The sequence below is a fragment of the Pseudodonghicola xiamenensis DSM 18339 genome (assembly GCF_000429365.1).
Classification (GTDB): Bacteria; Pseudomonadota; Alphaproteobacteria; order Rhodobacterales; family Rhodobacteraceae; genus Pseudodonghicola; species Pseudodonghicola xiamenensis.
On the sequence record NZ_KE386893.1, the window covers coordinates 1,792 to 109,768 of the forward strand.

A 107,977-nucleotide genomic window follows, 5' to 3' on the forward strand; every position below is an offset into this window, starting at 1 on the left:
GACCCGGTCCTCGGCGACGATGGCCTGCTGGGCGGTGTGCTCGGAGACGACGGCCTGCTCGGCGGGGTGCTCGGAGACGACGGCCTGCTCGGCGGGGTGACCGGTGACGATGGTCTTCTGGGGGGCGTGCTGGGCGATGACGGCCTGGTCGACGGCCTGCTGGGCGATGATGGCCTGGTTGATGGTCTGCTGGGCGACGACGGCCTGGTTGGCGGCCTGATTGGCGGCGATGGCCTGCTTGGCGGTGTCCTGGGTGACGACGGTCTGCTGGGCGGTGTCCTGGGGGATGACGGCCTGCTGGGCGGCCTGCTGGGCTAAGCCCTGTAAGAAAACAGCCCGGGCCGGATTGATGCCGGCCCGGGCGTGTTCTGCGGGCGACCGTCCCGGGACGAGGGGGCTCCGATCTCGATCGGGCGTCCCTGACCCGGGGCGTCGACAAGATCAGTTAACGCATTCGCTCGTTACTCTCTTCCTGAGTAGGGGCTTGGGTAAGTCCGGTGTTGGGGCGAAGTGTCTCGCACGAAAGGAAAGGTTGAAAATGGCGCTGATGGTCTTGGTCTTTTCCTGTCTGATCGCGACGGTTGTGTCGATCGTTGCCCTGACCGGTTTTGGTGCCGGCTGGGGTGTTGTCCTTCTTCTTTACGCCACTTTGTCGCTGGTTCCGCTGTTCTTCATGGTGCTGGGGGCGGCCTTGCGCAGCATACATATGGGGGCGGGGCTGGAAGGTCATGCGGATGGCCATGCGGAGAGCCGCGGGGGGCCGCAAACCGCGAAAACCGAGGTGCAGGCGCTGCGACTGTCGTCTGCAATGGCCACCGGCTGGGATGCACGGGGGAGCACCGGCGGAAGAGCGGCGAGTTCGATGACGTCAGATTGTATCTGAATTTGAGCCCGCGCGGTTTCGGGATCGTGCGATGATGCGATGCTGTTCCTCATGGAACGCGGTCGTGGAAAGGCAGCTTAAACAAGGCGGCAGGTTTCGGTTGATTCGTGGCGCTTTGTTGCGGACGGGGATGTCTGGACGGCGAGCGCCGACATCGCTCGGCCCGGGGATAATGCCTGATCCGGGCCGGGTCTGGCGGACGCATTTCAGCCCATGGAAGAGGCGGATTTTCTGGGGGCATCCGCTGGGAGAGTAAGGGAAAAGTAAGGAATGCGAGGCGCTTAAAACTGGGAACACGATATCGCCGGGAACAGCTGTAAAACGGCATCAGCCTTGCCGGCAGGCTTAAATAGATCATTGACAGTATGCATGTTGATCTGAATGTTGCGGCCTCGGGTGTTCGCCCGATTTTCCATGATTCCTGTGGGTGCCGTTCCCCTCGCAGTTTCGTCTGCTTCGGGAACGTGAGGATATTGTGGTGAGAATAGACCAAGGAGAGGGACTTGGCTGAAATTTTTACGTCGTCTGCTGGCGAGACTACGCGAACGGTGGCAACGGAACTGAGGCTTGATCAGCCGGCGGATGTCTATTTCGGCGCGGCAGATCCCGGTATTGCGTTCTATGAAAAGAGCGGTCCGGATCTCAATGTGACTTTCCTGGATGGTTCCAGCGTCCTGCTCAGAGACTTTTTCGTCATTGGCGAAGGCGGTGGATATAACCGGTTGCTTAATGGCAATGGTGGCGCCGAGGAAATCACCGGTTTGGTTGCGCCGGAGCCTTTGGTTGACACCACGGTTGTATCCTCGCATGCGCCGGAGGATGCTCCTTCGGAGCCCGCAGCGGTATCTGAGCCCACCCCCGAACCTGTGCCTGCGCCAGAGCCTGCTCCGGCGGCCTTCTCTCCCGCGACTTCTGTTCCCGTGGCGTCGGATCGCCCGACGGTGGATGTCGAATGGGATGGTGCCGATGGTGCTGGGGCTGGCGCCGTGGAAGAGAGCGGTGCCGGGGACGGTCATGGCTTTGGCGGCAACGGGCTGTTCAACGGTATCGGCTTGGACAAGCTGCTGTTCGGTGCAGCCCTGGTCGGGACCGCGTCTCTGGCGTTCGGCGATTGGAGCGATTCCGACCCGGTGGTTCCCGACGCGACGCCTGACGCGGAGACCCCGTCTGCTGAAGAAGAGGACGCATCCACGGCTGAGGACGATACCGTCCTGGCTGAAACGGATGCAGTCGATGCCGAGGCTGCCGATGCCGCTGATAGCTCGGCTGCCGATGCCGGGACCATGGATGACGAGACGGCCGCCTATGTCGGCCTGCTTCTCGGGGATGATCTGTCCACGGAGGATCTGATTGTCGGTGCCGATGGAGAGGCTGCGATGGCCGAGCCCAGCGAAGATGCGATGGACGAGGTTGATCCGGCGGCTGAAGAGCTTGGCGCGGACGGCGGGGCTGCGGCTGCCGCCGATGATGCAGCTTTCTTGTTGATCGACGACGGTGGCGACGTGCTTGGGCTGCTGCTTGAGGATGGCGGGCTTCTGGACGACAGCTTGATGACCGGAAACTCGGAGGTGCTGGGGTAACGCCGCCGGTCGTGCCCCTGGCGCCGGTTCTGCCGGGGAAGGGGGCGGCATCGGGTTGGGCCGTCATTTGCTTCAGAAGAAGCATCTCTGTCGGGGCAGGGCCGCTTGGGGGTGGTGCGTCGGCGGAAGCCCCAGGGGCTGAATTCGTATTCGTTGATTTGTTCGCGACGGTGCTGCTGTCGTAACCCAGGGAAAAGATTGAGTTGGAATTGCCGCTGAATCGAAATGCCGAACCTTTTTCCGTCTGGTCCGTTTTCGGCCGCAGGAAAGGGCGCGATCTGGTTGTGCGACGCACTGCGCTGCGTTCCGTGGCGCTTGCCGCGCTGGTGCTGAGCTGTGTGGCGGTCGGTCCGGTCGGGGCGCAGAGCCTGCGAGAGGCCGTTCTGATCGGGACCCGGCGCGATCCGTCGATCGCCTCCCTGCGTCAGCAGGTGGCGGCTGAAACCTCGAATGTCGAGATCGCCAAGGATGCCCGGCGGCCGCAATTCAGCCTGTCTGGGGATACCGGTTACGACGACGACGATCTGGGCCTCAATCTCACGGTGACCCAACTGCTCGCCGACTGGGGGCTGTCCAAGAGCGAGATCGCTTCGGCCGAGGCGCGGCGGGTCAAGGTGGTGGCGGAATTGAAATCCGAGGTCGAGGATTTCACTCTGTCGATGGCACAGCTTTACTTCGAACTCGATATGGCGCGGCTCAAGATCGACCGGACGGTGGATTATGTCGCCTTCGCCAACCGGCTTGAACGTTATTCGCGCGAACGGGTCGGGGCGGGGCTGGCGAACAGCTCGGAAGTCGCCCGCGCGCGGCTCGAGATTTCTCGGGCTGAGGAAGAGCTTTATCAGCTGCGCAGCGACCGCGATATCGCCGCCGCCGAGGCCGAGTTCCTGCTCGGCCAAAAGCTGGCCAATATCTCGGCGCCGCCGAACCTGGGGTTCCGCGAGAGGTTGCAGTCCAACAGTCAGGTCATTGGTGCCGTGGTGGGTGCGCCATCCTATGTTGCCGCCTCGGCGGATGTCTCGATTGCCCAGGCCTCGGTCCGGGCCGCCAAGGCGTCCCGTCTCCCGAAACTGCAGTTGCAGGCCACGGTGCGGCAGGACCTGACCGGGGGCCGGTCGCGGTCCAGCTCGGCGGGCCTTTCCGCTGGTGTCGATCTGACCTCGAGCAGCTTTCGGGGGCGGGCCGTGATCGCGGCGGATCAGCGGCTGAAGGCGGCACAGCAGGCGTTGCGCGCGGTCGAGCGGGATTTGCAGAACGACGCGCGGACCTATCGCCAGAAACTCGAGGCGCTGAGCGTCTCGGCGGCCTCGCTCAAGGGGCAGGTCGCCGACTCCAAGGTCGTCCTGCAGTCCTTCGAAGAACAATTCCGGATCGGTCGGCGCGACCTTCTCGATCTGCTGAGTACGGGGCGCGATCTCTACGAGGCCGAGATCTCCGAGATCGACCTGAACGACGAGATGAAACAGACGGAATACAAGGCGGCGCATTCCGTCGGCCTGCTCGGGTCTTTGCTGTTGGGGGCTGGGCACGGAAAACGTGGCTAGGTCGGGCCGGCGGCGAGGCCGTTTGCCTGAGACCGGGTAAGAGAGGAAGGAAACCGTATGGTGGCGAAAGCTGATAGAGATCCCCTCGTGACCGGGTTGGTCCTGTTGTGCCACTTCCATGAGTGCGACATTTCCGAGGCGAAACTGACCGATGGCTTGCCGCTGCACGAGGGCAAGTTGCCGATGCCGTCGATCCCGCAGGCCTTGCGGCGGGCAAATATGGCAGGGCGGGTGATCGAGACCGGGCTTGCCGATATCTCGGCCTATGCCTTGCCGGCGCTGCTGCTGCTGCGCGATGACAAATGTCTGCTGCTCGAGGATTTGGACGCTGAAACGGCCATCGTGGTGCTGCCCGAGACTGCGGGCGGGCGGATCGAACTGCCCCGGGCCGAACTGGAGGCGGATTACCTTGGCCGGGCGGTGATCGCCAAACCGGTGGATGTGGTGTCTTCCCGTGTCGGCAAGATGCTGGGGGACGACAAGCATCACTGGATCATCGGGCCGGTGCTGCGCAACTGGCCGATTTACCGCGATGTGTTGCTGGCCTCGCTGATGGCGAATGTGCTGGCGATCTTCTCAGCGATCTTCTCGATGCAGGTCTATGACCGCGTGGTGCCGAACCAGGCGTTCGATACCTTGTGGATTCTGGCCAGCGGCGTCGGGCTTGCGGTCGTGCTGGAGTTCGTGCTGCGGGTGATGCGGGCGCGGCTGCTGGATATCTCGGGGCGGGATCTGGATCTGAAGCTCTCCAAGCAATTGTTCCACAGGGTCGCCAATCTGCGGCTGTCGCATCAGCCGGCCTCGGTGGGGGTGTTTGCCAGCCAGGTCCGCGGTTTTTCGAGCGTGCGGGAATTCCTGACCTCCTCCACCGTGGCGATCGCCTGTGATCTGCCCTTCACGATCATTTTCTTCTGCGTGCTCTGGTTCGTCGGCGGGTCGGTGGCGCTGGTGACGGTGCTTGGGGCGATCGCCATCGTCACGCCGGGTATCGTGCTGCAGCGCTATCTGGCGAAGATGGCAAAGCAAAATACCCGGGAGGGGGCGGCGCTCAACGGTCTGCTGCTCGAGGCGGTCTCCAGCCTGGAAACGCTCAAGGCGGCGCGGGCCGAGACGCGCATGGAAAAGGCCTATGATCAGCTGACCGCCACGGCAGCGGCCTCGGGCATCCGGGCCCGGCGGGTGACCGCCTTCCTGAACCAATGGTCGTCCTCGGCGCAGCAGGTGGCTTATATCTTCGTGATCATCGCCGGGGTCTATCAGATCAGCGCCGGCAACCTGACTGTCGGCGGCCTGATCGCCTGTTCGCTGCTGTCCGGCCGGGCGCTGTCTCCGGTCACCAAACTCAGCGGGTTGCTGGCGAAATGGCAGCAGGTCAAGAGCGCGATGGAAAGCCTGGACGAGGTGATGAGCCTGCCGATCGAGCGCGATGACGATCGTCATTACGTGCGGGCGAACAATCTGCACGGTGCCTATGTGCTGGAAGATGTCAAATACAGCCATGACCCGGATCAGGGCGATGCGCTGGCGATCAAGGCGTTCAAGATTGATGCCGGGGAAAAGCTGGCGCTGCTTGGGGCCAATGGCGCCGGCAAGTCGACGCTGATGCGGGTGCTGTCCGGCATGGTCGATCCGCAATCGGGCTCCGTGCGTGTTGACGGCCTGTCGATGAGCCAGATCGACCCGATCGACCGCCGCCGCCAGATCGGCTATCTGCCGCAGAACGCGGCGCTGTTCCAAGGGACCCTGCGAGACAACCTGAGCCTCGATCAGGGCGGGCACAGCGATGAGGAGATGCTGGCGGCGCTGGATGCCGTCGGCCTGGGCCGTTTCGTGCGCAAGCATGTGCGCGGCCTCGACATGAAGATCCTCGGGTCGGGCAATGTCTCCGGTGGGCAGAAGCAGGCGATCGCCCTGGCGCGGATCGTGTTGCAGGATCCGCAGATCGTCATTCTCGACGAACCGACCTCGGCCTTCGATCAGGTGAATGAGGCGCGGGTGGTCAAGTTCCTGTCGAAATGGCTGGAAGGACGCACCGTGATCCTGTCGACCCACAAGAAGGAATTGCTGGCGCTGACCCCGCGGGCGGTGGTGCTGAAGGATGGCTGCATCGTCCACGATGACAGCCTGCGCAACATCCTGGCCCAGACCCAGCGCGCGGCAAGCGCGGTACAGACGATTAAGGCAGTGAAATGAGCAGTTCCAGCGAACGGCTACTCGCCGATCTAGATGGCAATTATCGCCGCCAGGCATTGCGCGCGGCGCGGCAGACGGTCTGGATGATGTGCGCGGTTCTGGTGATCGCCATTCTCTGGGCGTCGATTGCCCAGATCAGCGAGATTACCCGCGGTTTCGGCACCGTGATCCCGATGCGTCGGATGCAGGTGATCCAGAGCCTGGAGGGGGGCATCCTGTCCGAACTCCTGGTGAACGAGGGGGATATCGTCAAGGAAGGCGATATCCTTGTTCGGATCGACCGCACCCGCTTCCTGTCTGCCTTCCGTGAGACCGAGGCCGAGATTGCCACCCTCAAGGCGGAGATCGCCCGGCTCGAGGCCGAGGTGCTGGAACAGGACGACGTTGAGTTCTCGGAGACCGTTGATGATGCGGCGCAGCGCGACGAGGCGCGCCTGTTCATTGCGCGGCGCAACAAGCTGGAGGAATCCATTGCTGCGCTGGAGGTCGAGCGGGAGATCCTCGACAAGCAGATCGAGGCCACATCGCCGTTGGTCGAGACCGGGTCGGTCAGCCGGGTGGAGCTTTATCGTCTGCAGCAGCAGGCGGCGGCACTGGCCGGCAAGGTGACCGGGCTGCGCAACTCCTATGTGCAGGACGCCTATGACGATCTGGTCGACAAGAAGGCTCGGCTGGTGTCGCTGCAGCAGGTGCTGGTGCAGCGCCGCGACCAGTTGGAACGCACCAACATCCGGGCCCGGGTGTCGGGCCGGGTGAACAATGTGAACATCACCACCATTGGCGGCGTCGTGCAGCCCGGCGAGCCGATCATGGAGGTGACGCCGATCGACGACAAGCTGCTGATCGAGGCCAAGGTGCTGCCGCGGGATGTTGCCTTCGTCACCCCGGGGATGAGCGCCAGCGTCAAGATCACCGCTTATGACTACGCGGTCTATGGCGATCTGCGGGGCACCGTGACGCAGATCAGCGAAGACACGGTCGAGGAACAATCCATGACCGGGAATGCGGCCTATTACCGGGTGATGGTGACAACCGACAAAAATTATCTCGAGGCGGGGGGAGAGCAATATCCGATCCGTCCGGGGATGGTTGCCGACGTCGATATCGAAACCGGAAAACGCTCTGTTCTGGGCTATCTGCTGCGGCCGCTGCTCAGGGCGCAGTTGCGGTAATCGGACATGAGAGAGCTCAAGCTTGAAAACAGCCGGCCGGCGTTGCCAGGGCATCGAGAGGAATGGACATGAAAAGCGTGGTGACGATGTCGAGCGCGAGGCGGGCGGCGATGCGCCTGCTGGGGCTGGCCGGTCTGGTCTGGTTCGGCCTGGCTGGGGCGAGCCTGGCGCAGACGGTCCTTTCGGTGGACAAGAAGCGTATCGAGCTGAATGTCAGCGAGGCGAAGTTCCTGAAACTTGAGACCCCGGCCAAGGCTGTTTTCCTGTCGAACCCGGGGGTGGCCGATATTGATCTGCAATCGACCAGTTATATCTATCTGATCGGCAAGTCGGTGGGAGAGACCACGCTTTTTGTGCTGGGGGATGACGAGACCCCGCAGTTGAGCACGACGATTTCGGTGGGCATAGATGCCGACAGGCTGACCCGCGCGGCGCGGGGGGCGATCAGCGGCGGCAATGTCTCGGTCACCTCGCGCGACGGGGCGATTTTCCTGCAGGGCCGGGTGCCGTCGCCTGTCGATATCTCCAGCGCCGAAGATGTGGTGATGGCTTTGACCGGGCCGAATGCGGTGGTTGTCAACCGAATTGAGCTGGCGCAATCGGCGCAGGTGAATCTGCAGGTGAAAATCGCTGAGGTCTCGCGCACGATCAGCGATGATCTGGGGTTCAGCATCAATGGCTCCGGCCGGCACGGCAGCATCAGTTCTCCGACCTCAGATATCGTCAACGGCTTTGCCATGTCGGTGACGCCGACCTCGGTGAATGTGAACTTCCTGCTGAATGCCCTGTCGCAGCGCGGGCTGGTCAGCATCCTGTCCGAACCCAACCTGACCGCAAGGTCGGGGGAGACGGCGAATTTCCTGGCCGGCGGGCAAATCCCCTATCGGATGGGCACCGATGACAACGACAATGCCACGGTCCAGTTGCAACCCTATGGGGTGGAGCTGCAATTCACGCCGGTGGTGCTGGACGGTGGCCGGATCGAGATCGAGCTCGAGACCAAGGTGAGCGAAATCGACAAGGCCAATTCCGACAGTACCGATGTTGGCCCGGCGTTGACCGAACGCAGCGCCTCGACAACGGTTGAGGTCGGCTCCGGGCAGAGCTTCGCGATTGCCGGCATGTTCCAGAGCGGGACGCAGCAGGCATTGGGCGGATTTCCGGGGCTTGTCGACCTTCCGGTGATCGGGGCCTTGTTCCGGTCGTCATCGTTCTCCCGCGGAGAGACCGAGCTGGTGGTGATCGTCACGCCCTATCTGGTGGAACCGGGTAGCCCGGGCAGTTTCACCACGCCAGTCGATGGCCTGAAGCCCGTCGGCGGGGTGGAACAATGGGGCATGGGGCGATTTACCCGTCCGCTCAAGCCGGGGCAGGACAGGGGCCAGTCCCGTGTCCGCACAACCAGCGGCGGGGGGTTCCGGCTGCAATGATGCGTCTTGTCGTTCCCGCCTTGGCCCTGTCGATGACCCTGGCCGCCTGTTCCGAAACGCCCGCCCCCCGCGGCGCGGTTGACCGTCTCGCGCCGAAGCTTGCCGAGGCGCATTACAGCTATCGCTTTTCCGGCTGCACAAATTCGATGTCCCTGAGCGAACAGAAAAAGCTGCAGGCCTTTCTGCACGGGCTGCGGTTGACCCCGGATGATGTGCTGATCGTCACCCTGCCCAAGGGCAAGGATACCGCCGGAGATCGCCAGCGCTATCGCACCATGGCCAGCCTTCTGGCCGTGGCGCCGGCGCAGAAGCGGTTCCTTGGGGCGCAGGATTTCCGCAGCGATTGCAGCAGCGCGCAAAGCGTGGGGTCGATCCGCGTGGTGCGGACCCTGGCGGTGCAGGCCGATTGCAGTCTCGGCACCCGGCCGAATGGTTGCGTCTCGGCGCAGAACCTGGCCACGATGATCGCCACTCCGTCCGATGCCTTCCTGCCGCCGCAGACGGCGCCGGGGCGCACCGGTCTGAGCCGCAAGACGGGAGATCAGGGGTGACGATGTCCGGGCGGGCCGGGCTGTGGCACAGGCTGTCGCGTTTCGGCGCGGAGGAAGCCGGGATGGTGACGATCGAATTCGTGATCATCTTTCCGATCCTGGTGTTCTTCCTCTTGTTCATCTTCGCCACCAGCCTCTACATCGGCACCGCCAGCGATCTGCAGCAGGCGGTGCAGACCCTGGCAAGGGCCTCGGTCGGGGTGCTGAGCGAGGGGGGGGAGGAGATTGATCTGTGTTCGGTGTTGAGCACGGATTTCCTGCCCACGGTGATCGAGCAGAGCCCGTTGCTGAGCCTCGACAGGATCACCTTTCCCACCAGCTGCGCCGATCAGCCCGGCGATGATGGCGGCATCCACCTGACCATGGAATACAGCCTTGCGGGCAGCGCGCTGAAATCCGTCGCGCAATCGGTGGGGATGGAGTTCGGGACGATTTCGCGCAGCGCGGTGGTATTCTACTGATACCTCCGGTGACCGGGGTCGGCCCTGAGCATGGGCCCCGGTCCACTGCCATCAGTTCACCAGCGATACACCACCCCGGCCGGAACAGGTGTAATCATTCAGGATGATGTCGACGCGCGCGGTGTCGATGCCCAGAAGCGTCAGCAGGTTCTCAGCCAGCTCGTTCACCGGGATCAGATAGGTGAACAGCTTGGCGATGAGGTCGAGCAGATTGGCAATATGCGAGACCAACTCGTCCACCGTCACGAGGACAAGGTTGATCAGGCAGGACAGCGGACCCTTGCAGATCGACCAGCGGTCCCTGTCATCGACGAGACTGTTGGTCAGACCGCGCAGCACATCGCCGAGCGAGGTGATGAGACTGTCGAGAAGAATGGTCCCGGGCACGGCCACCGGGACGCCGATTTCATCCTTGCGGATATAGATGGTCTGCGTCGATGGGGCCAGTTCCACCGCCTCGGTTTGCTTGCCGTCATCGCCATTGATCGGGGCGAACAGCGACAGGCCGAGACCGAGACCGGCGGCCGAGGATTGTACCTCGAAGGTGGCGACGATATCGTCGTCCTCGGTCGCGTCACAGTTTAGATCGACTAGGGTGGCGGTGGCATTGGCAGCGTCGAGCGAGAGCGACAGGTTCAGCAGTGGTACCCCGAGGTTCAGGAGCTCCGTCTGCAGCGCAAGATCAAGCTGGCTGATGCTCCCGGTCAATGGCTCTTCCTCGGACACCGGGCCGGCGAAGGTTACCGGTGACCGGATCAGCCCGGTTTCGAGCTGCACATTCGCCAGTGGGCTGAGATCGAGCCCGAGGTCGACCGACAGCCGTTCACTCGGGTCGGCTCCCGACAGCCCGGCGGCAGCGGTCAGCAGATCGTAGAGCCCGATGTTGAGATCGGGGAGGATATCGCCGAGTTTGACTTCGAGAAGCTGGGGCGAGAGATGGAGCAATTGGCCCAGCGAGATATTGCCGCTGGCCCCCGACACCAGGGTGGGATCGAGGCCGGCGGCCTCCAGCAGGTTTTCCAGCAGAACCCCGGTGTCGATTGGCAGATCGAGAACGTCGCCGAAGGTGGCGACACCGGCATCGACGTTGAGAGAGACGAGGTTGAGCAGCCTGTTGATATTCACCGTGGCATCGGCCAGCCCGGTATAGCCGAGCACGTCGAGATCAATCCCGAGCCTGTCTTCGCCGAGCAGCGCATTGAGCAGGGGGGCAAGCAGGGGAGATTCATCGGTGTGCACGCTGAGCAGCCGGTTGCGCAGCGTGAAGGCCGCATAGGCGCCTTTCGTGTGCGCCACCGCAGAACGGGTGATCAGCCGGCTGTCCTTCGGCACGAAAGCGGACCACAGGAAGGCATACCAGGGCATCGCGACCGTAACCTTCACAGCGTTCACGCCGGTTGGGTCGCTCTGGTTTTCTGCCGCGACGAAACCGGTCGAGGGGCTGAAGGCGCCGAAGATGATGTCATCGGTTGTCAGGGTGATTTCGCCATATTGATCGTTGCTGTGCACCACGTATTCGGCAAGGCCCCGCGCAGCGTCCAGATCATAGAGCCGCGAGGCCGCGCTTTGCGCCGCAAGGTCGGCCTGGCCCTGGGCATAGAGCTTTTGCGCGTTCAATTGGCTCAGATCCACGGCGAGCCCGCCAAGCAGCAGAACGCCGGGCAGCAGCAGCACCACAAAGAGGGTTATCGCGCCGCTTTCCCCTTTCGCGAATCGACGCAGTCGTGCAGACAACCTCCGGGGTTGTCTGCCACGCTCTGCGGCGGGGGCATCTGGTTGCAGCATCAAATGGCTTGGTTTTCGAAAGCCGCGTTTTCGTGGGGCGAAATCCGTTTGGTGTTGATCGTGCTGTTCAAGCATTCGCGCACAAGATCCCTGATGGTTGATCGACCCGTTGACGTCAGCCGACCGCAAGCGCGGTGTGGGGCAAATCCCGGTGGCTTTCTAAGGTAATACTATCGGTTGGAGCCCAGGATGAGAATTGGGATAACGAAACTCGGTGACAGTTAACAGCCATCTCCTGCCGGGATTCTGGACATTGGCCGGATATGTCCCGGATGTACGAACATCATTGGTTCGTCAGGGCAGTCGGAGGCCATTGCCGCATTGCCTTTCCGCTTTGATCCCGGCAATCCCCTGAGTGTGAGCCGTAACCGATCAGATGCGCGTGAGCGAACGGATCGGGCAATGAAGAAGGACTGGACGATAGAAATGAAATGGGAAACCCGGGCAGCGATGCGTGGAACCTTCTTCTCTCTGATCCTGGGCGCTGTGCCCTCCGTGGCACTGGCCGGCAAATATGCCCAGGTCGAGGTGCGGGGGAACGAATTTCTGCGCTCCGAGGATATCCTCGCTGCTTGCGAGATTTCCAGCGACGACAATTTCACCAGCATCGAGATGGCGGCGATCCACGAATGCCTGATGTCGACGGGGCAGTTCGGATCGGTGCTCTTCGCGCCTCGGGGCGACACGATGACCATTGTGGTCAATGAGCTGAACTCCCGTCCCGGGCGGGTCGAGATCGGGGTGGAGATCGACAGTGAAGACGGGCTGATCGGATCGCTTTATTTCGAGCGCTTCAACCTGTTTCCCAAGACCTTCGGATCGTTCGAACTGCGGGGCTCCCGCGAGGCATCCAGCCTGCGGATGGGGCTTTACCGCAAGGATGTTTTCCCCGGCGGCTGGGACATGGGGCTCGATGCCGGAGCGGTCAATGAACGGTATGACGATCTGGCCTATGATCACCGGCGGGCCTATCTGGAGCCCTTTATCGCGCAAAGTTTCGACACTGGCGAACGGGTCGAATTCGGGTTGGGCTATCGCAGCGATGCGATCCGCAACGTGGATGTCGGCGCCAGCCCGCTGATCAAGGCCGATTCCGGTTCCCAGCGCGCGGCCTATGTGCGGATGAGCTATGCCTATCGTCAGGAGAACTGGTCCTTTAAGGCGCAGCAGTTCTTCTTCGGCCTAGGGACCGGTGATGTGGTCAGCAGATCGCATGCCGACATCTCGGGGAGGCTGGGGCTTCTGCCCGAAAAACTTGATCTCGTTCTGAGACTGGAGGGGGGCCACGTTACCGAGGTCAAGGGTGACGCGGCGCGGATTTCGGACCGCTTCGTTTCCAGCGGCGCCACCCTGCGCGGGTTTGCTTCTCGCGGGATCGGGCCGCGGGACAGTGGCGATTTTCTCGGCGGCGAAAATTATCTTGTCGGCAGCGCCGAGCTGCGCCGTGATATCGGCACGTTGTTCGGAACTGGCGCCAGCGTCGGGGGCTTTGTCGATGTCGGTTCGGTCTGGGGGTTGAGCGACACGCTTGGCGGCTCGGTCGATGACAGCCTGAATTGGCGGGCCTCGGTCGGGCTGGCGTTGACATTGAATGTGGGCAATCTGCCGGTATCTGTTTTTGTCGCGGATCCGATCCGGAAAGAAGAGGGCGACAAAGAGCAGAACTTCGGTCTGTCAGTTTCCGCCAGGTTCTGAAATAGTCGCTGCGCCAGCCAATTGGATTTCGTGAAGAGAGTAATATGCGGTCCACAGTTTTGAGAATGCTTTTGGCGACGGGGCTTTGTCTCGGCCTCGCCGCATGCGGTGCCAGCCAGGGCGGTTTCAATCTGGGGTCGCAGAGTGCTTCGGCAAAGGCCTCGGGCACCGAAGCTGTGGCCGATGCTGCTTTTCTGGGGGAGACCTATGACAAGGCCGCGCAGCTTTACGAGAAGGCCGCGCTCGAGGATCCCAAGTCGGCTCATGCCTATCTCGGGCTGGGGCGCAGCTATATCGAGATGGGGCAGCTCGGCCGGGCCGAATTCGCGTTGCAGCGGGCCAATACGCTCGACAAGCGGAACCCGGATGTTCTCAATGAACTGGGGAACCTCAGGCTGCGGCGGTTGCATCCTGCCGAGGCGATCACTTTCTATGATCGGGCCCTGCGGATCGACCGGCACAACCTGTCGGCCTTGACCGGCAAGGCGGTTGCGCTGGATTTCCTGTCTCGCCACGGCGAGGCGCAGGAAGTGTATCGCCAGGCACTGCAATATTACCCGTCGAATTTCGTCTTGCTCAGCAATTACGCGCTCAGCCAGGTGCTGTCGGGACAGATCGGCACCGGGATGGCGACCATGGAAGAATTGCTGCGCGATCCCGAAAACGGGGCCAGTGTTCGGAGCAATATGGCATTGGCCTATGTTCTGGATGGACGCCGGCAGGATGCCTATGCGATGCTGTTGGGGACGATGAGCGAAGCCGATATCCGGGCAACGCTGCATCGCTATGATGAAATCCGCAAGCAGTTCAAGGCCGGTAAGCCCATAGGATATATGGTCTTTTCCTGAGGTTTCTCTGCCTGCGGGCGCAATGATCGGCAGGGTTGCCTTGATGCCGGCAGCTCCTGTCCGCTGACCCTCACCATTTTCATCTGATCCGGCCTTTCCAAGGCGGGGCTGACTGGCTCACCCTCGTGACCCTATTGGGTGCGGGGCGATATGTCGCGTTCATCATGCGGAAGAAATAGGCATAAAGATATTGATTTACAATCTAAAGTATGTATTCCTCATCTTTAAGACGCACTCTCATTTCCTTTGATGGAGGGACATCGTCATGTCGATGCAAAAAGGAATGTTTCCGGATGCGGGGTTGAGTGGCGTTGAGCCGGCGGCTCACGATCACGACACCAAGGCATCGACGGGGTGGATGAAGCAACTCGGGCTGATGGGGCTCAGTTCGGAGATGTTCACGCTCAGAAGCAACAAGCTTTGTCCCAAGGGCCTGTCCGTCTATCTCGGCCCTTCTGACAGCACCAGCGTCGGCTATCGGGACTGGGTGTCTCAGTTCGGGGGCAATCTGATGGTGGTGTCCGAGGAAGAGCCTCCGGTGGAATGGCTTTTGAAATATGCGGACAAGCTGGATTTCCTCCTGCTGGATTCCGATTATGTCGGTGATGTGGAGGATGTGGTGGATCTCTGCCTCTATCTCCGCCGTGCGGCACCCGGGCTCAAGATTGTGCTGATTTCCAGCCAGGTCCGGAATGACGATTTCACCGCCGAGCGCATGATGGCCTGCGATGCAACCTTGAAGGCGCCGTTTGACAGGTCGAGGTTGCAAGAGGCCTTCGAGGCTGCGCAGGAAAATAGCGCCTATTACAATCGGGTGCGCCAGATGACTCAGCTGTCGCCGCGGATTTCCCCCAGTGGTGCCTGATCGGTGCAGGATTCCTGAATTGATCAGAGGCAGTTGAGGCCCGGTTCCACGGCCAGTCCACCCACAACTGGCCGTGGAACCTCGTTTCCTGTCGTTTTGTTGCGGCGGCACGATGCGTTTCGGGTTTGCGGGGATAGGTTTACGTAAGGGAAATGAGCAGGGTGACAAAAATGCATATGGCCGACGGTATTCGTTTGGCTATAAAGTTCTTGGGGCTGCGCTGCCGGGATGAAAGCGGCGCGGTCACTGTGGAGTGGGTGGTTCTTACATCTGCGGTGGTTGCGCTTGCTGCCGGTGTCGGGAGTTTGTTGGTCGGTGACGGTGATGGCACCGTGCTGCAGGCACTCCATACGCTCTTGGACAGGGTGATGGACGAAGCGGCAGGAGCCGCCGGTGGCGATGGTACCGGGCTTTGAGTGAGCCTCCCACAGAATAGATTTGTTTCTGGGGACCCAATGCGTCGTAAAGTTCTGATATTACTGGTTGCTGGTGTACTTTTGTCCGGCTTGTCCGGCATTGGTATCTATTTGTATGTCGGGGCGCTCGAAGATCAGCTCGCCGGGTCGCGTGACAAATTGCGGCGGATGCAGGCCGATATGGACGCGATCGCCACGGTTGTCGAAGTGCCAGTGCTCAAGGCCGATGTGGCACAGGGCGGGGCAATCACCTTCGGTGGGTTGGAAATGGCGCGGGTTTCGCTGGCGCATATGCCGGCCGATGTGCTGCGGGATGCGACCGAATTGCTGGGAGCGGATAACGCTCCCCAGACCGTGATTGCCGGGGTCGGCATGACCAAGGGCCAGGTTCTGCTGCGTTCGCAGATCCTGCTGCCCGACACCCGGCGCAGCGGGACGATCATGGTGCCGCTCGGTCATCAGGTATTTCCGCTGCGAGCCGCGAATCTTGCGGATTATCAGGATCGCCTGAAACCCGGCGATTCGGTGGATGTCTTTTGGCGGACGATCGATCGGAAAGGGAACCGGACGACGCGGTTCCTGGTTGCGGGGATGCAGGTCGCCCAAGTCAAACCCGCCGAGGGAGACGGCGCGGCACCGGTGGCCCTGATCCGGCCAGAAAGTATCTTCCTGGTCGGTCGCCCCGAGCAGGTCAGCCTGCTGGTTCAGACCGAGGGCCGTGGAGAGCTGTTCTTGGCTCCGGGCGGGACCGGTGGCGTATTCCCGTCGCATGCTGTGGCGGTGGACAATCAGACCCTGGCGCAACGACCTTTGGCGAAGGAACCGCCTGCGGGCGATTTGGCGGCGGGGATCGGCCAGTTTGCCTCGACCGGGCAGGGGGCAGCGCCAGCCGAGGTCGGCGCGCGGGCCGGAACACCGGGCCTGGCCGATAGTGGTCTTGCCGGGCTGCTCACGGCTGAGGCGACACCCGAGACCTGTTTCATGACCGTGGTCAAGGGCTCTGCCCGTTCGGTGATCGAGGTGCCTTGCCGATGACTGCCACACCGGAAGACGCCCGGAGCGGGCGCACGGAGGAGGCAGACGCAGCGCGGGAGGTGTGTACGATTTCGGATTCGACCGAAGCCGTGCTCAACCTGGCCGATTGCATCGTCGATCTGCCGCCCCATCGGCGAACCGATCTCGATTTGTTCGATGCGGCCTCGGTGCTCTCTGCCCGCGAAGAGGATGCTCCGTTCGATTTGTTGCTGCTGTCGCTTGGCAACAGCCGGCAGGAACTGCCCAAACAAGCGCAGTTCGTTGCATCTCTGGCGGCGCAAAAATCCCGCCGGCTGATTGTTGTCGCGGCCGAGGACACCAGCCGGAAACTGTCTTTGCCTGAGGGTACGCTGGTATTGGCCCCCGGAACGGGACGCATTCCGGCAGAGTATCTGGCGCCGCATGCCGACGTCGCGAAAGGCCCGGCACAGCCGGCGCTGCCAGAGGGGAAGAAACAGCCCAAGGGGCGCGCCTCGGTTCTGGGGCGGCTGTTGCGGCTGGCCCGCGGTGAGCGTGATCTTCCGGTCGAGCGCAACGCAGACAGCGCATTCGATCTGGCGCTTGCGGGCCGGACCGCCACCATCACCGTGCTGGGGCTTGCTGGCGGTGTCGGCACCACTACGGTTGCGGTGACGCTGGCCAAGGAACTGGCCCGGCAACGCAGCGCCGACAGGATCTGCCTGCTGGATCTGAACCTGCAATTCGGCATGGCGGCAAGCTATCTGAACCTTGAGGACAACCCGCGGATCGAGGATGCCTATCGTAACTTCAGGGCGCTCGATGCCGACAGTTTCGAAGAGTGCCTGACGCCGGAAAGCAAGAACCTGACGGTGTTCTCCGCGCCGCCGCATATCCTGCCCTATGATGCGCTGTCCGGAAAAGAGGTGACCCGGCTTATCGATCTGGCGCACCAGCGCGCCGAGATCGTGGTGGTGGATGCGCCCCTTGCTCTGGCGGACTGGGCTGGTGATCTCTATGCGCAGTCCGATGCCGTTCTGTGTATTGCGGTTCAGGGGATTCGTTGTCTGCGCAATGCCAGCAAACTGCGCGAGCTGCTGGAGGCGAACCGGATCGGGACCGGCAATTTCGCCTTTGCGCTGAACCGGACCCCTGAACCGATGCCCGCCGATTGGGCGGAAACGCTCGATGGCATGGAGAAGGGGCTGGGCGCGAAGCTGTTCCATTTCCTCGCAGAAGGAGGGGCCGAGGTGAGCGAGGCCTGCGATCTGGGGGTGCCTCTGGCGGTGCACGCGTCGTCAAACGCGTTCTACCGCTCGATTCGCAGGCTGGTTAAGACCGCCTCTCCGTCCAAGCAGAAGGTCACAGCACGTGTTTGACAAGTTTCGCCAAAGCCAGGCCGCAGCGGAAAGCGGCCAGACCGACAGGGGGATGATGCTGGATCATGCCGCTCCGGGTCATGCCGCTGTCAACGAACCGGAAGCCGATCAGCCGGAACTCACCGCCCGTTATGCCGAACCGGCTGCTGAGCCGAACCATCCGTCTTCCCAGCAACGGCGTCGTATTCTCAATGAGATCAGCCAGCAGGCGCACCGCACCTTGCTGGAGGCGTTGAACCTGTCGGCGCTGAAACAGGCCTCTGAGGCCGATATCAGGAAAGAAATCAGCGATATCGTCAAGGAGATCGCGCCGAACCAGTCGATCGTTCTGTCGCGGTCCGACCGGGATCAGATCATCGACCGGCTGTTTCACGAGGTCACCGGTTTCGGGCCACTGGAAGTCCTGATCAAGGATGACACCATCTCTGACATTCTGGTCAACGGACCGGACCGGGTCTATGTCGAGCAGAACGGGATGCTCATCAAGACCGACGTCCAGTTCACCGATGACACCCACCTGCGGCGCATCCTGCAAAAGATCGTCTCGATGGCCGGGCGGCGTATCGACGAGATGAACCCCTATGTCGATGCCCGCTTGCCCGACGGATCGCGGCTGAACGCGATGATCCCGCCGGTCGCCGTCGACGGGACGCTGATTTCCATTCGCAAGTTTCGCCAGGACCGGCTGAGCATCAAGCAGCTCATCGCCTATGGCGCGCTGTCCGAAAATATGGCGAGCTATCTGAGCGCCTCTGTCGCTTGCCGTTTGAACATCATCATTTCCGGCGGGACGGGGTCGGGCAAGACGACATTGCTGAACGCCCTGTCCAGCTTCATCCACCCGCGCGAACGCGTGCTGACGGTCGAGGATACGGCCGAGCTCAATCTGCAGCGTGATCATGTCGGGCGGATGGAGAGCCGGCCGCCGAATATCGAGGGGCGTGGCGCGGTCACTCAGCGGGATTGCCTGCGCAATGCGCTCAGGATGCGGCCGGACCGGATCATTGTCGGGGAAACCCGCGGTGACGAGGTGATCGACATGCTGCAGGCGATGAATACCGGTCACGACGGGTCGATGACCACGATCCACGCGAATTCGGCGCGCGACGCGACCAGCCGGCTTGAGAACATGGTGGCGCTGGCCGGGTTCGACATGCCGCTTGGGGCCCTGCGGCGGCAGATCGCCAGCGCCGTCAATCTGTTCATTCAGGTCAACCGCATGCAGGATGGCACCCGGCGGATCACCTCGATCACCGAGGTGACAGGCTGCGAGGGGGAGGTTCTGTCCATGCAGGAGCTATTCACCTTCGAACATACCGGGACGTCTCCGGACGGTCGTGTCGAAGGCCGGTTCCGCACTACCGGCGTGCGATCGCATTTCACCGACCGCTTCAAGCGCTGGGGCGTGGATCTGCCGGAACTGCTTTATAAAGACGATATCGCATGACTATGGGGCTTTTCCTGTCGCTGGGCTTTCTGGTCGGGCTCCTGTTTCTGATGATCGCGGGCGCTGCCGCGCTGAGCGAACGGGGCAGGCGGCTGCGCGAACATCTGCTGCGCCGCTATGAAACCGCGGGGGCCAGCTCCAAGGCCGCCGGCCCCGGTCCGGTCACTGTCGCGCCGGGGCCGGTGTCATTGCGCCGGGAAACGACGGGCTTCGACCTGAGGTCGCTTTTCGATCCGGGTGGGATGCATTTCTTTGCCGTGCTGCGGACAAGTCGGCGCCTGCTGGGCCTGATGGCGCTGGGGTTTGTGGCGATCGCCGGTCTTGCGATCTTCGGTGTCGGGCTGCCGGTGGTCAGCGCCGTTCTGTTGGCGCTGGCGCTCGTGCTGGTCGGTGCCTTCATGGTCCACCGTTATCGCCACGGCAAGCGCCTCGAGGAAATCGCCGAGAACGTTCCCGAGGCGCTCGATATGCTGGTGCGGGCGCTGCGCATCGGCGCGCCCTTCCCGAAAGCCCTGATCCTGGTGAGCGAGGCGATGTCCGGCCCCATTGCCGAGGAATTCACGATTGCCTCGGAAGAGATCAGTTTCGGGCTTGATCTGTCGACGGCGCTTTTCGAACTTGCCCGGCGCTGTGAAAATCAGGATCTGATCTTTCTGGCGACCGCCGTTTCCATCCAGCAGGGCAGCGGTGGCAATCTGGCAGAGGTTCTCGAACGGCTCGCCATCATTTGTCGCGGTCGGCAGCAACTGGTGCTCAAGGTCAAGTCGCTGACCTCCGAAGCGCGCTGGTCTGGGAATGTCCTTTCGGTCTTTCCGATCATTGCGGCCGGTGGGATTTTCCTGCTAAACCCTCAATATTTCGACGATATATCTAACTCGGAATATTTCACCCCCTTGCTTGTCGCGGTCGCGGTGCTGCTGGTTGCGAATGTCATTTTCATGCACCGGATGCTCAAGCTCAAAGACTGAAGGAAGCCCTGATATGTCCGGAGCCGGATTGTCGAGCATGTTTGCCATTGCCTTCAGCCTGGGGCTGTTATGTGTCGTCATCGCGGTGGCGGCGCTGCAATTGGGGCGGACTTCGGTCAGTGAGGTGCGCGAACAGACCAACAGCCTGCGCCGGGACGGGCACGGTCAAACGCCGCTAAGCCGGCCGGCGGCGTTTCTGGCGCGGCTTTTCGACGAAAAGGATGAAGTCGTCCGGGCAGAGATGAAAAAGAAACTGGCCCAGGCGGGGTTTTCCGGCGCCCGGGCGCCGGTCTTCTTCGTGTTCAGCAAGCTCTTTGCCGGGATGCTGATTGCTGTCGCGGTCGTGGTTGTCTTCGTCTCGCTTCCGAATTTGCAGGTGCAGGGCGGGCTGCACTGGCTCATCATAATCTCGTTGGCGTTTCTCGTTGGTTATTCGCTGCCCGGCGTGATCGTGACCTCTCGGGCGCAGGCCTATGTGGACCGGATTGCCAAGGGCCTGCCCGATGCGCTGGACCTGATGCTGGTCTGTGTTGAGGCCGGGCAGTCCATCGACATGAGCCTGGTGCGCGTCGCCAGATCGCTGAGGCGTCTGCATCCGGAGCTGTCGGAGCGCTTTGCCGCGACCGCCGAAGCGCTCCGGGTCGGGGGTGATCGCGCCAGCGCCTTCGAACGCCTCGCCTATGATACCGACAGTGCCGAGCTCAAGTCCTTCGGGCGGGCGATCATGCAGGCCTCCTCGATGGGGACGCCGGTGGCCGAGACCTTCAGGGTGTTTTCCGCCGATCAGCGGCAGCGGCGGGTTAAGAAGATCGAGGAACAGGCCAATATCCTGCCGACGAAGCTGACGCTCGGCACCATGTTCCTGACCGTGCCGCCGTTTCTGCTGCTTCTTCTCGCGCCGGCGCTTTACAGCATCTCCAAAAGTTTCTGAGCGGTATGTCCAAGCTGTCCCTATTTTCGCTGAAACAAAACCGGTTCGCGCCGGTGTCTGAAATGGCCGGACCAGCGGCGCCGTCAAATCACCGACACATCTCTCTTGAGATCGGGGTCTATTTGCTGGCAGCCTTCTTCCCCCTCGGAGCCACTGTCCTGGCAACGCCACAATGCTACGTCCTGCCGTTTTTCATTGTGCTGAACGTGGCTTTGTTGTCGGCGCTGGAGACAGGCGGCAGCCGGTTGATGGCGCACACCCCGTTCTGGGTGGGTCTGGCGCTGGCCGTTCTTCTGGCCCTGATCCTGCCGCTGCTGATCTGGCCCGACTATCCGATGTCCCGGCTTTTCTCGGAACTCGGGGCGGATATCCTCTTTGCTGCGGTTGTCGCGATGCTTTTGTCGCTGATCTCTCATGCCCTGCGGAAGGGGGTGTTTCGGATACAGGCCGGTGGCCCGGCGGCCTTCATCCTGCACGGTGCGGGGGTCTTTCTGGGTGGCTTTCTGATCGAGCTTCGCTTTCTGACTTTTGAGCAGATGTTTCGGCCCGGGGGCATGCTGTCGGCCCGGCTCGAAACGCCTCTGGTCCTTGTTGGAGGGGCGCTGACGGTCGCGGCGGTCAGTCTTGTGCTCTTGCATGTGCTGTCGGAAGAGCGGCGGCACGATGGTCCGTTGGCACGGCGGGCTCGCCCCATCTGGGTGGTCGCGCTCGCCGCGTTGACGCTGTTTGTCTCGCAGGCGCAGTATTCGGGGGAGGGCTATGTCGCGCTGCTGCTGGCGCTCCCGCTCCTGTGCCTGCTGCCCTTCGCTCCGCGCAGCCCGATCCTGACATCGGCCTGCCTTGCGCTGGGGATCGCCCTGCTGCCCAATTTGCCCGTCGTTCTCGGCTTTGCCCATGCGCCTGAGCCGGCTCCGGTTGTCCGTCTCGCGCCGCTGGTGGGGGCAGTTCTGGTCATCGTTCTGGTGCTAGCGCTGCGGCGCGCCAGCCAGACGCGGGTGCTGTTCGAACAAACCCAGAGGCTGGATCGCCTGCGCCGCCTTTTCACCGAGAACGGGGCAGGGGAGATTCTGTGCGCCGACCCGAAGCGCAAGCGGATCCTGTTTCCGGTCGCTTCGCCAGAGACGCATCCGGAAATGAGTTTCGCCGATTTCTTCCGCGATGCGCCGTCACATGAAATGCTCACCTTGCTGGAGGCGTTCGGCAGCGATACCGAGGTTGACGCGCATAGGGCCTTTCCTGTGCATCTGCACGGCGCAGCTGGCACGCCGGGAAAACTGGAAACCTCGCCGCGTCATCGTATCGACCTGTATATTCTGGAGAAGACGCCCGATGTGATCTGGCTTGGCCGGATCGACCGGTCAGAATGCGAGGAGTACGAACTGCGGGCCGAGCGGGCCGAGAAAGCGCTGGCCGAAGCGCTGTTGCGGGAAGAACGTCTGCTGACCGTCGCCTCGCATGAATTGCGTACTCCGATGTCGGTCTTGTCCATGCTGTCGGAAGAGTTGGATGAGGGCACTCCCTGGGAAGAGGTCGCGCCGGGGTTCAAGAGCGCCTGCGATCGCGTCAATGTCTTGCTGGACGATCTGAGGGTGCGTGACAGCACCAAGGAAGCGCAGATGCTGCAGACGGTTTTCACCCTGCGTGAAATGTCGATGCATCTGCAGGAGGTGTTCACCGGCCCCGCACAGGCCAATGGCGTCGCACTGTTGTTTTCCCTGTCGCAGCGTAGCGATACGCCGTTGCGCAGCGATTACGGCCGGGTCTTCATCGCGCTGTCCAAGCTGATCCACAACGCCATCGTCCATGCCCGCGCCACCGAGATTTCGATCAGTGCCTTTCTCACGGTGCAGAGCGACGGTGTGGCGATCGTGACCTGGCAGGTCAGCGACAACGGTCGTGGCATTCCCTCAGAGCGGCGCCAGACCATTTTCCGCCCCTTCGACACCGACGGCAAGGGACCGAGCAACCGGCCCGGGCTGGGGCTTTATACCGCGCGCAAGGCCATCGAGGCGATGGGCGGAGAGGTTAATCTGCGTCGCCCCGATGATATTGGCGGCGTCCCGCGGCGTCTGCCGCCGTTTTCCACTGCCAAGGATGTCGCCGCAGAAACGCCCGAGGCCGAGGCAGCGCTGGGGATGAATCCGGGGGCTTCGTTTGTCTTGAAGCACCCGGCGCGATTGGCCGAACATGTTGAGTACACGACGCTGGAGCATCTTCCCGTGACAGAATCCCAGGCATCCTATCCCGACAAGACCGTTCTTCTGGTCGAGGACAATCAGATTGTTGGTGACATCATGGTCGTCCGGCTGCGGCGTCTCTTCGGGACGACGATCTGGGCCGAGCGGGGCGACGAGGCCTTGCTGGCCTATGAGAAAAACCAGCCCGATCTGCTGCTGGTCGATCAGCTTCTGCCCGGAAAGTTGGGCTCGGAGGTCGTTCAATATGTGCGGGAGACCAACCGAGAGGTTCCGATCGTCGGGATTACCGCATCGGCGATGGGGTCGGAATGCGCTGAACTCGAGGCGGCGGGGGCCAATTACGCGCTGGAGAAACCGCTATCCATGCAGCAGATGAAGAAGATCGCTCAGGAGTTCTTCGGCGCGCCGGAGGCGCAATAGGCTGATCTGTCGGCCCCCGGGGCGGTTGTGACCGATCTCGGGGCCCGATGTCGGGGCCGATGGTTGGGGACCGTGGAAGCCATGCAGGACTGAACAGAGGCGACTGTCGTCGATCGTGCCCGGGTTGGCGCGCATGTGCCTGCCCATCGCATCCGGCCTTAGCCAAGCGCACACAGCCCACGGAGGGACGAGCCGAGAAACGCGGCTTTGATCCAAACCATGAAATCGCGATACTTTGATTTAATGGTGCCCGGGGGCGGAATCGAACCACCGACACGAGGATTTTCAATCCACTGCTCTACCCCTGAGCTACCCGGGCACGGGAAAGGCGTTTGCCTTTGGGTGGGGGCCTTCTAGGCGACCCAGCGGGGGGTGTCCAGAGGTATTTTCATCTTCTTGTCACTAATGTTGCCACTTCTGTGCAGCTTGTGCTTCTTCTTCTGCTTTTTCAATGTCTTCCGGGCTGTCGGAGGGGATCGAATAGCTGCCTTTCAGCCAATTTCCGAGGTCGATATCGGCGCAGCGTTTCGAACAGAAGGGGCGGTACTGCGGATCGGTTTCGCGCTTGCAGATCGGGCAGCTCACAGGCCGGCCTCTCCGAGCAGCGGGGCGAGGGGAAGGCGGCCGCGCTTGCGCTGGAGCTCGTAGTTTCCAAGCGGCGTCCAGCCGGCCAGAACCGTCTCTTCGGTGTCGTGCCGGAAAGCGGCGCGCAGGGCGGATTCAAGAGTGCGACGGTCCTTCTTCGGCATCGGTGCCAGGTCGATGACGATCTGGCCGCCCAGGCCTCTCAGCCGCAACTGTCGGGGCAGTTCGCGGACGGCGGCGATATTGGCCTTGATCCCGGCGGCAAGCGAGCTGTCGGCGCCGGTGTTCACGTCGACGGCGATCAGCGCGCGGGTCGGCTCGACGAAGAGGAAGGCGCCACCGGGCAGGGACGCACGGGCGCTCTTCAGCGCTTCGATCGCGTCCAGCACGCCAAGGCGCGCGAATCCCTCGGCTTCGGTCTCGACCTCGGCGGGCTCCGACCAGTCGCGCCAGGCCAGCAGATGCGGACCATCGCCTTCGGTCAGTTTCTCGGCCGGACCGTCGGCATCGGCCAGCACCTTGTCGGCGAGGTCGAGCATGGCGTCGACATCCTCGGCGATATCATCCTCGTCGGCGCCCTCGCAGGCTGAGCGCAGGATGATCCCATGGGCGCTGGCCTCGGCCAGGTCGGTGCCTGCGGCGGCGAGGATGCGGATACGCTCCTCCTCGTCATGGATGCGACGGGAGAGGTTCACGCCGGGGGCTTCGGGGGTGACGATGGCATAACGGCTCTTGAACAAGAGCCGGGTGGTCACCGGGATCGCCTTGCCGGGCTCGGCATAGCCGGTGACCTGCACCAGCAGCGCCTGACCGGGGGCGATGCCCTTGATCTGGCGCAGGTAGGCGGTGCCGTCTGGGGTGTCGAGGAACAGCCCGCCTTGGCCCTTCATCGGCCGCTGTGCGATGGCGCGATAGATGGCGCCGGGGCGGGGGGCGTCGCTGTCGATCAGAATATCTTCAAGCTGTCCGTCGATCATCAGGGCAGCCGCTTCGCGGTCGCCGATATGGTCCAGAACGATTTGCCGGCCCTTCATGCGCTCTCTCCGTAAACAGGGTATCCTGCCGCCTGCAAAAGCCCGGCGGTTTCCGCCAGCGGCAGGCCAACGATGCCGGTGAACGATCCTTCGATCCAGGGGATGAAGGCGCCTGCCATGCCCTGGATGCCATAGCCGCCGGCCTTGCCCTGCCAGTCGCCGCTGGCGACATAGGCGACGATTTCCTGGTCAGACAGTCGTTTCATCTTCACCGCGCTGACCACGTCGCGTTGCCAAAGCCGATCGCCCCGGCGTACCGCCACGGCGGTGATCACCCGGTGCCGGCGGCCCGAGAGGGCGCGCAGGAAGGATTCGGCCTCGATCGCGTCTGCAGGTTTGCCCAGGATTCGGCGGCCAAGCGCCACCGTGGTATCTGCGCAAAGCACGATGTCGTCAGGCCCGGCTGCCACAGCAGCGGCCTTTTCGCGTGCAAGGCGCTGGCAATAGGGGCGGGGGAGTTCCCCCCTCGCCGGGTCTTCGTCGATGTCCGGCGGCAGGATGTCATCGGGAACGACACCGATCTGCGCCAGAAGATCGCGGCGGCGCGGGCTGCCAGAGCCCAGGATAAACTTCATCTCAAGGGCCCTCGCGCAACGGGTCCGCGCCGGGGCGCGCGCTTATTTAAAGCGGTAGTTGATCCGACCCTTGGTCAGATCATAGGGGGTCATTTCGACCTGCACCTTGTCGCCGGCAAGAACACGGATTCGGTTCTTGCGCATCTTGCCTGCTGTATGTGCGATGATCTCATGGCCGTTTTCAAGCTCGACCCGGAACGTCGCATTGGGCAGGAGTTCCTTCACGACACCGGGAAATTCGAGCGTATCTTCCTTGGCCATGTTATCTCCATTGCTGATTGATCCGCCAATCCTGCGGAACGAGCGCTTAAATGATCCCTTTCGCCTTATATTTCAAGGCTGCAATGCCGCTTTGCGGCGAAATGTGACCGAAACCTTTGGGAAAATGGCCTGGAAAGAGCTCAAAGCTCCCGAATCCAGACCTGCAGCGGGTGCTGTGATTCGGTTGCCTGGCCGATGTCCTTCCAAGTGAAGCTGGCAATCGCTCCGGGCAGGGGATGATAACCCCGCTTTTGCCAGAACGTATCGAGGGGGCGATAGTCGGCAGGTCGCAGCGGGTGCGAGGTGGGCCGCTGCACCGCGCAGAAGGCCGAATGCCGGAAGCCCAGCCGCCGGGCGTGGTCTTCGCGCGCGTCGAAGAAGCGGTGACCGATGCCATGACCGCGATAGTCCGGCAGCAGTACCGATTCGGCGCAATAGAACACCTGGTCCAGCACCAGGCCGCTGTTGGCGAAGGCTGCGGCGAAATCGTCGGCATGATCGGCCAGCGGCGTGCCGGTCGCCGCGCCGATCAGCCGCTCGCCGTCGAAGGCGCCGACAAGAACCGCGCCGTCGCTGTCGCGGTAGGATTGCAGATAGCCCCGTTCGTAATCGAGGCTGCCGTCGTAAAGATAAGGCCAGGCGCGGAAGATCTCGATCCGCAGCCTGGCGACATCCTCCAGCGCCGCATCCAGTGCGGCGCCGGTCAGAACCCGGGTCTCGATCATTTGCTGACCTGGCGGATCCAGTCTGCCAGGTTGTAATAGGTCGTCACCCGGGCAATCTTGCCGTCGCGGATGTCGAAGAACGATCCGGCCGGCAGCCGATAAGTCTGGCCATGTGCCTCGGGCAGGCCGGCGTCGGTGGCCAGATAGGTGCCGTTGACGATGAATTCCGCCGCGCCGCGGCTGCCGCCCTCGGCCTCGAACAGCACGATATCGGTCAGCTCTTCCTTATAACAGTGGCTCATATGGGCGCAGAATTCGGCGAATTTCACCTTGCCGACGCGGATCTGGCCCTCGTTGACGTGATGGGCCACATCCTCCGTCAGGCAGTCCAGCATGGCAGAGGTGTCGCCGGCGTTGAAGGCCTCGAAATAGGCTTTGAGAATGGTTGTCATGATCTCTCCGTTGGGGCGCCCCATTTTCCCTTGAGGCGTGTTATAATTTGGTCCCGGGCCTGACGATAGGCGGCCAGTTTTGCATCACGGGTTTCGCCCAAGCCGGTCGGGTCCAGGATCGGCCAGTATTCTACCGTCAGATGGAAGAACCGGGTCAGTTGCAGCGCCCGGCTCTGGCTGGCGGGGGACAGGGCCACCACAAGGTCGAAAGAGCTCAGATCGTCGCCGCGCCGCTGCATCTCGTCGAACGAGCGTGATTGGTGTCGGGACAGTTCCACGCCGATCTCGTCGCACACGGCGATGGCGAAGCCGTCGATCTCAAGATCGCTTTCCACGCCGGCCGATTGAACATAGGTCGACATGCCATAGAATTTCTTCATGATCCCTTCGGCCATGGGGGATCTGCAGGCATTGTGATCGCAGCAGAACAGTACCGACTGCGGCAAGGATTCCACGGATTATCCCCCGAAGTGCAGGACGCAGATCAGGGTGAACAGGCGGCGCGCGGTATCCCCGTCGACATCGGCCTTGCCCTCCAGCCGCTCGCGCAACACGCGGCTGCCTTCGTTGTGGATGCCGCGCCGGGCCATGTCGATGGCCTCGATCTGGCTGGGCGGCATGGTCTTGACCGCATTGTAGTAGGATTCGCAGATCTGGAAGTAATCCTTCACCACCTGCCGGAACGGCCCGAGCGACAGGTGGAATTCGGCAGCCTTCTGACCCTCTTCGGTTTCGATGTCGAAGACCAGCCGCTTGTCGCGGATCGACAGCCTCACCCGATAGGGGCCTTCGGGCACGACCCGGTCGTCCCGCTTGGGCAAGGTGAAACTGTTCTGTTCCAGAAGGTCGAAGACCGCGACCTTGCGTTCCTGTTCGATTTCCGGCGTGGGCGGGGGCAATCCCGCGTCATCCAGCGCGATATCCACGATATGAGACATGGGCCGATTACCTGTTCAATTGATCCAGACGCGCGCGGACTGACAGCCCATGCGCCTCGAGGCTTTCCGATTGCGCCAGACGTTCGGCGGTGGGGCCGATCGCGTTCAGCGCTTCGGGGGTCATCTTGGACAGAGTGGTGCGTTTGAGGAAGTCCAGAACGCTCAGACCCGAGGAAAACCGTGCGGAACGTGCCGTCGGCAGCACATGGTTCGGGCCGCCGACGTAATCGCCGATCGCCTCAGGGGTGAATTGGCCCATGAAAATGGCGCCGGCATGATGGCAGAGCTCGGCCAGTGCCTCGGGCTCGGCCACGCAAAGTTCAAGGTGCTCCGGCGCGATGCGGTTCGACAGCGCCGCGGCCTCGTCCAGATCGCGTACGGTGATCACCGCGCCGAAATCGCGCCAGCTTGCCCCGGCGATCTCGCGCCGCTCCAGGGTTTCCAGCCGCTTGTCGACCGCCGCGGCGACCTTCCGGCCGAATTCCGCATCGTCGGTGATCAGCATCGCCTGGGCGCTGGCGTCATGTTCCGCCTGGCTCATCAGGTCAAGCGCGATCCAGTCCGGGTTGTTGTCCTTGTCGGCGATCACCAGGATCTCCGACGGGCCGGCGATCATGTCGATGCCCACCTTGCCGAAGACCCGCCGCTTGGCTGCGGCGACAAAGGCATTGCCGGGGCCGGTGATCTTGTCGACCGGTCGGATGGTTTCGGTGCCATAGGCCAGCGCGGCGATCGCCTGGGCGCCGCCGATGCGATAAATCTCGTCCACCCCGGCGATCTGCGCGGCCAGAAGAACCAGCGGGTTGATCACGCCATCGGGCGCCGGCACCACGATGGCCAGCCGTTCGACGCCGGCCACCTTTGCGGGGATTGCGTTCATCAGCACCGAGGAGGGATAGGACGCGAGCCCGCCCGGTACATAAAGACCGGCAGCGGAGACCGCCCCCCAGCGCCAGCCCAGCGTGGCGCCGTCCGGGTCGGTCCAAAGCTGGTTCGGCGGCATCTGCCGGACGTGATAGGCGCGGATCCGCTCTGCCGCCAGTTCCAGCGCTGCACGGTCGGCAGGGGCGACCTGGGCCACCGCGGCGGCGATTTCTTCGGCCGAGAAGGCCAGGGTTTCGGGCGCCAGCTCCAGCCGGTCGAATTTCGCTGTCAGTTCGATCACCGCCTGATCGCCCCGGGTGCGCACATCGGCGATAATGTCGGCGACGATCGCGTCTACATCGGGGCTGTCTTCGCGCTTGGCGCCCAGGAGGGCGGCGAAAGTGGTTTCGAAATCGGCTGCGGTCGTGTCAAGGAATTGGGGCATTCTGGGTCTCCGACGGATGATCCCCCATACAATCGCAGGCGCTGCTCCTCAAGGGTTGAGGCGTTTCTCAAGCGGATAGCCTAAAATCCACCGGCCGGTGCGTCCGGGGCCGGCAGTGCGCCAGCCGTGGCGCAAATAGAAATCCCGCGCCGTGGCGGTGGAGGTGAGCTTGGCCGTGGTGGCCCCGCTGGCAGCCAGTTCCGCCTCCATCGCGGCAAGCAGGGCGGCAGAGAGACCGCGACGCCGATAGGCGGGGTCGACGTAATTCAGGGTAATTGTGCCTTTGGACAGATCAAGCGCCCCGACGGCGGCGGGCGTCCCGTCAAGCTCGGCGATCCGGATGCCACCGTTGGCGATCATCTGCGCCAGGCTGTCCGGTGTCTTGTTGGCGGTCCATTCCGTCACCGCTTCGGGGGCATTGCCGTGATCGGCGCCACACAGCAGCGTGATCGAGGCGGTGAGGATCCGGGCAGCCTCTGCCGCGTCCTGGGGCAGGGCGGGGCGCACGGTAATGACCGGCTTTGCTGTATTCATCCGCCGACGATCCTGACAAAGAAGGTTCGCGCGGCGCGGTCGGTCCGGGCGCCAGGTGTGGCGGCAAGATAGTCCAGAAAGCTGGCCGTCGCGACGCAGAATTCCCGTTTTCTCCAGTTCTGCGCATCGCTGATCAGGTCGAACCACTCTGGTTTCACGCTATGCGAGGTCCGCCAGCGTTCGAAAACCTCGCGCCAGTCCTCGACCGAAGCCGCCCGCATCTTCACCGGTTTGTCGCGACCGAGCGCCAGGGTGCGCATCATCTGGGCTGCGACGTGTTCCATCTGCGGCGTCTTGGTGATCCTGGCTTCACGCGGTGTCAGCGCGGCATAGCCCTGGGCGGCCAGTTTGCCGCAGACGCGCGGTGACGATGACAGCGAGCGCAGCGCCTCCGCATAGGAGGCAAGATAGCTGCGCACCGCTTGCGGAGGAGCTGTTTCGGCGAAATGGGCGTTCCGTTTGATCATCGCGTCCGAGGCCGCAGCCGAGGCCAGCCGCAGGCCTTCGGGGGTCTGTCTTTCCCCGTTGGCGGCGGTCGCGGTCATCGCCCGCAGCAATTGCCGATAATCATCGGGGAATTCGGTTTCCACGACCGCAAAGAACTCGGCGCCCCAGCCGGCGGTGATATAGGCGTCCAGAATCTCGGTCTGTTCCGGGGGCTGTGGTTTCGGTGCCGCCTGTGCCGGCTCTGGTTCTGAAACCCCCAGCAGAAGGCCGGCCACGACAAGGGGCGCTCCGAACCGGGCAGCGAAGGCGGCGCGGTTTTCAGATGTCATGAGACGGGGTCTGTCCCGAAATCGCCTGATAGGGGCGGGTGACATCCTTCAGGGTGATGTCCAGCGCCTCGACCTGCAGCCGCAGCGCGCCATCGCCGGCCAGCGTCAGCAACAGGGAGCCGGCGCCATCCTCGCCCGGTTCGAAATCGACCGACAGCAGCGACAGCACCAGATCCTTGTCGCGGTGGTCGATGCCCTGGCTGGCAACCGCCAATACCTCGTCGATGACCAAGAGGGCCCGAACACGTTCGGCGCCGTGCCGGCCGCGGCCCTGATCTTCCCAGCGGAACCGGTTGAGCAGGAGGGCGAAACGGCGCTGACGCGACTTCCAACTCATGTCGGCGGCGGTAAAGATCGCGTCCTGGGTCAGGGCGGCGATGACCTTAAGGTCGTCGGCATCGACCGCGCCCAGGTTCAGCGGCGCCTCGCGCCCGTCTTCGAATGTTGCGTCTTCGGTCATCAGCCCCTGATCCGTTCGATTTTCGCACCCACTGCCTGCAGCTTGGTCTCCACATGCTCATAGCCGCGGTCCAGATGATAGACCCGGCTGACCACGGTTTCACCCTCGGCGGCGAGGCCGGCGAGGATCAGCGAGACCGAGGCGCGTAGATCGGTCGCCATCACCGGCGCGCCCTTGAGCTGTTCGACCCCGGTGACCCGGGCGGTGCCGCCCTGCACCTCGATCCGGGCGCCCATGCGGGTCAGTTCCGGCGCATGCATGAAGCGATTTTCGAAAATTCGCTCCTCCAGTACGCTGGTGCCCTCGGCGGTTGCCAGCAGCGCCATCATCTGTGCCTGCAGATCGGTCGGGAACCCGGGGAAGGGTTCTGTCGTCACATCGACGGCGCGGATCGGCCCGCCGGTGCGGGCAACCTTCAGGCCGGTTTCCGTCTCGGTCACGGTGACACCGGCCTGGTCCAGCTTTTCTGCAAAGCTCGCCACCAGGTCGAGCCGCCCGCCAAGACATTCGACCTCGCCGCCCGCGATGGCGGGGGCCAGCATATAGGTGCCCAGTTCGATCCGGTCGGTGACCACCGGATGGGTCGCCCCATGCAGCCGGTCGATCCCCTCGATGGTGATTTCAGAAGTCCCGTCGCCCTCGATCCGGGCGCCCATCTTGCGCAGGCAGGTGGCCAGATCGACAATCTCCGGTTCGCGCGCGGCGTTCTTCAGCACCGTGGTACCCTTAGCCAGCGTCGCCGCCATCATCACGTTCTCGGTGGCGCCGACCGAGGCGAAGGAGAATTCCACCACCGCGCCCTTCAGTCCGCGCGGCGCCTTGGCATGCAGATAGCCGTCGCGCAGCTCGATCTCGGCCCCCAGCGCTTCGAGCCCGTGGATATGCAGATCCATCGGCCGCGCGCCGATGGCGCAGCCGCCGGGCAGCGAGACGACGGCATGGCCCAGCCGCGCCAGCATCGGCCCCAGCACCAGGTTCGAGGCCCGCATCTTGCGCACGATGTCATAGTCGGCGACGTGGTTGTTCAGATCATGGCTCGACATCGCCAGAACCTGACCGCCCTGCAGGCTGGTGACCTCGGCCCCCAGCGATTGCAGCAGCGCGGTCATGGTGCGGATGTCTGACAGGCGCGGCGCATTGGTCAGCGTCAGCGGCTCTTCGCTCAGAAGCGTCGCCGGCATCAGGGTGAGACAGGCATTCTTGGCGCCTGCGATCGGAATCCGGCCGCTGAGCGGCCCGTTACCGGTGACCAAAATCGAATCCATCTGCGTCTACCCTTCGCGCTCGCCTGTATCCCTGGCCTCATCCCCAGTCGCTGCCCGCGCGCGGGCCTGTGCCTTGCGCTTAGCCATATTGGCCTTGAGCGCCGCCTTCAGCCGATCCTCACGATCCGCCGCCGGCTTGTTTTTCTCGGTGTTCTTCGTTCTGGGTGCCATGTTCGCTCTCTACCGCAGTCGCGGGCATCGGTCCAGATTGCGCCGCGCGAGGCGCGCGATAGACGGCCGGCAAGCGAGCCGGAAGGGTGGTTCGCAAAAAAGCCGGAAAAAAAATTTAAGAACCGCTTGCACCCCCTGCGATTTGCGTCTAATCAGCCGCCCACGGCGCTGCTGTAGCTCAGTGGTAGAGCACTCCCTTGGTAAGGGAGAGGTCGACAGTTCAATCCTGTCCAGCAGCACCATTTTCATTGGATTACAAAGACTTACGGTTCAGTACCAGGGCGCCGTCACAGGTGTTTTCGCCCTGCTGGGCGCCTGCCGGATCAGTCCGGTGCCGTCAGCGCGGGAATGGGGTAAATCGTATCATAGGCCCAGTTGAAGGCGATGGCATAGACCACGTAGAAGCCAGACAGCGCGACGTCCATGATCAGTGCCTGCAACAGAGGCGCCCCGAGATACCAAGCGATGAACGGAACCAGCAGGCAAAGCAGCCCGATCTCGAAAAGCAGGGCGTGGCCGATTCTTACGGGCAGCGTCTTGCGGGTGTGGCCAATGACCCGCAGCATGCCGTGATCGAACCCGAGGTTGAAAATATAGTTCCAGATCATGGCGATGGTCGCGCTGATCACGGTGATGACGCCGAAATGGCCAATCTCGACGCCGAAAATCAGCCCGCCCAGTGGCGTGACGATGATCAGGGCGATCAGTTCGAACAGGATGGCGTGGCGGATACGGTCTCGGGTGGTTCTCATGGCCCATTTGCTCCTGGCGGCAGCGGAATGTCCGGGATGGGCGAGAAGGTCCGAGGGCGCAAGCCCCCCGTGGCGACAGGTGCGACGACTGCGATTTTCCGCCGGTCGGTGGATGCGCGCGCCCCGGGATGGGGCACGCGGGGGAAGACGTGGGGGATCAGGCCAGCCGCGGGCCGGCTTCGATCAGGCTGAGCTGCTTTTCCGCCCAGGGAGCTGCACGTTCGATCTGGGCGGCCACCGACATCAGTTTTTCATCAAGCCCGTAGGCCATCGCCAGATGCACGCCGACCGGCAGGCCATCGGCGCTCCAGTGCAGCGGCAGGGTGACTGCCGGCTGACCCGAGGCATTGAAGATCGCGGTAAAGGGCGAATAGTCGAAGACCGATCCCGGCCCGTTACGATAGGCGACGAAATCCTCGAAATCCGGCTTGTACTTGCCGACCGGTGCCGGTGGTGTCGCCAGGGTCGAGGTCAAAAGGACGTCGCAATCAAGGAAGACATGCGCCATGCGGCGGCCAAAGGCGTGCACCTCTTCCACCGCATCGAGATAATCCGCCCCGTCGAGCTTTTGCGAATAGGCGATGGCGGCGCGGGTGACGCCTTCGACCATCGCGGGATCGAGCGGCGCGCCCTTCAACTTGTTGCGCACGCTCAGCGCGGTGCCGCAGGCCACCACCGTGGTCCAGGCCATCATCATCGCCTCGACATCGAGATCGGCGGCGGGACGGAATTCCTCGACGTCATGGCCCAGATCGGCCATCAGCTTGGCGGTCTTCTCGACAGCGGCGACGCATTCGGGATCAATCGGCACGCCGCTGAGCGTGGTGGTCGAGAAGCGCACCTTCAGCTTGCCGGGGTCGCGGTTCATCGCCTCCATAAAACCGATCTCCAGCGGTGGGGCGACATAGGGCGCGCCCAGATCGGGGCCGGAACAGGCATCGAGCATCTTGGCGGTGTCGCGCAGCGACCGGGTCAGGAAACCGTCGATCGCCATGCCGGCCCAGCCTTCGCCTGACATCGGGCCATCGGGCAGCCGCGCGCGGGTCGGCTTGAAGCCCACCAGCCCGCAGGACGATGCCGGAATGCGGACCGAACCGCCGCCGTCCGATCCATGCGCCATCGGAACGATGCCGGCGGCCACCGCCGCGCCCGACCCGCCCGAGGACCCGCCCGAAGTGTGGCCGGTGTTCCAGGGGTTCCGTGTCGGGCCGCCATAGGCCTGCGCTTCGGTCACCGGCCCCACCCCAAGTTCGGGCGAGGTGCCGCGGCCATAGGTGACGACGCCGGTGGCCTGCATGCGCAGGAAAATCTCGGAATCATAGCTCCATTTGCTGCCGGCAAAGAGCTTCGACCCATTGTCGGTCGGATAGGCCTTGGCCTCCGCCCCCAGATCCTTCAGCAGGAAGGGCACGCCGGCGAAGGGGCCGTCGGGCAGGCCGTTGCGGATCGCCTGGCGCGCCACGTCTTCCTGGATGTTGACCACCGCGTTGATTGCCGGATTGCGCGCCTCGGTCAGTTCCAGCGCGATATCCAGCAACTCGTTGGGCGTGGCCTCCTTCTTGGCGACCAGCTCGGCTAGTCCGGTGGCGTCCTGCTTGAGATAGGTGCTTTTCATCTCGCGGTTCTCCCTGCGCGTGTCTTGAAATTCGGCGGCATCCTCAGCCTGCTGCCCGGAAAAGGCAACCTTCGGGGCTTGGCCTTGACGTGGCCGTGGGGCAGAGTGCGGCGGTTCTGTGCAACAGGGAGTGACACGGCAATGACGCAAGACCCGCAGGATGGGCATGACGGCCCTTATACCGCGCCGGTGGTGGTGCCGGGGCTGACAGTTCTGCCTGAGTGGATCGACCACAATGGCCATATGAATGTGGGCTTTTACGGCATTGCCTTCGATCAGGCGGCGGACGTCTTGTTCGTCGACCATCTCGGCATCGGCGGCGCCTATGTCGAAACCCGGAAGCAAGGCTCCTTCGTGCTGCAGGAGCAGACATTGTTTCTGAACGAGCTGCGCGAGGGGGAGGGCTTTTCAGTCCGCTTCAGGCTGCTCGATCACGATAGCAAGCGAATGCATGTCCTGGCCGAAATGGTGCGCGATGCCGATGGTGTGGTCTGTGCCACGCAAGAGGTGGTGTCGATGAATGTCGATCACGGCACCCGGCGGGCGGCCCCCTATCCGGACTGGGTGGTCGCGCGGTTGGCGCGGATGAAGGCGGATCACGCCGGGCTCGATGCTTCACCGCATCAGGGGGCGCCGATCGGGCTGCGCCGGCCGGCTGCCTAGACGGTGCCGGTCCCCGGCGGTGCGGAGGCTGTCGGGGGCCTTCCTCGGGCGCTCGTTATTGTGCGGGGCGGCTGGTCGTTTCGTCGTCTTGGGCGGCTGCGGTTTGCCGGCGGCGGTGGGCGATCAGCCCGGTCAATGCCAGCCGTACGGGATCGGCGCGCAGGCAGGGCACGCCCTGACGCTCCAGCGCGGTGACATAGGGGCGCGCGTCAGTGGTCTCGCCCAGAACGGCAATCTGCTGACCCAGCCAATAGGGGCGGGTGGCGGCCAGTTCCGCGCCGGTCAGCAGTCCGCTCAGACGCGGCGCCATCGCCTCGGGCGCCACTTGTCCCAATTGCCCGGCGGCTTGGAGCGCGGCCAGGCCCGAGGCCAGCCGTTCGGGGCGCGACAACGTGCTGTCGAGCGCTTCGTTGAAGGCGCTCTCATCCCAGTCGATGGGGCCGCCCGCCAAGCCGGCCTGCGTCAGTGCCCCGGCAAGGGCGGCGCTCAAGGCGCTTTGAAAGCTCACCACCTCGTCGGCGCTGACCTGGACCCAATGGGTCACCGGCCCGGTCATCACGATCACCCCGTCCCAGCGGGGATTGAGCGCGAAGAACCCCGTCAATCGCGCCACGCCGCCCAGCAGCAGCCCGGTCGAGGGGCTGGTCTGCGCGAGCGGCGGCAGGGCGCTGGCGGTCAGGCCGGGCAGAGGCTGCGGCACAAGCTCGGCCGGTTTTCCCGGCACCGGAACCGGCCGCAGCGCCAACCCGTCGATCAGGATCGGCAAATCGACCGGGGCGGAGAGCGCGGTGCGCATCGCGGCCACAAGCGGCGCAGCATCCGATGGCGATGGTGCCGCCACCGGGGCATCAATCCTGGTCTGCGTCAGCACATCGGTTCCGCGCAGCAGCCAGCCCTCGGCCCGTCCGGGTTGCGTGTCGATGGCGATCCAGTCTGTTTGCTTCATGTCCCGTGGTCCTCAGGCGATGACTTCGCCGATCAGAATCTGTGGCTGAACATCGGTGAAATTCGCCACATCCTCATTGACCGGTCCAGACAGGCGCAGCGCTGCTGTCATCGCGTTCCGGTCGGCAAAGACGATGGTTGCCACTGCATGATAGGGCGGAGGCACATCTGGGCCGCCGGCGATGCCCTTGGTGACCAGCACCCGGTCGATATGCGCACCCATGTGGCTGTCGACCAGTGGCAGATGGGTGCCAAGGTAATAATCATGGTCGAACCGCGTTCCGCGGCTGGCCGGATAGATGATCTGAAGCGATACCGCCATGGCTGTCTCCTTCCCCCCTTGGGTGTATTCCTCGGGTTTGGCCCGGGCGGCGTGACCGTGTCAACGCGGTCAGGGCCGCGCGGCGCCTGTCGGGATGGCGGGACTGTAACCATTGCCTGACGGTTGCCATAGGTCATCTGGCTTGAATGTGGCAGAAATCGGGCGACCGCAAGCGAGCCTGGTTAACCTGATTCTGCGCGACAATAGTTTCCATAATGGATACAATGTAAGTGTTTATTTTATACTGTATGGTTATTCAGGCTGTAATGGTCAGGTTTCCCCCGGGAAAGTGGTGTGAAACAGATTGTTTCCTTAGATTTCGTTAAAAATCTTCACGTTAGTGGTAAAAGCAAAAATGGCGAAAACAGGGCGTAATCGCGTCGCGATTTTGCTCTGGGCGGATCGGGTAATCGGTGGGGGCCGACCGATCCGTTGAATTGCGTCTGACGTCCGGTCGAGCTGCATAGGGCCGGGCATCTGTAAAAGTTTGGTTTGGACAAGTGCCGCGATTTTTCGCGGCAAGGGCAGGTTTTGCCCAGCTCAGGAGAGCGATCATGACTCATGTCGTTTACAGCCACTCTTATGGCGTGGCATTCAACCGGCCCCCTGAAACGACCGCAAGGACGGTCAGAATTCTGCTTCCGGCCCCGGCGAACACCAATGCCCCGGCGCCAATAGTGCGGGGCTTGCCCGGCAAGACCGGCAGGCGGTTCCTGCGGAACCTTTATGCCCGTGGTGATAAAAGGATGCTGGATCTGGCTTTGATCCTGCTGTCTTTGCCGATCACGTTGCCGATCATCCTGCTTTGTGCAGTGGCGCTGGCGGTCGAGGGCGGGCAACCGTTCTATTGGCAGGCCCGCCTGGGGCAAGGGGGGCGCCTCTTCTACATGGTCAAGTTGCGGACCATGGTGCGCAACGCCGATCAGCTTCTGGCCGGTCATCTGGCCCGCGATCCGGCGATGCGTGCGGAATGGAACGCCAATCAGAAGCTGCGCAATGACCCGCGGATCACCAGGGTAGGCCAATTCCTGCGCGCCACTTCGCTCGACGAGCTGCCGCAGCTTTGGAACGTGGTGAAAGGGGAAATGAGCCTGGTGGGGCCGCGGCCGATGATGCCCGAGCAATTGCCGCTTTATGGCGATGCCTCGTCTTATCGGGCGGTCAAGCCGGGGATCACCGGTCTGTGGCAGGTCTCGACCCGGAACGACAAGGCGTTCAGCTATCGCGCCGAGGTCGATGATGCCTATTATCGTAGCCTGTCGCTGGGCCGCGATCTGATGTTGATGCTCCGCACGGTGGGCGTGATGGCACGCCGCACCGGCGTGTGAGCTTGGCCATTTCCACAAATCTTCGATTTGGAGGACAGGATATGAAAGATTATCTTGAGGGTGATATGGCGGCGATCGACGGTGATTTTCTCGCCGCCCACTCTTGGAACGAAGCAGGGCCGATGGACCGGAAGGAACGCAAGATTTTCCGCCGCAAGGCTGCCAGGCGGGCCGAGGAGGCGAGCTTGCTGACCGAACCCAAGTCATACGGTTTGCCGGCAATGCTGCCCGACGCCTGGGAGCGGCTGCCGCGGGTCAAGCCGGGCGCTGCCGCGGTGGGCGTGCGGCCGTCGCCCCTGGTCAACCTGTTTCGTGGCAGCGGGACGTCGCGGTCGTTCGATCTGCTGCGGACCCGGCTGATGGCAACTTTGCGCAGCCAGGGCTGGCGCCGCGTCGCCATTGCCGCGCCGACTTCGGGCTGCGGGGCGACATTCACCGCGGTCAATCTGGCGCAGAGCCTGGCGCGCGTTCCGGGGACGCGGACCGTGCTGATGGATATGAACCGTCGTGCACCCGGCATCGCCTCGGCGCTGGATATTCACGGGCAGGGGCATATGGACGCGTTTCTGGCCGGCACCTGTTCGCCGATGGATCATCTGGTGCGCTGCGGCGAAGGGCTTGCCTTGGGGCTGGCGGATACCGTCGACGCCAACGCCGCCGAAACCTTCCACGATCCGCTGGCGATCCGCGCACTTGACGAAATGATGCTGACCTTCGATCCGGATGTGGTGCTTTACGATCTGCCGGCGGTGCTGGAACATGACGATGTTGCGGCCTTCCTGCCGCAGGTTGACGGGGTGTTGCTGGTTGCCGATGGCACCGTGACAACTGCGGCACAGGTTCGCGCCTGCGAGGAAATCCTGGGGGAACAGGCCGAGCTTTTGGGCGTAATCCTGAACCGGACCCGTTCGTCGGACTGAGCACAGAAACGCCTTAGTTTCGCCTGCATGCTATGGTGGGGTCCGTTAAACGGGCCCGGGATGTGGGCGACGGGTGTGATCCGTGAAAAAGCTGAGGTGATTGGGGTATGGGGCCGGTTCTTTCGTTCAGAGACTTTGTCGAGATGTTGCGCCGGCGCGCCTGGTTGATCCTGCTGGTGATCGCGGCGGGCTGCGTATTGTCGGTGCTCGCCGCGAAGGATGCGACGCACAAGTATCGCTCTATCGAAGTGATCCAGGTCACCCAGCCGCAGATCGAAGGGGAAACCTCGCGTGACAGCGGCAACAGCGAAGATACCATTTCGCGGCGGTTGCAACTGATCGAACAACGGGTGATGGCACGCGACAGTGTCCTTGCGATCATCGACAAATACGGGCTTTACGCGCATCAGCCGAAACTGACCGAGAACGAAAAGGTTGCACTGCTGCGGTCGTCCGTGCGGATCGATGGGTTGCAGAACAACGGGTCCTCGGATGGTTGGGTGTCGGTTCTGACCGTCACCGCCGAGATGCCGACGCCGCAGCAGGCGCAGGAGATCGCGCATGAATTCGCCAGCCGCACCATTGAGCTGAACAACCGAAGCAGGCTGGACAAGGCGCGGGAGACGCTGGCCTTCTTTACCGCCCGGGAAGAAACGCTGCGTGACCATATCTCGCGGCTCGAAGACGAACTGGCCAGCTATCGCCAGGTCAACGAAGTGGCGCTGCCCGGCACTCTGGAAATCCGCCGCAGCGAGATCACATCAATCAATGATGAACTTCTGGGGATCGCACGTCAGCGGATCCAGATCGAACGGGCTGCCGATCTGTCGCGGCAGAACGATCTGCCGGCGACGGCGGCACGGAAGCAGACGGATTTCAACGATCAACTCACCACGCTTGAGGCCCAGGCCAAGCTGCTGCGCGACCGCAAGGCCGAGCTTGAGGCCTCGTTGCAATCCTCGCCCGAAGTTGAGCGCCGTGTCGGCGCCTATGAGCATGAGCTCGAACAGATCAGGGTGCAGCTTCAGGAGGCCTCGGCCCGGCGGACCGATGCCGAGGTGGCCTATCGGCTGGAAACCCAGGCCCAGAGCGAACGGCTGACGGTGATCGAACCGGCCAACTTGCCGGATTACCCGTTCACCCGCAGCCGCAAGAAACTGGCGCTGATGGGGGCAGCGGTCAGCGTCATGATGGCGCTGGGGCTGGCTTTCGTTCTGGAATTGCTGAACCCGGTGATGCGCACCGCCGCGCATATGGAACGCGATCTGGGTATTCGCCCTGTGGTGTCGGTTCCCTACCTTGATACCCGGTCACGCCGCAGCCGCCGGCGCCGCACCGACAAGACGGCCTGAGAAGCCCGACACCGACATGGGGCGCGTCAGCGAACTCCTCGCGCCTGGGCGGGGTGCGCGCCCCTAGGCTATGCTCCTCAGAAGGCCGAGGCGCCGGGCAGGTCGGCCAGTAGCGGCCAGTGCAGCCAGAGTGCGAAGGCGCAGCCCAACCCGCCCAGAACGAAGAACCCCAGATCGGTCAGCGGATCCCAGACCCGGTGCCGGCGGGCCAGCCAGACCAGCACCGGATAGGCGACGAACTGCGCCACCGCGATGGCGACGATGGCGCCGAACAGGTGAAACCAGATCGCGCCGGCCAGGATCAAACTGACCTGGGCCACCGCCCGCACCGCCGAATAGAGAAAGAAACTTCGGCTGTCGCCCGCGGCCAGCGCCGCCTGATCGTAGGTCATCCCCAGGGCAGAAGGCACCAGCGCGCAGGACATCAGCGCAACTACCGCACCGGCGGGCAGATAACGGGGGTCATACATGATCTCCACCAGTGCTGGCCCCAGCAGCGACATCAGCAGCGAGGCACCGACCATCCCGCTGACCAGGCCGATCCGCAACAGCCGCTGCTTGCGGAAATTCGCCTCGCCTTCATGGGCGGGGCGGTCGCGGAAGATCGGGATCAGCAGCCGGTTGGTCACCGCATGGCCCATCATGGTCGGAAAGCTCGCCAGAAAATAGCCGATGTTGTAAAGCCCCAGCATTTCCATCGACAAGAATCGGCCCAACACCAGCCGATCGCCCTGGCTGGTCAGGAAGAACAGCGCGGTCGACAGAAAAATCCAGCGCCCGAAGCGCATGATCTCGCGCGCGATTTCGGGATCCCAGCGGAAATGGTTGCGGGGTCCGGGCAGGAAGTAATGGGTCAGCACCACCCGCGCCAGCGCCTGCAGCGGCCCTCCCAGCACCAGCGCCGAGACCGATCGCGTCGCCAGCGCCAGCGCCACCATGGCGGCGATGCCGATGGCCTGGGCGATCAGTTCCAGCACGGTCAGCCGGCCCAGCAGCAGGTGGCGGTGGGCGGTTTCGATCTTCATCGGCGCGAAGCCGGTGATCGCTGCGCCTATGCCGGCGATGGGGATGTAATAGGCCAGTGCCGGTTCGCCATAGAACTGCGCCACCGGCAGGGCCAGAACGCAGGCACCGCCCCAAAGGCCGAAGCCGCGGATCAATTGCAGCGTCCAGGCTGTATCGAGGAACGCGGGATCGTCACCACGCTTGTTCTGTGCGATCGCCGGGCCGATACCGATGTCAGAGAACAGCGACAGGCCGATCGTCACCACCGAGACCAGTGCCATCAGCCCAAAGGCCTCGGGGTAGAGGATGCGGGTCAGCACCAGGTTGGACATCAGCCGAAGCGCCTGCGCGCCGCCGAAGCTGAGGATCAGCCACGAGGCACTGCGCAGGGCGCGGGCCATCAGGCCGTCGCCGGAAAATGCGGAGAGGACTCTGGTCACGTCTGCAGCTTTGCCTCCGGTTCGATGGGGATCCGGCTGGATCGCTGGGCAGGCTAGGGGGCGGGGTGATGCGGGTCAATCACAGAGCGGCGGAGCCGGGACACAACGGAGGGTTCAGGGCATGGGTGTCGGAAAATATTAGTCTGATCAGATCATTCTGCCCTGCTGGGAAACAATTCCCGGCCCGTTACCCCGGATCGTGACCGCCGGCTTTTCCCGCGCTGGCCAAGCCGCTAGGCTCGTTCCGTCACTGCCCGCAGGAGAGCCGTTTCGTGAAGATTGCCTATGTGTTGAATACCTATCCGATGCCGTCGCATTCTTTTATCCGGCGCGAACTCAGGGCGCTGGAACGGGCCGGCGTGTCGGTCCTGCGGCTGGCGATGCGGCGCAGTCCCAGCCCGTTGGTCGATCCGCAGGACCGCGAGGAGGCTGCCGCGACCGATTATGTGCTGGACCGGGGCGCCGGGCGGTTGCTGATCGGGCTGGCGATGCTGGCGCTGCGCCGGCCCGGCGCGGTGGGGCGGGCGTTTCGTCTGTCAATGAAAGCCGGGCGCGCTGCGCCGTCGGGGCGGTTGCGTCACCTGATCTATCTGGCCGAGGCGGCCGAGGTTGCGCGTCGCTGCGCCGCCGAGGGGGTGGATCATATCCACGCCCATTTCGGCACCAATTCCACCACCGTGGCGATGCTGGTGCAGGCGCTGGGTGGTCCGGGCTATAGTTTCACCGTGCATGGGCCGGAAGAGTTCGATGCCCCTGCGGCGCTCTCCCTTGGGGACAAGCTCGACCGTTCTGCCTTTGCGGTGGGGATCAGCCAGTTCGGGCGCAGCCAGCTTTTCCGCTGGGCGGATTTCGACACCTGGCGCCGGATTTGCGTGGTTCATTGCGGGATCGAACCGGGGGCCTTTGCCCGACCGCAACCGCTTGCGCCGGGGCCGCGGCGGCTGGTGTCGATCGGTCGGTTCGCTGAACAGAAGGGCCAGATGCTGCTGGTTCGGGCAATGGCGCGGCTGCATCCGCGATACCCCGATCTGCATCTGGTCCTGGTCGGCGATGGCGAGATGCGGCCCGCGCTCGAGGCCGCGATCTCAGCACATGGACTGGAAAAGGCGATTACCCTGACGGGCTGGCTGGACGAGGCCGGGGTACGCGATCAACTGGCGGCGGCCCATGCGATGGTCCTGCCCAGTTTCGCCGAAGGCCTACCGATGGTGATCATGGAAGCAATGGCGGCGGCCCGTCCAGTGATTGCCACCTATATCGCGGGCATCCCCGAGCTGGTCCGCCCGGGAGAGACCGGTTGGCTGGTGCCCGCCGGTGATGTGCAGGCGCTGGCTGATGCGGTGGCCGAACTTCTGGAGACGCCGCAAGACCGGCTCGAGACGATGGGGCAGGCCGGTCGGCAGCGGGTGCTGGCACGCCATGATGTCGATGTCGGGGCCGCGCGGCTGATTGCGCAATTCGCCGATGCGGTGGTCGCGGAGGGCTGAGGCCTGCTCAGCGACCGCGATCCCAGCGGCTGCGATTGTGAAACAACGGCGATCGTACTGCCAGGGCGACGGCCGCATAGGCCAGAAAACCCGCCGGATCCCGCAGCGCTAGGCGCAGAACCAACGCCTTGCTGGGGCGATTGCTGTCCGCATTGGCAAGCAGATCGGGGAATATCGCGGCAACCTCGTCGACACCGGCGTTTTGCCTTCGCCGTACCCGCACCAGATTGGCGAAGCCTTCGACCATCGGCCAGCTATACCCGGCCCCGACCCGGGTTCTTTCCTGCGGGGTGAAGTTCAGCCGGGCGAAGGTGTCATCTGAAATGATATCCGGCCAATCGCCCCAGCGAGCCCGGCCGGCGGCTGACATGGCGAAGATTCCGAAGCCCGGCGCGCCGGTGGTGACAAAGGGCAGCCGGGTCCAGAAACGGGTATAGAGACGGGTGAAACGCTGCTGCTGCGGGGCGATTTTCGGGGTCCCGCCAGCATAGCGCGGTGCCTCGGTCGCCAGCGTTTCGGTCAGCTCCGCAAGCAGCGGCGGCGACACCAGAACATCGGCGTCCAGATAGGCGCGCACATCGCCTCGGGCCACCGCGTCTCCATGGTTCAGCGCCCCCAGCTTGCCGCCTTCGGCGCGCTCCTCGACCAGCAGGTGCCAGCCGCGCAGGGAAAAGCGCTCGTCCCAGGCCCGGGCCCGGGCGGCGGTATCGTCACGGCAACCGTTCGGCACCACGATCACCTCGGCCAGCCATCCTTCGGGCAGCGGATCTGAGGCGCAGAGCGCCCCCAGACAGCCGTCGATCCAGGCGCTTTCGTTATGGGCGGGTAATATGACGCTGAGAGTACGGGTCATAAGAAGGCTCTGATCGCCTCCCAGCGCGGATTATCGTCGGACAGATGGCGCAGCGCCCCCCAGCTTCCCCATTTGCCGGGCTTGTTCACATCGGAAAAGACGTTGAACATCCCGCCGCCAGCGGCGTGCCAGCCGTTGATCAACTCGGTATAGAGCGTGCCCATTTCCGCCGTGTAATTCAGGTGGGTGAAAAAATCGGTCAGGTCGTCGGCATCGACCATCGGGCCGATTCCGACCACATGGGTGCCACCTTCGTACATTACCAGATCCAGGCCCCATTTCTTTGCCACTTCGGCGTGATGGGGGAAGACGGTTCCGATCAGCCAGCTCAGCGACCCCTCCGGCTCGCCGCTGGCCAGCCCGTCGCGCAGCTCGGCCCAGGCGAGCGCGGTGGCCGCGTCATATTTGTGATCCGCGACATAGGCCTCGCGGTCGGTGCCGCCCAGACGTTTCACCGCCGCCACCCCTTCGGCCAGATCGAGACTGTCCATCAGCCATTGCCGCACCAGGCCGGCGCGATCCTCGGTCCCCAGTCCGCCCCCGAAATAGCCGGTGATCGCATAGGCGTCGAAGGCGCTGGCGATGCTTGGTGAATCGGGCTGTTCCCGGGTCAGAAGCGGGGGCTCGAAGATATCGGCCTCGAGCCCGAGCCATCCGGTCTGTGACGAGATCACGTTGATCAGCCGGTCGCGCGCGCCGGTGGCGTCAAAGACTTCGGCGCACAGGCGCGCGACCTCGGCGGCACGCAGCGCGTAATACTGTACCCAGGCGTTGTCCTTGCCCCAGCGTTTCTTGGCCATGTCGTCGGCCCAGCGGGCCTGGGGGAACTGCCAGTTCCAGACTTCGTTCGAGAATTCCATGTAACAGTGCAGATCGTGCCACAGCGTGTTGCGCGCCAATGTGGCAAATCGCTGGACGAAACCATCGTCCGCGGTATGGGGGATGTTGAACCAGGCATCGACCCCGATCCGGTTGGCCAGATCCAGCATCACCTCGGCCGGAACGCCGCGCAGCCCATAGGTGTAATCGCTGACCTGCGGCCGGCTGTCCCAGGTGGTTTGCGGGGTCTCGTTGGTCAGCATCCAGTCCATGAAGCGGACCGCCTTGAAGCCTTCGAGGATGCGCAGGAAATCCGGGTTGAAGACTGCGCCGGCATCGAAGGCGCGCAGATGCTCTTCCCGCACGATGGTGATGTTGCGGACATAATCACCGGACTTGCTGCGGTCGGTGCGCTGGATGCGGATGATGACCGCGCCGTCGCCGGGGGTGAAATCAAAGCTCACCTCATTGCGGCCATAGCGGACGTTCTGGCCGCGTCCGCTGACCTCGACGATGCCATCGCCCTCGAACCGCAGCACATAGCGGCCTTTGAGCGAGGCTGCTTTTTCTGGCAAATCGGTCAGCACCACCGTACCGATTGATCTTAACTCAGGCGGAATCGCCATGGGCCAGCCGTGATCGTCCAGATACCCGGCCCGCGCCAGATCGGCGTGGCCGGCGCCGCCCCATTGGCCGGGCTTGTGTCCGATCCAGGTCCGTGCGGTCTTCATCACGTCGAGGAACGGCTGCTCCGGGCTCCAGTCGTTGACGCCATTCAACCCGATACACATTGGCACCGGCCCAACCGGGCGCGGCGCATCCGGCGCGTCCTGCGCGAAGGCGTGGTGGGGCAGGGACAGCGCCAGCGGCGACAGCAGGGTGGATTGCAGCAGGGTGCGGCGTCTCATTGGGCGACTCCGGTCTTGGGATAGGTGGTCACGATCTGCCAGACGGTATCCTGCATGGCGCGGGCGGCTTCGGCATCCGGGGCAGTGGCAGGGGTGCCGTCGGCACGGGTCAAGGCATGGGGCAGACCCAACGGAGACTGCCCATAGAGCACGGCGTAATGGGTAAGTGCCACCAGATAATTGCCCAGATCGCTGGGGTGGATCGGATCGGGTGTGCCATCGGGCCGAAGCGCGAAAAGATCTTCGCGCTGGCGGATATTGCCGATGCCTCCCTCATCCTCCAGCCGCCGGACGAAGGCCGCCATCACCTGACCTGCCGGGATCACATGGGCAGGGCGATGGCTGGTGTCATTGGTAAGATCGTCCAGATCGGGCAGCAGAAGCTTCCGCTCCCACAGCTCGGGCAGATCACGGTCGAGCCGGTCGAGCCAGCCCTCGGCGGTATCGAGCGGGTGCCAGGTCTCGTAGAGATAGACACGGGTGGAGGGCGAAGCCGCCCGCGCCAGATCGGCCCATTTCCGGAAATAGCGGGGGCTGTCGTGGTAGCGGATGGCGTCGCGCAGTTCGACCATCTCGGTCAGGATGACGGCGTCGTAATCGCCTGAGCCGATCGCTTCGCGCGCTGGGCGGAAATGGGGGGTGTCGTTTTCCTCGGCAAAGCCGTTGATCGGCAGGTCGGGCTCCCAATGTTCTTTCAGCGAGGTGCCCCAGCCCAGTTGCAGATCATAACGGTATCCGGGCCCTGCAAGCTGGGCCAGCATTGCCGGCATATCGCGGCCGACCAGGCTGTGGCCCAGGTGATAGACGGCCAGCGGATGATCGGGCGGCGGCAAGGGGGCGGCATAGGCGGCAGAGATCGCTGCCGCATCGGGTAGGCGCGGACGCGGCGCTAACGTCCAGAGGGCGGCGGCAAGGAGTGCAACCACAGGAAAGGCAACAAGGATAATCGTACGCAAAGTCATGTGTCGGCGGGCCTCAAAAGGGTCGGTCGCGTCGGCATCATATCATGTAGGGCGGCAGGGGCGCGATTTCACCTGTGAAGGGCAATCGCTGTGATGATGAGGCCGCCGGAAATGACATAGTTGCCCGACAGGTGGCTGGCCGTGGTGAACGGCGGGACGGCATGCAGAAAACGGACGGTGAATTTGCCGCAGACCAGCGGCATTTCAGCGTTGAAGTCGAGCTCCAGCGTCTGAAAGCCGAACACCTGGCGCGAGGCGGGGTATTGCGCCTTATAGGCGCATTCCTTGGCGCTAAAGATCAGCTTGGCCATAAGGCCCTGCTGCGTTTCGGGCAGGGGGGCGAGGCGTTCGGCCTCCGCGTCGGTACAGATCGCCGGGATCAGGTCAAAAGGCAGCAGCGTGGCCTCTTCGAGATCGAGACCGAGGGCAGCGAAGCTGCCCGCCTTCGCCACCGCGGCGAGGCAGGTGGTGGAACAATGGCTGATGCTGCCGACCAGCCCAGCGGGCCAGACCGGAGCGCGGTCGCTCCCGTGGAGAATGGGCCGTGCTGGCTCGCCGAGCCGTGCCATCGCGTGCCGCGCCGCGGCCCGCCCGGCTGCGAATTCGCGCAAACGGCCGGGCTGTGGTCGGGTCAGCCCCGCGCGTTCCTCGGGCCAGGGGGAAGGTTGCGGCGCGCGCGGATCGGTTTCGGCCAGGGCCACACCGACGGGAAACAGCCCCCGCGCCAGGTTCAGCGCGGAGGGGGGCGGCTCGGATCTTCGGGCCGGAGCGGTCATCCCGCCCGCATCCGACGACGGTCGCGCATGGCGCGCCGCTTGGACATGGTTTCGCTGCGGTCGGCCTCATCCATCGGCTGCGGGCCGTCGGGCTCGGGCTCTCCGCCGCCGCCCAGATGGTCCGCCAGCCCGCCAAGCGTGGGGAAGCGGAAGATATCGGTGATCGACAGATCGGGCCGGTTCAGCGTCTGGCGGATTTCCCGATGCGCCTGCACCGCCAGCAGCGAATGGCCGCCAAGGCCGAAGAAATTATCCTCCATGGTGATCTCGGTGGCGTTAAGGCCGAGGATACGCGCCCAGATCGCCGCGATCTGGGCCTGGGCGCCGCCCGTTACCGGGGCTGTGGCCCCGGGCGTGACACTGTCGGCGATGGCCGGGCGCAACTGCCGGGTGAGCTGCGGCGCCGGCAGCGCCTTGCGGTCGATCTTCTTGTTCGGTGTCAGCGGGAAGGCGCCGAGTTGGACGATATGTGCGGGCACCATGACCTCGGGCAGGTGACGGGCGAGGTCGGCGCGCAATACCGCCTCGTCAACGGCGCCGTCGGCGGTGACATAGCCGACCAGCCTGAGGTCGCCGGGCGCCATCTGACGCGCCACCACCACGGCGGCACTCACGCCCGGCCAGGCGGCCAGGGCCGCCTCGATCTCGCCGAGTTCGATGCGCTGGCCGCGGATCTTGACCTGATGGTCGGTGCGACCGAGGAAATCGAGCTTGCCGTCGATCCGCCAGCGCACCAGATCGCCGGTGCGGTACATGCGCAGGGGGTGCGGACCGGTCAGGACGATTTCGGGCGCGAAGGGATCGGCGGGGAAGCGTTCTGCTGTCAGCTCTTCGCGCTCCCAATAGCCACGGGTCACCCCGGCTCCGCCGATATAGAGCTCTCCCGGAACGCCGATGGGGGCGGGGCGGCCCGCCTCGTCCAGCACGTAGACGCCGGTATTGGCGATCGGTGTGCCGACATTGACGGTGCCGCGGGGGGCGGGGCCCACCGCCTCGCAGGTCGACCAGATGGTGGTTTCGGTCGGGCCGTACATGTTGTGGATTTGCGCCCCGGTGCATTCGCGCAGATCGGCGACCAGATCGCCGGGCAGCGCCTCGCCGCCCACCAGCAGATGCTTGACGCGGCCAAGCGCCAGCCGCGCCTCGTCGTTCATCGCGATCATCCGCGCCATCGAGGGCGTGCATTGCATATGGGTGACGTTGTGGCGGATGATCTGCGCGGCGAGCGAGAAATCGTCCGCCTCGGGCTCACTGGGCGCATTGGCCCGCTTCAGCACCTGGGCGATCGGCTTCAGCCCCTCCAGCACCAGATCGGGGGCGATGCCGTAGTCGATCAGACAGGCGATCTCGTCGACACCGATGCGCTTGAGCTGTTCGACGCGGGCCAGACCGTCGGCCACCGTGCCGAAAAGGCCCGAATCCTCGAAATACCGCTCGAAGGCGAAATCGAGGATCGCCTCCAGTTCTTCCTCGCCCAGCATGCCCAGATCCATGTCGAAGGCATTGCTCACCCCCTTGGGTTTCTTGAAGGCGGGGAAGGCCCAGGCGTATTGCTTGATCAGCGCCGCAGCCGAACGCAGGTAGTCCTTCATCGGCCCGCGCGCGACCTTGGCCGCCTGTTCGCGCGTCTCGGCCAGATAGCTGTGCAGCATCAGGGTCACGGTGAAATCGGCCGGATCATGGCCGGCCTCGCGCAGGGCGGTGTGATAGAGGCGGATTTTCTCGCCCACTTCCTCGATCGACTGGCCCAGCAGGTGGGTCAGGACGTTGGCGCCGATGCGGCCGGCCTCGATCCAGGTTTCGGGGTTGCCGGCGGTGGTGACCCAGATCGCCAGTTCCTTCGACACCGGCCGGGGCTGGGTAACCACGGCGTGCATCGACCCGTCGGCCTTGGGGAATTCCACCGCCTCGCCACGCCAGAGCTTGCGCAGGGTTTCGATGGTGGCGAACATCGCCGGCTTGTTGGCGGGCGGCGTGTTCTCGGGGCGCAGGATGAAATCGTCGGGCTGCCAGCCCGAGGCGATGCCAAGCGCCACCCGCCCGTTGGTCAGGTTGTCGATTACCGCCCATTCCTCGGCAATGCGGGCCGGATGGTGCAGCGGAGCGACGCAGCTTCCCGCGCGCACGGCGATGTTCTGGGTTACCGCCGCGACAGCGGCACCGGTGACGGCGGGATTCGGATAGGGGCCGCCGAAGGCGTGGAAGTGCCGTTCCGGCGTCCAGACCGCGTTGAAGCCGTTGGCATCGGCGAATTTGGCGCCTTCCAGCAGCAGTTCGTATTTCTTCGGGCCGACGCCGTCGTCATTGCCCCAGTACATCAGGTTGAAGTCGATCCGCCGATCGCTGACCGCCAGCGGGCCCTTGGAGACCACGGCGCGGTTTTCATCCCCCGACAGCACCAGCTTGAAGCCGCGGGCCAGCGTCCAGAACAGTTCGAGGACAGAGATGTCGAAGCTGAGGCTGGTCACCGCGAACCAGGTGCCGTTTTCTGGCACGCCGATGCGGTCATCCATGCCGGCAAAGAAGTTCGACACGTTGCGATGTTCGACCATCACCCCCTTGGGCAGGCCGGTGGAGCCCGAGGTATAGATCAGATAGGCCAGATCCGCTCCGTTGGCGCCGCCGTCGACATTGGCGGCCTCGGCCCCGAGGCCCTCGACCTTGAGGATTTGCGCCGCATGTTCGGGCAGGTCGCCCTCAAGCGCCGCCGAGGTGACGATCATCTGCGCCCGGCTGTCGCGAATGTAATGGGCGATCCGGTCGGCGGGATAGACCGGGTCGAGCGGCACATAGGCGCCGCCGGCCTTGAGGATACCAAGGGCCGCGATCACCAATTCCGGCGAGCGATTGAGGAACAGGCCGACATGTGCTCCGGGCGCCACCCCCATGCCGCGCAGGGCGGCAGCCACGCCGTTGGCGCGGGCGTTCAGATCGGCATAGCTCAGGCTCTGATCCTCGAAGACCAGCGCGGTGGCCTCGGGGGTCTTGGCGACCTGCTGCTCGAAGGCGAGATGAATGGTCAGCTCGGGATCGAATTCGGCTTGGGTCGCGTTCCAGCTTTCCACCGTCTTGCGGCGTTCCGAGGCGGGCAGGATGTCGAGCGCGTCCAGAAGGCTGTCATCGGTGGCACTGGCGATGGCGGCAAAGGCCTTTTCCAGCCGCCGCGCCAGCAGCTCGGCCGCGTCTTCGTTCAGCCGGGTCTTGTCGATATAAAGCGTCGCGCGTTCGTCTCGCAGGGAGACGGTGGCGATGCTGTCGGGCACCGGGCCGGTGCCGCACAGCCCCAGCGCGATCCCCGGCGCACCGGTCCAGGTGATCTGCGGGTCGCGGGCGATCAGATCGCGGACGATGCCGCCGGCCGCGGCCATGTCCCGCGCGGCGGCCAGCGCCTGGCCGGTCTCGGCCAGGGTGGCGCCGTTGCGCACCTGCAGCGGCACCCAGCCGGAGATATAGCCAGGTGCCAGTTGTTCCGAGGCGACGACGGCCGGGGTGGTCAGGGCCACATCGGCGAAGTCCTCGCCGCTGCTGGACAATCCCCAGGCCAGCGCCGCCAGCGCAGCGCGCTCGGGGCTGAGCCCGTCCGGCAGGGCGATGCGCAGGGCGTCCCACTCTGGCGCCGCTGTGGCGGCATGGGTCAACGGCACCGGCATCGGATGCATCGCCGCCAATGCCCGGCGCCATTGCGCCTTGTCGCGGATCGCGGCGGAGATCGCGTTGGTCAGATGCGAGGCCTGGGTGGCAGCGGGCGAGGGGAGGGAGGCCCCGGGGCTGACCAGATCGGTGGCGGTGAGGGCGATGCCCTCGGGGGTGGTGAGCGCCGACAGCCGCAGCGCGCCTTCGCTGGTCGCAACCGTCAGGCTCTGGCCGTCAACTGCCATCACGCTACCGGGCAGGCCCTGCGCCGGCCCTGCCGGATCGGCCTTGCCGATCAGCACCACCTGACCGGCGATCTCGATCTTCGGGCAGGCGATCGGGTTCCAGTAGCCGCCGAAATCCAGGGCGCGCACCAGCGCCGCCAGTTGGCTGGCCGGACGATGGAAATTCAGCCGCGCCGCCGCCTCGGGCCGGGCATCACGGGGGTAATAGCTGCGCAGGTTCAGATCCTGCACCTGCCGGTCGGGCGCGCCGGTCTCAAGCTGGGCGATCAGCCGCGGGAAGCTGTCCATCGCGGCGGCATAGCACTTCGAATTCAGGGTAAAGGCGGTGTCCTCGGGGGCGATGGCGACCGGCTCCTGCACCAGGATGTCGCCTTCGTCGATGCCGCCTTCGATCACGTGCCAGGTGATGGCGTAATCGGTTTCCTGGTTGATCAGCGCCCAGACCGGCGCGTTCAGGCCGGCATAGCGTGGCAGCGGGCCGTCATGGAAGTTGACAGCGCCCTTGGCGGGCAGCGTCAGCACCGCGTCGGGGATCACGTTGAGGTTGGCGATGGACAGGAGCCAGTCGAAATCCCCCGCCCCGAACCGTTCTGCCAGTGCGGCGATCTTGGTTTCGACCGGCAGGCCCAGGCCTTCGGCCCAGGTGCGGATATCGGGATCGCGCGAGACCACGGCGCGGATGGTGTGGCCGGCATCGCGCAGGGCGTCACCGCAACCGATCAGGAGGGATTCGTTACCAATAAGTACACAGGAAAAAACGGTCATTTGCTGTCCTCAACGAGGGGTGGCTGTCAAAGGCGAAGCGGTCTTGCGGGGTTTGAGCCCCGGTCCGAAACTATGGGCGACAAGGTCACGCAGGAAATGATCTGGATCAGCCTGCGGCTTGCCCTGCAGCAGCCGGCGCAGGCCCCAGATCGTCTGTCCGGCCACGCGGGCCAGCGTCGCGGCCAGCGCATAGGCGGGCCCGTGGGTCTTGGTGAAGTAATAGCGGCGCGAGTCGAACCAATAGCCCGGCGTCCGGCTCCACCGTTTCATGCCGGTGGAGACGGAGCCCAGATGCATGATCCGGCTTTTCGGGACGAACCAGCATTGCCAGCCGGCCCGCGCCGCCCGATGGCAAAGTTCGGTTTCTTCGTAATAAAGGAAAAAGGTCTCGTCGAAGCCGCCGATCTGATGGATCATCCCGGCCCGCAGCATCAGGCTGGCGCCGGCGGTCCAGTCGATCTGGGTCGTCTCGGCCGGGACCGGCAGGGCGACGATGGCGTTCTTCAGCAGGCGCGAGAAGATGCCGGTGCGCGCCGCCGTCTCGAACTCTCCGGCGGCGGAGGGGAAGCGGAAGGCGGTCTGATGCGGTAGCCCATCCTCGCCATAGACGAAGCTGCCGGCGAACCCGGCCTTGGGATGGGCGATCAGGAAATCGCGCAGGGCCGCGATGGTGCCCGCTTCGGGAAAGGCGTCGGAGTTCAGAAGGTAATAGAAATCCGGCGCCGCGCCGGAGGCGAGGCCGGCGGCCATGCCAACATTCATACCAGCCCCGAAGCCGCCGTTATGGTCCGAGGCGATCACCCTGAGCCGGCCGGAGCCGAGCCAGCCGCGTGCTTCCGCTGCGGCGCGGATGGTCTCGAACGATCCGTCGCCCGAATCGTTGTCGACGATCACGATCTCGCCGGCGACATGCTCCATCGCAGCCAGCGCCGCCTCGGCCGACCGCAGGGTCAGATCGGGGGTGCGGAAGTTCAGCAGGATGGTCAGGACGGTAGGGCCGGTCATCGCGATCACTCCGCCGCCTGTTGATGATCGCCCGAAACCTCGGGGCTGTCGGGCGGCAGCCCGGCCTCGGCCTTGTCGATGAAGGTCTTCATCTTCTCGGCCAGCACGCTGACATTCGGGACCAGCACCATGGAATCGTGATCCCCCGGCACCTCGATCACCCGCGTGCGCGGCACGTAGGCGGTCCATTGGTTGTCGTCGAAGACATATTCGCGCGCAGCACTCACCCAATTGCCGCCCGAGACCTTCCAGCGCCGATCAAGCGGCGGGCGGAACAGCACCATCGGCCCGTTCCAGGGCTTGAGGTCATAGGCCGCCAGCGAGTCGCGGAAGGCGGCCTCGATCTTCTCGTTGTTGAAGCTGGTGCCGGTGCTGACCAGCGCCGGGGCGCCACGGCGTTTCTGCAGCTCCCATCGGATACGGTTGCCAGCCCATTCGCCCAGGTATCCGGCGCCCTTGCGGCGCAGCTCCTGCAACTTGATCAGCGCCTTGTCCTGCGAGCTGAGCGTCGGGCGGACGGGCAGGGGAGTGTCGAGCATGACCAGCAGCGCCACCTCTTCGCCCGCGGCCTCAAGCTGGCGCGCGATTTCATAGGCGGTGATGCCACCGCCCGAGAAGCCGCCCAGCAGATAGGGCCCATGCGGCTGCACCTGGCGCAGCTCGGCGATGTAATCGGCGGCGGCCTCCTCCATGCGGTGGTGGGGTTCGTCGCCGCCGATCAGCCCGCGCGCCTGCAACCCCCAGACCGGCCGGTCGCGGCCCAGCATCAGCGCCAGATGCCGCAGGTTCAGCACGTTGCCGAACATGCCGGCGACCAGGAAGAACGGGGTGCGCGCCGCGGCGCCGCCCTTGTGCAGCGCCACCAGATGGGTGAAGGCCGGTGTGGCCTCCGCCTGCGGCGGCGCCTCTCCCTCGACGGCCTCGCTAGTCACCCCGGTGCGCGCGGCGATGAGCCCGGCCAGGGCGGCGACGCTCGGCGCCTCGAACAGGGTGGCGAGCGGGAATTCGACATCATAGAGCCGGCTGATCCGGGCGAAGAGCCGCACCGCGATCAGCGAATGGCCGCCAAGATCGAAGAAACTGTCGTTCACCCCGACCCGTGCCACCCCGAGAAGCGAGGAGAACAGACCGGCAAGGGTCTTTTCCACCTCGGTCGTGGGGGCGACATAATCGGTGTCGAGATCGGGACGATCAAAGCTTTGCGCCTCGTCCGGTTTCGGCGCGCTGACCCTTGCGGCCTGGGCGATCAGCGCCGGCAGGTCGAGCGTGCTGATCAGTACCTGCGGCGCCCCCAGCGCCAACGCCCGGCGCAGCGCCTCGGGCCCGTCCTCTGGGCGGATGCCTTGGGTGATATTGTGCCGCAGCCGCTGTTCCTCGGGGCTGAGCGGCGCGTCATGCGTCGTCGCCACCAGGCCGAGATCGGCGGCCTGCGCATCGGGTTTGTCCGGCGCGGAGAACTCCAGCGTGCCGGCGGTGCGGGTCATCTGGAAGCCTTCGATCTCGACACAGACATTGCCCTGCGCGTCGGTCAGGGTGACATCGAAGCTGGTGAACCCCTCGGTCGTGGCGCTGCCCGGGGTCAGTCGCATCCAACTCCGGATCTCGCCCGGCAGGGGGGCGAAGACGCGGATGGCACGATAGCTGACCGGTACCCAGAGCGCCGCGTCGTCGTAGCCTGGCGCCAGTGCGATGGCCCAGCCGGTGGCGAGATCGAGAAGCCCCGGGTGCATCAGAAAACCCTCGGCCAGATCGCCCCGGCACTGTTGCGGCAGGCTCAGCGTGGCGAGCCCTTCACCCGCGCCCATGGCGCGGCGGCGCAGTACCTGCCAGCGCGGGCCGAAGCGCAGATGCGCCTCTTGAGGGGAATGCAGGCAGTCGTCAGGTCCGGCCAGCTCCGGCGTACCGCAGCGCGCGGCGATCGCTGTCAGATCGAGCGGCGCGGGGCGGGCCGGATCGGCGAGGGGCAGGATCTGCGCCTGGGCGTTCAGTTCGTACCCCGCGGCCTCTTCGGCGCCAAGCGCGGCATGTACGGTCAGATTCAGGCTCGCCTCATCGGCCTCCAGCCGCAGGACGGCGCGGCGGGGCTGGTCGTTCGCCACCCGCAGCGGCCTGAGGAAATAGAGATCGCGGATCTCGTAGGGCACGGCGATGCCCTGGGCCGCCATCGCCTCTGCCGCCAGCTCGATATAGCCGGTTCCGGGCAACAGCGCCTCGCCCGCGGCAGTGCGGTGCTGGTCGAACACCCAATCGTCTTGCGCATCATAGGTCGACACGAACAGGCGATTGCCGCCGGCATCGAAACCGGTCTCGCGCAGCAGCGGCTGATCGCACTCCACCCGCTCGCTCGGCTTGCCGGCGCTGTCGCGGGCGGACATGGCATCGGCGGCCATGCCGACTTGGGACCAGACGCCCCAATCGACAGCCATCACCCGCGTCGCGGCGCCGTTGCGGCCCTGGGCGAATGCGTTGAGATATTCGTTCGCAGCCACATAGTCGATCTGCCCCGCCGGCGCCGTTGCGGTGGAGGAGGAGGAGAACAGGACCATCACCTCGACCATCCCGTCGGGGAAGAGGGTGTCGAGCACCCTGAGGCCGGTGACTTTCGGCGAGAAGACCTGGGCGACGCCGCTTTCGGTCTTGGCCAGCACCGGGCCGTCGTCGATCTGGCCGGCGGCATGGATCACCCCGGTCACCGCGCCAAAGCGTTCCTCGGCTTCGGCCACGGCGGCGCGCATACGGTCGATGTTGCAGACATCCGCCGCGATCGCCATCACCGCGCCCTCACCGATCTCCTCCAGCCCCTGCAGCGCGTGAATGCGCCGCGCCAGCCGGTCGCCGGGGGGATGGCTGGCAAGATAGCCGGCCCACTCGTCGCGGGCGGGCAGGGGATCGCGGGCCAGAAGGATCACATTGGCGCCGTGATCGCGCATCAGCTCGGCCGCCAGCGTCAGCCCGATGCCACCGAAGCCGCCGGTGATCAGATAGGTGCCGCCGGTCTTCCAAACCGGCGCGGCGCTATCCTCAAGCGGCAGCGGCCGCCAACTGCGGACATAGCGTTTCTCTCCCCGCCGCAGCGCCACCTCATTACCGGGCTCGGCCAGCAATTCCTCCAGCGCCTGCGAGACCAGCGGCGTCAGATCGGCCGGGGCCGCGCCGCCGCCGAGCGCCGTGAGAAGGCGCTTCGGCGCCACCTCGGGCAGAGCGATATCGACCGAGGCGAGGGTGATCCCCGGCATCTCGTGCGGGATCACGCCGACCGGGCCGGCGATCAGAGATTTCTCGGGATAGGGCAGCCCTTCGTCATCAAGCTGCGCCGCGCCATTGGTGAAGGCGACGATATGCACCGGGTGCTCCAACTCTGCGCCGCCAAGCGCCTGGGCCAGATACATCAGGCTGAAGAAGCCCTGTTCCAGCATCCGGTCATAGAACGATCCGCCGGGGCGGTGGCTTTCGTCCCGGGTGACCAGCCAGAAATGCCCGATCCGCGTCGGGCTGCGGCCGGCCTCGGCCAGATCGGCCAGCAGGCTGTCATAGCCGAAGCGGCCCTGTTCGGGCGGCAGTTGATACCGATCGTCGGAGAGCTTGGCATAGGTGTCGCCCGGGGTGACCCGGGTCACGCTCTGGCCCGCCTCGGTCAGTCGCCGGATCACATCCGCCGCCAGCCCCGCGTCATCTTCGAAGATCAGCCAGGTCTGCGCCCCGGCCTCGGCCAGATCACGCTCTACGTCGATCTCGCAATCCGCCGGCCGTGGCCGCCAGGCCGGGCGATAGCCCCAGCGTGCCATGTCCTCGATGCGGGAGAGCGAGACCTCGCCCTCCACCGTCACCTGCGGCTTGCCGGGGTCGATGAAATAGCGGCTGGACTGGAAGGCATAGGTCGGCAGCGGCAGGCGGTGGCGCTTGGTCTCGCCCCAGATCTGATCCCAATCCGCCTCGATCCCGCAGGCCCAGAGCCGGCCGATGCCGGACAGGAAATAGGCGTCGTCGGCGATCTCCTGCTGCGGGTGACGGAGCGAGCTGATCACCTGACCCGAGCCGACCGCGTCGTTCATCTGCGCCAGCGAGCTGAGCGCCTTGCCCGGCCCGACCTCGAGAAAGACGCGTTTCTTGCCCTGCGCCAGGGCGGTGACGCAATCGTTGAACCGCACGGTGTTGCGCAACTGACCGACCCAATAGTCGGGGTCGGTCGCCTGTTCGGCACTCAGGGGCGCGCCGGTGCGGTTCGACATCACCTTCATCGTCGGCGCCGACAGAGGGATCGAGCGCAGGAAGGCGCCGAATTCTGCCAGGATCGGGTCGAGCATGCGCGAATGCGCCGCGATGTCGATCTGCACCCGCTGGTGGTCAATCTCCCGCGCGGTGAGGGTCTCTGACAGCGCATCGAGCGCCGCCTGAGGTCCGGAGACGGCGCAAAGCCGAGGGGCGTTGACGCTGGCGATGTCCAGATCGTCGCCGATCAGCTCGCGCAGTTCCGCCTCGGGCAGCGACACGCTCAGCATGCCGCCCGCCGGCACGGTGTCGAACAGCCGCCCACGTAGCAGCACCAGGTCGATGCAATCCTCGAACGACATCACGCCGGCCAGACAGGCGGCGGTATTCTCGCCCATCGAATGGCCGACTAGGGCGGCGGGGCGGGCGCCCCAGCTCATCCACAATTGGGCCAGCGCATATTCGACGATCATGATCAGCGGCAATTGCACTGAGGGGCGCGTCAGCTTCCGGTCGGCCTCGGCCTGCGCTGCCTCATCCTCGGGCAGCCAAAGGGCGCGAATGTCGAAATCGAGCTTGGGTTCCAGATGGTCCAGACCGCGATCCATCCAGTCGGCAAAGACCGGCTCGGTCTCGTAGAGATCGCGGGCCATGCCGGCATATTGGGCGCCGCCGCCGGGGAACATGAACACCAGTTCAGGCGCGGTGCCCAGCCGGTCGTGGGTGAAAACTTGGCGCGGGTCGTTCTCCTCCAGCAGCCGCGCTGCTTCCTCGGCACTCTCGGCGACCAGTACCCGGCGCTTGTCGAATCCGCGGCGCCCTTCCTTCAGGGTAAAGGCGACATCGGCCAACGGCAGATCGGGATTGGCGCGCAGATGCGCCGCCAGTGCGCGGGAATTGGCATCAAGCGCTGCACGGCTGCGGCCGGAGAGGCAGAGGATCTGGAAGGGGAATTCGCTTTCCTCCGACGGCGCGCGCTCGGGTGCCTCCTCAAGGATCGCATGGGCATTGGTGCCGCCGACGCCAAGCGCGTTGATGCCGGCGCGGCGCGGGCCCTTGTGCGATTGCCAGGGCATCAGCTTGTCGGCGACCTGGAACGGCGAATGATCGAAATCAATCGCCGGGTTCGGCGCCTCATAACCCAGAGAGGGCGGGATTTCCCCATGTTTCAGCGCCAGCGTGGTCTTGACCAGCCCGGCGACGCCGGCGGCGGTATCCAGATGGCCGATATTGGTCTTGACCGAGCCGATGCGGCAAAAGCCGGTATCGGGCGTCTGCTTGCGATAGGCCTCGGTCAGGGCGGAAACCTCGATCGGGTCGCCCAGATAGGTGCCGGTGCCGTGGCATTCAATGTAATCAATGGTGTCGGCCGGCACACCTGCGGCCTTCAGTGCCAGCGTCACCGCCTGTGATTGGCCATCGACCGAAGGCGCCAGATAACCCGCCTTGGCGGCGCCATCATTGTTGACGGCGCTGCCCTTGATCACCGCCCAGATGTGATCCCCGTCGGCAATCGCATCCTCCAGCCGTCTCAGCGCAACAGCGCCGGCACCAGAGCCGAAGACGGTGCCCTGCGCTCGGTGGTCGAAGGCATGGCAATGGCCATCGGGAGAGAGGATCTCGTTTTCCTTGTAAACATATCCACGGCCCTGCGGCAGCTCGATGGTCACACCGCCGGCCAGGGCCATGTCACAATCGCCGTCGCGCAGCGCCTTGCAGGCGTAATGCACCGCCACCAGCGAGGTGGAGCAGGCGGTCTGCAGGTTGATCGAGGGGCCCTTGAGGTCGAACACATGGCTCACCCGGGTCGACAGGAAATCCTTGTCGTTGCCGGTGTGGCGCAGCAGGAACATGCCGACGTCCTGCACCAGCCCGGGGTTGGAGCAGATGTTGAAATAGAAATAGCTCCCCATGCCGCAGCCGGCATAGACGCCGATCGGGCCGGCGATGGTTTCGGGCGGATGGCCGGCATCCTCCATCGCCTCCCAGGCGACTTCGAGGAACTTGCGGTGCTGCGGGTCGAGGATCGCGGCCTCCTTCGGAGAAAAGCCGAAGAATTCCGGGTCGAACATGGCGTAATCGTCGAGCGGCGCGGCGGCGGGGACGAAATTGGGATCGGACATCAGCGCCGGATCCTCGCCATTGGCGATCAGCTCCTCCTCGCTCAGCCGGACGATGGATTCCGTCCCACTGCGCAGATTGGCCCAGAAGGCGTTGGCAGACCCTGCGCCGGGCACCCGGACAGAAAGACCCACGATGGCGATATCGCCGCTGCTGCTATGCTTGCTGTTCGACGTCATAAAGTGACCAAACGCTCCGCTTTACCCAACGCTGGCCCCCACCGCTGTCAAAGGATAGACATTCAGGGCCGTCGCCAACAGTTAATCTTGTACGGATGTCCAGCACTTGCCCTTAACGCTTTGTTTTGCCGGTGGAAAACTTGCCGGCCAGAAAAGGCGCTCATGCAGAAATTCGCACAATAGCATTCATCGTCTGTTATTTTGTCCATCATGTGGACAATTTGTGGCTGTCGTCGCCTTAAATTCGGCTCTCTTCCCCCCGAAGATCCGGTGTGGGGTCAGAGCACCGTGCGCCGGCCCCTGGGGCGTCGCCGCCCGATTGCGGGCCCCCGGCCGAACAGGCCGGGCTTGCTGTCGCGCGGCTCCTGAGTGGTGGCAAGGCGTGGATTTTCCGCATGTCCCAACACGGCCCCGGCACAGAGCCAGGTCAGGGGGATCAGCGTGGCGTTGAGCAACATGTCCACCATGGTCACCGCCACGATCAAGGCCACAGGCGCGGCATAGATCGAAACAGCCTCGCCGCGGTTACGCCGCCACAGGAGGACCAGCGGCAGGGCGAGAAGCCCCATTTCGGCGATATATCCAAGCCAGCCGAAGGTGCCGAAGACGATGATCCAGCGCCCGTCGGGAACTGTCAGAACCTGGCCTGAGGCGGGATCGAGCAACAGGTTGCGGCCCCAGCCACCCCAGCCGAACAGTAGCTTGTAATGCGCTCGGCCCAACAGGATTTCTTCGTTGTGAATCCGGTATTGGAGCGAAGCGGCCCGTTCCTGGCTGATATCGGAGGCCCAGCTCAGGATTGAATCGAGCGGGATCAGCCCGGCATTGCGCAACATCGGATAAAGCACGGTGACCACTGCCAGCAGAAAGGCGATGCGAATTTGGACCTTGGGGCTGGTGAACAGCACCAGCGGCACGAAGCCGATCGCATAGAGCTGTGAGGCGAGGCTTTTGCACAGATACAGCACGCCGGCCAGGTAAAGGGTGGCCATGATCATCTTCATCTTGATCTTCGGGTCGGCATAGCGCGCCAGCGCGGCGGAAGACAGCAGCGCGCTGAACATGAAGAGCGCCAGCCAAAGCCCATGCGGCAGGAAGACAAGCGGACGAAAGCCCCCTTCGCGCATCATCTGTTCGAAGGAATGCTGGAAGAAGCCATAGACCCAGACGTTGATCTGCGGGCTCAGCCGGATTTCGATCAGCGACGGGATGGTATAGATCAGCCCGCCCACCATCGTCGCCAGCAGCAGTTCGCGCAGGCCCTTTTCGGTGCCCAGCAGGGCGCGGCCCAGCAGGAAGGGCAACAGCACGATCACCTGTCCCACCATCACCGAAAGGGTGTCATGCACCCGCAGCCCCTGCACGGTATAGCTGTCCCCCAATTCGTTGGAATAAGTCACCGGCTCGCCATTGGTCAGAACCGTGGGAATGGTGCCCAGCAGGAACATCAGCACCAGAAGCTTGCCGGCGGGGGTCTCCGGCAACAGCGGTACCTTGCGATGCAGCATTAGGACCACCAGCAGGAAGGCCATGACGCTGGGGATCGAATTCTTGTCCATCGGCGGGATCAGCGGCAGATCGAAATTCGCCACCGGCGGTAGCACCAGATAGCCGCCCAGGATACACCAGATCAGCGCGCGTTCCGGCGCCATCCGCTTCATCAGGACGATGCAGATCACCGGCCAGATCACGAGCATCAGCATGGCAAAGGCGTTGGGCATGGGGTGGCTGCTCGGGTCGTTGTCTGGTTTTGGCGCCTGTGCGCCGGCGCAGTCTAGCAACTCTGCCCGGCTCTGTCCTCCTCCGTTGTGCGGCATTGCATCTGAACGGGGCTGAGGTGGGCCGTGATACAACGGCGGGGCGGGAAATTTTCGCTCCCGGCTGTTCGCAGGGGCGATTCGGCCCTATGCCGGAGGGGCTTCCCCGTGTGGTTGGGAAAGGAGAGGGCCAGTGCAGTTTCGGTTTTCCGGTCAGACCATTTCGATCAACATGCCGACGCGCACCGCGCTGTTGGCGGAGCTGCGCCGCCGGTTCCGCGACGGCGAGGGATTCGCCCTGGCCACCGTCAATCTCGATCATCTGGCGAAGATGCGCGTTTCGCCCGATTTCGTGGCAGTCTATGCGGGGCAGGAGCTGGTGGTGGCCGATGGCTGGCCGATCGTGGCGCTGTCAAAGCTTGCCGATCGGCCGGTCGAACTGATGCCGGGCTCGGACCTGATCCTGCCGATCTGCCGGTTGGCGACAGAGGAGGCGATGCCGGTCGCCCTGGTTGGCAGTACCGAACTGGCGCTGACCGATGCGCAACAGTCGCTGCAAGCCCAGGTGCCGGGGCTGAACATCGCGCTGACCATCGCGCCTTCGGGTGTCTTCGATCCGATGGGCGAGGAAGCGGCGGAAATCTTGCGGCGGCTCGATCGCGAGGGGATCAGGCTGTGTTTCCTGGCGCTGGGTGCGCCGAAACAGGAAAGCCTGGCGGTGCGAGGGCGAAAACTGGCGCCGGCGGTTGGCTTCGCCTCGATCGGGGCGGGGCTGGATTTCCTCGGCGGGCATCAGGTGCGGGCGCCGCGCTGGATGCGCCGGGTCGGGCTGGAATGGCTGTGGCGGATGCTGAGCAGCCCGGCACGGATGGTGCCGCGCTATGCCCGCTGCTTCGCGGTGCTGCCGGGCCAGTCGCTGAAGGCGCTGCGGCTGCGCTGGTTCGGCAAGTAAGAACGCGCATCGGCTGGTGCTCCGGGCCATGGCTGCGGCCAGACGGTTCCCTCCACGGCCTGCCTGCCCTCCGGTAGTCGCAGTCCTCCGGGCGCTTGACGGATCCCGGGGGGAGTTCCCCGAGGCTTCACTTGTATTCCATGATCCCGCGCCGCTGGCCGCGCAACCGGCGCAGGTGGAATTCCAATGCGCCCTGCGCCTCGGCGAATTTGCCGAGGACGGTGAACAGGCCGGTTTCCCAGCGGGTCGGGCCCTGATCGCGCAGGGCCAGGCGCAAAACCTGGGCCGGATAGATCAGCGCTAGCAGCCCGGCCCAGGGGGTGATCAGCATCAGCAGCAGGATCGCCAGCGGCAGCCCGGCGCCCCACAGCAGGGCACGGCGGGTTTCCCGCACCCAGTGTCCTTCGGGACCGGCGCCGTGCAGATGCGCCCCTTCGGCAAAGGCATGGCCGGCCCGCCGGCTGCGCTGCCACCATTGGCCAAGCCGCAGGATTTGCGCGTCGTGCAGCGTCATCTCGGCATCCAGCCGCCAGATGCTCCAGCCGGCGCGGCGCAGCCGCAGGCACATCTCGGGCTCCTCCCCGGCGATCAGATCGTCGCGAAAACCGCCGACCTCGGCCAGCGCCTGCCGCCGCACCAGCGCATCGCCACCGCAGGCGGTGGCCTCGCCCACAGGTGTGTTCCACTCCCGGTCACAGAGCCGGTTGTAGACCGAAGCCTCAGGGTGGCGTTCGCGCCGCCGGCCACAGGCGATGGCGGCCTTGGGGTGATCCTCCAGAAATGCCTGGGCGGTGGCGATCCAGTCGGGGTCGATCTGGCAATCGCCGTCGACAAGCTGCACGAAGTCCGCACCGTCGCCGGCCAGTGCCGCGAGCCCCGCGTTGCGCGCCCGGGCGGCGGTAAAGGGCAGCGACATGTCCAGCGCTACCACCTCGGCCCCCAGCCTCTGGGCCGCCGCGATGCTGCCGTCGGTCGAGCCTGAATCGACATAGATCACCCGCCGCGCCGCGCCCTGCATCGAGCGAAGGCAGTCGATCAGCCGCTGGCCTTCGTTGCGGCCGATCACCACCGCATCCACGCGCCTGTCAGTCATTGGCCCACTCCCTGCCTGATGCGGCCCCAGCCTAACGGCTTTGACGGCCCCCGCAAGCGGCGCTTGCCCCTTGGCGCCGGTTGTCGATTGGGGCAGCCTGTGACCGGATCAGAAGGGGGCTGAGTATGACTGACAGCGATGTGGCTCTGTTGGCCGATATCGGCGGTACGAAAACCCGGATTGCCCTGGGGCGGGCGGGCGTCGTCGATCAGGTGCAGACCTGTCGCAACAGCGACTTTCCCGGACCCGAGGCCTTGATCGGGGCGTACCTGCGCATGATTGCCGCCCGGCCACGGCGGGCGCTGATCGCGGTGGCCGGACCGGTTGAAACGGGGGCCGAGGCGGCAGGGCGGGCACGTCTGACCAATCTGGACTGGGAGCTGGAGCCGGACCGGCTCAGGCGGAGTTGCGGGTTCGAATGCACCGGTCTTGTCAATGATCTGGAGGCGCTGGCCATGGCACTGCCCGATCTCGCGCCGGATCGGCTGATGACCCTGCGCGCGGGCAGCGGTGTTGGCAATGGCCAGGCGCTGGTGGCGAACTTCGGCACAGGATTCAACGTCGGGCTGCTGCGCCGGACGCCGTCGGGGCCGGTCGCCTTCGCGGCTGAGTTGGGTCATGGCGCGTTGCCCGCGCCGCTTGCGGGGGCGGTCGCCGAAGGGCGCGGGGAGGGAATCGCGACCTTGGAGGATCTTTTCGCCGGTGCCGGGCTCAGCCGATTGCATCGGAACCGAGGGCAGGGCGCTCTGTCGCCCGAAGCGATCTGCGCCGCGGCGGCCGCGGGCGAGGCGGCGGCCTGCGGAACGCTCGACCGGATGGCCCATCTGATCGGGCTTTTGCTGCGCGAACTGGTGTTCGCCTATCTGCCCCAGGGCGGGCTTTATCTGGCTGGCGGCATGGTGCGGGCGGTGCTGACCCGGACGCAGGCGCGGGCCGCCATGCTCGCTGGTTTCGCGGTGCCGACCCTGGCCGAGGCCATGCCGCTTTGCCTGATCATGGATGACAGTGCCACGTTGACCGGTCTGGCGCGGCTGGCCGCCGCGCCGTCCTTCGATCAATAGTCGCGTTCGTAGAATAGACCGACACCGGTATTGCCCAGATTGTCCATGCTGCCCTTGACCGTCAGCGATTTGGTCAGGTCGAAGTTCAGGTTCACCTCGGTCTCGCCTTTGGTGTTGATGGTGAAATCGGTATAGATGTTGTCCGACAGATAGGCGCCGGCGCCGACCTGACCGGCGCCGTCGGCATCCATGCCGATGTCGAGCGCGCTGACGCCGGTGGCATTGCGCAGATCGTCGGTCACCCCGCCAGAGCGGCCAAGCGTGGCCAGGGAGGCTGCCATCTTGGCAATCATGAAGGGCGAGAGATCCGAAATCCGGCTGCCGAAAACCAGCATTGCCAGCGCTTCTTCGGCCGGGCGGTCCGGGTCCGAGAAGACGCTGATCTTCGGTCCGTCAATGGGGCCCGCGATCTGGATGGTGGCTTTGCCGTCTTCTGTGGTGGTGGAGGATTCGAACTCGACATAGGGCTGCAGGTCGCCTTGCAGCGAGACGATCCCCTTGGTCAGCTTCAATCGCCGGCCAAGCAGGTCGAGCGTGCCGCGGATCAGGGAAATCTGGCCGGTGGGTTCGACCGCGGCGGTGGTGCCGCGGATTTGCATGGCGCCGCCCAGTTCCGCCTGCAGGCCAAAGCCGCGGGCGAAAACCTTGTTGGGGGCCAGCAGTGCAATATCCAGCCCGATCGCCGGGCCACTGCTTCCGCTGCTTTCGGTCTGGATCAGCCCGGCACGATCACGGGTGGCGCGACCGGCGGCAGATTCATCGATATGCACGATGCCTTCAGGGATCGCGGCGGCGGCGGCACTGCCCGAGACCGCGTTCAAGTTGATGTTGGTTTCGCCGAACTGGACGCGGCCCGACAGCTGCGGTCCCGCGGTGAGCGCACCGGCCAGCACCAACTGGCCGTTGGCCGAAGAGGTGATGCTCTTGTTGTCGGTGAGGATCAGGTTCAGCAGGTCGACGGTGATGCGCCCGTCAAACGGCGGTTCCAGCGCCACTGGCCCGTTGACGCGGATGGTGCCGCCGGCGCCCAGATTTGTGCTGATCGCCACATTGGCGCGGGAATTGGCCAAGGTGACGGTGCCGGCGATATTATCCAGGGTCTGGGCGGCCGAGGGGATTGCCATCCTCCCGCCCGAGGTGGTGATGGTGCCGCTCAGCGCGGCGAGCGAGGGGGCGCCGCGCAGCTTCATGTCGAAATTGGCAGCACCGCTGATCGAATTGGGCCTGAGGAAGGGGTTCGCCCCTTCAAGCCGCAGCCGGCCGGTGGCGTCCATATTGGCGGTGCCCTGCGCCTCGTCATAGGTGCCGCTGACACGGGTGGTGATGTCCGACGGTCCGGCGGCATTGGCGTCGAGGGTCCAGAGGCCGTTCTTGCGTTGGGCGGTTCCCTTGGCGGCCAGCCGGCCCGTAAGTTCGGGCATGAAGCGTTCCAGCCGGTCGAGTGTTGCATCGAAGGTCAGATCGGCGTCGCCTGCGGGATCGAAACTGCCGCTGAGCTTGGCCTGCGAGCTATCTGGCCCATTCAGCGCCACGTCGCCGTGCCAAATGCCGCCCTTGCTCTGGGCACGGCCCTTGGCGGTGAGCTGGCCGGACAGCTGCGGGACGAAACGTTCCAGCCGGTCGAGCGCGGCGTTGAAGGTCAGATCGGCCTCTCCGGTCGGGTCGAAACTGCCGTTGAGATCGGCGAAGGTCTTGTTCGGCCCCTTCAGATTGACGTCGCCGGACCAGGTCGTGCCGGTCTGTTTCAGATTGCCCTTCAGCGTCAGTGGCCCCTTCACCTGTGGCATGACTCGCGCCAGATCGTCCAGCGCGGCGGTGAAGCGCAGCGCGCTGTCGGCGGTCTTGGCGGTGCCCGAGGCCGAGGCCGACAGCGCCTGACCCTTGAGGTCGAAATTGCGGATGGTCAGCCCGTCCAGGCCGCGTGCGGCCGAAAGCTGCAGCGTGGTGGCGCCGGCGATCAGAGGATCGACCTGGTCGATACCGGCGGCCAGATCCTGTGCCTGCATGTCCAGGGTGAAGTCGAAGGTGCCATCGAGCGGCGCGCCCTTGCCGGTGAAATCGGCGGTGACCGATCCGCCCAGATCCTGCCCCGCCAGCCCTGAAAAGCGCGACAGATCGGCCGCGCCCAGATGCAGTTTGGTATCGACCTCAAGCCCGCTCTCGGGGATCGCGACCCTGCCGTCGAGCGTCGCGGTATAATCCGATCCCGTCAGCTTGAAGCCGTTGAATTCGAAGGCGCCGCCGGCGTCGCGGGCGATTGCGCCTTTCAGCGTGATTTCATCCCCGATGGCGCGCTGTTGGGCGGCGTCGGCCAGGCTGAGCCCGGAGAGGGCAGCCTCGATATCGCCTTCGATGGCGAAGCCCTGGCTTTGATCCAGGGTTCCGTTCCCGACCAGAGCGGCGCGATGCAGCGACATCTCGGGGCGGGTCAGGGTCTCGGCGGCCAGCACCAGATCCCAATCGTTGCCGGTGCTGGCGTCGAAACTGAGATCGAAGCGCGCCGCCCCGAGGGTGGTGCGGTCGCCACTGATCGGCAACACGACCTCCTGACCCGAGGGCGGGGTGATGCCGCCCTGGAATTTCAGTCGCTCGATCTGGCCGGAGGCCGCCAGCGCCATGTCGCCGGTCAAGGCCAGCGCGGCGGAATGCAGATCCAGCGCGGTGATATCAAGCTGGCCATCGGGGTGGCTTTCTCCGCGCAGCATCAGCGCGGTGTCGGTGCCGAAAAAACTGCGATAATCGGCAGGCAGCATCGGGCTGACATCGCCGGCCAGATCGGCGGAAAAGCCGATCGGCACCGGGGCGGTGGGATCGGCATCGACTGGGGTTTCAAGCCCCTTCAGCCGCACCTGGCCCCCCAGCCGTTCGGTATCATCGGTGACCAGCGCGATATCGGCGGTGAAGTCGCTGACCGGCCCATCGCCCTTGGCGGTCAGCAGCAGCGGCGGCCGGTCGGGCATGTTCAGCAGGGTCGAGACCAGCCCGCCCTGATCTTCGATCAGTTTCAGATCGAGCCCGATTTGACGGGTGTCATTGGCGAAAGAGGCCTTGAGCCCGATCTGGTCGCCGGGCCGGTCCAGCCGGGTCACCCCCAGGTCGGTGTCCAGCGCCCCATCGGCCAGGCTCAGCGATCCGTCCACCTTCAGCTCGGCTGCCATGCCCATCAGATCGGCCCCGAGATCTAGCTTCTGAACCCCGATCTTGGCCAGTTCGATCGAGACCGGCAGATCGGGCAGCGAGAACGGGGTCGCCTCCGGGCTGGGCAGATCGACGGCGCTGGGGCTGGGAATGGGTTTTCGGGCGATGATGATTTCGTCGGCGGTCAGCGCGTTGACCGAGAAGCGGCCGCGCACCAGCGCCAGCCGGTTCCAGTCCAGAACGGCGTTGTGGATGGTCAGCCAGACGCCATCGTCGTCCGAGACCTTGAGTTCCTTGATGGTCGCGCGGGAGCTGAGGGCACCATCGAGCCCGACGACGGTGATCTTGCGGTTGTCGCCGGACAACGAGTTTTCCAGGAAACGCACCAGCATCCCGCCGGATTCGCTGGCATCCTTGGGCGCGCTTTTGGCCGGGGCGAGCCCCGGGGCTGAAACCGTGAGGGTCACGCAGGTGACCAGAACCAGATACCGTTTCACGCTCAATGCTCTTGTCCCGTTGCCGTTGACTGTCGGATCGCCCGTCAAAATGCCTGCCCGATACCGATATAGAATTGCAGCCCGTCACCGGTGCCGCCATTGACCGGCAGTGCCAGATCCAGCCGGATCGGTCCGAACCCTCCCAGATCATAGCGCACACCGACACCGGCGCCCGAATGGCTGGGCGAATTGCTGCCGATGAAGGCGTCGGCATCGACCGCCCCGTAATCGAAGAAGCCCACAGCCGAGATCTTATCGGTGATCATCCCGCGCAGTTCGACCGAGGCGCCGACGAAGGAACGACCGCCGGCCATCAGCCCCGAGGGAAGTTCGATGCCGAGGGAATCATAGGGTTGGCCGCGCACGGTCCCGGCGCCGCCCGAAAAGAACAGAAGATCGGGCGAGACCTTGTCCTGCGCCGGTCCGATCACCGATCCGACCTGCAACCGACCGGCCAGGGTGATCCGCCCCGTGCTGCCGAAGCTGCGATAGGCGCGACCGTCGACCTTTAGCCGCAGACCGGATTCGCTGCCCGAGAAACCGGCGAAGGCCATGGTTTCGAGATTGAGGTATTCGCCGCCCCTGGCATTGACCGGATTATCGCGCCGGTCCCACTCCAGCTTGACCGGCAGTGCCAGATATTGGAAGTCGCGACCGCTGCCGAAGGCATCGTCGGCGGTGGACGAATTCGCCGTCACCGAGATCTCCCCGTAAAGCCTGGGGGAGAAGACGCGCCGCATCCCGATCCCGAAATCGACCATGTTGACCGAATAGTGCGTGCGATCCAGCCGTTCGAGATCGAAGGTATAGAAAATGCTGTCATCTGGGCCCAGCCGGTCGGGCCGGTCCAGCCGAATGCCGATCCGGCCATCAATATCCTCGGTGCCGCCGATATTGCGGATTGCGGTCTCGATCCGCAGCCGCTCGGCGCCATGAAACAGGTTGCGGTGGGTCCAGGCCGCGCTCAGGTCCATCCCCGCGCGGGAGGACAGTTCGGCACCAAGGGAGATGCGGCGCTTGGGCTGATCTTCCAGCGTTGCGACGATGTCGAGCGTGCCGTCGGGGTTGGCCTTGTCGGCCTCTTTCAGTGCGACGGTCTCGAAGGTGCCGGTCCGTCTGAGCCGGCTGCTGACCTTTTGCAGGGTTGCCGGGCTGTAGGTGTCCCCCTGGGGCAGGCCGGCGATGCGCTGCACCGAGGTTTCCTTGACCGTCGAGGTGCCGGTGACGATCAGCTTGCCGAAGCGGAGCTGTTGACCGGGCGCCAGCCTGACCTCTGCATCCAGCCGGTTGGCCAGGTGGTTGGCGACGATCCTTTGGCTGCCGACCTTGGTCTTGGCATATCCGGCATCGCGCCAGCCCTGGACCCCGACGGCGGCGGCTTCGCTGATCGCGCCGGTGGTGGCGACCTGCCCGGTGGCGAACCCCTCCGGCAACTTGGTGCCGGGCGCCAGCGGTGTAACCTCTGCCTGACCGAAGTGGAACAGATCGCCGGGATCGACGTCGATGGCGATTTTCTTGATCTCGCGCGGCAGCCGCAGCGGGTCGAGATAGGCGGCTTCCTGACCGTCGAGCCGGATGTGGATCACCGGGCTGAAATACCCCTGATCATAAAGCACCTGCACCAGCGTGCTGTAATCGGCCTGGGCGGCCGCGACCAGTTCCTGAACCGAGATGGTCTTGCGCTCCTTGGCGGCGATCACCGCCGAGGAATCGCTCAGCATGGTCTGAAGGTCTTTCGACGCCTTGGGGGCATTCAGCGCGGTGTCAAAGGCCAACGCAGCCTGGGGAAGGCTGAGCGAGGCAACAACAAGGGCCGTTCGAAGACCGCGCAGAACGGCATCTTTGCGATGGTTTCCGGTCATGGCTGATGCTCCCGCTCCGAGATGCGGCAGGTATTCGGTGGCACACTCGTCCGTGCTCGACGCTAACCCTTGCCCCTGACCTTGCTTAACATGCGAAATCTGGAGGAGGAAACCGAATTTGCGGGGAAATCCGCCGTCGTTTCAGCCGGAATTTAGGGGTTGGCGCATTTCGCCTGAGACGACGTGCGATTGTGCCTGTGAATGTGGCGTCGCCCTGAGGCTGTGCGCGCTAGTTCAGTCCCGGGCCATCAGCTCGGCGACATCCAGCATGCGCGCCGAAAAGCCCCATTCGTTGTCATACCAGCCGAAGACGCGGGCCTGACGGGGGCCGGTCATCCGGGTTTCGGGCAGCGCGATGACCAGCGATTCCGGTCGTGCCCGCAAGTCGGAAGAGACCAGCGGCTGGTCGATCCAGCCCAGCACCGGGCTGGTCTCAGTCGCCGATTTCAGCGCGGCATTCAGGCCGTCCTCGGTCATGTCGCGGCCCAGTTGCACCACCAGGTCGACAGCCGAGACGCTGGCCGTCGGCACCCGCACGGCGGCGCCGCTGACCCGGCCGGCAAGCTCGGGCAGGACCACGTCGATCAGCTTCATCGCGCTGGTCGTCGTCGGCACCATCGACAGGGCGCCGGCGCGGCTGCGGGCCAGATCGCCACGCGGGGCATCCACCATGGGCTGGCTGCTGGTATAGCAGTGGATTGTGGTCATATGGCCGCGCTCGACCCCGGCGATCTGGTCGATCACCTTGAGAAGCGGTGCCAGGGCGTTGGTGGTGCAGGAGGCGTTCGACACCATCTGCGCATCGTCCAGCGTGTCCTCGTTGGCGCCCAGAACGATGGTCTTCTCGGCCGCCGGCGAGGGGCCGGAGATCAGAACCTTGCGCGCGCCTGCCTCGATCCCGCGATGGGCGAGGTCCGTGGTCCGTGCAATGCCGGTGCAATCGAGCAGCACGTCGACACCGGCCAGATCGACGGCACGGATATCCATCTCGCGCGATAGCGGAATGCGCCGCCCGCCGGCTTCCAGGCAGCCGTCCGAATAGGCGACCGGGCCGGGGAAGGGGCCGAAGGTGCTGTCGTACTGGAACAGATAGGCGCACGTTTCGGGCGGCGCGATATCGTTGATCTGCGCCACCTCGACCCCGGCATAGCGGGGCAATGTCAGGATCTGGCGCAGAATGCTGCGGCCGATCCGTCCGAATCCGTTGATCGCCACTTTCATGGCGCAGCTATGGCAGGAAGGCTGACCGACCTCAATCCCGCATCGCTGCCCGTCGGGCGGTTCCCGCAGAGGGGCCCGGCAGGGCGGCTCTCTCTCTATTCTGTCAGGGGGCAATCCAATTCGCTCAGGACATCGCCGGTGATGGTCTGATACATGCTGGAATAGATCGCCTTGCAGCCGGTGGCAGCATGAAACGCCTGCATCGCCTGCGCTGTACGCAACCGTGCCGGCTGGCCAAAGGGATCGAGGTTGTTCCAATCACGCGTCGCCCGCCAAAAGCCCGGTTTGTTGGCATCTGGGGCCACGGTCCAGTTGCGGCCCCAGACGGTGACCACCTGCGCCTCTGGCGTAGTGGTGAAGAGCGGCCCGGCAGAAAGTTGCGGTGCCGAGAGCAAGGGAAGGGCGAGGGCCAGAGCGGCGCAGAGCGCTGGGGCTTTCATGGATGTCTCCCGGAAATGAGTGCAGTTGCCTTATTCTCAGCAGAGAAAGAGGCAGGTGTGAAGCCCCCGGTTGCATCGGCTTCATTGACGGATCGTCGCGCCGGCGTAGTCTGGCGGCAAATGGATGAGGGCAGGATGATCGCAACGGCAAAGGTATGGGCGATGGCCCGCACGGTGGTGCCGGTGCTGGCGTTGGCATGGGCATTTCTATTTGCTCTATTTGCGGGGGGCCAGCCTGCGGTGGCGCAGGACTGGGCAATGTCGCAGTTCGATGATGGATCTTATTTCAGTGCCACCCTGGCGCCGATCGACGGGCCCGGGCCGGCGTTGGTCTGCGGTGAACGCTCCCCACAGATGGTCTCGCCGCGGATTACCGGGAACTCCATGCCCGATATCACCCCGGCGGCGGCGTTTCGCCTCTATCTCAGCGATCGGGTGGTGGGCGCTCCGGAGCCGCAGCGTCAGACGCGCGACGATGTGATGATCGTCGCCGGCGGGGCGGGCTACCGGTTGCGCGGTCTCAGGTGGAACGATGCGTTTTCGACCTGGCAGATCGACCTGCCGGCAACCGACCCGTCTTTGCGCGCGATCGCCGCGACCCCGGGCTTCGAGATCCGTCAGGATGGTGGCGGCGGGCGGTATTCCTCACTGGGGTTCACGAAGGGGCTGGCGCAGCTCAGTGCCTATTGTCAGGGCATGTTCGCCGCCATCGGCAAACCCTGGCCGGTGAACGCAGCCACCGGTCTCGCCGGGCAGAGCATGCGGCAACTGGCCGAAGCCGGAATTCGGGCCGGCTGCGGCGGTGCGGCGCGCTGGACGCCCGAGGCCATCCTGCCGGCGCAGGTCGATGGCGACGGGATCGAGGATATCGTCGTCGACTGGCGCGCGGTGACCTGTGCAACCGGCATCCCGCACCCGAATTGCGGCGCCGCCAACTGCCTGGTCGAGGTCTATGTCAGCGCGCTCTATCCCCGCGTCGGTGCCCCGGAAAGTATCCTGGCGCCGGGAGTGCGACTGCAACCGCTGGACAATGGCAATGATGCGGTCGCCTTCGCCGGATCGTTGGGCGGCTGCGCCCAGGCCATCGGGCGCGGCGCATGCGAATTTCTCAGCTATTGGAACGGCGCTGCCCTGGTTCCCCTGCGCTGAGACTTGACCTGAACGCGCGCCCCGGCTATCCGCCTCGGCCATGGGCCGCAGACGCCCGCCACCCGCTGGCCTCTGGCCTTGGTGAAGCTCTGCCATCGTCGTGCTTTTCGATCCTTTCCCGCATATCGCGCGGAGGATAATGCGGGTTCCCCTCCTTTACAGGCGATATGCGCAGACAGGAGGCGGGGCATGATGGACAGACCCCTTGAAAACAAATTCCTGACCGGGTCGCTGCTGGCGGCCTATGCGCGCACGGCCGTGCCGATCATCACCGTGATGGGGATGAGCGGGCTTTTGACGGTGACGGATGCGCTGTTTCTGGGCCGCTTTGCCGGGCCGGAGGCGTTGGCGGCGGTGACGCTGCTGTTCCCGGTCTACATGATCTTCGTGGCGCTGGCGACGCTGGTGGCCAGCGGCATGTCGAGCCTGCTGGCCCGCAGGCTCGGCGCCCGCGACATCGGCGGCGCGCGGGCGGTCTTCGCCGGGGCGCATGGGCTGGCCCTGGCCGTCACGCTTGTGCTGGTGGCGCTGGTGCTGGCGCTAGGCGGGCCGCTCACGCGGCTGTTTGCCGGCGCCGGTGGCGATATCGCGGAGCAGGCGCTGGTCTATCTGCGCATCGTCGGCTTCGCCGCGCCGGTGATGTTCCTGCTCTCGGTCGAGACCGACGCGCTGAGGAACGAGGGGCGGGCACCGCTGATGGCGGGGCTGAGCCTGCTGGTCTCGCTCCTCAACATCGGGCTCGACGCGCTTTTCGTCGCCGGCATGGGGCTCGGGGTGGCAGGATCGGCCTGGGGCACGGTGCTGGCGCAGGGGGCGGCCTTGGGGCTGCTGGCGATCTTCCGGCTGCGCGCGGCGACGCCCTTGCCGCTCAAGGCGCTGGCCGAAGGCGGTCTTTGTCGCGGCTGGGGTGCAATCCTGGCGCTTGGTGCGCCGCAGAGCCTGAATTTTCTGGGTATCTCGCTGGTCTCGGCCGCCATTGTCGCCTCGGTGGGGCGGACCGGCGGGGCGGATTACGCGGATACGCTGTCGGCCTATGGCATTGTCACCCGGATGATGACCTTCACGGTTCTGCCGCTGGTGGGGCTGGTGCAGGCGATGCAGACGATCACCGGGACTAACTTCGGTGCCGGCGATCACCGCCGCACCGACGCCAGCCTGCGTCTGGCGCTGGTTCTGGCGCTGATCTACGGCATCACGGTGCAGGCGGGGCTGAGCCTCGGGGCCACTGGGCTGGGCCGGCTCTTTGTCAGTGACGCGGCTGTGGTGGCCGAGGTCGGGCAGATCCTGCCGGTGATGGTGGCGCTGTTCCTGCTGACCGGGCCGCTGATGATTCTGGGTGGCTATTTTCAGGCGGTGGGGGATGTGCCCCGGGCGGCGGTCTTGGGGCTGGCGAAACCCTACCTCTTCTCGCTGCCGCTGGTCTTCGCCTTCTCGGGCCTCTGGGGCGTGCGTGGCATCTGGTGGGCCTCGCCTGCGGCAGAGGCGGGGTTGCTGGCGCTGACCCTTGTGGTCCTGGCCTGCGCCGCCCGTCGCCGCCCGGCGCGCTGGGGGGTGTTTCTGGCCTGACCGTGCAGGCGTGCCAAGGAAAGGGCCGGTCACGTGCCGGCCCTTTCGCGAATGGTGCAGAACCGACGCTTTTGGCCTCTTGTGCGGCATTTCTTTCGCCGCTAATGTCGCGGTCGAGCATGTGGGAGAACCGGGGTCGCCCCGGTGCCGAAGGAGCAACCGCCCCGGAAACTCTCAGGCCAAAGGACCGTATGCTCGACTGGAACTCTGGAGAGAGGCGCGTTTCGCGTCCGCCGAAGGGATAACGATCTCAGGCGAAAGGACAGAGGGGGCATCGCATGGCGGGCAACGATCCGCCGTATATGGGATGCCGGAGGATTCGTCAGAACACCCGGTTACAACAGGGACGGGCCGATGACGGAATTGCTGCGCACGCCGCTTTTCGATCTGCATTTGGAACTCGGGGGCAAGATGGTCCCCTTCGCCGACTATGAGATGCCGGTACAATACCCCGCCGGCATCATGGCCGAGCATAATCACACCCGTGCGAAGGCCGGGCTGTTCGATGTCAGCCACATGGGGCAGGTGATCCTGCGCGGCGCTGATGTGGCCGCTGTGGCCGCGGCGCTCGAGACGCTGATCCCGATGGATGTGCTGGACCTGCCCGAGGGGCGGCAGCGCTATGGGCTGTTCCTGAACGATGCGGGCGGCATTCTCGACGATCTGATGTTCGCCAATCGCGGCGATCACCTGTTCCTGGTGGTCAACGCCGCCTGCAAGGCGCAGGACGTGGCGCATCTGAAGGCGGCGCTGGAGCCCGCCGTGACGGTGGAAGAGATCACCGACCGCGCGCTGATGGCGCTGCAGGGGCCGATGGCCGAGGCGGTCCTGACCGAATTCGCCCCCGAGGTCGCGCAGATGCGCTTCATGGATGTGCGCACGCTCGATCTCGACGGGGTGGAGGCCTGGGTGTCGCGCTCGGGCTATACCGGTGAGGACGGCTTCGAGATCTCGGTGCCGGCGGATCGGGCCGAAGAACTGGCGCGCCGGCTGCTGGCGCATGATGCGGTGGCCCCGATCGGGCTTGGTGCGCGGGATTCGCTGCGGCTGGAGGCCGGGCTTTGCCTTTATGGCCACGATATCGACCAGGGCACCCTGCCGGGCGAGGCCGGGTTGGGCTGGGCGATCCAGAAGGTGCGCCGCAGCGGCGGCGCGCGGCAGGGCGGGTTCCCCGGTGCCGATGCGGTGCTGGCGCAGCTTGCCGATGGTCCTGCCCGCAAGCGCGTGGGGCTGCGTCCCGAGGGACGTGCGCCGATGCGCGAGGGGGTGGAGATCTTTGCCGAGGCCGAGGGCGGCGCGCCGGTGGGTCGGGTGACCTCGGGCGGCTTTGGCCCCAGCGTCGGGGCGCCGGTCGCCATGGGCTATGTCCCCGCCGATCTGGCCGCCGCCGGCACGCCCCTGTTCGGCGAGGTGCGCGGCAAGCGGCTGCCCCTGACGGTGGCGCCGCTGCCCTTCGTTCCTGCCAATTTCAAACGCTGACCCATCTGTCATCCCGACTCTGAGAGGAAAGAGCCCGATGAAATACACCGAAGAACACGAATGGCTGCTGGCCGAAGGCGATCTGATCGTCGTGGGCATCACCGCACATGCTGCCGAGCAGCTTGGCGATGTGGTTTTCGTCGAACTGCCCGAGCCTGGCACCGAAGTGTCGAAGGAAGACGAGGTGGTGGTGATCGAGAGCGTCAAGGCCGCCTCGGACATCCTGGCGCCGCTCGATGGCGAGATCGTCGAGGTCAACGAGGCGATCGTTGAGAACCCGGCGCTGGTCAACGAGGACCCTGAGGGCGAGGCCTGGTTCTTCAAGATCAAGCCTACCGATCCGTCGCAAATGCACGGCTATATGGATGCGGCCGCCTACAAGGATTTCGTGGGGTGAGCGGCGCCCGGAAAACAGTCCGGTGGACTGTTTTCAGCCGCGAACGGGCAGAGCCCCGGGAAGGCGCCCGGAAAACAGTCCGGTGGACTGTTTTCAGCCGCGAACGGGCAGAGCCCCGGGAAGGCGCAGGGACAAACAGTTCGGTGGCCGTTCGCCGGGAACCGTCGGCGGCCCTGGGGGTGGTGCCGGGAAACGGCAAGTCACTTTGGCCGAGGCCATCCTGAGGGCATGCCTGGGGTGAGGTGCCCCCCTCGCGTCGGGGCGCTCTCCTCCGCGAGGGGGAGCTGCCGCGCCGAACGGGCACAGCCCCGTGAGAAGCTGTCCGGGCATTGCTGCCGCTTCGGCTGCGGGAGCCTCCGGCGGCCGTACTTGAACCGAGAAGAAGCCGGGGGCGGTGCGCATCGTCCCCGGATCACGCCAGACACCGGGGGCAATGCGCCTCCCATGGGGATGATGCAATGAGTTACACGCCCACCGATTATCAGCCTTACGATTTCGCCAACCGGCGCCATATCGGGCCGTCGCCTGCCGAGATGACAGAGATGCTCGGCGTCGTCGGTGCCGAGAGCCTGGAGGCGCTGATCGCCGAGACCGTGCCGGAGGCGATCCGCCAGGCGGCGCCCCTGTCGATCGGCGCGCCTCTGTCCGAGCGGGAATTGTTGTGGCACATGCGTCAGGTGGCGGGGAAGAACAAGGTTCTGACCTCGTTGATCGGGCAGGGCTATCACGGTACGGTGACGCCGCCGGCGATCCAGCGCAATATTCTGGAGAACCCGGCCTGGTACACTGCCTATACCCCCTATCAGCCGGAGATCAGCCAGGGCCGGCTCGAGGCGCTCTTGAACTTCCAGACCATGATCAGCGATCTGACCGGGCTGGAGATCGCCAATGCCTCGCTCCTGGACGAGGCGACCGCCTGCGCCGAGGCGATGACCATGGCGCAGCGGATCGCCAAGTCGAAGGCAGGCGCCTTCTTCGTCGACGAGAATTGCCACCCGCAGAACATCGCCGTGGTGCAGACCCGGGCGCGGCCCCTGGGGATCGAGGTGATCGTGGGAGCGCCGGAAGAACTCGTGGCCGACAAGGTCTTTGGCGCCCTGTTCCAATATCCGGGCACCTACGGGCATCTGACCGATTTCACTCCGCTGATCGAGGCGCTGCATGCGGCCAGGGCGGTGGCGGTGATGTCGGCCGACCCGATGGCCCTGACGCTGTTGAAGGAGCCGGGCGCGATGGGGGCCGATATCGCGGTGGGCAGCGCCCAGCGGTTCGGGGTGCCGGTGGGCTATGGCGGGCCCCATGCGGCCTATATGGCGACGCGGGCCGCGCACGCGCGGTCGATGCCGGGCCGGTTGGTCGGTGTCAGCGTCGACAGTCTGGGCAACCGCGCCTATCGCCTGGCGCTGCAAACGCGGGAGCAGCATATCCGCCGCGAGAAGGCGACCTCGAACGTCTGCACCGCGCAGGCGCTGCTGGCTGTCATGGCCTCGATGTACGCGGTGTTTCACGGGCCCGAGGGGCTGCGCGCCATTGCGCAGCGCATCCATCGCAAGACCGTGCGCCTGGCCCGCGGGCTGGAGGCTGCGGGCTTCAAGGTGGAGCCGAAGCAGTTCTTCGACACCATCACCGTGGATGTGGGGCTGCTGCAGCAGGGCGTTCTGCAATCGGCGGTGCGCGAGGGGGTGAACCTGCGCGCGGTGGGCGAGACCAAGGTGGGCATCACCATCGACGAGGCGACCCGGCCGGCCACCATCGAGGCGGTCTGGCGCGCCTTCGGTCTGGTGCTGAAGGCCGAGGACATCGTCTCGGAATACCGTCTGCCCGAGGCGCTGGTACGCGAAAGCTCCTATCTCGATCATCCGATCTTCCACATGAACCGGGCCGAGACCGAGATGATGCGCTACATGCGTCGTCTGGCGGATCGCGATCTGGCGCTGGACCGGGCGATGATCCCGCTGGGCTCCTGCACCATGAAGCTGAACGCGGCGGCCGAGATGATGCCGATCTCCTGGCCGGAATTCTCTCAACTGCATCCCTTCGTGCCCGCCGATCAGGCACAGGGCTATGGCGAGCTGATCGACAACCTGTCGGATATCCTGTGTCAGGTGACCGGCTATGCGGCGTTTTCGATGCAGCCGAATTCGGGCGCGCAGGGCGAATATGCGGGACTTCTGACCATCGATGCCTGGCATCGGTCGCGGGGGGAGCATCACCGCAAGACCTGTCTGATCCCGGTCAGTGCCCATGGCACCAACCCGGCCAGCGCCCATATGGCCGGCTGGCAGGTGGTGCCGGTGAAGGCGGCGGCCAATGGCGATATCGACCTCGACGATTTTCGCGAGAAGGCGGAGAAATACTCCGACACGCTGGCGGCCTGCATGATCACCTATCCCTCGACCCACGGCGTGTTCGAAGAGACGGTGCGCCAGGTCTGCGAGATCACCCATGCCCATGGCGGTCAGGTCTATATCGACGGCGCCAACATGAACGCCATGGTGGGGATCAGCCGGCCCGGCGATCTGGGCGGCGACGTCAGCCACCTGAACCTGCACAAGACCTTTGCCATCCCGCATGGCGGTGGTGGCCCCGGCATGGGGCCGATCGGGGTGAAGGCGCATCTTGAGCCCTTCCTGCCCGGCCATCCCCATACCGGCGGGATCGAGGGGCCGGTGTCTGCGGCGCCCTATGGCTCGGCCTCGATTCTGGCGATCAGCTGGGCCTATTGCCTGATGATGGGCGGCGAGGGGCTGACCCAGGCGACGCGGGTGGCGATCCTGAACGCCAATTACATTGCGGCGCGTCTGGCGGGGGCCTATGAGGTGCTCTATCGCGGCAAGTCGGGACGGGTGGCGCATGAATGCATCATCGACACCCGCCCCTTTGCCGAGAGCGCCGGGGTGACGGTGGACGACATCGCCAAGCGGCTGATCGACTGCGGCTTCCACGCACCGACGATGAGCTTCCCGGTGCCGGGCACGCTGATGATCGAGCCGACCGAGAGCGAGACCAAGGCCGAGCTGGATCGGTTCTGCGACGCCATGCTGGCGATCCGGGCGGAGATCGCCGAGATCGAAGCGGGGCGGGCCGATCCGCAGAACAACCCGCTGAAGCATGCGCCGCATACGATGGAGGATCTGGTGCGGGACTGGGACCGTCCTTACAGCCGCGAGCAGGGGTGTTTCCCGCCGGGTGCCTTCCGGGTCGATAAATACTGGCCGCCGGTCAATCGGGTGGACAACGTCTGGGGCGACCGCAATCTGCATTGCATCTGCCCTCCGGTCGGGGATTACGCGGAGGCGGCGGAATGAGATAAGGGGCGGGCCTGAGGGTCCGCCCCTTCGCATTCGGGCGGGGCTTTCGGCGCGCGTATCGGGGCAGAGAAGAGGGAAGGGTGCCATGCGGGTTGTCGTGGTCGGTGCGGGGATCGTCGGTGCCTCTGTCGCCTGGCATCTGGCGCGGGCCGGTGTCGCGGTCGAACTGCTGGAGGCCGGGGCGGGGCCTGCCCAGGGCGTGACCGCGCGGGCCTTCGGCTGGGTCGGGCTGGGGGCGCAGGGGCCGGGGGACGATCCGGAGCTTTTCGCGCTGCGGCTGCGGGCGGTTGCGGAGCATGCCCGTTGGCGCCGGACGTTGGGGGAGCGCTATCCGGTCTCGGGGCAGGGGGCCCTGGTGTGGCGCAGCAGCGAGGCTGAGACGCGGGCGCTGATCGACTGGCACCGGGCGCGGGGCAGCCAGGTCGAGGCGCGGGGCCGCAGCGGCATCGTGGCGCTGGAGCCCGGGTTGCGCGAGGTGCCGGAGCTTGCCGCCTGGTTCCCGCAGGACGTGGCGAGCGAGCCACCGGCGTTGGCCCGGGCGCTGCTGGCCGATGCGCCCGGTGTCGTTCTGCGCTCTGGTGCCCGCGTCGTGGCGCTGGAGGAGGGCGCGGCGGTGCTGACGGATGGCGCCCGTGTGGCGGGCGATGCGGTGGTTCTGGCCAATGGCGCGGCTGCGGTGGAGCTGCTGCCGGGGCTGGATGTGAGCCTGTCGCCGGCAGTGCTGATCGAGGGCCGGGCAGAAACGGGCGGCAGCGGTCGCATCCTCTGCGGCCCGGAGTTCGAGGCGCGCGTCGGGCCGGATGGGCGCGTGGTACTGGCCGAGTGGCTGCCGCCCGAGGGTGAGGCGGCACTGCCGGGGCTGGCGCGGGCGGCGGAAGGTGCCCTGAGCCGGGCGCTGGGCGCCGGGGTGGTCTTGCAGCCACCACGGGTTGGGGAGCGGCCGGTCACAGGGGATGGCTGGCCGATGGTCGGGCCGCTGCCGGGGCATCCGGGGCTGGTCTTGGCGGTCGCGCATCCGGGGGTGATTCTCTCTCCCTTCCTCGGTCGGCTGGCTGTTGCTGCGGTTTTGGGCGGCACGAGTGACCCCGAGATGGAAAAATTTCGGCCAAGATGTCGCATCATCATTTGATATCGTCTGACGATCTGACCTATTGTTTTGCTTGGCGAAATTCATTTCCGCGACTTTTCTCTGCGGCGGGAAATCGGAAAAATACAGCGATTTTCGTGGGATGGCTGGCAAAAAACTGCTGTGATCGGCTGGACATTTTTCAGATCGCCGCGCAGTCTCTGCCCGAAATTTGAGGCTGGCGGTGAGCCGGCGTTACGGGAGGAAAAGCCGGGATGAACATGTCATTCACCATGCGTGCGGAGAATGCGAAGTTGCTGGAGCGGGTCCGCGACCTGATCCGCAACGAGGCGATGCCATTGGAAGAGGAATACCAGCGCGAAGTCGGCACCGGCGACCGCTGGGCTTACACCGAGCGTCAGACCGAGATCTTGGAAGGACTGAAGGCCAAGGCCAAGGCCGAGGGGCTGTGGAACTTCTGGCTGACCGACAGTGACAAGGGCTTTGGCCTGTCCACCGTCGAATACGCCTATTTCGCCGAGGAAATGGGCAAGACGCCGCTGGGCGCCGAGATCTTCAACTGCTCTGCCCCCGACACCGGCAACATGGAGGTGCTGGAGCGTTACGGCACCGAGGCGATGAAGCAAGAGTGGCTGAAGCCGCTGCTGGCCGGTGAAATCCGCTCGGCCTATCTGATGACCGAACCCGATGTTGCCAGTTCGGACGCCACCAATGTGTCGATGTCCTGCGTGCGCGATGGCGATCATTATGTGCTGAACGGTGAGAAATGGTGGTCCTCGGGCGCTGGTGATCCGCGCTGTAAGGTCTATATCACCATGGTCAAGACCGGTGGTGACGACACCCCGAAACATCAGCGTCATTCGATGATCGTGGTGCCGGCGGAAACCCCGGGGATCGAGATCCTGCGGGCGATGGAAGTCTATGGCCATGACGATGCGCCGCACGGTCACATGCATATCCGCTTTACCAACGTCCGGGTGCCGGTCGAAAACCTGCTGCTGGGCGAAGGCAAGGGGTTTGAAATCGCACAAGGCCGCCTCGGGCCGGGCCGTATCCACCACTGCATGCGCGCCATCGGTCAGGCCGAAATCGCGCTGGAGCAGATGTGCAAGCGTGCGCTCGACCGGGAAGCCTTCGGCAAGAAGCTGGCGCAGCTCGGCGCCAACTATGACATCATCGCCGAATGTCGGATGGAAATCGAGATGGCCCGGCTGCTGTGTCTGAAGGCCGCCTGGTACATGGATCAGGGCGATGCCCGCGCCGCGGCGCCGTGGATCAGCCAGATCAAGGTGGTCGCCCCGCGCACCGCGCTGAAGGTGATCGACGAGGCGGTGCAGATGTTCGGCGGCGCCGGCGTGTCGCAGGATACGCCGCTGGCCACCGCCTGGACCCATGTGCGGACCCTGCGCCTGGCCGATGGCCCGGACGCGGTGCACCGTCGTCAGGTCGCCCGCAGCGAACTGAAGAAATACACGCAAGAGAAAGTCTGACCGGCCCTCGGTTCGGCAGGGAGAGCAGGCGGGCGGTCCATTCGGGCCGCCCGTCGCCGTTTTGGTGGGGAGGGGCTCAGGCCGACAGGCGCTTTTCCCAGGCGAAAGCCTGCATCGGCGCGTCGACCGGGGTTTTCGCCAGATGGTTGGTGTAATTCGACATCACCTTCTGCGCCACGCCCAGAACGACCTCGAGGATTTGGCGTTGGGTGAAGCCGGCGTCGAGAAAGGTTTGGACCTGTTCGTCGCTTACCTCGCCGCGCTGACGCACGACCTGCAGGGTGAAGCTGCGCAGCGCTTCGAGATGGGCATTGGGCAGCGGGGTCTCGTTACGCAGCGCGTCAGAAATCGCATCATCGACCTTCATCCGCTTGGCGATGCCGGTGTGGGCAGGCACGCAGTAGTGGCAATTGTGTTCGACGTTGATGGTTTGCCAGACCACGGTGAGTTCGTCCTTGTCGAAGGAAGTCTCTTCGGCAAACAGCCTATGGAGCTGTTGATAGCCTTCCAGCAGCGCCGGCGCCTCGGCCATCACCGCATGCAGGCCGGGCAGTCGGCCAAAGGCCTTCTGGGATGCTTCGATCAACGGTTTGCTCGCCTCGGGCACGGTATCGGGGGTGTGCAGGGTGAAATCGACCATCGGGGATCTCCTGGTTGTTGAGCGGTTGCTCAAACTGACATGGGGTCTCTCTAGCTTTACTTGAACGATCACTCAAACGTCATCGGAAGGGACCGCCATGGCGAGAAAGGCCAGTTATGATCGGGACGAGGTGCTGCAGAAGGCCCTGGAGCTGTTTTGGGCCAAGGGTTATCACGCGACCTCGCTGAAGGATCTGGAGGTGGCGCTGGATATGCGTCCGGGGTCGATCTATGCCGCCTTCGGGTCGAAAGAGGCGCTGTTCGCCGAGACGCTGAAACGTTATGCCGAACGGTCGCAGGTCCAATTCGACCGGACCATCGCCGGGGCACCGACGCCGCTGGCCGGGCTTGCGGCGCATGTCCGCGCCCTGGGCTGTCCGCCCGAGGACAAGGCACCACCGTCGCGCGCCTGCATGCTGGTCAAGACGCTCTTGGAAACGCCGGACGACGGTGTGGAGCTGCGCCGGCTGACCGAGGAGAGGATGCAGGGGATCGAGGCGGGGTTTGCCACTGTCTTCCGGGCGGCCCGGGATGCCGGGCAGATCGCTCCCGACAGTGACCCCGAGCGGCTGGCGCGCCGGTTGCAGGCGGCAGTCTTCGGCTTGCGGGCCTATGCGCAGCGCAGCGACGCGGGCGGGCGCACCGCCGAACTGGCCGAGGATATCGCGCGCGATCTTGAGGCGCTGGCGGTAAGATGAAACTCTGACCCCGAGTCGAAGCCGGTTGAACGGAGGTGCGGATGGAACCGCTGGAGCTGCACAGGGCCTTCACCTTGATGGAATCCGGGCCACTGGTGCTGGTGACCACCAATGATGGCAGCAAGGACAATGTCATGACCATCACCTGGACCATGGTGATGGATTTCGCCGGCACCCTGGCAATCACCACCGGCCCCTGGAACCATTCTTTCGAGGCGCTGCGGCAGACGCGGGACTGCGTGATCGCGATCCCGACGGTGGACATGATCGACACCGCGGTGGGGATCGGCATGTGTTCGGGCGCCGAGGTGGACAAGTTCGCCCGCTTCGGGCTGACCCGGGGCAAGGCGGCGCAGGTACGTCCGCCGTTGATCCAGGACTGTCTGGCCAATATCGAATGCCGGGTGGTCGAGGTGATCGAGCCCTATACCATTCTGGTGCTGGAGAGCGTTGCTGCCTGGATCGACCCGGCGCGACAGGAGCGGCGGATGATCCATGCGGTGGGTGACGGCACCTTCATCGCCGACGGTGAGCGGCTGGACCGGCGTGATCTGATGCGCGCGAAAATTCCCCCGGGGGTCTGAGCTCCGACGGGGCAGGGGGCGTTGCCCCCTCGGGCCCGGGGGCCCTCACCCCCAGGATATTTGAACCAGATCGAAGGGGCCCAGGGAAGAAGCCAGGGGAGTGTCTGTTTCCGGCGCGCGGTCAGAGGCCGTCGAAGGTGCAGAGCGTGTGGACGTCCATGCCCATCGCCTCCAGCACCTTGCGGCCGCCCAGATCGGGCAGGTCGACCACGAAGGCACAGCTTACGATATCGCCCTTGAGGCGCTCGATCAGCTTGATCGCGGCGGCGCAGGTGCCTCCGGTGGCCAGCAGATCGTCGACGATCAGGACCTTTTCGCCGGGACGGATGGCGTCATCATGGATTTCGACCACCGCCTCGCCATATTCCAGCTTGTAATCCTGGCTGATCGTGGGGCCGGGCAGCTTGCCCTTCTTGCGGATCGGCACGAAGCCGACCGAGAGCTGGTGGGCGATGGCGCCGCCCAGGATGAAGCCGCGCGCCTCGAGCCCGACGACCTTGTCGATCCGTTCACCGGCATAGGGATGCAGCATCTGGTCGATCGCCATGCGGAAGCCGCGCGGGTCGGAGAAGAGTGTGGTCACATCGCGGAAAAAGATTCCCTCATGCGGGAAATCCACGATGGTGCGGATGTAATCCTTGACCTGTCTGGAGGGGGGCATCTGCGGGCTCCGGCTTGGAAAAACTGCCTGCCGGGTGTGGCCGATGGGGCAAGGGCTTGCAAGCCCCTGCAGACGAAAGGGCCCCGGCGGGGGCCCTTCGTCAGTGGCGAGTTTCGCTGAAGCTGCGATAAAGGGCGGTCGGCAGCCAGCTGAGGTGCGGTTTTGTCCAGTCCCGCCGATCGCGAGTCAACAGGGCCTGTGCGGTATAGAGGTTCATTTGCCTTTCCTCCGATTATTCTGCTACGTCATCGTTCTCGACAACTTCTATGCAATGTATATACACTGAATATACGAAAATTCAAGACTTCGGAGGCTTGTGGCGCGTGACCAAGAAAGACGGCAAGGTTTCGGGGAAGAAGGACAGCCAGCTGGTGTTGCGGCTGGACAAGGCGGAACGGGATGCTTTCGTCGATCTCTGCAAGCAGATGGATACCAGCGCGGCGCGGGAAATCCGGCGCTTTATCAGGGGGTTTCTGAAGGAGAACGGTGAAGGCTGAGGTTGCGCGCCCGGCGGTGCCTCAGCTCGGGCGGCGCAGGGCGGCGGTGGCCAGCCCCATCCCCATCAACGTCAGTCCTCCGGTTCGGGTCAGGCCGGTGATCACCCGGGGGCGGCCGACCCAGGCGCGCAGCCGGTCGGCCAGCAGTGCATAGGCCAGCGCGTTCAGTGCAGCGAGCGTCACGAAGGTGGCGATCAGGATGGCGAATTGCGGGCCCAGCGGCGCCTCGGTCCGCAGGAACTGCGGCACGAAGGCGACGAAGAAGGCAATCGACTTGGGGTTCAGCGTCGTCACCGCAGCGGCATGGGTGAAGACGCCCTTCGGGGTGACGGTGCTGGCGGCGGTCATCGCCTGCAATCCAGTCGACGGCGCGCTGCGGAACAGCTTCCATCCCATCCACAGCAGATAAGCAGCGCCGATCCATTTCAGCACCGAAAACAACATGGCCGAGGTCATCACCAACGCGCCCAGCCCTAGCAACGAGGCGGTCATCGCGGTGAAATCCCCCAGCGCGACCCCGGCGGCAGAGGCGACTGCGACGCCGCGCCCCTTGCTCAGCGCGTAGCTGAGCACCAGCAGCACGGTGGGGCCGGGGATCATCAGCAATGCGGTGGCAGCGGCGACGAAGGTGAGCCAGAGATCGAAAGACATCGGTGCGGTCCTGTTCAGGGGGCGCGTCATGGAGCCGCGTTTTCCGGGCTGCGTCAAGCCGTTCATGCGGTGCTGCTCCCCGGGGGCGGGAGCTTCGGCCCGGTCGGTCGTGACGTCCTTGTCGGTTCGGCTGTTCAGCCGCGCCGATCCCCGCTAGCATCCCCGGCGGAGGACCGGCTGCCGCAGTGGCCGGGGGAATTATGCGAGGAGGGCAGGCATGATTTTGACCGAAGACCAGCAGATGGTGCGCGATATGGCGCGCCGGTTCGCGGTGGAAAAACTGGCGCCGAAATCGGCGGATTGGGATAAATCCCATCATTTTCCGTCCGAGGAGATCGCCGAGATGGGGGCGCTGGGCCTGATGGGCATGCTGGTGCCGGAAGACTGGGACGGCGCGATGTCCGATCACGTCTCCTATGCCCTGGCGCTGGAGGAGATCGCCGCCGGAAATGGCGCGGTGTCGACCATCATGTCGGTGCACAACTCGGTCGGCTGCGTGCCGATCCTGCGCTATGGCAATGAGGCGCAGAAAGAGGAATACCTGCGCCCGATGGCGCGCGGCGAGGCGCTGGGGGCCTTCTGCCTGACCGAACCGCATGCGGGCTCGGACGCCTCGGCGCTGAAGACACGGGCGCGGCGCACCAACACCGGCTGGGTGCTGAGCGGAGTGAAACAGTTCATCACCTCGGGCCAGAACGCCGACACCGCCATCGTCTTCGCTGTCACCGATCCCGACGCCGGCAAGAAGGGGATTTCCGCCTTTATCGTGCCGACCGACACGCCAGGCTATCGCGTCGCCTCGATCGAGGAGAAGCTGGGACAGAACCTGTCGGACACCGCCCAGATCGCCTTTGACGACATGGAACTGCCGGCCGAGAACCTGTTGGGACAGGAGGGCGAGGGGTATCGTATCGCGCTGTCGAACCTGGAAGGCGGGCGGATCGGCATCGCCTCGCAATCCGTCGGCATGGCGCGGGCGGCCTTCGAGGCGGCGCGCGATTATGCGCTGGAGCGCGAATCGATGGGCCAGAAGCTGATCGGCCATCAGGCGGTGGCGTTCCGGCTGGCCGATATGGCGACCCAGATTGAGGCGGCCCGGCATATGGTGCTGCATGCCGCCAGCCTGCGTGACGCCGGGCAACCGGCCCTGCAGGCGGCGTCGATGGCCAAGCTCTTCGCCTCGGAAATGGCGGAAAAGGTCTGTTCGGCGGCGATCCAGACCTTCGGCGGCTATGGCTATACCCGCGATTTCCCGGTCGAGCGGATTTATCGCGACGTCCGGGTCTGCCAGATCTACGAGGGCACCAGCGACGTGCAGCGCATGGTGATCGCCCGCGATCTGGTTCGGGCGGCAGGCTAGGCGCCGGCGCGCTTCCCCTGCGTTCGTTCATGGCTGATTTACGGGGGGGCTTTAGCCGCCGTAGGCTGCCATGAAGACGCGCAGGGCCTGCTGTGCGCAGGTCTGGATTTCTTCCGGGGTGGGCGGCTCGGGTTTCTGGCCGAACAGCCGCTTGCGCCAGATGCCGACCGAGGTAAGTTCGATGAACTGCTGTGCCGCCAGCAGCGGATCGTCGATCTTCAGCCGGCCGGCCCGGGTTTCATCCTCCAGCCAGGTATAGAGATCGCCCAGGAACCGGCGGGCGCCGAATTCATAGAACCTGAGCCCCAGTTCGGGCATCCGTTCGACGATGCCGATCACCATGCGCTGGGCGCGAATGGCCTCTTCCGAGGTCATCAACCTGGCAACTCCGATGCCATAGGACAGCAATTGCTGTTCTGTTGTTCCAGGGGAGTGCAGGATGTCGCGCAGTCCTTGAAACAGCGCCAGACGCTTTTCCGCGATCGTCTCGACAAAGAGGTCCTCTTTGTTCTGGAAATAGACGTAGAGCGTGCCCTTCGAGACGCCGGCAGCTTTGCAGATTTTGTTCATCGAGGCCGCATCATAGCCCTGTTCCATGAACATCTTCCACGCGCCGTTGATGATCTGATCGCGCTTGCGCGGGTTTTCTCCGGCGGCGCAGCGCCGTTTGCTCAGCGCGCAGCAATCCTGTGCCTCTGCGGTGGTCGCGGGGGCGGGATGATCCGGTGAGGAAGCGTCGTTTGTCATGGATGCGATATATTCGAACCGGTTGGTTCGATAAAGTCTTGTCTTTGGTCTGCTGCGCTCCTATTTCACTTCGAACCAGCCGGTTCGATTGTTGCCGTTCCCATATTGCTCAGACGAGGCTTTGCCATGTCCCGCCACGACCGTATTGATGACACTGCTGATGAGGCTCAACCGGTTCCGTCCGGGGCCTCCGGGGCGGCGGCAGATAGCAGTCCGGGGAAGGCTGGCGGCAGGAAGAAGCGTGTGGTCATGGGCGTGGCGCTGATTGCGCTGCTGGTGGGCGGATATTTCGGTCGCCAATGGTGGACCGAGGGGCGTTTCATGGTCGATACAGACGATGCCTATGTGCAGGCCGACCTGTCGGTGGTGTCGTCCAAGCTGACCGGCTATGTCGAAGCGATCCCGGTCAAGGCCAACCAGCACGTGACCAAGGGCGAGGTTTTGGTTCGGATCGAGGACGGCGATTACCGGATCGCGCTGGAACAGGCCAAGGCCAAGCTGCCGACGCTGGACCGGACGCTGGCGCGGATCGACGCCCAGGTTGCGGCCGCCGAAACCTCGGTTCAGCAGGCCGAGGCGCAGCTTGCCGCCACCGAGGCGGCGTTGCGCACAGCCACCACCAATGCCGAACGCATTCGCGATCTGGCGGCCCGTCAGGTGTCGTCTCAATCCGCGCTCGACAGCGCCAATGAGGCGCTTGATACCGCCCAGGCGAACCGGGTCGCGGCGGTGGCGGGGATCGCCGGTGCCGAGGCGCAGGTCGAGGTGCTGAAAGCGCAGCGGGCGGAAACGGAATCGAGCCGGCGCGAGCTGCAACTGGATGTCGATCAGGCGCAGCGCGATCTTGACCTGACGGTATTGAGGGCGCCGTTTGACGGTACCGTCGCCAACGTCGCGATCGAGGAGGGGGAGCTGGTCACCGCCGGCAAACGGCTGGCTGCGGTGGTTCCGGATCACGGGCTTTATGTCGAAGCGAACTTCAAGGAAACCCAGCTGAGTGGTATCGCCCGGGGTGAGACCGCGCTGGTCAGCATCGACGCGCTTGACGGTCACAGCGTCGAAGGCAAGGTGATCTCGATCGCGCCGGCGACAGGGGCGGTGTTCTCGTTGCTGCCGGCGGATAATGCCACCGGGAACTTCACCAAGATCGTGCAGCGCGTGCCGGTGCGGATCGAATTGCCCGACGGAACGCCCGGGCTGCGTGCGGGCCTGTCCGTCGTGGTCCAGGTCGACCGCCGCACTGCGCCTGCCGGCGCGCTGTTCGCGGATGCCGAGTAATGAGCGCCGCCGCCGAGGAGCCGCAGCTGACCCCGCGCCGGGTCGCGGCCTTCATGGTCATGGTCTTCGGCATGTTCATGGCGATCTTGGATATCCAGATCGTTTCGGCCTCTTTGCCCGAGATTCAGGCTGGGCTGGGCGCCTCGGCGGATGAGATTTCGTGGGTTCAGACCGCTTATCTGATCGCTGAGGTGATCATGATTCCGCTGTCAGGCCTGTTGGGGCGGATGATGTCGACACGATATCTGTTCGCAATCTCGGCAGCGGGGTTCACCCTGTCCTCTTTCATGTGCGCGACCTCTGGGTCGATCGGAGAAATGATCCTGTGGCGCGCGATGCAGGGGTTTCTGGGCGGTGGCATGATCCCGTCGGTCTTCGCCGCCGCCTTCACCATCTTTCCGGCCTCCAAGCGCAATATGGTGTCGCCGATGATCGGGTTGGTGGCGACGCTGGCGCCGACTGTGGGGCCGACTGTGGGGGGCTATCTGTCGCATGCGCTGTCCTGGCACTGGCTGTTTCTGGTCAATGTGCCGGCGGGCATTCTGGTCACTCTGGGGGTGCTGGCACTGGTCGATTTCGACAAGCCGGACTGGTCGTTGTTCGACAAGTTCGACTGGGTCGGGCTGGGGGCGCTGGCCTGTTTCCTGGGCGCGATGGAATATGTGCTGGAAGAGGGGCCGTCGAACGACTGGTTCGATGACGAGGCCGTGGCGATCCTGTTCGTCGTCATGGTTCTGGGTGGCGTGACCACCTTCTGGCGCGCCTTTACCCGGGCCGAGCCGGTGGTGGATTTCAGCGCTTTCGCGAACACCAATTTCGCCGTGGGCTCGGTGTTCTCCTTCGTGATGGGGATCGGGCTTTACGGCATGACCTATCTCTATCCGCTCTATCTGTCGTCGATCCGCGGTTACGACAGTCTGATGATCGGCGAGACGGTCTTTGTTTCAGGGCTGGCGATGTTCTTTACCGCGCCTCTGGCCGGTGCGCTCGCGTCGCGGATCGACCTGCGGCTGATGCTGATCGGTGGGTTTCTGGGCTTTGGTCTGTCCTCCTGGATGCTGACGGGGATGACGGCGGATTGGGATTTCAAAGAGCTTCTGGTGCCGCAGATCCTGCGGGGCATGTCGTTGATGATCTGCATGGTGCCGATCAACAATCTGGCCCTGGGGACCTTGCCGCCGGCCAAGATGAAGGGTGCCTCTGGACTTTATAACCTGACGCGTAACCTGGGCGGGGCCGTGGGGTTGGCGGTGATCAATACCCTGCTGACAGATCGCGGTGCCCTGCATGTCGCCCGGCTGAAAGAGGCGCTGAACTGGGCCAATCCCGAGGCGCTGAGTCAGCTTGCCGCCATGCAGGCCAATCTCGAAGTGCAGGGAATAAGTGGCGAGCAGGGGGCGCTGGCGCAGATGGCCGGGCGTATCACGGCGCAGGCGACGGTGATGTCCTTTGTTGACGTCTTCCTGCTGCTGACGGTGATTTTCTGCGGTCTCGCCGTGATGGCCCTGGCGATGAAACCGCCGGCGAAAGGCGCCAAGGCGCCGGCGCATTAGCGATGGTAGTTGCCGTGGGTGGAGGTTGCTGCCGCCGATCCTTGCCGCAAAAATAAGCACTATTCCAGATATTGATCCTGGGGCGTTGTGGCTGTTGTCCTGCCTGGGCGCTGCCGGGGTGGGCGAATAATTTTTGTATCATACTGTTATTTATATGTTTTTATGATCTTGTGGCGGTTTTCGTTTCAGAAACAGGGCATTCCGCCGGTGCTGGGTCGCAAGACCGTGAATGATCTGCCCTTGAAATACATGCTGCAATCATGTTTAGCGAGCTAAAAGCTTAGTATGCTAATAGTGTGAGGCGGGAATGTCTGTCGATACTCAGGTCCTTGACGCGTTGCTGCGCGTGATGCGCGAACTGCGGCGGCACTACGACCTGAGTGCGCGCGAGGTCGGGCTGACCATGTCGCGGGCGAGGGTGGTGTCGACCCTGGCGAAGATGGAAGGGGCGACCCAATCCGAATTGGCGGTCGAGCTCGAGATCGAGGCGCCGACGCTGAAGCGTCAGGTCGATGCGCTCTGTGCGGCCGGGTTGATCGAGCGGCAGGCGATGGATGGCGATGCGCGCAAGCGGGCGCTGTTCCTGACGCCGGCAGCGCGCCAGATCCGGATTACCCATTTCATGCAAAGCATGCGGGCCGATCTCATGGCGGGGATTTCGCCCGAGGATCAGGCGACGACGCTGGCCGTGCTGCAGCAGATCGAACGGAACGCTGCCGGACTGAGGCGGGAAGAATGACGACTGCACCTGCAACAGCAGAGGCCTCCCGGCCCGAGCCGGTATCTGCGCCGGCGCCGGCGTTGCCGTTTCGGCAGGCCTTGCCCTATGTCGCCGCCGGCGGGTTGGTGGCGATCGCACAGGGCTTGGGACAGGGGTTCGTGTCGACCAATATCCCGCAAATCGCCGGTGATCTGGGGATCACCACGACACAGGCGAGCTGGTTGATGGTGGCCTATATCGTGCCGCGTGCCGCCCTGCCGCCGATGCTGATCAAGATCCGGACCCAATTCGGGCTGCGCCGCTTTGCCGAGATCGGCATTGTCATCTATGCCTTGGTCGCCTTCGCGGCGGTCTGGATCAGCGATTGGCGTTCGGCGATGGTGGTGCAGGCGCTGTCTGGCGCGGCTTCGGCGCCGCTGTCCACATTGGCGTTTCTCTATATTCTTGAACCGATGTCGCCCCGCTTCAAGATGGTGCTGGGGCTGCCCTTGGTCATGGCCTTTCTGCTGGCGGGGCCGTCGCTGGCGCGGGTGGTGTCCCCGGCGCTGATTGGCGATGGTGGGTTGCAGCGCGTGCATCTGACCGCATTGGGGCTGGGGATGCTCTCGCTGGCGGCGGTGTTCCGTCTGCCGCTGCGGCCCGTGCCGCATGCCAAGGTGATCCAGCTGGCGGATCTTTGCAGCGTCGGGCTGATCTTGATCGGATTTGCCGGGGTGGCCACCGCCTTCGTGATTGGACCGATCCGCTGGTGGACTGATGCCGCCTGGATCGGCTGGGCGCTGGCCGGGGCGGTGGCGGCGCTGGCGCTGGCGATGGTGATCGAGTTGCGCCGCGAGACGCCGCTGCTGGATGTGCGCTGGCTTGCCTCGCCGGCGATCCTGCATCTGACCGCGACGCTCTTTCTGTTCCGGCTGATCCTGTCGGAGCAGACCTCGGGCGCGCCGCGGATGCTGATGACCCTGGGGATGGCGGGGTCCCAGATGACCGCGCTGTTCGCGGTGATCGTCATCGCCACCTTCGTCGGCGCCATGGCCTGTCTGGCCTGGATGCGCCCGGGACGCGAAGCTTACCTGCATCTCGCGGCGCTGAGCCTGATCGCCGTGGGGGCCTTTATGGATTCGCACGCGACCTATGATACCAGGCCGGAGCAGATGCTGATCAGCCAGGCCCTGATCGCGGTGGCCGGCATGCTGTTCATGCCGCCGGCGATGATGGCGGGGCTGCTGTCGGCGCTGGCCAAGGGGCCGAACTATATCCTGTCGTTCGTGATCGTCTTCGTTTCCACCCAGAGCCTGGGCGGGGTGATCGGGGCGGGGGTGTTCTCGACCGTGGTGAACCTGCGGCAGGCGTTTCATTTCCAGCAGCTCTCGGCCGGGCTGACGGTGACCGACCCCGGGCTCGCCAATGAGATGTCCTTGCGGGCGATGTCGCTGGCTGCGCAGACCCCGGATCTGGCGCAGCGCAAGCTGCAGGCGGCGGCGCAGATCGCAAGCGATGCCTCGCGTCAGGCCTATGTGCTGGCCTATAACGATGCCTATTTCCTGACCTTTCTGATCGCTCTCGGAGCGGCAGCGGCCCTGCTGCTGCATCTGTTTCGCGATGCGTTGGTCGCCAGGCTCGCGCCGGCGGCCCCTTCCTCCGATCCCAAGGCGACGACACAATCATGACCAAAGCTCACGTTCTTCCTTCCGTTATTGCCGGCGGCATCGGCCTCGCCGGTGTTCTCTTGCTGTTGTTTACCTGGCATCTGCCGCCCTTCGCTCCGGCCATGCCGACCACCGAAAACGCCTATATTCGCGGCAAGGTCACCACCTTGGCACCGCAGCTTTCCGGATATCTGGTTGAGGTCGATGTGGTCGATTTCGAGGCGGTGGAGGCCGGCGATGTGATCGCCCGGATCGACGATCGCATCTATCGCCAGAAGCTGGCCCAGGCCGAGGCCAATCTGGAGGGGGCAAAGGCTGGGTTGAAGGTCGCTGAACAGAGCGCGCGCTCTGCCGAGGCTGCCGAGCGGTCGAGCCAGGCCTCGCTCGATTCCGCCCGTTCGGCCCTGGAGAACGCCCGGACAACCTGGGATCGCGCGAGGGCATTGCAGGCGCGCGGCATTACCTCGCAATCGAACCTGGATCAGTCCGATTTGGCATTGCAGCAAGCGCGTGCGGCGGTGCGCCAGGCCGAGGCGCAGCTTCAGGTTCAGAAGGAGAACATCAACAGCGCCCGGGTCCAGCTACTGGCCAAGAAGGCGGCCATCGACAGTGCCGACGCCGCCCTGGCCCTGGCCCGGATCGACCTGGAAAACACGGTCATTCGCGCCCCGTCAGAAGGCCGTCTGGGGCAGGTCTCGGCCCGGGTGGGGCAATTCGTGGCGGCCGGTACGGCGCTGGTGTCGCATGTCGGACGCGATCATTGGGTGATCGCGAACTTCAAGGAAACTAGCATTCAGGGGCTGCACATCGGCCAGCCGGTGGCCTTTTCGGTCGATGCTCTGGGGGGCCAGGTCTTCCATGGGCATGTCAGCTCGTTCTCGCCTGCGACCGCGTCGGAATTCAGCCTGCTGTCGGGCTCCAATGCGACCGGCAATTTCACCAAGATCGCCCAGCGGTTGCCGGTACGCATTTCGATCGACGAAAACCAGGATCCCGCAGCCTTGCTTGCACCGGGAATGTCGGTCGTGGTCGAGGTCAATATCGAGAAGGGTTGAAACTGAACTGATCCGTTCATTTCTGCACAGTATCATCTGCGTTGACGCATGCTGTGGCGCTGGCAAAGCATGGCAGAGTAACATATTTTGCAATCTGCGGGGGCTGAGACAAGGAAGATAAAATGTTGCGCAAATTCGCTGCCGCAATCACAGCCGTATCAATCGCGGGAACTGCCGTACAAGCCGGGGCCCTTCAGGATGACATTCCTGAACTGGCCACAGGGGCCGCGTCATCGGTAGTCGCCGCTCCCGAAGCGCCGGCAAAGCCGCGCCGACACAAGCTGGGATCGGGGGTTTTCTTCGGCAATGATTTTCTGGGCGACAACAAGGATCGCTGGCGTACCGGGTCGATCGGTGGCTCCTATGTGCGCGGATACGACTGGACAGGTGTCGCACCCGCCAGTTTCGGCGATCTGATCGAATACAGATTTCTTGCTCAGGCGATCGCTCCGGACGATCTGGCCTCTTTCGACCCGACTGACCGGCCCTATGCCGGTGCGATCTCTTTCGGCGTGCACAGCCATGTCAACCGCGGCGGATATGAAATTGCGCTGGGGGGCGATCTTGTCTTTATCGGGCCGCAAAGCGGCATTGATGGGTTGCACAAGGATCTGCACCATCTCTTCGGCTCGGAGCAGCCGAGCGAGGCAGTGCTGGACAACCAGATTTCCAATACGATCCGCCCAACTGCCGTGGCCGAGGTCGGGCGCAGTTATGATCTGGGCGGGATGACCACCCTGCGCCCTTTCGTCGAGGCGCGCGCCGGGGATGAAACGCTGATCCGGGTCGGCGCGGATCTGATGATCGGTCCGGCGGGGCGGGGCGAATTGCTGGTGCGCGACCCGATTACCGGTCATCGCTATCGGGTGATCCGGGCCGAGCAGCGTGGCTTCAGCTTCACGCTGGGGGGCGATATCGCCTATGTCGCTGACAGCGTCTATCTGCCCTCGTCGCGCGGGTATGACCTGAGCAATCACCGCGACCGGCTGCGTGCCGGGGTGCATTGGCAAGGTCGTCGCGCGGGAGTGTTCTTTGGTCTCGCCTATCTGGGTGAAGAGTTCGAGGCGCAGTCCGAGGGGCAGACCGTGGGGCTCATGCAGATTAAGTTGACGTTTTAAGATCACAGTCTAAGCCACGGAAATCAGAAAGCCTTCCTTTGGGTGGGGTGATTTGTTAACGTCCCGGCAACAATAAGATTGAGGCAGGCACTGGGCAGATGGGAACGGGCTTTCGCGGCACGTTCGTTATCTCTTGGTCGCAGACGGAGATCGACGGTCTCGAAGACGCGCCTATGGGCGCGTTGGATATCGGGGCGGCGTGGTCCTGGCGCGGGGATACCCTGCGCGTCGACGGTCCGAACGGGCTGCTGCGGCTGGAAGGGGCGGACGGAGAGGCTGAGATACGCAGGCGCGCGGCGCGCAGCGTGCGCCGTCTGGTTGGGGCGGCAGTGCAGAATATCGTCGATCTCGATGCGGTCGAGGTCGATGAGCCGCTGATGGATCGCTATTTCGTGGTGACCGACGGAGCCCGCAGCTACACGATCACCCTGGTCGATGCCGGTGGCGGACGGCGGCCCTTGCTGATGTTCCTGAATGATCTGCCGCCACGTTATACCGATCTTTGGGTGGTCCGGCATACGCTTTCGGCACCACTGGAGACGCCGCAGCTTCCGGCGGGGCGGGGTGGGGTGATCTGCTTTACCCCCGGCACCCGGCTGGAGACGCCTGACGGTTATCGTTTGATCGAGGAACTGCGCGAGGGCGATCTGGTGCAGACCCGCGACAGCGGGGCGCAGCCGGTGATCTGGACCGGCAGCCGGCGGCTGAGCGGGGCGCGGCTGCATGTGATGCCGCATCTGCGTCCGGTTCGTTTGCGGCCGGGCGCGCTTGGCATCGAACGCCCGGATCAGGAACTGCTGGTGTCGCCCGAACACCGCATGCTGGTGCGCGGTCGTACGGCCCAGGCACTGTTCAACACCGATGAGGTGTTGGTCGCCGCGCGTGATCTGATCAACGATGTCACCGTGATCCAGGATCATGCCCTGCGCGAGGTCACCTATGTGCACCTGTTGCTGCCGAAGCATGAGATTCTGATTGCCAACGGGGTGGAAACCGAAAGCTTCCATCCCGCCAACGCCGATCTGACCACGCTGGGGGCAGGGGATCGCGACCGGCTGCTGCAGCATCTGCCGGGCCTCGATCTCGATCCGTCGCTCTATGGCCCCGCCGCGCGGCGCAACCTCACCCGGTCCGAGGCCGCGATCCTGATGCATGAGGCGGCTTAGGTCCTGCGGTCTGCTATGCGGACAAAGCTGCCGTTCATCTTGACAGAGGCAATGGCCGCTCCAGGCCAACCTCGACATTCACGCCATTTGAGACATGCAGCCGCCGCCTACTAACTTTAGACCTTTGAAGGGGCGACAACGAAGCGTTATTAATGGCCCAGCGTTTTTTAAAGCACTACTTGAGACAAAGGCCGTGACGCTGTCTGGTGTTCACCGGAGAGCGCACATAGCCCGCCTCGGGCATTCCCAGTAGCGCGACTATCAACCGGCAGGTCAGCGCCTCCATCTGCAATGGAACATTGCGCCCAACCCCTGATCCAGAACTTCCGCCATAGGTGACGAACCCGAGCGGTTCGTCGAAGAAAAGCGCCTCGTGGATGGCATCATTCCGCACCGCTGATATTTCTGTGGCTATCTCGGACGAATTTGTGGCCCAATCCGGTACGGGCATTCCGAATTGTTGGCAGGTCCACTCGATCCGCTTAGCATGGCTCAACCTGTTCGGGGGCGAGCACATCTCGCTGGTCGCTTTAAAACAAGCATCAAGCGCCATATAGAGATAGGAGAATTTCTCAAACGGCATATGGTTCGGATTTTGTGCCAGGAACAGACAGTGGATGATGCCGATCATCCGTTTGATCTGCCTCGGCTTTGCGACATGATCCGTCCAATAGCGTTCCGCTAGATCAAGCGCATCGCTTGGCTGCGTCCCCCCCGTCAGAATGAAGTCAGTTAGTTTTCCCGTCATGATCGGCGTCGCATCGAGATAGCCCGCCTCAAATGTCGTCAGGCGCGTCCCCTCAAAGAAGCCAAGACACCAGATCAGAAAATCGAGATGGGCATGGTTGTCATCGGATGCATGCCGAATTTTATGGGTGAACGGCAAAGAGAAAACGCGCCTTGGATAGGGGGGGTCCAAAATTTCGCCATTAAACATGTTCCGGCTTCCAGAAGGCGGCGCATAATACCAGCCTTTGTGAACCCGTTCCGAGTTGCGGATTGATTCTGCTATCTCCGACGCGTCATCCAGCGTCTCGACATGTATTTCTCCCGTCGAAATAGACAGTGGTTTCGGTAGAAAACCAAATTTAGCAGAGCCCTCCGGCATCGTGTTCTCCCTCGATCTTACGCTGCGCTCGTTGAAACTCGAGAATCATACATGTCACCGACGCCTACCATGCGGTCACCTGACTTTGCTACTCATGCGTCCCCTCCCTGCGCATAGCCGCCGTTCGGTTGAGGCGCAGCATCCGACATTCTGGGCTCAATGCCGTCCTTCAGGAAAACCCTTGTTGACTCCCCGCCGAAGACCTCTATAAGCGCCACTTCATTGGTGTTGGTGGCCCCCGCAAGGGGATGCCTGTCATGGGGGAGACCCCAAGAGGACAACGCCCTTCATAGCGGTCCCCTCGGTCCGCGACCATAACGAAGGAGATCAGACGGTGACCAAACGCACCTCTGCCAAGTATAAAATTGACCGCCGCATGGGCGAGAACATCTGGGGTCGTCCGAAGTCCCCGGTGAACCGTCGTGAATATGGCCCCGGCCAGCACGGCCAGCGCCGCAAGGGCAAGCTGTCCGACTTCGGCATCCAGCTGCGCGCCAAGCAAAAGCTGAAGGGCTATTACGGCGATCTGACCGAAAAGCAATTCCGCCGCATCTATGGCGAAGCCGAGCGTGTGAAGGGCGATACCGGTGAAAACTTGGTGGGTCTGCTGGAGCGCCGCCTGGACGCCGTGGTCTATCGCGCCAAATTCGTGCCGACCGTCTTCGCCGCCCGTCAGTTCGTCAACCACGGCCACGTGCTGGTGAACGGCAAGCCGGTGAACATCCCCTCCTACCGCGTGAAAGAGGGTGACGTGATCGAGGTTCGCGAGAAATCCAAGCAGATGGCCGTGCTGCTCGAAGCCGTGCAACTGCCGGAACGCGATGTGCCCGATTACATCGAAGCCGACCACAACAAGATGACCGCCACCTTCGTGCGCACCCCGGGGCTCAGCGATGTACCCTATCCGGTGCAGATGGAACCGCACCTGGTCATCGAATTCTACGCACAAAACTAAGACGTTTTCGCAAGAAAACGCACAGTCAAGTCAGGAAAAGGTCGCTTGCCATCGGGCAGGCGGCCTTTTTTAATGCGAAGGCGGCACAATTTTAGAGGAAATATGTGCAATGCCTTTCTATCATGGATTGAGTGGATACGGGGATGACCCTGCCCGCGGCGATTATCCGGGCAAGGCGGAATGGATCGCGCGGCGGCTGTTGGCGCTACGCTATGATCTGGGCGAGGTGATCGTGAACGACAGGCGGCCGGGGTCGCTGATCATCGGGTCGTGGAACATTCGCGCTTTCGACGGCGGCCTGCCGCGTCTGGACGAAAGCTTTCACTATATCGCCGAGATCATCGCGGCCTTCGACATCTGCGCGGTGCAGGAGGTGAAGGCCGATCTTGCCCCGGTGCAGCGGCTGAAGCAGCTTCTCGGGCCGAACTGGGACTATTTCGTCACCGACGCCTCGGACCACGAGGGCGGCAATAACGAGCGGATGGCGTTTCTCTACAATCGGAACAAGATGTTTTTCCGCAACCTGGTTGGCGAGATCGTGGTACCGTCGGATGCGCTTTCCGGCGGCGGCCAGATCGCGCGGTCCCCCTTCTTCGCGGCATTTCAGGCCGGTTGGTTCCGTTTCGCCCTGTGTTCGTCGCATATCATCTATGGGGCGACCGACGCTGCCGGGCTGGCCCGCCGGGCCGAGGAAGTGCGGGTGATCACCGAAGCGCTCAAACGGCGGGCAAAGCGCGAGGATCAAGTTTATATCTTTCTTGGCGACATGAATATCGACAGCCGTGACGGGGTGGTGATGCAGGCGCTACAGGACAGCGGCCTGGATGTGCCGGAGTTTCCGGCCAGCAATCTGGGCGGCGACCGGTTCTATGATCAGATCGCCTTCACCACGCAAGGTCGGGCCGAACGCAAGACGCGGCTCATCCGCTTTGGAACGTTTGACTGGCGCCGTGCGGTCTATGGGCCGGCGCCGGCGCCCGACCCCGACGCGCCCGATGATCCGGCTCAGGTCCGGCGGGTGGATGATGCCGAACAGATTGCGCATTATGCGCCGGTGGTGGCGGCGTTGCGCGAAAGATACGGGCGCGCGCCCTATGCCGATTTCGCACGCAGCTACAAACGATGGACCACTGACGAGATGTCGGACCACCTGCCGATCTGGGTGGAGCTGGAAACGGATTATTCCGACGACTATCTGATGCGGTTCGTCGCCGGTGTCTGAACCGGCGGGCCGGCGCTTTCATCGCCGGGCAAACTGTTCTAGGAGAGGGGCAGTTTGCGAAAGTGACGGCCAATGACACTGCGGATCACACCCCAGCCGGGGATCATGGATATCGCCCTTTATGTGGGTGGGAAATCGGCCCTCGCGGGCCATGACGAGGTCTTGAAGCTCTCGTCCAACGAAAACCCGCTGGGGGCACCGCCCTCGGCCCAGTTGGCCCTGGCCGAAGCGGCGAAGTTTCTGCATCGCTATCCCCCGACGGATCACGCGGCATTGCGCCAGGCTATCGGCGATGTGCATGGGCTCGATCCAGCGCGGATCATCTGCGGTGTCGGGTCGGATGAGGTGCTGCAATTCGTCTGTCAGGCGTTTTCCGGACCGGGGGACGAGATCATCTATACCGAACACGGGTTCTCGATGTACCCGGTGTTGATCCACATGGCCGGCGCTACCCCGGTCTGCGTTCCCGAGACCGAGCGTCGGGTGGATGTGGACGCCATTCTGGCGGGGGTGACCGACAAGACCCGTATCGTGCTGCTGACCAATCCGGGCAATCCGACCGGGACGATCCTGCCCGAAGGGGAGCTCGAGCGGCTGGCCGAGGCGCTGCCCGAGACCGTCTTGCTGGTCATCGACGGTGCCTATACCGAATATGCCGAAGGCTATGACGGTGGCGCGCGGCTGGCTGGCGAGCGGCCGAATGTGATCATGACCCGCACCTTCTCGAAGATTTATGGCCTGGGTGGGCTGCGGATCGGCTGGGGCTATGGCCCGCAGGAGCTGATCGAGGTGCTGACCCGCATTCGCCAACCCTTCAACCTGTCGGGGGTGCAGCTCGCCGCGGCGGAGGCTGCGGTGCGTGATCGTGACTGGGTCGAGACCTGTGCCGCGCTCAATGCCCAGCAGCGGGTGCGGCTGGTGGGGGCACTTCATCAGCTTGGGATCGCCTGTGACGACAGCCAGACCAACTTCGTGCTGGCCCGTTTCGCCGACGGGGCCGAGGCGGAGGCGGTCGACCAGTGGTTGCAGGCCGATGGTATCATCGTGCGCCGGGTGTCAGGCTATGGTTTTCCCGAAGGGCTGCGCATTACCCTTGGCGACGAGGAACAGACCGGTCGCGTCATCGCTGCCCTGACCAAATGGAAGGAAGGCGTATGAGCACGCCGATTTACGACCGTGTGGCCCTGATCGGTCTGGGCCTGATCGCCTCTTCGATGTTCTGGGCGATCAAGCGCGCCGGGCTTGCCGGTGAGGTGACCGGTTATGCCCGGTCCGAGGAAACCCGTCATACCGCGCGGCGGATCGGTCTGTGTGACCGGGTCTGCGACAGCGCGATCGAGGCAGTTGAAGGGGCTGATCTGGTGGTGCTTTGCGTGCCGGTCGGCGCCATGGGCAAGGTTGCGGCCGAGATCGCGCCGGCGCTGAAGTCGGGCGCCACGGTGTCGGATGTCGGTTCGGTCAAGCGCCATGTGATCGAGGCGGTCTCTCCTCACCTTCCCGAGAATGTTCATTTCGTGCCGGCGCATCCCTTGGCGGGGACCGAGCATTCGGGGCCGGAAAGCGGTTTTGCCGAGCTGTTTGACAATCGCTGGTGTCTGCTGGTGCCGGTCGAGAATTCAGACCCCGCCGCCGTGGCCAGGCTGCGCCAGTTCTGGCAGGGGATCGGTGCCAATGTAGACGAGATGGAGGCGGATCATCACGATCTGGTGCTGGCCGTGACCAGCCATGCACCGCATCTGATCGCCTATACCATGGTGGGCGTGGCTGACGATCTGCGGCGGGTCACCGATTCGGAGGTGATCAAATACTCTGCCGCCGGCTTTCGCGATTTCACCCGGATCGCGGCCTCCGACCCGACCATGTGGCGTGATGTCTTCCTGAGCAACAAGGACGCGACGCTTGAGATCCTCGGGCGTTTCACCGAGGAGCTTTTTGCGTTGCAGCGGGCCATCCGCACCGGCGACGGGCAGCATCTGTTCGATTACTTCACCCGCACTCGCGCGATCCGGCGTGGGATCATCGACGCAGGACAGGACACCGCCGCGCCGGATTTCGGCCGGGGCGCCACACCCAAGACATGAGGCGGGCGGGGGGCGTCGTGGTTGCCTTGCTGGTGCTGGCCTTGCCAGCGGCGGCAGGCGCGCCGGTCCGCTCCCCCCATCCGCAGCTTCGGGCCTTGCCGGACCAATTGATCGACCTTCGCATTGGGGAGATGGCGGCAGCCACCGCCCCGGCACCAGCCCCGGCCGCTCCGATCCGCCAGTATTTGCGTCCGGCGGTGAGGCCGGTTTCGGCGCAGGTGCTGGCAGCAGCGGCCCGGCCTGCGGGCCCGCCGTTTCTGGGCCCCGCGCGTTCGGTGCAGCCAAAGAGCCGGCCCGGGGCCATGGTCCTGCAGGCGATGGCAAAGAGGCAGGCGTTGCGTCAGGGCGCCATTTGCGGCGATCTCGACATTCAGGGGGATCATATTGGCCGGGTGCCGGGGCGGATAGGCGCTTGCAACATCGACGATGCCGTGCGGGTCCGATCGGTGGCCGGGGTCGGGCTCAGCCAGCCGGCGGTGATAAGCTGCGAGACCGCCCGCGCTCTGCGGAGCTGGGTGGTGAAAGGGGTAAAGCCCGCCTTTCGTCAGCGTGGCCCGGTGGTCGAACTGAAGGTGGCGGCGCATTATGTCTGCCGCACCCGCAACAATCAGCCGGGGGCGAAGGTTTCCGAACACGGCAGGGGCCGGGCGATCGACATTTCCGGCTTCACCATGAAGGATGGCGAGGTTGTGACGGTGCTGAAGGGCTGGGGGCAGGGCACCACGCTCAGGCTGCTCAATCAGACGCTGAAAGCGGCCTGCGGGCCATTCGGCACTGTCCTGGGGCCGCGGTCGGACGGCTATCACCGCGATCATTTTCACCTGGACGTGGCGGATTATCGCGGCGGACCCTATTGCCGCTGATCTAACGCAGCCGGAGGCTGGGGGCGGGGCCCAGAGGCAGCGGGCCCAACAGCATCAACCCGCCGGCAAAGCGCAGCTCGGTATCCAGTGTATCGCTATCGTCGCCGGTGCCGGCAAGGAGCGCCAGAAGGCGACCGAGCTGTTCGGCCCGCTGTGGTGCCAGAACGCCGGAGGCGACGCTCAGATCCAGCATCTGACGCCAGTTTTCCGCGCGAATCGCAAGGGTGCCGCTGGGTTGGCCTTGCGGGTCGATGTCGATTGCCCCGCGGGCCGAAACGGCCATGGCTCCCCAGCGGACATCGGCCTGATCCAGCAGCAGCGCACGCGGCTGCGGTCGCCGCGCGGTCAGGGCGCGGCGGTCCCAGGGGCGATCGAAGCGGACCCGGGCCTGCAGACCGAAGGTGTCAAACCCCGCCGGCAGCGTATCGGTGACAGTGGTAGTCAGTGGCAATGCGCCGCCTGGGGCGAGGGTCGGAGCGGAGAGCATCAGCCGATATTCCTCCGCCGGGCCCTGCTGGATCATCGACACAAGTAGCCTGCCTGCACCCGTCGTCACGCCGTCGGCAGCGGTGAGCTGCCAGTCGCCGGCGGTCAGCTCCAGCCGATCGAGACGCAGCGCCGGTCCCGGGCGCAGGGCCAGTCGGGCTTGCATCGCCTGGGCCTTCAGGGTTGCCTCTTGGCCGAACAGGGACAGCCGCTGTTCGGTCGCGGGGAAGATCAACCGTTGATTGCCGGGCCAGAGTGCCGGGCTTTGCAGGCCCAGCCAGTCGGCGCGCCATGCCCAGCCCGAGCGCGGATCGGCGATCATCGGTGCGCTCAGTCGGAGCCCGTGGCGAAACGGATAGCCCGAGCTGTCCAGCGCCGAATATTCCACCTGCCAGCCACGTGCCCGTTGTGCCGAGAGCCAGGCCGCCATCCCCCGGACCAGCCCCAGATCGGTCAGAGCCCAGACGCCGGACCAGATTAGCGCCAGCAGCAACGCGATTTTGATCAGTCGCCGCATATGTGGTCCCCTTTTGCGCGATCCGGTTTTGGTGTTTACAGGGCGGCATCTAATCACGCAAAGGCGCAGGGACCAGTCGCATGACCATGTGGGTATTCGGATATGGCTCGCTACTGTGGAATCCGGGGTTCGAGGTGGCGCAAAGCGCTGTCGCCCGGTTGCCCGGCTATCATCGGTCGTTCTGCATGCGGTCGCTCCATCATCGTGGTACGGCGGATGATCCCGGGCTGGTGTTGGCGCTTGATCAGGCCGAGGGGGCGATCTGTTCGGGCCTTGCCCTGGCGGTGGCAGCGGGGCAGGAGGCGGAAACGCTGGCCTATCTGCGCGAGCGCGAGCTGATTTCCTCGGCCTATCTGGAAAAGGAATTGCCCGTCATGCTGGACGGCGGCGCCGAGGTGAGTGCGCTGGCCTATGTGGTCGATCCCGATCACGTCCAGTATTGCGGCGGCCTGGCGTTGGAGGATCAGGCCCGGATCATCGCTCATGCGGTGGGGGGCAGGGGCCCCAACGCCGAATATCTGTTCAACACCGCCAGCCATCTGTCGCAGATCGGGCTGAGCGATCCGGATCTGGACTGGCTGGCCGCAAGGGTGCGGGCTTTGCTGGCATAAACCCTTGGCCTGGTCGGGGCTTAACTGTAGGCTCCCGACCAGAGCAGAGATCACAGGACGCCCCATATGGCGCAGAGACAGCGCGACCCCCGGCCGCATTTCTCACAACCGGTTCGCCAGATCATCATGATGCTGATCGCGGTGGGGCTGGCAAGCTTTGGCGCCTTCGTCGCCTTGCCGCGGGTGATGTCGGTGTTCTTCTCGAACATCTATCTGAACGGCTCGATCATGGTGGTGTTCCTGATCGGGGTTCTGGCCTGTTTCTGGCAGGTCGGGCAACTGATCGGCTCGGTTCGCTGGATCGAACGCTTCGTCGCCGGTGAGGCCGGAGAAATGCAGCCGCCGCAACTGCTGGCGCCGCTGGCCTCGCTGCTGCGGTCGCGGGGGGCGCGGATGCAGATCAGTTCGACCTCGTCCCGGTCGATCCTGGATTCGGTGGCCGAACGCATAGACGAAGAACGCGAGATCACCCGATATATCGCCAACCTTCTGATCTTCCTGGGTCTTCTGGGCACGTTCTATGGGCTTGCGACCACGGTGCCGGCGGTGGTCGACACCATTCGCAGCCTTGCCCCGCAAGAGGGGGACGAGGGGCTGACGATCTTCAGCCGGCTGATGACCGGGCTGGAAAGCCAGTTGGGCGGCATGGGCACGGCGTTCTCCTCTTCGCTCCTGGGGTTGGCGGGGTCGCTGCTGGTCGGGCTGCTGGAGCTGTTCGCCAGCCACGGGCAGAACCGCTTCTATCGCGAGCTCGAGGAATGGCTGTCCTCGATCACCCGGCTGGGTTTCTCCTCGGGTGAGGAGGGCGAGAGCGGGACGAACCTGCTGGAAGGCGTGGTCGAGCATATGGCCGAGCAGATGGAGGCGCTGAACCAGATGTTCGCCCAGACCGATCAGAGCCGGGCGATGGTGGATCGCAAGCTGTCCGATCTGGCTGACAGTCTGGATCGCATGACCGATCGGATGGAGCGGAATGACACCGTCACCGCAGCGCTTGAGCGGGTGGCTGTGGGGCAGGACACGCTGATCGAGCTGATCCGCGATCAGGGCGCCGGCGACGGCATGGATGCGGAAAGCCGGATGCGGCTGCGGTCGATCGACGTGCAGATGCTGCGCATTCTCGAGGAAATCTCGGCCGGCCGGCAGGAAAGCATGAGCGAGCTGCGCAAGGATATCGACATTTTGATCAAGGCGCTGGCCCCGCGTCCCGGTCGGGGCGGGCGGGGGCGGTCCGACCCGGCGGAGGGCTAGGGCATGGCCCTCTCCCGGCGTGGCAGTCAGCATTCCAACAGCCCGATCTGGCCCGGCTTCGTCGATGCCATGACCGGGCTGCTGATGGTGCTGATGTTCGTGCTGACCATCTTCATGGTGGTGCAATTCGTGCTGCGCGAAACCATCACCGGGCAGGAAAGCAAGCTTGACAAACTGTCGGCCGAAGTCGCCACGCTGGCGCAATCTTTGGGATTGCAGGAAAAGGCCAACGCGCAACTCAAGGCGCGGATGGGGGCGCTGACCTCGACATTGAACGACACCCAGTCCAATCTGGATCAGGCGCAGGCGGCGCTGGCCGCACTGACTGCCGATCGCGATCAGAAGGCGGCGGCGCTGGAGGCCGCACAGGGCCGCATCGCCAATTTCGAGGAACAGGTGGCGGGGCTGCTGGCCGACAAGACCAGGGTCGAGGGGCAGGTCACGGCGCTGGAGGGCGAGAAGGCCAGGCTGATCTCGGAGCAGGAAGCGTTGAACCTGGCGCTGGCAAAGCACCGCGAGGAGATCGACGCTCAGGCCGAGGCCGCCCGGCTGGATGCCGCCAAGCGCGAGGCGCTTGAGGCGCTGGTCGCCGATCTGCGCAAGAAGGACGCCGACAGCACCACCCGGATCGGCAGCCTGCAAAGCCAACTCAGCGAGGCGGAGACCGCCCGGGTGGCCGAGGCCGCCGCGGTCGAGGCGCTGCGTGACAAGCTGAAGAATTCGGACGCCGAACTGACCGCAATGACGTTGGAGCTGGAGCGCCAGCGCAAGGCGGCGGAAGACACGTTGACGCTGCTGGCAGCGGCGGATGCGGCGAAGAAGGAGCTTGATCAGAAATTGGCAGCGGCGCTGGCCGATCTCGACGCCAGCAAGGGGGCGAGCACGGATCAGGACGAACTGCGCCGCCAGTTGACAGCGGCCCTGGCCGCCAAGGTGGCGGCGGAAGCCCAGGCCTCGGAACAGCTCAGCGAGGCGGAGCAGCGCCAGATCCTGCTTGCCAAGGCCAGGGACCAACTGGCCAAGGAACAGGAGGTCTCGGCCGAGGCGCAGCGGCAGACAGCGCTGTTGAACCAGCAGGTGGCGGCGCTGCGCGGCCAGCTTGGCAGCCTGCAGGCGCTGCTGGACGATTACAAGGAGCGCGATGCCTCGCAACAGGTGCGGCTGGACAGCCTTGGCAAGGATCTGAACGCCGCGCTCGCCCGCGCCGCCAGCGAGGAACGCAAGCGCCGGGTGCTGGAAGAGGCCGAACGCAAGCGGCTTGAGGTCGAGGCGGCCAAGCTGAAGGAACAAGCCAAGGATCTGGAACGCTATCGGTCGGAATTCTTCGGTCGGCTGCGCGACGTGCTGGGCGCCCAGGAAGGGGTGCGTATCCAGGGCGACCGCTTCGTCTTCTCCTCAGAGGTTCTGTTTCCCACAGGTGAGGCCGAATTGTCGGATGCCGGCAAGGCCGAACTGTCGAAGATCGCCCGCATCCTGCGCGGCATCGCTGCCGAGATCCCGTCCGAGATCGACTGGGTGATCCGGGTCGATGGCCATACCGACAACGTGCCGCTGCGCCCCGGTGCGGTCTTCAAGGACAATTGGGAGCTGAGCCAGGCGCGCGCCCTGTCGGTGGTCCGCTATCTGGTCGATCAGGAAGACATTCCGCCGGGTCGGCTCTCAGCCAACGGTTTCGGGCAATATCAGCCGATCAACACCGCCAACACACCCGAAGCCCGCGCCCAGAACCGGCGGATCGAGCTGAAGCTGACCGAGAGATAGGAGAGGACGGCAGGGGGCCTGACCGGATAGCCGCACACCGTATCGCTTGACATGATCCGCTCATGAAGGTCCGGTCCGAGCCTATTCCGTTGAAAAAGTCTGTTCTTCGGCGGCTGTGATGTTGTCTGTCGAAAGGGCGTGCCGTGCGCCAGTCATGCCA

At 64.5% G+C, this 107,977-nt stretch carries 92 protein-coding genes, 2 tRNA genes and 1 riboswitch; of the genes, 53 read left to right on the forward strand and 41 right to left on the reverse strand.

Annotated features, from left to right (window positions below):
- Together G455_RS25280 and G455_RS0122220 are read left to right on the forward strand one after the other, a co-directional pair.
- On the forward strand, positions 1-318 hold a 318-nt coding region (locus G455_RS25280), incomplete at its 5' end, for a hypothetical protein (RefSeq protein ID WP_035367226.1).
- A 220-nt stretch (positions 319-538) separates the two neighbouring features.
- A complete protein-coding gene (locus G455_RS0122220; protein WP_028095601.1) occupies positions 539-883 on the forward strand; it encodes a hypothetical protein in 345 nt (114 codons plus the stop codon).
- Positions 884-1,164: 281 nt separating this feature from the next.
- On the opposite strand, the gene G455_RS26600 is transcribed toward G455_RS0122220, so the two are convergent.
- Positions 1,165-1,692, reverse strand: a complete 528-nt coding sequence (locus tag G455_RS26600) for a hypothetical protein (protein WP_154664468.1) — start codon at positions 1,690-1,692, stop codon at positions 1,165-1,167.
- A 132-nt stretch (positions 1,693-1,824) separates the two neighbouring features.
- Here G455_RS26600 and G455_RS26605 point away from each other — a divergent pair, with 132 nt between their 5' ends.
- The 7 genes from G455_RS26605 (at position 1,825) to G455_RS0122260 (ending at position 9,814) form a co-directional block, all read left to right on the forward strand.
- Complete coding sequence (locus G455_RS26605) at positions 1,825-2,463, forward strand: hypothetical protein (RefSeq protein ID WP_154664469.1); 639 nt, start codon at positions 1,825-1,827, stop codon at positions 2,461-2,463.
- A 284-nt stretch (positions 2,464-2,747) separates the two neighbouring features.
- Positions 2,748-4,007, forward strand: coding sequence for a TolC family protein (locus G455_RS0122235; protein WP_154664470.1), 1,260 nt, complete (start codon positions 2,748-2,750; stop codon positions 4,005-4,007).
- A gap of 87 nt (positions 4,008-4,094) precedes the next feature.
- Positions 4,095-6,200: a type I secretion system permease/ATPase gene (locus tag G455_RS25285; protein ID WP_229861784.1), complete on the forward strand. Its 2,106-nt coding sequence runs from the start codon at positions 4,095-4,097 to the stop codon at positions 6,198-6,200.
- A complete protein-coding gene (locus G455_RS0122245; RefSeq protein WP_028095604.1) occupies positions 6,197-7,372 on the forward strand; it encodes an HlyD family efflux transporter periplasmic adaptor subunit in 1,176 nt (391 codons plus the stop codon). Before G455_RS25285 ends, G455_RS0122245 begins: the two co-directional genes overlap by 4 nt.
- 62 nt (positions 7,373-7,434) lie before the next feature.
- Complete coding sequence (locus G455_RS0122250; RefSeq protein ID WP_084437169.1) at positions 7,435-8,802, forward strand: type II and III secretion system protein family protein; 1,368 nt, start codon at positions 7,435-7,437, stop codon at positions 8,800-8,802.
- Positions 8,799-9,353, forward strand: a complete 555-nt coding sequence (locus G455_RS0122255; RefSeq protein ID WP_154664471.1) for a hypothetical protein — start codon at positions 8,799-8,801, stop codon at positions 9,351-9,353. The genes G455_RS0122250 and G455_RS0122255 overlap by 4 nt, the downstream gene beginning before the upstream one ends.
- A gap of 2 nt (positions 9,354-9,355) precedes the next feature.
- Positions 9,356-9,814 (forward strand): TadE/TadG family type IV pilus assembly protein, encoded by a 459-nt coding sequence (locus tag G455_RS0122260; RefSeq protein WP_028095607.1) that lies wholly within the window; start codon positions 9,356-9,358, stop codon positions 9,812-9,814.
- 51 nt (positions 9,815-9,865) lie between these two features.
- On the opposite strand, the gene G455_RS0122265 is transcribed toward G455_RS0122260, so the two are convergent.
- The gene (locus tag G455_RS0122265) at positions 9,866-11,674 is read right to left on the reverse strand and encodes a pilus assembly protein TadG-related protein (protein WP_084437170.1); all 1,809 of its coding nucleotides are present in this window, start codon (positions 11,672-11,674) and stop codon (positions 9,866-9,868) included.
- A 327-nt stretch (positions 11,675-12,001) separates the two neighbouring features.
- On the opposite strand from G455_RS0122265, the gene G455_RS0122270 reads away from it, so the two are divergent.
- From G455_RS0122270 to G455_RS0122315, 10 genes are all read left to right on the forward strand, one after another.
- Complete coding sequence (locus tag G455_RS0122270) at positions 12,002-13,294, forward strand: BamA/TamA family outer membrane protein (RefSeq protein WP_028095609.1); 1,293 nt, start codon at positions 12,002-12,004, stop codon at positions 13,292-13,294.
- 44 nt (positions 13,295-13,338) lie between these two features.
- Positions 13,339-14,142 carry a tetratricopeptide repeat protein gene (locus G455_RS0122275; protein ID WP_028095610.1) on the forward strand — a complete coding sequence of 268 codons (804 nt, stop codon included), beginning with the start codon at positions 13,339-13,341 and terminating at the stop codon, positions 14,140-14,142.
- A gap of 265 nt (positions 14,143-14,407) precedes the next feature.
- On the forward strand, positions 14,408-15,007 hold the full coding sequence (locus G455_RS0122280) for a response regulator (protein WP_154664473.1): 600 nt from the start codon (positions 14,408-14,410) through the stop codon (positions 15,005-15,007).
- A 170-nt stretch (positions 15,008-15,177) separates the two neighbouring features.
- Complete coding sequence (locus G455_RS0122285; RefSeq protein ID WP_035367228.1) at positions 15,178-15,423, forward strand: hypothetical protein; 246 nt, start codon at positions 15,178-15,180, stop codon at positions 15,421-15,423.
- A gap of 39 nt (positions 15,424-15,462) precedes the next feature.
- Positions 15,463-16,458, forward strand: a complete 996-nt coding sequence (locus tag G455_RS0122290) for a CpaB family protein (protein ID WP_154664474.1) — start codon at positions 15,463-15,465, stop codon at positions 16,456-16,458.
- Positions 16,455-17,795, forward strand: coding sequence for an AAA family ATPase (locus G455_RS0122295; protein ID WP_028095614.1), 1,341 nt, complete (start codon positions 16,455-16,457; stop codon positions 17,793-17,795). Before G455_RS0122290 ends, G455_RS0122295 begins: the two co-directional genes overlap by 4 nt.
- Complete coding sequence (locus G455_RS0122300) at positions 17,788-19,242, forward strand: CpaF family protein (RefSeq protein WP_028095615.1); 1,455 nt, start codon at positions 17,788-17,790, stop codon at positions 19,240-19,242. The genes G455_RS0122295 and G455_RS0122300 overlap by 8 nt, the downstream gene beginning before the upstream one ends.
- Positions 19,239-20,210, forward strand: a complete 972-nt coding sequence (locus tag G455_RS25290; protein WP_084437171.1) for a type II secretion system F family protein — start codon at positions 19,239-19,241, stop codon at positions 20,208-20,210. Before G455_RS0122300 ends, G455_RS25290 begins: the two co-directional genes overlap by 4 nt.
- Before the next feature lie 37 nt (positions 20,211-20,247).
- The gene (locus G455_RS25810; protein WP_161629417.1) at positions 20,248-21,141 is read left to right on the forward strand and encodes a type II secretion system F family protein; all 894 of its coding nucleotides are present in this window, start codon (positions 20,248-20,250) and stop codon (positions 21,139-21,141) included.
- A gap of 5 nt (positions 21,142-21,146) precedes the next feature.
- Positions 21,147-23,759, forward strand: a complete 2,613-nt coding sequence (locus tag G455_RS0122315) for an ATP-binding response regulator (protein ID WP_028095616.1) — start codon at positions 21,147-21,149, stop codon at positions 23,757-23,759.
- Between the two features lie 244 nt (positions 23,760-24,003).
- Here the strand turns inward: G455_RS0122315 and G455_RS0122320 are convergent.
- The 15 genes from G455_RS0122320 to G455_RS26750 form a co-directional block, all read right to left on the reverse strand.
- Positions 24,004-24,078, reverse strand: a tRNA-Phe gene (locus G455_RS0122320).
- An 83-nt stretch (positions 24,079-24,161) separates the two neighbouring features.
- The gene (locus G455_RS0122325) at positions 24,162-24,344 is read right to left on the reverse strand and encodes a DNA gyrase inhibitor YacG (protein WP_028095617.1); all 183 of its coding nucleotides are present in this window, start codon (positions 24,342-24,344) and stop codon (positions 24,162-24,164) included.
- Positions 24,341-25,378 (reverse strand): ribonuclease E/G, encoded by a 1,038-nt coding sequence (locus G455_RS0122330; RefSeq protein WP_028095618.1) that lies wholly within the window; start codon positions 25,376-25,378, stop codon positions 24,341-24,343. The genes G455_RS0122325 and G455_RS0122330 overlap by 4 nt, the downstream gene beginning before the upstream one ends.
- The gene (locus G455_RS0122335; protein WP_028095619.1) at positions 25,375-25,953 is read right to left on the reverse strand and encodes a Maf family protein; all 579 of its coding nucleotides are present in this window, start codon (positions 25,951-25,953) and stop codon (positions 25,375-25,377) included. Before G455_RS0122335 ends, G455_RS0122330 begins: the two co-directional genes overlap by 4 nt.
- Positions 25,954-25,995: 42 nt before the next feature.
- On the reverse strand, positions 25,996-26,214 hold the full coding sequence (gene infA / locus G455_RS0122340; RefSeq protein WP_005978431.1) for a translation initiation factor IF-1: 219 nt from the start codon (positions 26,212-26,214) through the stop codon (positions 25,996-25,998).
- A 140-nt stretch (positions 26,215-26,354) separates the two neighbouring features.
- Positions 26,355-26,939, reverse strand: a complete 585-nt coding sequence (locus G455_RS0122345) for a GNAT family N-acetyltransferase (protein ID WP_035367229.1) — start codon at positions 26,937-26,939, stop codon at positions 26,355-26,357.
- Positions 26,936-27,331: a ketosteroid isomerase-related protein gene (locus G455_RS0122350; RefSeq protein WP_028095621.1), complete on the reverse strand. Its 396-nt coding sequence runs from the start codon at positions 27,329-27,331 to the stop codon at positions 26,936-26,938. The genes G455_RS0122345 and G455_RS0122350 overlap by 4 nt, the downstream gene beginning before the upstream one ends.
- The gene (locus G455_RS0122355) at positions 27,328-27,786 is read right to left on the reverse strand and encodes an arsenate-mycothiol transferase ArsC (RefSeq protein ID WP_028095622.1); all 459 of its coding nucleotides are present in this window, start codon (positions 27,784-27,786) and stop codon (positions 27,328-27,330) included. Before G455_RS0122355 ends, G455_RS0122350 begins: the two co-directional genes overlap by 4 nt.
- A gap of 3 nt (positions 27,787-27,789) precedes the next feature.
- Positions 27,790-28,269: a UPF0262 family protein gene (locus tag G455_RS0122360; protein ID WP_028095623.1), complete on the reverse strand. Its 480-nt coding sequence runs from the start codon at positions 28,267-28,269 to the stop codon at positions 27,790-27,792.
- Between the two features lie 7 nt (positions 28,270-28,276).
- Complete coding sequence (gene hisD / locus G455_RS0122365) at positions 28,277-29,578, reverse strand: histidinol dehydrogenase (protein ID WP_028095624.1); 1,302 nt, start codon at positions 29,576-29,578, stop codon at positions 28,277-28,279.
- A 48-nt stretch (positions 29,579-29,626) separates the two neighbouring features.
- Positions 29,627-30,112 carry a GNAT family N-acetyltransferase gene (locus tag G455_RS25300; protein ID WP_154664475.1) on the reverse strand — a complete coding sequence of 162 codons (486 nt, stop codon included), beginning with the start codon at positions 30,110-30,112 and terminating at the stop codon, positions 29,627-29,629.
- Entirely contained in the window at positions 30,109-30,888 is a 780-nt protein-coding gene (locus tag G455_RS0122375) for a hypothetical protein (RefSeq protein ID WP_028095625.1), read from the reverse strand. Before G455_RS0122375 ends, G455_RS25300 begins: the two co-directional genes overlap by 4 nt.
- Positions 30,878-31,348, reverse strand: a complete 471-nt coding sequence (locus tag G455_RS0122380; protein ID WP_028095626.1) for a DUF2948 family protein — start codon at positions 31,346-31,348, stop codon at positions 30,878-30,880. The genes G455_RS0122375 and G455_RS0122380 overlap by 11 nt, the downstream gene beginning before the upstream one ends.
- Entirely contained in the window at positions 31,348-32,613 is a 1,266-nt protein-coding gene (murA, locus tag G455_RS0122385) for a UDP-N-acetylglucosamine 1-carboxyvinyltransferase (RefSeq protein ID WP_028095627.1), read from the reverse strand. The genes G455_RS0122380 and murA overlap by 1 nt, the downstream gene beginning before the upstream one ends.
- Before the next feature lie 6 nt (positions 32,614-32,619).
- Positions 32,620-32,784 (reverse strand): hypothetical protein, encoded by a 165-nt coding sequence (locus G455_RS26750; RefSeq protein WP_169726944.1) that lies wholly within the window; start codon positions 32,782-32,784, stop codon positions 32,620-32,622.
- 167 nt (positions 32,785-32,951) lie between these two features.
- Here G455_RS26750 and G455_RS0122395 point away from each other — a divergent pair.
- Positions 32,952-33,026 (forward strand) — tRNA-Thr (locus G455_RS0122395).
- 81 nt (positions 33,027-33,107) lie between these two features.
- Here the strand turns inward: G455_RS0122395 and G455_RS0122400 are convergent.
- Both G455_RS0122400 and G455_RS0122405 read right to left on the reverse strand, forming a co-directional pair.
- A complete protein-coding gene (locus G455_RS0122400) occupies positions 33,108-33,536 on the reverse strand; it encodes a PACE efflux transporter (protein WP_028095628.1) in 429 nt (142 codons plus the stop codon).
- Positions 33,537-33,693: 157 nt separating this feature from the next.
- A complete protein-coding gene (locus tag G455_RS0122405) occupies positions 33,694-35,151 on the reverse strand; it encodes an amidase (RefSeq protein WP_028095629.1) in 1,458 nt (485 codons plus the stop codon).
- Positions 35,152-35,292: 141 nt separating this feature from the next.
- Here G455_RS0122405 and G455_RS0122410 point away from each other — a divergent pair, with 141 nt between their 5' ends.
- A complete protein-coding gene (locus tag G455_RS0122410) occupies positions 35,293-35,814 on the forward strand; it encodes a thioesterase family protein (RefSeq protein WP_028095630.1) in 522 nt (173 codons plus the stop codon).
- Between the two features lie 55 nt (positions 35,815-35,869).
- On the opposite strand, the gene G455_RS25815 is transcribed toward G455_RS0122410, so the two are convergent.
- Positions 35,870-36,760, reverse strand: a complete 891-nt coding sequence (locus tag G455_RS25815; RefSeq protein WP_051312699.1) for a 2-dehydro-3-deoxygalactonokinase — start codon at positions 36,758-36,760, stop codon at positions 35,870-35,872.
- A gap of 12 nt (positions 36,761-36,772) precedes the next feature.
- Entirely contained in the window at positions 36,773-37,081 is a 309-nt protein-coding gene (locus G455_RS0122420) for an EthD family reductase (protein ID WP_028095631.1), read from the reverse strand.
- A 746-nt stretch (positions 37,082-37,827) separates the two neighbouring features.
- Between G455_RS0122420 and G455_RS0122425 the strand changes: the two genes are divergently transcribed.
- From G455_RS0122425 to G455_RS25315, 3 genes are all read left to right on the forward strand, one after another.
- A complete protein-coding gene (locus G455_RS0122425) occupies positions 37,828-38,409 on the forward strand; it encodes a sugar transferase (RefSeq protein WP_229861782.1) in 582 nt (193 codons plus the stop codon).
- A 41-nt stretch (positions 38,410-38,450) separates the two neighbouring features.
- On the forward strand, positions 38,451-39,329 hold the full coding sequence (locus tag G455_RS25310) for a CpsD/CapB family tyrosine-protein kinase (protein ID WP_051312700.1): 879 nt from the start codon (positions 38,451-38,453) through the stop codon (positions 39,327-39,329).
- Between the two features lie 107 nt (positions 39,330-39,436).
- Positions 39,437-40,681 (forward strand): GumC family protein, encoded by a 1,245-nt coding sequence (locus tag G455_RS25315; RefSeq protein ID WP_035367230.1) that lies wholly within the window; start codon positions 39,437-39,439, stop codon positions 40,679-40,681.
- A 77-nt stretch (positions 40,682-40,758) separates the two neighbouring features.
- Here the strand turns inward: G455_RS25315 and G455_RS0122440 are convergent, their stop codons facing one another.
- Complete coding sequence (locus G455_RS0122440) at positions 40,759-42,126, reverse strand: oligosaccharide flippase family protein (protein ID WP_028095633.1); 1,368 nt, start codon at positions 42,124-42,126, stop codon at positions 40,759-40,761.
- Positions 42,127-42,398: 272 nt separating this feature from the next.
- Between G455_RS0122440 and G455_RS0122445 the strand changes: the two genes are divergently transcribed.
- Positions 42,399-43,613: a glycosyltransferase gene (locus tag G455_RS0122445; protein WP_028095634.1), complete on the forward strand. Its 1,215-nt coding sequence runs from the start codon at positions 42,399-42,401 to the stop codon at positions 43,611-43,613.
- Positions 43,614-43,620: 7 nt separating this feature from the next.
- On the opposite strand, the gene G455_RS0122450 is transcribed toward G455_RS0122445, so the two are convergent.
- The 8 genes from G455_RS0122450 to G455_RS0122485 form a co-directional block, all read right to left on the reverse strand.
- Complete coding sequence (locus tag G455_RS0122450; RefSeq protein WP_028095635.1) at positions 43,621-44,466, reverse strand: glycosyltransferase; 846 nt, start codon at positions 44,464-44,466, stop codon at positions 43,621-43,623.
- A complete protein-coding gene (locus tag G455_RS0122455) occupies positions 44,463-46,193 on the reverse strand; it encodes a hypothetical protein (protein ID WP_028095636.1) in 1,731 nt (576 codons plus the stop codon). The genes G455_RS0122450 and G455_RS0122455 overlap by 4 nt, the downstream gene beginning before the upstream one ends.
- Complete coding sequence (locus G455_RS0122460; protein WP_028095637.1) at positions 46,190-47,155, reverse strand: hypothetical protein; 966 nt, start codon at positions 47,153-47,155, stop codon at positions 46,190-46,192. The genes G455_RS0122455 and G455_RS0122460 overlap by 4 nt, the downstream gene beginning before the upstream one ends.
- Before the next feature lie 68 nt (positions 47,156-47,223).
- A complete protein-coding gene (locus G455_RS0122465) occupies positions 47,224-47,931 on the reverse strand; it encodes a 4'-phosphopantetheinyl transferase family protein (protein ID WP_028095638.1) in 708 nt (235 codons plus the stop codon).
- A complete protein-coding gene (locus G455_RS0122470; protein ID WP_028095639.1) occupies positions 47,928-52,574 on the reverse strand; it encodes a MupA/Atu3671 family FMN-dependent luciferase-like monooxygenase in 4,647 nt (1,548 codons plus the stop codon). The genes G455_RS0122465 and G455_RS0122470 overlap by 4 nt, the downstream gene beginning before the upstream one ends.
- A 9-nt stretch (positions 52,575-52,583) precedes the next feature.
- Entirely contained in the window at positions 52,584-53,579 is a 996-nt protein-coding gene (locus G455_RS0122475; protein WP_028095640.1) for a glycosyltransferase family 2 protein, read from the reverse strand.
- A gap of 5 nt (positions 53,580-53,584) precedes the next feature.
- Positions 53,585-60,088, reverse strand: coding sequence for a type I polyketide synthase (locus G455_RS0122480; protein WP_028095641.1), 6,504 nt, complete (start codon positions 60,086-60,088; stop codon positions 53,585-53,587).
- A 278-nt stretch (positions 60,089-60,366) separates the two neighbouring features.
- Entirely contained in the window at positions 60,367-61,809 is a 1,443-nt protein-coding gene (locus G455_RS0122485) for a membrane protein (RefSeq protein WP_028095642.1), read from the reverse strand.
- A gap of 229 nt (positions 61,810-62,038) precedes the next feature.
- On the opposite strand from G455_RS0122485, the gene G455_RS0122490 reads away from it, so the two are divergent.
- Positions 62,039-62,797, forward strand: a complete 759-nt coding sequence (locus G455_RS0122490; RefSeq protein WP_028095643.1) for a WecB/TagA/CpsF family glycosyltransferase — start codon at positions 62,039-62,041, stop codon at positions 62,795-62,797.
- A 127-nt stretch (positions 62,798-62,924) separates the two neighbouring features.
- Here G455_RS0122490 and G455_RS0122495 read toward each other — a convergent pair whose 3' ends face one another.
- Positions 62,925-63,890, reverse strand: coding sequence for a glycosyltransferase family 2 protein (locus G455_RS0122495; RefSeq protein WP_028095644.1), 966 nt, complete (start codon positions 63,888-63,890; stop codon positions 62,925-62,927).
- A gap of 125 nt (positions 63,891-64,015) precedes the next feature.
- Here G455_RS0122495 and G455_RS0122500 point away from each other — a divergent pair, with 125 nt between their 5' ends.
- Positions 64,016-64,951, forward strand: a complete 936-nt coding sequence (locus tag G455_RS0122500; protein WP_035367232.1) for a glucokinase — start codon at positions 64,016-64,018, stop codon at positions 64,949-64,951.
- On the opposite strand, the gene G455_RS0122505 is transcribed toward G455_RS0122500, so the two are convergent.
- The 4 genes from G455_RS0122505 to G455_RS25320 all read right to left on the reverse strand — a co-directional run bounded on the left by G455_RS0122505 (position 64,945) and on the right by G455_RS25320 (position 72,109).
- Positions 64,945-68,586, reverse strand: coding sequence for a translocation/assembly module TamB domain-containing protein (locus G455_RS0122505; RefSeq protein ID WP_051312702.1), 3,642 nt, complete (start codon positions 68,584-68,586; stop codon positions 64,945-64,947). The two genes, G455_RS0122500 and G455_RS0122505, sit on opposite strands and share 7 nt — an antisense overlap.
- Before the next feature lie 44 nt (positions 68,587-68,630).
- On the reverse strand, positions 68,631-70,448 hold the full coding sequence (locus G455_RS0122510; protein ID WP_028095647.1) for an autotransporter assembly complex protein TamA: 1,818 nt from the start codon (positions 70,446-70,448) through the stop codon (positions 68,631-68,633).
- 234 nt (positions 70,449-70,682) lie between these two features.
- Positions 70,683-71,669: a type I glyceraldehyde-3-phosphate dehydrogenase gene (locus G455_RS0122515; protein WP_028095648.1), complete on the reverse strand. Its 987-nt coding sequence runs from the start codon at positions 71,667-71,669 to the stop codon at positions 70,683-70,685.
- 95 nt (positions 71,670-71,764) lie between these two features.
- Entirely contained in the window at positions 71,765-72,109 is a 345-nt protein-coding gene (locus G455_RS25320; RefSeq protein WP_051312703.1) for a hypothetical protein, read from the reverse strand.
- 135 nt (positions 72,110-72,244) lie between these two features.
- On the opposite strand from G455_RS25320, the gene G455_RS0122525 reads away from it, so the two are divergent.
- The 7 genes from G455_RS0122525 (at position 72,245) to G455_RS0122555 (ending at position 82,588) form a co-directional block, all read left to right on the forward strand.
- Positions 72,245-73,258 (forward strand): hypothetical protein, encoded by a 1,014-nt coding sequence (locus G455_RS0122525; protein ID WP_154664476.1) that lies wholly within the window; start codon positions 72,245-72,247, stop codon positions 73,256-73,258.
- 189 nt (positions 73,259-73,447) lie between these two features.
- Positions 73,448-74,824, forward strand: coding sequence for an MATE family efflux transporter (locus G455_RS0122530; RefSeq protein WP_028095650.1), 1,377 nt, complete (start codon positions 73,448-73,450; stop codon positions 74,822-74,824).
- A gap of 112 nt (positions 74,825-74,936) precedes the next feature.
- A riboswitch (glycine riboswitch) is annotated at positions 74,937-75,024 on the forward strand.
- Positions 75,025-75,178: 154 nt separating this feature from the next.
- On the forward strand, positions 75,179-76,303 hold the full coding sequence (gcvT, locus tag G455_RS0122535) for a glycine cleavage system aminomethyltransferase GcvT (RefSeq protein ID WP_028095651.1): 1,125 nt from the start codon (positions 75,179-75,181) through the stop codon (positions 76,301-76,303).
- 37 nt (positions 76,304-76,340) lie between these two features.
- Complete coding sequence (gene gcvH / locus G455_RS0122540) at positions 76,341-76,700, forward strand: glycine cleavage system protein GcvH (protein ID WP_028095652.1); 360 nt, start codon at positions 76,341-76,343, stop codon at positions 76,698-76,700.
- A 458-nt stretch (positions 76,701-77,158) separates the two neighbouring features.
- Positions 77,159-80,008, forward strand: coding sequence for an aminomethyl-transferring glycine dehydrogenase (gene gcvP, locus G455_RS0122545; protein ID WP_028095653.1), 2,850 nt, complete (start codon positions 77,159-77,161; stop codon positions 80,006-80,008).
- 88 nt (positions 80,009-80,096) lie between these two features.
- A complete protein-coding gene (locus tag G455_RS25325; protein WP_051312704.1) occupies positions 80,097-81,140 on the forward strand; it encodes an NAD(P)/FAD-dependent oxidoreductase in 1,044 nt (347 codons plus the stop codon).
- A gap of 212 nt (positions 81,141-81,352) precedes the next feature.
- Entirely contained in the window at positions 81,353-82,588 is a 1,236-nt protein-coding gene (locus G455_RS0122555; protein WP_028095654.1) for an acyl-CoA dehydrogenase family protein, read from the forward strand.
- Between the two features lie 76 nt (positions 82,589-82,664).
- On the opposite strand, the gene G455_RS0122560 is transcribed toward G455_RS0122555, so the two are convergent.
- A complete protein-coding gene (locus G455_RS0122560) occupies positions 82,665-83,228 on the reverse strand; it encodes a carboxymuconolactone decarboxylase family protein (RefSeq protein WP_028095655.1) in 564 nt (187 codons plus the stop codon).
- A 97-nt stretch (positions 83,229-83,325) separates the two neighbouring features.
- Here G455_RS0122560 and G455_RS0122565 point away from each other — a divergent pair, with 97 nt between their 5' ends.
- On the forward strand, positions 83,326-83,925 hold the full coding sequence (locus tag G455_RS0122565; protein WP_028095656.1) for a TetR/AcrR family transcriptional regulator: 600 nt from the start codon (positions 83,326-83,328) through the stop codon (positions 83,923-83,925).
- A 41-nt stretch (positions 83,926-83,966) separates the two neighbouring features.
- Positions 83,967-84,509, forward strand: a complete 543-nt coding sequence (locus G455_RS0122570; protein ID WP_028095657.1) for a flavin reductase family protein — start codon at positions 83,967-83,969, stop codon at positions 84,507-84,509.
- Positions 84,510-84,630: 121 nt separating this feature from the next.
- Here the strand turns inward: G455_RS0122570 and G455_RS0122575 are convergent, their stop codons facing one another.
- On the reverse strand, positions 84,631-85,170 hold the full coding sequence (locus G455_RS0122575; protein ID WP_028095658.1) for an adenine phosphoribosyltransferase: 540 nt from the start codon (positions 85,168-85,170) through the stop codon (positions 84,631-84,633).
- A gap of 323 nt (positions 85,171-85,493) precedes the next feature.
- On the opposite strand from G455_RS0122575, the gene G455_RS26755 reads away from it, so the two are divergent.
- A complete protein-coding gene (locus G455_RS26755) occupies positions 85,494-85,667 on the forward strand; it encodes a hypothetical protein (RefSeq protein WP_169726945.1) in 174 nt (57 codons plus the stop codon).
- Positions 85,668-85,688: 21 nt separating this feature from the next.
- Here the strand turns inward: G455_RS26755 and G455_RS0122590 are convergent, their stop codons facing one another.
- Positions 85,689-86,318, reverse strand: coding sequence for a LysE family translocator (locus G455_RS0122590; protein ID WP_028095659.1), 630 nt, complete (start codon positions 86,316-86,318; stop codon positions 85,689-85,691).
- A gap of 217 nt (positions 86,319-86,535) precedes the next feature.
- Here G455_RS0122590 and G455_RS0122595 point away from each other — a divergent pair, with 217 nt between their 5' ends.
- Positions 86,536-87,678, forward strand: coding sequence for an acyl-CoA dehydrogenase family protein (locus G455_RS0122595; RefSeq protein WP_028095660.1), 1,143 nt, complete (start codon positions 86,536-86,538; stop codon positions 87,676-87,678).
- A gap of 51 nt (positions 87,679-87,729) precedes the next feature.
- Here the strand turns inward: G455_RS0122595 and G455_RS0122600 are convergent, their stop codons facing one another.
- Positions 87,730-88,425 (reverse strand): TetR/AcrR family transcriptional regulator, encoded by a 696-nt coding sequence (locus tag G455_RS0122600; protein WP_028095661.1) that lies wholly within the window; start codon positions 88,423-88,425, stop codon positions 87,730-87,732.
- A gap of 249 nt (positions 88,426-88,674) precedes the next feature.
- Between G455_RS0122600 and G455_RS0122605 the strand changes: the two genes are divergently transcribed.
- The 7 genes from G455_RS0122605 (at position 88,675) to G455_RS0122635 (ending at position 96,962) form a co-directional block, all read left to right on the forward strand.
- Entirely contained in the window at positions 88,675-89,703 is a 1,029-nt protein-coding gene (locus G455_RS0122605; RefSeq protein WP_229861781.1) for an HlyD family secretion protein, read from the forward strand.
- Positions 89,703-91,256 carry a DHA2 family efflux MFS transporter permease subunit gene (locus tag G455_RS0122610; RefSeq protein ID WP_028095663.1) on the forward strand — a complete coding sequence of 518 codons (1,554 nt, stop codon included), beginning with the start codon at positions 89,703-89,705 and terminating at the stop codon, positions 91,254-91,256. The genes G455_RS0122605 and G455_RS0122610 overlap by 1 nt, the downstream gene beginning before the upstream one ends.
- A 307-nt stretch (positions 91,257-91,563) precedes the next feature.
- Positions 91,564-91,995: a MarR family winged helix-turn-helix transcriptional regulator gene (locus G455_RS0122615; protein ID WP_028095664.1), complete on the forward strand. Its 432-nt coding sequence runs from the start codon at positions 91,564-91,566 to the stop codon at positions 91,993-91,995.
- Positions 91,992-93,644, forward strand: coding sequence for an MFS transporter (locus G455_RS0122620; protein ID WP_028095665.1), 1,653 nt, complete (start codon positions 91,992-91,994; stop codon positions 93,642-93,644). The genes G455_RS0122615 and G455_RS0122620 overlap by 4 nt, the downstream gene beginning before the upstream one ends.
- Positions 93,641-94,678, forward strand: coding sequence for an HlyD family secretion protein (locus G455_RS0122625; protein ID WP_028095666.1), 1,038 nt, complete (start codon positions 93,641-93,643; stop codon positions 94,676-94,678). The genes G455_RS0122620 and G455_RS0122625 overlap by 4 nt, the downstream gene beginning before the upstream one ends.
- Positions 94,679-94,800: 122 nt before the next feature.
- Positions 94,801-95,796 (forward strand): lipid A-modifier LpxR family protein, encoded by a 996-nt coding sequence (locus G455_RS0122630; protein ID WP_028095667.1) that lies wholly within the window; start codon positions 94,801-94,803, stop codon positions 95,794-95,796.
- 98 nt (positions 95,797-95,894) lie between these two features.
- Positions 95,895-96,962, forward strand: a complete 1,068-nt coding sequence (locus G455_RS0122635) for a Hint domain-containing protein (protein WP_028095668.1) — start codon at positions 95,895-95,897, stop codon at positions 96,960-96,962.
- A gap of 175 nt (positions 96,963-97,137) precedes the next feature.
- On the opposite strand, the gene G455_RS0122640 is transcribed toward G455_RS0122635, so the two are convergent.
- Complete coding sequence (locus tag G455_RS0122640) at positions 97,138-98,070, reverse strand: hypothetical protein (protein ID WP_028095669.1); 933 nt, start codon at positions 98,068-98,070, stop codon at positions 97,138-97,140.
- A 334-nt stretch (positions 98,071-98,404) separates the two neighbouring features.
- Here G455_RS0122640 and rpsD point away from each other — a divergent pair, with 334 nt between their 5' ends.
- The 5 genes from rpsD (at position 98,405) to G455_RS0122665 (ending at position 103,191) form a co-directional block, all read left to right on the forward strand.
- On the forward strand, positions 98,405-99,025 hold the full coding sequence (rpsD, locus tag G455_RS0122645; RefSeq protein ID WP_028095670.1) for a 30S ribosomal protein S4: 621 nt from the start codon (positions 98,405-98,407) through the stop codon (positions 99,023-99,025).
- A gap of 109 nt (positions 99,026-99,134) precedes the next feature.
- Complete coding sequence (locus G455_RS0122650) at positions 99,135-100,247, forward strand: endonuclease/exonuclease/phosphatase family protein (RefSeq protein ID WP_028095671.1); 1,113 nt, start codon at positions 99,135-99,137, stop codon at positions 100,245-100,247.
- 72 nt (positions 100,248-100,319) lie between these two features.
- A complete protein-coding gene (gene hisC, locus G455_RS0122655) occupies positions 100,320-101,405 on the forward strand; it encodes a histidinol-phosphate transaminase (RefSeq protein ID WP_028095672.1) in 1,086 nt (361 codons plus the stop codon).
- Complete coding sequence (locus G455_RS0122660; RefSeq protein ID WP_028095673.1) at positions 101,402-102,328, forward strand: prephenate/arogenate dehydrogenase family protein; 927 nt, start codon at positions 101,402-101,404, stop codon at positions 102,326-102,328. Before hisC ends, G455_RS0122660 begins: the two co-directional genes overlap by 4 nt.
- 17 nt (positions 102,329-102,345) lie before the next feature.
- Positions 102,346-103,191 carry an extensin-like domain-containing protein gene (locus G455_RS0122665; protein ID WP_229861780.1) on the forward strand — a complete coding sequence of 282 codons (846 nt, stop codon included), beginning with the start codon at positions 102,346-102,348 and terminating at the stop codon, positions 103,189-103,191.
- Position 103,192: 1 nt separating this feature from the next.
- Here the strand turns inward: G455_RS0122665 and G455_RS0122670 are convergent, their stop codons facing one another.
- Positions 103,193-104,194: a DUF2125 domain-containing protein gene (locus G455_RS0122670; protein WP_028095675.1), complete on the reverse strand. Its 1,002-nt coding sequence runs from the start codon at positions 104,192-104,194 to the stop codon at positions 103,193-103,195.
- An 80-nt stretch (positions 104,195-104,274) separates the two neighbouring features.
- Between G455_RS0122670 and G455_RS0122675 the strand changes: the two genes are divergently transcribed.
- From G455_RS0122675 to G455_RS0122685, 3 genes are all read left to right on the forward strand, one after another.
- Positions 104,275-104,805: a gamma-glutamylcyclotransferase gene (locus tag G455_RS0122675; protein WP_028095676.1), complete on the forward strand. Its 531-nt coding sequence runs from the start codon at positions 104,275-104,277 to the stop codon at positions 104,803-104,805.
- A 66-nt stretch (positions 104,806-104,871) separates the two neighbouring features.
- Positions 104,872-106,056 (forward strand): hypothetical protein, encoded by a 1,185-nt coding sequence (locus G455_RS0122680; RefSeq protein WP_028095677.1) that lies wholly within the window; start codon positions 104,872-104,874, stop codon positions 106,054-106,056.
- Between the two features lie 3 nt (positions 106,057-106,059).
- Positions 106,060-107,817, forward strand: a complete 1,758-nt coding sequence (locus G455_RS0122685; protein ID WP_028095678.1) for a peptidoglycan -binding protein — start codon at positions 106,060-106,062, stop codon at positions 107,815-107,817.
- Positions 107,818-107,977 lie beyond the last annotated feature (160 nt).

What these genes read in the sequence shown, in the direction of transcription:
- G455_RS0122220 (WP_028095601.1), top strand. Translation starts at nt 539, where the DNA reads ATGGCGCTGATGGTCTTGGTCTTTTCCTGTCTGATCGCGACGGTTGTG.
- G455_RS26600 (WP_154664468.1), bottom strand. Translation starts at nt 1,692, where the DNA reads ATGCGAGGATACAACCGTGGTGTCAACCAAAGGCTCCGGCGCAACCAA.
- G455_RS0122245 (WP_028095604.1), top strand. Translation starts at nt 6,197, where the DNA reads ATGAGCAGTTCCAGCGAACGGCTACTCGCCGATCTAGATGGCAATTAT.
- G455_RS0122250 (WP_084437169.1), top strand. Translation starts at nt 7,435, where the DNA reads ATGGACATGAAAAGCGTGGTGACGATGTCGAGCGCGAGGCGGGCGGCG.
- G455_RS0122255 (WP_154664471.1), top strand. Translation starts at nt 8,799, where the DNA reads ATGATGCGTCTTGTCGTTCCCGCCTTGGCCCTGTCGATGACCCTGGCC.
- G455_RS0122260 (WP_028095607.1), top strand. Translation starts at nt 9,356, where the DNA reads ATGTCCGGGCGGGCCGGGCTGTGGCACAGGCTGTCGCGTTTCGGCGCG.
- G455_RS0122265 (WP_084437170.1), bottom strand. Translation starts at nt 11,674, where the DNA reads ATGCTTGAACAGCACGATCAACACCAAACGGATTTCGCCCCACGAAAA.
- G455_RS0122270 (WP_028095609.1), top strand. Translation starts at nt 12,002, where the DNA reads ATGAAGAAGGACTGGACGATAGAAATGAAATGGGAAACCCGGGCAGCG.
- G455_RS0122275 (WP_028095610.1), top strand. Translation starts at nt 13,339, where the DNA reads ATGCGGTCCACAGTTTTGAGAATGCTTTTGGCGACGGGGCTTTGTCTC.
- G455_RS0122280 (WP_154664473.1), top strand. Translation starts at nt 14,408, where the DNA reads ATGTCGATGCAAAAAGGAATGTTTCCGGATGCGGGGTTGAGTGGCGTT.
- G455_RS0122285 (WP_035367228.1), top strand. Translation starts at nt 15,178, where the DNA reads ATGCATATGGCCGACGGTATTCGTTTGGCTATAAAGTTCTTGGGGCTG.
- G455_RS0122290 (WP_154664474.1), top strand. Translation starts at nt 15,463, where the DNA reads ATGCGTCGTAAAGTTCTGATATTACTGGTTGCTGGTGTACTTTTGTCC.
- G455_RS0122295 (WP_028095614.1), top strand. Translation starts at nt 16,455, where the DNA reads ATGACTGCCACACCGGAAGACGCCCGGAGCGGGCGCACGGAGGAGGCA.
- G455_RS25290 (WP_084437171.1), top strand. Translation starts at nt 19,239, where the DNA reads ATGACTATGGGGCTTTTCCTGTCGCTGGGCTTTCTGGTCGGGCTCCTG.
- G455_RS25810 (WP_161629417.1), top strand. Translation starts at nt 20,248, where the DNA reads ATGTTTGCCATTGCCTTCAGCCTGGGGCTGTTATGTGTCGTCATCGCG.
- G455_RS0122315 (WP_028095616.1), top strand. Translation starts at nt 21,147, where the DNA reads ATGTCCAAGCTGTCCCTATTTTCGCTGAAACAAAACCGGTTCGCGCCG.
- G455_RS0122330 (WP_028095618.1), bottom strand. Translation starts at nt 25,378, where the DNA reads ATGAAGGGCCGGCAAATCGTTCTGGACCATATCGGCGACCGCGAAGCG.
- G455_RS0122335 (WP_028095619.1), bottom strand. Translation starts at nt 25,953, where the DNA reads ATGAAGTTTATCCTGGGCTCTGGCAGCCCGCGCCGCCGCGATCTTCTG.
- infA (WP_005978431.1), bottom strand. Translation starts at nt 26,214, where the DNA reads ATGGCCAAGGAAGATACGCTCGAATTTCCCGGTGTCGTGAAGGAACTC.
- G455_RS0122345 (WP_035367229.1), bottom strand. Translation starts at nt 26,939, where the DNA reads ATGATCGAGACCCGGGTTCTGACCGGCGCCGCACTGGATGCGGCGCTG.
- G455_RS0122350 (WP_028095621.1), bottom strand. Translation starts at nt 27,331, where the DNA reads ATGACAACCATTCTCAAAGCCTATTTCGAGGCCTTCAACGCCGGCGAC.
- G455_RS0122360 (WP_028095623.1), bottom strand. Translation starts at nt 28,269, where the DNA reads ATGTCTCATATCGTGGATATCGCGCTGGATGACGCGGGATTGCCCCCG.
- hisD (WP_028095624.1), bottom strand. Translation starts at nt 29,578, where the DNA reads ATGCCCCAATTCCTTGACACGACCGCAGCCGATTTCGAAACCACTTTC.
- G455_RS25300 (WP_154664475.1), bottom strand. Translation starts at nt 30,112, where the DNA reads ATGAATACAGCAAAGCCGGTCATTACCGTGCGCCCCGCCCTGCCCCAG.
- G455_RS0122375 (WP_028095625.1), bottom strand. Translation starts at nt 30,888, where the DNA reads ATGACATCTGAAAACCGCGCCGCCTTCGCTGCCCGGTTCGGAGCGCCC.
- G455_RS0122380 (WP_028095626.1), bottom strand. Translation starts at nt 31,348, where the DNA reads ATGACCGAAGACGCAACATTCGAAGACGGGCGCGAGGCGCCGCTGAAC.
- murA (WP_028095627.1), bottom strand. Translation starts at nt 32,613, where the DNA reads ATGGATTCGATTTTGGTCACCGGTAACGGGCCGCTCAGCGGCCGGATT.
- G455_RS26750 (WP_169726944.1), bottom strand. Translation starts at nt 32,784, where the DNA reads ATGGCACCCAGAACGAAGAACACCGAGAAAAACAAGCCGGCGGCGGAT.
- G455_RS0122400 (WP_028095628.1), bottom strand. Translation starts at nt 33,536, where the DNA reads ATGAGAACCACCCGAGACCGTATCCGCCACGCCATCCTGTTCGAACTG.
- G455_RS0122405 (WP_028095629.1), bottom strand. Translation starts at nt 35,151, where the DNA reads ATGAAAAGCACCTATCTCAAGCAGGACGCCACCGGACTAGCCGAGCTG.
- G455_RS0122410 (WP_028095630.1), top strand. Translation starts at nt 35,293, where the DNA reads ATGACGCAAGACCCGCAGGATGGGCATGACGGCCCTTATACCGCGCCG.
- G455_RS25815 (WP_051312699.1), bottom strand. Translation starts at nt 36,760, where the DNA reads ATGAAGCAAACAGACTGGATCGCCATCGACACGCAACCCGGACGGGCC.
- G455_RS0122420 (WP_028095631.1), bottom strand. Translation starts at nt 37,081, where the DNA reads ATGGCGGTATCGCTTCAGATCATCTATCCGGCCAGCCGCGGAACGCGG.
- G455_RS0122425 (WP_229861782.1), top strand. Translation starts at nt 37,828, where the DNA reads ATGCTGGATCTGGCTTTGATCCTGCTGTCTTTGCCGATCACGTTGCCG.
- G455_RS25310 (WP_051312700.1), top strand. Translation starts at nt 38,451, where the DNA reads ATGAAAGATTATCTTGAGGGTGATATGGCGGCGATCGACGGTGATTTT.
- G455_RS25315 (WP_035367230.1), top strand. Translation starts at nt 39,437, where the DNA reads ATGGGGCCGGTTCTTTCGTTCAGAGACTTTGTCGAGATGTTGCGCCGG.
- G455_RS0122450 (WP_028095635.1), bottom strand. Translation starts at nt 44,466, where the DNA reads ATGACCCGTACTCTCAGCGTCATATTACCCGCCCATAACGAAAGCGCC.
- G455_RS0122455 (WP_028095636.1), bottom strand. Translation starts at nt 46,193, where the DNA reads ATGAGACGCCGCACCCTGCTGCAATCCACCCTGCTGTCGCCGCTGGCG.
- G455_RS0122460 (WP_028095637.1), bottom strand. Translation starts at nt 47,155, where the DNA reads ATGACTTTGCGTACGATTATCCTTGTTGCCTTTCCTGTGGTTGCACTC.
- G455_RS0122465 (WP_028095638.1), bottom strand. Translation starts at nt 47,931, where the DNA reads ATGACCGCTCCGGCCCGAAGATCCGAGCCGCCCCCCTCCGCGCTGAAC.
- G455_RS0122470 (WP_028095639.1), bottom strand. Translation starts at nt 52,574, where the DNA reads ATGACCGTTTTTTCCTGTGTACTTATTGGTAACGAATCCCTCCTGATC.
- G455_RS0122475 (WP_028095640.1), bottom strand. Translation starts at nt 53,579, where the DNA reads ATGACCGGCCCTACCGTCCTGACCATCCTGCTGAACTTCCGCACCCCC.
- G455_RS0122480 (WP_028095641.1), bottom strand. Translation starts at nt 60,088, where the DNA reads ATGACGTCGAACAGCAAGCATAGCAGCAGCGGCGATATCGCCATCGTG.
- G455_RS0122485 (WP_028095642.1), bottom strand. Translation starts at nt 61,809, where the DNA reads ATGCCCAACGCCTTTGCCATGCTGATGCTCGTGATCTGGCCGGTGATC.
- G455_RS0122495 (WP_028095644.1), bottom strand. Translation starts at nt 63,890, where the DNA reads ATGACTGACAGGCGCGTGGATGCGGTGGTGATCGGCCGCAACGAAGGC.
- G455_RS0122500 (WP_035367232.1), top strand. Translation starts at nt 64,016, where the DNA reads ATGACTGACAGCGATGTGGCTCTGTTGGCCGATATCGGCGGTACGAAA.
- G455_RS0122510 (WP_028095647.1), bottom strand. Translation starts at nt 70,448, where the DNA reads ATGACCGGAAACCATCGCAAAGATGCCGTTCTGCGCGGTCTTCGAACG.
- G455_RS0122515 (WP_028095648.1), bottom strand. Translation starts at nt 71,669, where the DNA reads ATGAAAGTGGCGATCAACGGATTCGGACGGATCGGCCGCAGCATTCTG.
- G455_RS25320 (WP_051312703.1), bottom strand. Translation starts at nt 72,109, where the DNA reads ATGAAAGCCCCAGCGCTCTGCGCCGCTCTGGCCCTCGCCCTTCCCTTG.
- G455_RS0122525 (WP_154664476.1), top strand. Translation starts at nt 72,245, where the DNA reads ATGATCGCAACGGCAAAGGTATGGGCGATGGCCCGCACGGTGGTGCCG.
- G455_RS0122530 (WP_028095650.1), top strand. Translation starts at nt 73,448, where the DNA reads ATGATGGACAGACCCCTTGAAAACAAATTCCTGACCGGGTCGCTGCTG.
- gcvT (WP_028095651.1), top strand. Translation starts at nt 75,179, where the DNA reads ATGACGGAATTGCTGCGCACGCCGCTTTTCGATCTGCATTTGGAACTC.
- gcvH (WP_028095652.1), top strand. Translation starts at nt 76,341, where the DNA reads ATGAAATACACCGAAGAACACGAATGGCTGCTGGCCGAAGGCGATCTG.
- gcvP (WP_028095653.1), top strand. Translation starts at nt 77,159, where the DNA reads ATGAGTTACACGCCCACCGATTATCAGCCTTACGATTTCGCCAACCGG.
- G455_RS25325 (WP_051312704.1), top strand. Translation starts at nt 80,097, where the DNA reads ATGCGGGTTGTCGTGGTCGGTGCGGGGATCGTCGGTGCCTCTGTCGCC.
- G455_RS0122555 (WP_028095654.1), top strand. Translation starts at nt 81,353, where the DNA reads ATGAACATGTCATTCACCATGCGTGCGGAGAATGCGAAGTTGCTGGAG.
- G455_RS0122560 (WP_028095655.1), bottom strand. Translation starts at nt 83,228, where the DNA reads ATGGTCGATTTCACCCTGCACACCCCCGATACCGTGCCCGAGGCGAGC.
- G455_RS0122565 (WP_028095656.1), top strand. Translation starts at nt 83,326, where the DNA reads ATGGCGAGAAAGGCCAGTTATGATCGGGACGAGGTGCTGCAGAAGGCC.
- G455_RS0122570 (WP_028095657.1), top strand. Translation starts at nt 83,967, where the DNA reads ATGGAACCGCTGGAGCTGCACAGGGCCTTCACCTTGATGGAATCCGGG.
- G455_RS0122575 (WP_028095658.1), bottom strand. Translation starts at nt 85,170, where the DNA reads ATGCCCCCCTCCAGACAGGTCAAGGATTACATCCGCACCATCGTGGAT.
- G455_RS0122590 (WP_028095659.1), bottom strand. Translation starts at nt 86,318, where the DNA reads ATGTCTTTCGATCTCTGGCTCACCTTCGTCGCCGCTGCCACCGCATTG.
- G455_RS0122595 (WP_028095660.1), top strand. Translation starts at nt 86,536, where the DNA reads ATGATTTTGACCGAAGACCAGCAGATGGTGCGCGATATGGCGCGCCGG.
- G455_RS0122600 (WP_028095661.1), bottom strand. Translation starts at nt 88,425, where the DNA reads ATGACAAACGACGCTTCCTCACCGGATCATCCCGCCCCCGCGACCACC.
- G455_RS0122605 (WP_229861781.1), top strand. Translation starts at nt 88,675, where the DNA reads ATGGGCGTGGCGCTGATTGCGCTGCTGGTGGGCGGATATTTCGGTCGC.
- G455_RS0122610 (WP_028095663.1), top strand. Translation starts at nt 89,703, where the DNA reads ATGAGCGCCGCCGCCGAGGAGCCGCAGCTGACCCCGCGCCGGGTCGCG.
- G455_RS0122615 (WP_028095664.1), top strand. Translation starts at nt 91,564, where the DNA reads ATGTCTGTCGATACTCAGGTCCTTGACGCGTTGCTGCGCGTGATGCGC.
- G455_RS0122620 (WP_028095665.1), top strand. Translation starts at nt 91,992, where the DNA reads ATGACGACTGCACCTGCAACAGCAGAGGCCTCCCGGCCCGAGCCGGTA.
- G455_RS0122625 (WP_028095666.1), top strand. Translation starts at nt 93,641, where the DNA reads ATGACCAAAGCTCACGTTCTTCCTTCCGTTATTGCCGGCGGCATCGGC.
- G455_RS0122630 (WP_028095667.1), top strand. Translation starts at nt 94,801, where the DNA reads ATGTTGCGCAAATTCGCTGCCGCAATCACAGCCGTATCAATCGCGGGA.
- G455_RS0122635 (WP_028095668.1), top strand. Translation starts at nt 95,895, where the DNA reads ATGGGAACGGGCTTTCGCGGCACGTTCGTTATCTCTTGGTCGCAGACG.
- G455_RS0122640 (WP_028095669.1), bottom strand. Translation starts at nt 98,070, where the DNA reads ATGCCGGAGGGCTCTGCTAAATTTGGTTTTCTACCGAAACCACTGTCT.
- G455_RS0122650 (WP_028095671.1), top strand. Translation starts at nt 99,135, where the DNA reads ATGCCTTTCTATCATGGATTGAGTGGATACGGGGATGACCCTGCCCGC.
- hisC (WP_028095672.1), top strand. Translation starts at nt 100,320, where the DNA reads ATGACACTGCGGATCACACCCCAGCCGGGGATCATGGATATCGCCCTT.
- G455_RS0122660 (WP_028095673.1), top strand. Translation starts at nt 101,402, where the DNA reads ATGAGCACGCCGATTTACGACCGTGTGGCCCTGATCGGTCTGGGCCTG.
- G455_RS0122670 (WP_028095675.1), bottom strand. Translation starts at nt 104,194, where the DNA reads ATGCGGCGACTGATCAAAATCGCGTTGCTGCTGGCGCTAATCTGGTCC.
- G455_RS0122675 (WP_028095676.1), top strand. Translation starts at nt 104,275, where the DNA reads ATGACCATGTGGGTATTCGGATATGGCTCGCTACTGTGGAATCCGGGG.
- G455_RS0122680 (WP_028095677.1), top strand. Translation starts at nt 104,872, where the DNA reads ATGGCGCAGAGACAGCGCGACCCCCGGCCGCATTTCTCACAACCGGTT.
- G455_RS0122685 (WP_028095678.1), top strand. Translation starts at nt 106,060, where the DNA reads ATGGCCCTCTCCCGGCGTGGCAGTCAGCATTCCAACAGCCCGATCTGG.